Origin of the sequence: Sphingobium sp. EM0848, from assembly GCF_013375555.1 — a bacterium.
Lineage (GTDB): Bacteria > Pseudomonadota > Alphaproteobacteria > Sphingomonadales > Sphingomonadaceae > Sphingobium.
Genome location: NZ_JABXWB010000005.1, coordinates 925,857 through 1,041,199, shown reverse-complemented (window position 1 = coordinate 1,041,199; position 115,343 = coordinate 925,857). Strand labels below are relative to the sequence as shown.

The following is a 115,343-nucleotide window of genomic DNA, read 5'->3' as shown; positions in this document are numbered from 1 at the left end:
ATGACTATGCGACCGGCACCATGGCCTATGACGCGCGGATCAAGCATGATGCCGCCGCGCTGCAATTTTCCGGCTCGCCCTTCGAACTGCCCGGCGGCCCTGTGGACATCGTGGTCGGCGGCGAATGGCGCAAGCAGTCGCTGGACCTCACCAGCAACAGCGACCCCTCGCTACTCGACACCACAGCCGAGCGTGACGCGTATTTCGCGGGCCTGCGCGGCGTATCCTCGACCTCGCTCTTCTACTGGCTGACCAATGTGGGCGAGGCGCAGGGCAGCGTTACGGTCAAGGAAGCATTTGGCGAAATCAACCTGCCGATCGTCAAGGACATGCCGTTCCTCCAGTCGCTGGAACTGAACGGCGCGGGCCGCGTCACCGACTACAGCACATCCGGGCGGGTCGAGACATGGAAGGCCGGCCTCACCTGGAAACCGGTGCAGGACATATTGCTGCGCGGCACGATCTCGCGTGACATTCGCGCACCCACCCTGTTCGACCTGTTCGCAGGAGACCAGAGCGGCATCGGCCTGCTGACCGATCCGGTTTCGGGCCAGACCGGCAATGTCTCCACCGTGTCGGGCGGCAACCGCCTGCTGAAGCCCGAGGTGGCCAAAACCAAGACCTTCGGCTTCGTGCTGACGCCTCGCTTCCTGCCGGGCTTCAGCCTGTCGGCGGACTATTTCGACCTGAAGATTGACGGCGCCATCGGTACGCTCGACACCACGCGGATCGTGCAGAATTGCGTCGCCAATGCGTCGGCGCCCGAATGCGCGCTCATCACCCGGCCCTCACCGACCGCCTTCCCCAGCCTGATCCGCATCGCGGCGGCCAATATCGCCAAGCTGGAAACGGCAGGGATCGATATCGACGCCAGCTATGCCACGCGCCTTGGCAACGGCAATTTCAGCGCCCGCGCCTATGTCAGCTGGCTCGACAAATATGTGACGCAGCAAAGCGCGGCGGTCGCCGCCTATGACTCGGCGGGCTACGGCATCAACAATGGCCCAATCGCCCGGCCGAAATGGCGCGGCACGCTGAACCTCAACTATGTGAGCGACGGCGGCCTCACCATCTTCGTGTCGGAACAATATACCGGCCCGGTGAAGGTCGGGTCGCGCGAACCAAACAATAATTATTCCGGGGCGAAGGCACCTTCGGTCTGGTACACCGACCTCACCATCAGCCAGAAGATCGAGGGTTGGGGCGGCAGTCTGGAACCCTTCATCACGATCAACAATCTGTTTGATCGCGATCCGCCGCTGGTGGCCGCCGATATTCCGGGCGTGAACCTGCCGACGATCATTTCCACCTATGACACGGTAGGGCGGGCTTTTACCGCCGGTGTGCGGTTCAAATTCTGATACAAAGTCGGGGCGGCGAACCAACAGGTCGCCGCCCTCATTCCTTGGGGAGAGGCAATGTGAAGGCAGCACAGTTTTGGGCAGGCATGGCCGGCCTTTCGCTTGTCGGCGGCAGCCTGATCGCGGCACCGGCTGCGCAAGGCCCGGTGGTGACAACCGCATCCGGCCCTGTACATGGACAGGCGCAAGGAACCGGCGGTATCTTCAAGGGCATCCCCTTCGCCCAGACGACCGGCGGCGATCACCGCTGGACCCCGCCACGTCCAGTCGTCCCCTGGACCGCGCCCTTCGACGCCTCGCATTTCGGCCCGATCTGCCCCCAGCCCGAAACCCCCAATGAACGCGGCGCGAAGCAGAGCGAGGATTGCCTGTCGATCAATGTCGCTACCCCCTCGCTCAAGGGCAGGATGCCGGTGCTGGTACTGATCCATGGCGGCGCCTTCTTCGTGGGCTCGGGCGCGGAACTGTTCGACGATGCCGCACGGGTCTATACCAAACGCGGCATATTGGTGGTGTCGCTCAACTATCGGCTGGGGCGGCTTGGCTTCTTCTCCCATCCCGGCCTGCGCGCGGAGCAGCCGGGGGTCCCGACCGGCAATTACTGGCTGATGGATCAGGTCGCAGGTCTGAACTGGGTCCGCAACAATATCGCGCACTTCGGCGGCGATCCTGACAAGGTGACGATCATGGGCTGCTCGGCAGGCGGCTCCAGCATCAATGCGCTGGTTGCCACGCCCAAGGCACGCGGCCTCTTCGCCCGCGCCAGCGCGCATAGCGGCGGCGGCATCAACAACGCCACCCGCCCGCAAGCACAGGCGGAACGGGAAGGCATCGCCTTTGCCGCCCGCGCGGGCGTGTCCGGCGAGGGCAAGGACGCCATCGCCGCGCTGCGCAAGCTCGATCCGGCAGCGGTCATGGCCGCCGATCCCGGCCCGCCCAATTTCGGCGCGGTGGTCGACGGCGATTGGATCCCGCAGGAAACCGCCGTCGCCTTCGCCAACGGGAATGTCGCCCGCGTCCCCTATATCGCCGGATCGACCAGCAATGAGGCGAGCATTTTCGGGCTGATGGGCTTTGATGAAAAGGTGCTGAAGGACCGTTTCGGCATCGACCTCCCCGCGGTGCGCAAAATCTATGACCCGCAAGGGAAACTCCCCCCGGCCGAACTGCTGCGGCAGGTGCAGACCGATTTCATCTTCACCTCGGCCGCGACCGCGACGGCGGGCCTTGCAGCGCGCTGGCAGCCTGGTTGGTCCTATCATTTCGCCTATGTCCCGCCCGCCGAGCGCGGGAAGGTCGCAGGCGCACCGCATTGCGCCGATTTCGGCTATACGCTGGGCGCGGCCAAGGCATCGCAAAATGCCGAAAATGCGCGACTGGCGACGATGATGCAGGATTATTGGGCGAATTTCATCAAGAGGGGGAATCCCAATGGTCCCAGCCTGCCCCACTGGAGCGAATATAAGGGGCCGCATCGCGGGCCCCTGCTGATCAACGGCAAGACGTCCGTCGTACCGGATTTCCGCGCAAAGCAGATCGCCTATTGGTGGAAGCTCTGGGCAGACCGCACCGGCCAGAAATTGCCTTGATCGGAAGCCGGCAATGACGAAAAACCGGCTCCGCATCCTTCCCCTTCTGGCGCTGATCGGCGCCGCGCCGCCACCGATCCAGTTCGAGATCGGGCGACTGCGGCCCGAACCATGGCCACAAACCGCCACCCGCTTCCCCGGCGGCGTCACTGCGCAGGCTGATATCATCTACAGCCAGCCACTCCATTATCGTCCCTTGCGGCTGGACCTTTACCGCCCGCAAAACCGCAAAGAGCCATTACCGCTGATCGTCCATGTCCATGGCGGCGCATGGATGACGGGCACCAAGCGCCATGGTGGGCCGATCAGGGACTTTCCCGCCGTGCTTGCGCAATATGCCGCACGCGGCTTCGTCGTGGCGTCGGTCGAATATCGGCTCGACGGCGAAGCGCATTTTCCGGCCGCGATACAGGATGTCAAAACCGCCATCCGCTTCCTGCGGCTACATGCCGGTGGTTATGGCATCGACCCCGCCCATGTCGGCATTTTCGGCGGATCGGCAGGGGGACAGCTTGCCGCCCTTGCTTCCACCAGTTGCGGCATCGCCAAGCTGCAACCACCCGCCGACCCCAACACACCCGATCTGGCAGCCATGTCCGATTGCGTACAGGCGGGCGTATCCTGGTATGGCGTGCATGATTTCGCGACAGTGCCCACTCCGCCGGGCCAGACGGGTCCCGCGCCCTATCTTGGTTGCCCGGACCAATGCTCCGGGGAGGTGCTCCGCTTCGCCAGCCCCATCACCTATGTCGATGCGCAGGATCCGCCGATGCTGCTGATCCACGGCCTTGCCGATACATTGGTGGCCGTCTCGCAAACGCAGGAGTTCAAATCCGCGCTCAAGGCCGCACATACGCCGGTCGACGCCATCTATATTCCTGGCGTCGATCATGGCTTTGTCGGCAAAACCGATGCGGACACGCACCGCGCCAATGCACAGGCGCTGGAGGCTACACTGGCCTTTTTCGAAAGGACATTGCGCCCGCGATAGAGCGCCTCACCCCGATTTCTTTCCTTGATATCGATGTTATAATCCTGCCATTCAGCAATCGATTGTTACCATGATGGGATAATGGCATGCCCGCCTGGGCCGGTATCGACGAATTCATTGCCGTGGCAACGGCAGGCTCCTTCACGCGCGGAGCGAAAGCGCTGGGCGTTTCGCCCACGCATGTCAGCCGCGCTATCATGGCCCTGGAACAGCGGGTACAGGCGCAACTGTTTCACCGCACGACCCGGACCGTCCGCCTGACCGACACGGGCCGCGTATTCTTCGACCGCTGCGCCCGGATCGCGCAGGAACGGGACGAGGCCATTGCGCTCATTTCCGAACAAAGCGAACCGCAGGGGGAATTGCGTGTCACCTGCTCGACCGCCATGGGCGAGCGCTTCGTGGCGCCGATCATCCGCCGCTTCGCAATGCGCCATCCCCGGCTCGCTTTGTCTATCGACCTGTCCAATCGCGTCGTCGATCTGGTGGCGGAAGGCTATGATCTGGCGGTACGGACAGGCGCGATCACCGACCCGCGCCTGATCGGCGCTCGGGTCGCATCCCGAACGCTCTACACCTGCGCGGCGCCGAACTATCTCGCGCAAGCGGGTCGTCCGACAACGGTGGACGCACTCGAACGGCACGAGTGCATCACCGGGACCAGCGCTACCTGGCATTTCAAGGTCGACGGGCAGGATGTCATCCATCGCCCCCAGGGCCGCTTCCGCTGCAACAGCGGCCATGCCGTGATGGAGGCGTGCATCGCTGGCCTCGGCATCTGCCAACTCCCCGATTTCTACATCCTGCCGCATCTGAAACACGGCATGGTCGAACTGCTGCTGGAAGATGTGCAGCCGGAGGATGAGCCGATCTGGGCCGTGTATCCGCAGCGCCGCCATCTGATGCCGAAGGTGCAGCAGGTGGTCGAGTGCCTGCAACTTGAACTGGGGCCGGCGATGAACCGGCCCAGCCGATAACTCCCTTAGAAAGCGTCAGCAGACAGCGCCATGACGGCGCCCTCACCCGAAGCGATGCTTGCCGCAAGGCCTTGCGCCTGCGGCAGCATCCGCGCCGCGAAATAGTCCGCGACGGTACGCTTCGCTTCATGCAGCGGGCTGTCGCCGCCCTGCGCTGCGGCGGCCATGCGCGTCCACATCCACCCCATGGCCACCAGTGCGAAGAACCGCAGATAGTCGACCGCCGCCGCGCCCGCCGCATCGGTGCCGGCGCCCTGCAGCGAAGCCGTCGTGGCGCGCAGCAACGCCAACGCCTCCTGCGTTTTCGCCGCGATCGTCAAACCCCCGGCCGCCGCCAGATCCGCCGCTACAGACGCGAAAAAGCCCTCGACCACCGCGCCACCAGCCAGCGGCAGCTTGCGCCCGACCAGATCCATCGCCTGCACGCCATTGGTGCCCTCATAAATCTGGGCGATCCGCGCATCGCGGACATATTGCTCCATGCCCCATTCGCGGATGTAGCCATGGCCGCCGAACACCTGCTGCGCCTGCACCGCGCTCTCAAAGCCGAAATCGGTGAAGCCCGCCTTCACCACCGGAGTCAGCAGCGCGACCAGCGCATCCGCCTTCGCCCGTTCCGTCGCGTCGGGGTGATGATGCGCCCGGTCGAGCTGCAACGCCGTCCACCCGGCCAGCGCGCGTCCCGCCTCCACAAAGGCGCGGATATTGAGCAGCATCCGCCGCACATCGGCATGCTCGATGATCGCCACCGGGTTCCGTGCGCCATCGGCGCTGCGCCCCTGCAGCCGCTCCTTCGCATAGCCGGCGGCCTGCTGATAGGCGGCCCCCGCAATGCCCAGCCCCTGAATGCCGACCATCAGCCGCTCGGCATTCATCATGGTGAACATGGCGGCCAGACCCTTGTTCGGTTCGCCCACCAGCCAGCCGGTCGCGCCGTCATAATTCATCACGCAGGTCGGCTGCGCATGAATGCCCATCTTCTTTTCCAGCGCGCCGACCGACATGCCGTTACGAACGGTGAAATCACCCCCCGCATCGGGCAGGAACTTGGGCACCAGGAACAGGCTGATCCCCTTCACCCCGGCGGGCGCATCAGGCAGGCGCGCCAGCACCAGATGAACGATATTGCCGCCGAAATCATGATCGCCCGAGGAAATGAAGATCTTCTGCCCGGTGACGGCAAAGCTGCCATCGCCCTGGGACACTGCCTTGGTCTTCAGCAGCGCAAGGTCCGTGCCCGCGCTGCTTTCGGTCAGCGCCATGGCGCCGGTCCATTCGCCGCTCACCATGCGCGGCAGATAGGCGGCCTTGAGGCCATCGCCCGCATGCGCCGAGATCGCTTCGCAAGCCCCGCGCGTCAGCCCCGGAAACAGGCCGAAGGACAGGTTCGCCGCCGCCATCATCTCATCCAGCCAGAGCTGAAGGATGAAAGGCAGCCCCTGCCCGCCATGCGCCGGATCAGCCGACAGCGAGGCCCAGCCCGCCGCCGCGAAATCGCGCCACGCCTCGGCAAAGCCCGCCGGGGTTTCCACATTGCCATCGATCAGGCGGCTCCCCTCCTCATCGCCATGGCGGTTGATGGGGTGCAGCCGATCGGCGCACATCCGCCCCGCTTCCTCCAGCACCGCAGCGGCGAGGTCCGCATCGACCTCCTTGCCCATCTCCGCCATCGCCCCGTCGAAGCCTAGGACATCCGTCAGCAGAAAGCGGTAATCGTCGATCGGGGGAACATAGTTGAACATCGGAGCCTCTCCTCAAAGCGCGGCGCAATCAATATACCAAACACCTGTTACAGTCAATTGACGGCGCGGGCGCATCGTGCAACGAAGGATGGTGCGTCAGGCAATGCCGACGGTCACGAACAATCCCCCTTCCCTGCCGATCGATGTCATCCACTTACATTGGGTGATCCATTCCTCCAGGAACCAGCCGCCCGTCTGGTCGGCAAGAAGCGCGTCGGCTTCCGATCCACCCAACAGGGCTGATGGATAGCTTCTGACATAGGTAATGCCGTTTTCCCCGAACCAGCGGCGCACTTCGGCAAGGGTGTGGCAATGCTCCAGCGGGTGGCAATATTGATCGCGCAGCCAGGCGCGATGGCGCTCGGCCTCCGTGGTCCGATCCTTCAGGACCGGGTCGCCCGGAATCCATCGGCCTGCCGTCAGCCGGGCCACGATCCGGCGCAGGCGCAGGGGGATGCGCGCAAAGCCATTGTAAAGGCCGATGACGATCATCCCGCCCGGCCGCGCCAGCCTCGCGATCCGGCGAAAGGCGGCCCGTGGATCAGGCGTGTGATGCAGCACCCCGGAACAATAGACGACATCGAAGGCGCTGTCGCGCAGGCCCGGCGCGAACAGGTCCGTCTCGACGAAAAGCGCGCGTCCGATGCCGAAATCCTTTGCCGCACCGGTCGCGAGCAGAAGAGAGGCGCGCGTCAGATCGGCGCCGATGACGACACGGTCGCCATGAGCGAGATAGAGGCTCATCTGCCCCGTGCCGCATCCTATTTCGGCGATCCGCGCATCGGGCGCGATCGCCCGGTCGAGCGCACGGGCGAACGGGCTGAGACCGGCGCGCGCGCGCAGCCAACTCAGGCTGGCATGGGGCGGGTAACCCGGGAAGGGCGCCTCGGTATAAAAGGCGCGCACGGTTTCGGTCCGTTCATCGCCCGGCAGCCGCAAATCCGCCACATCCTCGCTCACCGCATAGGCCGCGTCGCAACTGGCGCATCGCCAATCCAGTGTCAGCGCCCCGGCGCAGGCGGGGCAAGCCAGCAGGGGTTGGAAAATCGCATCCATCGCCGCGTCAGAAAATGGAATAGACGAACGGCGCCAGCGCCTCGACACCGGCGGCCAGCGTCAGGATCAGGCCGTTGAGGCACAGGAACAGGATCAGCGGTATCATCCATCGCCGCCGGGACGGCGACTGCCAGACGCCCTGGACCAGTTCCCCCGCCGTACCGAACGCGCTGCGAAAGATGATCCACTGTCGCATGATGCGGCTTTTCTTCCTGATCATGCTGCGGCCTCCTGCAAGCTCAAACCCTGTCCATGCCGCTTGCGCACAGCGACAGTGCCGGCGATCAGCAGGTCGATGCCACAACGGCGGAAGGTGGAATATCCTTCCGCCGCACTGTTCACGATCGGCTCGCCCGCAAGGTTGAAGGAGGTGTTGAGCAGGACCGGAAGGCCGCTTCTGGCGCCGTACAACTCCAGCAACCGGGCGAGCCGGGGTTCCATGGCGGGGTCCAGCAACTGCACGCGCGCCGTGCCGTCCACATGGGTGACGGCGGCCAGCCTGTCGCGCCATTCCGGGCGCACCGGGAAGACGCCGGACATGAACCGGCCCAGCCGGTCCGCTCCGGGCGAAAGATCGAAATAACGCCGTCCATGCTCCGTCAGCACGACCGGGGCGAAGGGGCGGAACTCTTCCCGATATTTGATGTCGCGATTGAGCCGGTCGCGCATCTCCGCATCATGGGGGGCAGCGAAGATGCTACGATGGCCAAGCGCCCGGGGACCAAATTCCAGCGCGCCGTCCATCCAGCCGACGATCTCGCCCTGCCACAGGGCGTCCGCTGTCGCGTCCAGCATGGACTGGTCGGTCATCTCGGTCACGGCCAGCCCATCCTCGCGTGCCAGACGGGCAAGTTCGGCCTGGTCCACCTGCGGCCCCCAGAAGGGATGGTCGGGGAAGGCACGATGCGGCTGGCGGAAATGGATGCGGTCCGCGATCAGCGCCGCGCCCAGCGCGCAACCCGCATCGCCCGGTGCCGGGGGCACGAAAATCCGCTTGAAACCGGATTCGGCCAGCATCCGGGCATTGGCCACGCCATTGAGCGCGACGCCCCCGCCCAGACAGAGATCGTCAAACCCCGTTTCGCGATGCAGCGACCGGGCGATGTCGACCATGATCTCCTCCAGCACCCGCTGCGCGCTGGCGGCGATGTCCGCGAAGCGGCGCCCCTCCGCCGTGCTGAGATCGATGGGATGATGGGGCGCGCGCGGCGGGCCGAACAAGTCGGTGAACGCCTGAGAAAAGGAGGTTTCCACCCGGCTCTGGAAATCGAAATAATCGGTATCCAGCTCAATGGCGCCATCGGCCGTGCGCAGGATCACGCGGCGGACATCGTCGACCCGATTGGGCGTGCCATAGGCAGCAAGGCCCATGACCTTATATTCGCCCTCATTGACGGCGAAGCCCAGATAGGCGGTGAAGGCCGAATAGAAGAGCCCAAGCGAATGGGGAAAGCGCAGTTCCCGGAACAGCCGGACGTAGGTGGACCCGTCATCGCACTTTTCTCCCTGACCGACCGTCATGGTCGCCCATTCACCAACGCCATCCGCCGTGAAGATGGCGGCCCGGCGGCATGGCGCGGTCAGGAAGGCTGCCGCCGCGTGGGAGAGATGGTGGCTGGTGAAGCCTATCCTGTTCCGCGGGATGCCAAGCTGCGCCGCGATGACGCCCCGGACCCAGAGCTTCTCGCCCAGCATATTCTTCATCGCCCGTGGGAAGGAGCGCCAGCTTTGCGGGAAGCTCCGCAGGCAGGAGGTCAGCACCCGGTCGAATTTCAGGGCAGGCCGCTCATAGAAGATGACCGAGTCCAGATCCTCCGGCTGGATGCCGCCCCGCTCCAGGCACCATTCGATCGCGCCGATCGGGAAGGCGGCGTCATTCTTGCGACGCGACATCCTTTCTTCCTGAACCGCCGCGACCGGCAGGCCGTCGATCAACAGCGCTGCGGCCGAGTCATGATAATGCGCGGAAATGCCCAATATCTTCATGGTCCAAATTCCCCTCCACCATCATGGTCGCTGTCAGCCGGGATCGGGGTCCAACCGGTCCGTTCCATCATCGCCGCACGCTTGGCGAAGAAAGCGAAAGGAGGTAGCAGGATGAAATATTGCGCCGTCAGGATGATGGTGGCGATGATGCCTGCCAGCGCCGTCGCCAGCCGCAGATAGGCTTTCCACAGACGGGATAGCCGCGCCTTCCACAAAAGGATGCGGCGATGCCCCGGCGCGACCCGGTCAAGTTCCGCAAGGGAATAGCGCATATGGGACTCCTCGTCGCGAAGGATGCGATCGAACACCGCCTGGGTCGGGGGGTCATGGCCCAGAACGCGGCTGTAGAGGGCGAAATCCCGCGCCGCCGCACTTTCGGAAAGGTGGATGAAGGCCAACAACGAACCGTCCTCCTCTTCCTCCACCCGCAGATCGTCGAGGCCCCGCTCACCCGGCGCCATCCAATCCATCATGGACTTTCCCGCCGCCTGCGGCCGCCCGTCGAGCAAAGCCAGCCCGCGGGCGCGGAACAGGCTGGCGTGGCGCTGCTCGTCCCGCGCATGGGCAAGGAACAGGCGCCGTAGCCGGGAATCGCGCGTCAGTTCCGCCGCGCGCACAAGGTCCCGCCCGCCCTGCAATTCCACCTCGCCAAATTCCAGCAGCTTCCGGGCGCGGGTGCGGGGCTGTACCCAGATCGCCCAGTAAAGCGGTTGCAGCAGCGACGTCATGAACCACGACTCCTCACAGAGCGGACGGTCGCGATCTTAGTGCCGGGCAGCAGGGATATGGTTCATCGGCGGCACGATCGATTTGAACCGGATCATGCGCAGCGGGCACTGAACCCATATGTCATGTGAGGGAGGCGATTATGCGCCATCTGAAAGTTCCGGCTCTGGTCATGCTGGCCCTGTGCAGTGCGATGGCCGCCGCCCAGCCGGCCGGACAGGTCCAGACCGTGACGGTCACCCTGTCCAACTTCCGCTTCACGCCGTCGACCCTGACACTCCAGCGGGGGCAAAGTTACCGGCTTCATTTCGTGAACAGCGCATCGGGCGGCCACAATTTCGTGGCGAAATCCTTCTTCGCCAGCAGCGCCATAGCCCCCGAAGATCGCGGCAAGGTGAAAGATGGCGAACTCGCTTTACATGGCGGGCAATCGGTGGACATCCTTCTGGTGCCGGGACAGGCGGGCACATATGAAAGCCATTGTTCGCATTTCATGCACAGCAGCTTCGGCATGAAGGGCACTGTCATCGTTCAATAGGCGGACCGGCAGCGCGATTTCCGCTTATCCCCCTGCAAATCGGAAACCCTCCGCGGCGAGACCGGGGCCGAATGCCAGCGCCGCGCCGTCAAAGGGGCCGGGCTGCTCCATCAACTCCGCCAGCACGAACATCAATGTCGCTGAAGACATGTTGCCAAAGCGCGCCAGCACCGACCGGGACGCAGCGAGTGCATCCGCCGGCAACGCAAGCGCGGCAGCAACCGCGTCAAGGATGGAGCGACCGCCCGGATGCACCGCCCAGACAAGTTCTGTCGGCGCCCAGTCCTGCAATATGGTGGCCCGGATCGCAGGATCGCGAAGCCCGTCCGCGATCCGGCCCGGCACCTGGCCCGAAAGGGTCATTTCGAACCCCGTGTCGCCAATGATCCACCGGATCAGCTCCGCGCTGTCGGGCAGGGTGGCGCAGAAGAAATGGGAAAGCGCCAGCCCGCCCGGCGTTGCGCTCACCAGCGCCGCCGCCGCACCATCGCCGAACTGGAGGCCCGCGAGCAGGAATTCGATGCTGCATCCCGCCGTCAGGTGCAAGGAGGACAGCTCGACGGTCACGACCAGAACCCGCGCCTCGTCATCCGATCGGGCGATATAGTCGGCAACCCGCAATGCGGCGACGGCGGCATAACAGCCCATGAAACCCACCAGCGTCCTTTCGACGGACGGGCTGAGCCCGAGCCGGTCGATCAGCATCTGGTCGATCCCCGGCGCGACAAAGCCGGTACAGCTTGCCACCACCAGATGGGTGATGCCGTCGAGGGTGATTTTCTGCCGCAGGGCCTCGACAGCTTCCTGCGCCAACCGTGGCGCCGCCTGCGCATAGACGGCCATCCGCGCGCCGGTCGAGGGCAAGGTTGCGCCATGATAGAAGCCACCCGGTTCCACCGGCGATCCGCCGTCGGTGGCACGGGGCAGGACCGACCAGCGATGCTCGATGCCCGACCGCGCGGCCATGCGGCGGAACAGCGCCCGGTCATGGGGGTCGGCAAGGCGCCCGTCCGCCCAGTTCAGAAAGGCATGATGGATGTCATGTCCCGGCACGGCCGTTCCGACCGCATGGATATGGGCAATGGGTCTGGTCATTGTTCAACCTGCATCTGTTGCGACGCCGTGGCGAAAACTCCCGGGAGGGTTTATCCTATGTGCTGCCGGGGCAGCGTTCGGTTCACAGGCTATCTGTGGCTCGTCCGCCGCCGGTTGAACTTTTCCACGGCTGCAGGACACTTATTCCCCGACGGCAGGGAGACGGGACTTGATCGGAAGATTGGCGATCGGTCGGCATGTTCGGGAACCGGACGGGGACCAGTCCGGCGACGGTCGCCTGATCGTCCGGATCTGCGCCCGCGACGTCCATGCTTTCGAAGAACTGTACCATCGCTATCACGCGCGTCTGACCCGCTTTCTCCTCCACATCGTGCACCAGCCGCATATCGTGGAAGAGGTGCTGAACGATACGATGATGGCGGTGTGGGAAAAGCCGGCCAGCTATCGCGGCGCGAGCAGACTTTCGACCTGGATCTTCGCCATAGCCTATCACAAGGCCATGAAAGCGCTGCGCCGCAGGGACGACCCGGTGGAGGACATCCAGGCGGAAAATCGCGCGAGCGAGGAGGAGACGCCCGACGAACATCTGAACCGGACGCGCGTGGGCCAGTCCCTGCAACAAGCCATGGAACAATTGTCGGTCGATCATCGCACGGTCGTCGATCTGACCTATTTCCATCAGATGGGCTATCGCGAGATTGCCGAGATCATGGGCTGTCCCGTCGATACGATCAAAACGCGGATGTTTCACGCCAGGCGGCATCTGCGGCGTCTGCTGGCGGGCGAACCGGCTGACTGGCTATAGGATAGGAGCGATGGCCAACATCATTCGACTGCATCGCGATCCGCACCGGGACACGCAACAGTTGCTGCCCTGGTATGTGACGGGCCGGCTCGATCCGGCCGACCATGATCTGGTTGCGGCACATCTTTCAGATTGCGCCCAATGCCGGGAGGAACTGGCGACGGAGCGGGAGCTGGCGGCCGGGATTGCCGGTCTCGTCCTCGACGGAGGAGCGGATTTCAGCGTGCTTCGCCGCCGCATCGCGCCCATCCGGCATGAGCAAGGGCGCAGGGGCGCGGCCTTCCTCCGGCTGCTGGCATGGCCGGGGAAATTCGGCTGGCTGCTGGCCGGACAGGTCGCTTTGGCCGCATCGGTGGCCATGCTCCTGCTGCCGCAAGGCCCGCCTGCGCCCTACCACGCCCTCGGGTCAACCGTCGCCGCCCGTCCGGGCAATGTCATTGTGATCTTCCGGCCCGACAGCCGGGAGGAAAATCTGCGCCGGCTGCTGACCGCCCAGCGCGCCCGGCTGGTCGACGGGCCGACGGCGGCGGGGGCCTATGTGCTGCAAGTCGCGCCGCAGGACAGGGACATGATCCTGAAGGCGCTGCGCGGGCAGCAGGACATTGTGCTGGCGCAACCTCTGGATGGAGAGGGCCAGCCATGATCCGTCGCCTGGCCACGCTGGGCACTTGGCTTTCGCTCTGCGCGGCGCTGCTGCTGCCTGCCCTTTCCCCGGTCCACGCCCAGATGGCGGAGACTGACGCGGCCCCTCGCCAGATCCTGGTCCTGACCCGCCTTCCCCCGGACCATATGCGCCTCAACCATGGCTATGGCGGCGGTTACGGGGATATTCAGGCGCGCAGCGCCCGCCGCCATGAGGCCGAGCGGATCGCGCGGCACCATGGCCTGAAACTGGCCGATGAATGGCCCATGCCGCTGCTTGACCTCGATTGCTTCATCATGACGGTGCCCGAACCCCAATCGGTCGCCGATGCCGTGCAACAGGTGTCCAGCGACCCGGCCGTGGTCTTTGCCGAACCGATGCACCTCTATAACGCCCGGGGCAATCCGTCCGCTTATAATGATCCGCTCTTCCCCGCCCAGCCCGATGCGCGGCTCTGGCGGCTGGCCGACCTGCACCAGCTATCCGTCGGCAAGGGCGTTACCATAGCGGTGATCGACAGTGGCGTTGATGGGCGGCATCCCGACCTTGCCGGACAGGTCGCGATCAACCGGAATTTCGTTGCAGATCATCCGGCCGCTGTGGAACAGCATGGCACGGCTGTCGCCGGTGTCATCGCGGCCAAGGCCAATAATGGCGTCGGCATTGTCGGCGTCGCGCCGCAGGCCCGCCTGATGGCGCTGCGTGCCTGCTGGCAACGGACCGGTTCAACCGCCACGCTCTGCGACAGCCTGAGCCTTGCCAAGGCGCTGCATTTCGCCATCGAGAACAGAGCGCAGGTCATCAACCTCAGTCTGGCGGGACCGCAGGATATGCTGCTGGGCCGGTTGATAGCGCTTGCGATCGCGCGAGGCGCCGGGGTGGTCGCGGCCTTCGACCTGACACTTCCCAAGGGCGGCTTTCCCGCGTCCCAGCCCGGGGTGATCGCCGTTTCGGACGAAGCTCTGGCCGCATCGGTCCATGGCGTCTACACTGCGCCCGGACGTGACGTGCCTACCACGCAGCCGGGGGGACGATGGACTCTGGTCAATGGCAGTTCCTATGCGGCGGCCCATGTCAGCGGCCTCCTCGCGCTTCTGCGGGCTGGACGGCCGGTGCGTGGCGATCGCCCGACCTTGGTCGCGGCGCGGGCGGATGGCGGCGCGATAGACGCCTGCGCGTCGCTGCTGCATCTGTCCGGCCCCTGTGACTGCGCCTGCGCCCGCGCCCCGAAGATCGCCGCCATCGCGCCGCCATGACGCCATGCGGACGGCTGCATGGTCCCTGTTGCTGCTGCTTTCCGGCCTGTCCATCCCGGCGCGGGCGGAGATAGGGACCAGCCTGTCCCTTGCCAGCGACGACCGGTTTCGCGGCCAGTCGTTGAGCAACGGCCATCCGGTCGCCACTCTGGACATGACCTATGACGATGTGTCAGGTTTTTACCTGGCGGGGTCCGCGACGGCGGTGCTGACCTCTGATGGGCCGCATCCCCTCAACATCAAGGGCAATATCGGCCACGCCTGGAAACTACGATCCGGTCCGGCCATCGACATCGGCATCGTCGCGTCCGGCTATACGGACTATTATAGCGGGGGCGAGAATGCCCATTATACCGAATTTTACGCAGGGGTCGCGTCGGGCCATCTGTCCGCGCGCATCGCCTACAGCCCGGATTATTTCCGATCCGATGTCCAGACAATCTATGGTGAGATAAATGCCGCCTTCAGCCCCGTGCGCGACTGGCAAATTGGCGCTCATGCGGGCGCGCTGTTCCAAATGGCCGGTCAACTGCCCCCTGACGGCAGGAAAGTGCATCGGGACTGGCGCGTGAGCCTGGCGAAACAGGCGGGAGATTTTGAGGTGCAATTGGCCCTGACAGGCGGCGGCCGCAACGCCGACTATTATGAGCAGCGCCCCGACCGAACGACCGTGCTCGCCAGCATCGCCTATATGTTCTGATCCTTTCCGGCGCGCAGCCTTGCCTGTTTCAGCCGTTCGGCAATCGCCTGCGCCATGACATCCGCTCCCCTGGCGTCGGGATGCGGGTCGTCGGGCAGCCGCCATGCCGGGTCCAGCTCAAGCCAGAGATAGGGGATGCGTCCTTCATCCAATATCCGTCGGCGGAGCAGCGCCTCCCGTCGGTCGATGGCACCGAAATGCGGAACGAGTATCAGCACGGCTGCATGATGCGCGCGCGCCAGTTCCACGCTGGCCGTCAACTGGTCCCGAACCTGACGGACGAGTCGTTCCATGGCCGCGCTGCTATGATAGGGCACATAAAAATCCAGCAGCCTGAGCAGACGCAGCCGGTGCTCCGCCGGGTGCCAGTTCAGATGCGGGCCGAGATGCGGCCTGTCGATGTCGTCGTCGCGGAACATGAGGCCCGGCGCAAAGAGGATGACGACGGCCACCGGCCGGGCAAAGCGCGGCAATTCCCGCTTCAGCCGTCCATAAATCTGATCGTCGGCATAGCCGTTCACGCCCATGTTGACCGGCTGAAGCCCCAGCAGGGCGGCGGTCCGCGCGCCGATGCTTTCCTGCCATTGCAGACCAAAGCCCTCCATGACGGACTCGCCCGCAAAGAGAATGCTGGGTTTTCGCGGATCGACCGGCTCGGCAAGGCTGCGGACGCGAAAGCCATGGGGGTCGAAGGCATAGTCGATCATCCGCCCGCCCTCCATCGCCTGTGCCGAGCGACCGGGCACGAAGGTCCAGCCGAGTATCGGATCATGGTGGCGCAACGGTTCCTGTTGCGGTGGATCTTCTTCAGCAGCGCGGGGCGAGCGCAGGCGCAACAGCAATTCGCCTGTGCCGAGCGCCAGTATCAAGGCCAGTGCAAGAGCGAGGATTTGCGGAAGCAGGTCCTTCCATCCTTGTCGGGCAAAGGCCCTGCGGATGACCGGGCGCAGCGGAAAAAGCAGCGCCAGTCCCAATCCACCCACGGCGAGGCGGGCCAGCCATGTCCCCAGCAGGAAGTCGTCGCGCGTGATGAAGAATACCGGCAGGAAATGCGCGTCGAACCACGCCTGATCCGCCATGATGGCGGCAAGGACCAGCAGCAGTCCGATGATTGCTACGACCGCTGCGGCGATCCGCGCGCGCAGGGGCATCATCGGCGTCGCTTCACGTCGAATGGGGTGGGTGCACCCATAGGTTTATCATCAAGCATCAGGTTCATGTCTGGAGTTCCACAGCCGCCTGTATCGACACCTTGGTGCCTCAGGAACAGGCAATGGTTCAGCAGCCGGTTGCATATGGCAAGCATCACGCTCAACCGCACAAATGCCGGGCCAGGCCTTTAAAACGGGTATCATGCGCAACACTGCCCGCCCCGGCCGCCGGGGGATCGCAAAGATCAGGCGTAATACCTTAAAGGCATCAAGCCTAACCCAAACAGTCTTTCCCATTATCGAAGCCGGACATTATTCTCCGACCCAAGACAGCGGAGAGAGTTATATGGCATCCCCCATTACCGTCGATGCGATTGAGACATTCATCCTCGATGTGCCGACCATCCGTCCGCATGTCTTGTCCGTCGCCACCATGCAATCGCAGGCCATGGTCATCGTTCGGCTGATCTGCTCGGACGGGATCGAGGGCATCGGCGAAGGCACGACCATCGGCGGCCTCAGCTATGGCGCGGAAAGTCCCGAGAGCATCAAGCTCACCATCGACAGCTATGCCGCGCCGATCCTGAAGGGCAGCGACGCGACCCGCCCCGCCATGATCATGGCCGCGCTGCGCAAGCAGATTTCCGCCAATCATTTCGTGAAGAACGCCATCGAAACCGCCTTGCTGGACGCGCAGGGCAAGCGGCTGGGCGTGCCCGTCAGCGAATTGCTGGGCGGACGTCTGCGTGACAGGCTGCCGGTGTTGTGGACCCTCGCCAGCGGCGATACCGGACGCGACATTGAAGAGGCCGAAGCGATGCTCGCTTCCCGCCGTCACAATGCCTTCAAGCTCAAAATCGGCAAGCGCCGTCTGGAAGATGATGTCGCGCATGTCGCGGCGATCAAGCGGGCCTTGGGCGACCGGGCCAGCGTGCGGGTCGACGTCAATCAGGCCTGGGGCGAAGCCACCGCCAAGCGCGGTCTTGCCCTGCTGGCCGATGCCGGGGTCGATCTGGTGGAGCAGCCGATCAAGGCGAGCCATCTGGCCGGCATGGCGCGGCTGACCGCGATGGGCAAGCTGGCGATCATGGCGGATGAAGCGCTCTACGGCCCCGATACCGCGTTCGCCTATGCCTCGGCCAGTGCGGCGGACGTGTTCGCGGTCAAGATTGCGCAGGCGGGCGGGCTTGGCCCTGCCAAGGCGCTGGCGGGCATTGCCGAAGCGGCGGGCGTGGCGCTCTATGGCGGCACCATGCTGGAAGGCGGCGTGGGCACGGTTGCCTCAGCGCAACTTTTCGCGACCTTCAACGATCTGGCCTTCGGGACCGAGCTGTTCGGACCGCTGCTGCTGACTGAGGAAGTTCTCACCGAACCGCTGGATTATTCCGACTACAGTCTGACCGTGCCCACCGGCCCCGGCCTTGGCGTCGCGCTCAACCCCAATGCGGTTGCGGGCTTCCGCCGGGATCGCGCCACCGCGACCACGGTCATTTTCCCCAAGCAAGCGAACGGATAAACCGATGTTGTTTCATGTCACCATGGATATCAAGGTTCCGCTGGACTACGATCCCGTGCGGTTCGAAGGATTGAAGGCGGCGGAAAAGTCCCGCTTTCAGGAATTGCAGCGCGCCGGGACCTGGCGCCATATCTGGCGCGTTGTCGGACAGTATAGCAATGTCAGTATCTTCGATGTGGAAAACAATACGCAACTCCACGACATATTGACGACTTTGCCACTCTATCCTTTCATGGACATGAAGGTGACTGCTCTTTGCCGCCACCCTTCCTCCATTCATGATGACGATCGCTGAAACCCTGTCACCTGGAGAGGTATAATGACCGAAGATTTTGTGAATACTCAAGCAGTTCAAACCCTGCTCGATCGCGCCAGCGGCCTGGAAGCCGAGGGCGGCGACAAGCGGCTGAAGGCCATTACCCGCGATCTGGTCGAAGCGGCGATGAAGGTCATCGTTCGCTATGACGTGACCGAAAGCGAGTTCTGGGGCGCGATCAAATATTTCCAGGATGGCGGCGCCGAATTGGGCCTGATCGTTCCCGGCGTCGGCCTTGAACATTTCATGGACCTGTTCATGGATGCGAAGGACGCCCAAGCCGGCAAGTCGGGCGGCACCCCGCGCACCATCGAAGGACCGCTCTATGTCGCAGGCGCGCCGCTGGTCGAAGGCGACGTCAATCTGACCGACGATGCCGACGACACCGGTACGCTCTATATGAGCGGCGAGATCAAGGGTCCGGACGGCGAGCCGGTTCACAATGCGATCCTGCATGTCTGGCACGCCAACAGCCAGGGCTGGTATTCGCATTTCGACCCGACGCGCGAGCAGACCCCGTTCAACAACCGCCGCCGCATCAAGGTGGGCAGCGATGGGCGCTACACCTTCCATTCGAAGATGCCCAACGGCTACAGTGTGCCCCCGGACGGCGCCACCGACGTACTGATGAAGGCGATCGGCCGTCATGGCAACCGCCCGGCCCATGTCCACTTCTTCGTCGAAGCGCCCGGCTATCGCACGTTGACGACTCAGATCAACTTCGGTGACGATCCCTTCGCGGCGGACGATTTCGCCTTCGCCACACGGGAAGGCCTGCTGCCCGTCCCCAACCGGCAGGGCGACACCGCCACCATCGCCTTCGATTTCGAACTGCAGAAGGCGGATGCCGCCAGCGAAGAGAGCTTTTCGTCCCGGACGCGCGCCGCGGCTTAACGACAGCAGGAGGCTTTCCATGCAGAAGATTTACGACAGCCCTCGGGTCGCACTGGAAGGCCTGTTGTTCGACGGCATGACCATCATGTCGGGTGGGTTCGGACTCTCGGGCAATCCCGAGAGTCTGATCCCCGAAATTCGGGCAGCGGGCGTCAAGGACCTGACCGTCATCTCCAACAATGCGGGGGCGGATCGCTTTGGGCTGTGGATGCTGCTGGAAAGCCGCCAGATCAGGAAGATGATCTCGTCCTATGTGGGTGAGAACAAGCTGTTCGAAAGCCAGTATCTGAGTGGCGAGCTGGAACTGGAACTCAACCCGCAGGGCACGCTGGCCGAACGCATCCGGGCGGGCGGCGCAGGCATCCCGGCCTTCTACACAAGGACAGGCGTGGGCACCGTCGTTGCCGAGGGCAAGCCGGTCGAAACGTTCGAGGGCGAGGATTATGTCCGTGAGACATGGCTGCGCGCCGACCTGTCGATCATCAAGGCATGGCGGGCTGACCCTGCGGGCAACCTCATATTCCGCAAGACCGCGCGCAACTTCAACCCGAACATGGCGACGGCGGGCAAGGTGACGGTGGTCGAGGTTGAGGAAATCGTGCCCGAAGGCAGCTTCGATCCTGACTGCATCCATACGCCGGGCATCTATGTCGACCGCATCATCCTTTCGACCATCAACGAGAAGCGGATCGAGAAGCTGACCACCCGCGAAAGGGAGACTGCATGATGAGCTGGACCCGCGATGAGATGGCGGCCCGCGCCGCGAAGGAACTGCGCGACGGCTATTATGTAAATCTGGGCATCGGCATCCCGACTCTGGTGGCCAATCATGTCCCCACAGGGGTCAACGTCACGCTCCAGAGCGAGAATGGCATGCTCGGCATCGGCCCCTTCCCCTATGAGGGCGAAGCGGACCCCGACCTCATCAACGCCGGCAAGCAGACGATCACCGCGCTGCCGACCTCCAGCTTCTTCTCGAGCGCCGACAGCTTCGCGATGATCCGGGGCGGCCATATCGACATGGCCGTGCTGGGCGCGATGGAGGTCGCCGCCAATGGCGATCTTGCCAACTGGACCATCCCCGGCAAGATGGTGAAAGGCATGGGCGGCGCCATGGATCTGGTCGCAGGCGTCAAGCGCGTGGTCGTGGTCATGGACCATGTCTCGAAGAACGGCAGTCCCAAGATTCTCGACGCCTGCACCCTGCCGCTCACCGGCAAGGCCGTGGTGGACCTCATCATCACCGACCTCGGCGTAATCGCGGTGGACCGCAAGGCCGGTGGGCTGACGCTGGTCGAAACGGCTCCCGGCGTCAGCGTCGAGGAGATCGTGACCAAGACCGGCGCGCCGCTCGCCATTAGGGAAGCCGCCGCCGCATGAGCGAGGCCTTTCTCTGCGACGCCGTCCGCACGCCCATTGGCCGCTATGCCGGCGCGCTGGCGTCGATCCGCGCCGATGACCTCGCCGCCCTGCCGATCAAGGCGCTAATCGAACGCAGTGGTATCGACCCTGCCGTCATCGACGATGTGATCCTGGGCAGCGCCAACCAGGCGGGCGAGGATAATCGCAATGTCGCACGCATGGCCGCGCTGCTTGCCGGCCTGCCTGACAGCGTGGGCGGCTCGACCGTCAATCGCCTCTGCGCCTCGGGTCTCGACGCTGTGGGCACGGCGGCACGGGCGATCCGGTCGGGCGATGCCGACCTGATGATCGCGGGCGGCGTGGAAAGCATGAGCCGCGCGCCCTTCGTCATGCCCAAGGCGGGAAGCGCCTATTCGCGCAGCAACGCCATTTACGACACCACCATCGGCTGGCGCTTCGTCAACCCGAGGATGAAGGCGCTCTATGGCGTCGATTCCATGCCGGAGACGGGCGAGAATGTCGCGAGCGACTTCGGCATCTCGCGCGCGGATCAGGACGCTTTCGCCCTGCGCAGCCAGCAGAAGGCGGCGGCCGCGCAGGCATCGGGCTATTTCGCCGGGGAGATCGCGCCGGTCGTCATCACCGACCGCAAGGGCCGGGAAACGATAGTCGATACGGACGAGCATCCTCGCCCAGACACCAGCATCGAAACGCTGGCGAAGCTCAAGCCCGTGGTCCGGCCGGACGGAACGGTGACGGCGGGCAATGCGTCAGGCGTCAATGACGGCGCGGCGGCGATGATCCTCGCCAATGAAGCCGCGGTCCAGCGCCATGGCCTGAAGCCCCGCGCCCGGATTCTTGGCATGGCGAGCGCGGGTGTGCCGCCGCGTATCATGGGCATTGGGCCCGTGCCTGCCACGCAAAAGCTGATGGCGCGACTGGGTCTCACCATCGACCATTTCGACGCGATCGAACTCAATGAGGCTTTTGCGAGCCAGGGCCTGGCGGTGCTGCGCGGCCTTGGCGTTGCCGATGACGATGCGCGGGTCAATGCCAATGGTGGTGCGATAGCGCTCGGCCATCCGCTTGGCATGTCGGGCGCACGCATCCTGATGACGCTGGCGCATCAGTTGGAGAAATCGGGCGGCAGGCTTGGTCTGGCGACGCTGTGCATCGGTGTCGGTCAGGGGCTGGCGGTCGCAGTGGAGCGGATATGATGGAAAAACTATTTGCCACCATGGGCGACGGATGCCGTATCGCCTGGCGTTTCGACGGGCCGGAAAACGCACCTGTGCTGATGCTTTCCAACTCGCTCGGCACCGACATGGACATGTGGGCGCCGCAAATGGCGCAGTGGACGCAGAGCTTCCGCGTCCTGCGCTATGACCAGCGTGGCCACGGCGCGTCGGATGCGCCGGCGGGCGCCTATTCCATCGACCGGCTCGGGCGGGATGTCATCGAACTGCTCGATGTGCTGAAGATCGGGACGATCGATTTTTGCGGCCTGTCACTGGGCGGCATGACCGGGCAATGGCTGGGCATCCGCGAGCCGGGCAGGCTGCGGCGGCTGGTCCTGGCCAATACGTCCAGCTTCATGGGGCCGCCATCGGCCTGGGATGCGCGCATTGAACTGGTGCGGCAGCAGGGCATGGCGCCGCTGGCGGACGCGTCGGTCGAGCGTTGGTTCACGCAGGCCTTTGCCGCGACTGGACAGGAAGCCATCGCACCCATCGGAGCGATGCTTCAGCTTACCAGGCCCCAGGGCTATGCCGGTTGCTGCGCCGCGATCCGTGACATGGACATGCGGCGCTCGGTTGCTCTGATCGACCTGCCCACGCTCGTCATCGGCGGTGCGCAGGACCCCGCCACGCCGCCGCCCCACAGCGAAGCGCTCACCCGCGCCATCGCCGGTTCGCAACTGGTGATGCTGGAAGCCGCGCATCTCGCCAATGTCGAATGCCCAGAGGCGTTCGGCGAGGCGGTACAGGAATTTCTGGCGTAAAGATACGCCCGCGCAACTCTACCTCCCTCCCTTGCGCGCCCGCACCAGCGCACAGAAAGCCGCCATCACCGCCGAGCGGTTGTCGCGGCGATAGGCAAGGCTGAGCTGCGTCTGCGGCGCGTCACCCAGGATCGGGCGATAGGCGACGCCGTTGAGCTGCGCTTCGGACGTCGATTCCGGCACCAGCGACACCCCTGCCCCCACCGACACCAGCGACAGGGCGGTCTGGATCTCCATCGTTTCCTGCGCGATGTCCGGTGAAAAACCCTCTGCCCGGCAGATTTGCAGGATGGTATCGGCAAAGCTCGGCCGTGGATGGCGCGGATAGAGGATGAAGGGGCGCGCCGAAAGATCGGCAAGGGCAATGTGATTCTGCTCCGCCAGCGGATCGTTTTCCGACAGGGCGACGATCAGCGGCTCCTTGAACACGACCTCATTGACGATCTCCGGGTCCTGAATCCCCGGCCGGGCAAAGGCGATGTCGATGGAGCGGTCGATCAGCGCCGCACGCAATTCCGCCGTGTTCATGGCATGCAGCACCAGTTCGACCTCATGATGGCTGGTGCGGAAAGCATTGAGAATGCCCGGCAGGATCGAGAAGGTCGCCGATCCGACAAAACCGATCTGGATGACGCCGACGCTCCCTTCGGATGCGCGCTTCGCCACCCGTGCAGCGTCGGCCACCCGCGCCAATATGTCCCGTGCGCGGGGAAGCAAGGCTTCGCCCGCCGCCGTCAGATGGATGTTGCTGCGTGTCCGGTCGAACAGCAGTGCGCCGATGGCCGCTTCCAGACTGGCGATCTGCCGGCTGAGCGCGGGCTGGGCAATGTGCAGGCGCTCGGCCGCGCGACCGAAATGCAGCTCCTCCGCCACGGCCAGGAAATAACGCAGACGCCGCACATCCACGCCCATCCACGGCGCGTGGGACAGGATATCCTTCGATGCGGCCATGCCGAAACGCCCTTCTTCAACGCGGGTATGAACGCCATACCGTTTCGGCATCAACATTTGCCTGATTACTATTTGATTGTCATCAGGCCGAAGCGCACTCTCCCCTCAAGACGAACAAGAACCCGATCGGGGCCCATGTGGAGAGAGAGATGCTGGAAACCGGAAGCCCCTTCCCCGGAACAATGCGCCGCCCCGATTGCAGGCGATCGTCACGGGGATCACCGCCGCACAGGTGATCGAATTCACCTTCGTCTACGGCGATCCCGATCTGGCGGTCGAACTGGTCCTGCCGCTGGCCGCCTTTTGTGAATTTTGCAGTGAAAACGGCGCGCATGTCGCCGTACCCGACGACCGGCTGCGCGCTTCGGTGAAGCGCCTGATCAGCCCGATCGCCGTCGCCCCCTTTGTGTCCATCGATGAGACGGAGCCGCACGCATGAACATCGATATCCAGGCAGAAGCGATCACGCCTCGCCGCCAGACCTTTTCCCATGTCGCCCGCCGTTTCGGTGTCGACAAGCCCGCCTCACGCTATGAGGAGGCGACCTATGACATACAGCCGATGGTGAATTTCCACTATCGCCCGACCTGGGAGCCGGAGCGCGAACTTTATGACGCCCGGCGCACCCGGATCGTCATGGCCGACTGGTATGTCTTCCGCGATCCGCGCCAATTCTACTATGCCACCTACAATATCAGCCGCTCGGCGATGCAGCAGTCCTTCGACGATGCAGCGAACTTCGTGGAAAAACGGGAACTGGTGGGCAGCGTCGGCGCGGAATGGCGCGACAAGGTGGCCGCCTATCTCATCCCGCTCCGCCATCTGGAATGGGCGGCAAACATGCACTGCCAGTTGATCGCCGACTGGGGTTTCGGCACGCAGATCACGTCAGCCGCCGCCTTCTGCGGCACCGACCGGCTTGGTCTGGCGCAGGTCATCTCCCGCATCGGACTGGTGCTGGGCGACGGCGCGGACGAGAAGCTGGTCGCCGGCAAGAAGCTGTGGATGGAGGCACCCGAATGGCAGCCGCTGCGCCGTCTGGCCGAAGACCTGCTGGTCGTGCGCGACTGGTTCGAGGTCTATGCGGCGCAGCTTGTCGTCCTTGACGGCCTTGTCTACCCGCTGGTCTGCGATGCCTTCGACAAGGCGGGCGCCGCGCATAATGGCGCGCCCATTTCGATGATGACGGGCTTCCTCTCCGACTGGTTCGCGGACAACAGCCGCTGGACCGACGCCGTGATGAAAGCGGCGGCGGCGGAATCCGAAGAGAACCGCGCCACCCTCAACCACTGGCTCGACATATGGGGCGTCCGCGCGGTCGAAGCGCTCACTCCCCTTGCCGCCAGCGTTCTGGGCGACCTTGGTCCGGCAGCGATCGCGGACGCCCGCACGCAACTTTCCGCCCGGCTCGACAGGCTGGGCCTCACCTTCGCCAAGGAGCTTGCCGCATGAGCCGCCCCGTCTCCATCACCCTGCAAAATTCGCAGGACGGCATCGCCATTGCCGATGCGATCATGGCCGACAATCCGGAAGCCGAGCGCAAGTCCTTCCCCGCCATGACCAAGATCGACTGCCCCGGCCGCCTCGTCATCCGTGGCGAGAGCGTGTCGGAACTGCTGGGCCGCGAATGGGACCCGCAGGAAATTCACATGAGCGTCATCTCCCTCTCCGGCACGGTCGATGAGGATGACGGCAGCTTCACCCTGTTCTGGAGGTAAGACAATGGCCGCCCGCAAACTCAGCCTGAAGCAGAAATATGGCCACTTCACCCGTGGCCTCGACTGGGAGCCGAGCTACCAGAAGAAGGAGGATATCTTCCCCTTCGCCACCTTTGAAGGGATCAAGATCCACGACTGGGATGCATGGGAAGACCCGTTCAAGCTGACCATGGACGCCTATTGGAAGTTCCAGGCGGAAAAGGAGCGCAAGCTCTATGCCGTCATCGACTCCATGGCGCAGAATAACGGCCAGCTTGGTATCACCGATGCGCGTTACCTCAATGCGGTGAAGATTTTCCTTCAGGGCGTGACCCCGCTGGAATATCAGGCGCATCGCCACTTCGCCCATCTGGCGCGGCATCTGCCGGGTGCTGGGCTGCGCGTCGCGGCGCAGATGCAGTCGATCGACGAACTGCGCCATTGCCAGACGCAGATCCACACGATCAGCCACTACAACAAATATTTCGACGGCCTGCACGACTTCACCCACATGCATGACCGTCTGTGGTATCTGTCGGTACCCAAAAGCTTCTTCGACGATGCGATGAGCGCCGGACCGTTCGAATTCCTGACCGCGATCAGCTTTTCCTTCGAATATGTGCTGACCAACCTGCTGTTCGTGCCCTTCATGTCGGGAGCCGCCTATAATGGCGACATGGCGACCGTGACCTTCGGCTTTTCCGCCCAGTCGGACGAAAGCCGGCACATGACGCTGGGCCTGGAAGCCGTGCGCTTCCTGCTGGAGCAGGACGAGGCCAATGTGCCGATCGTCCAGCGCTGGCTCGATAAATGGTTCTGGCGCGGCTACCGCCTGCTGGGTCTGGTCGGCATGATGATGGACTATATGCTGCCCAAGAAGGTCATGAGCTGGGCCGAGGCGTGGGAAACCTATTTCGAGGAAGCTGGCGGAGCCCTGTTCGCAGACCTTGCCCGCTACGGTATCCGCGAACCCAAATATGCCGAGGTCGCCAAGGCGGAAAAGGGCCATATGACCCATCAGGTCTGGGGCATCTTCTACAATTTTGCCCATGCCGCCGCCGTCCACACCTGGGACATTGACGACCAGCACATGGCCTGGCTGCGCGATAAATATCCCGAGACCTTCGAGAAACATTATCAGCCGCGCTATCTGGCATGGCGGGAACAGGCGGAACAGGGCAATCGCTTCTACAGCCAGGGCCTGCCCCAACTCTGTCAGGTCTGCCAGATCCCGATGGCCTTCACCGAAGTGGGCGATCCCACCACGATCAGCTTCCGCGTGTCGGAATTTGAGGGCGATCGCTATCACACCTGTTCAGACGGCTGTAAGGACATTTTCGACCATGAGCCGGAGAAGTTCAAACAGGCCTGGCTGCCGGTGAACCAGATCTTCCAGGGCAATTGCGGCGGCGCGACGCTGCCCGAAGTACTCGACTGGTATCACATCAATCAGGGCGCGGATAATCTCGACTATGTCGGATCGCCCGAGGAAGCCCAGTGGAACAAGTGGATGGAAGGGCGCCGCCCGACCATGCCCATCGCGGCCGAGTGACCGCGCGACAAGCATCAGGAGAGAGAATATGCCCGTTGCCAGCCTGAAACCCGGCTATGCCGGCCCCAACCGCGACGCGGTGGACAATTATCACGGCGCGCAGCTCGTCTATGTGCATTGGGAAGGCCATCTCAATTTCTGCGCTGCGATCACCCTGCCGCTGCCCGCCGACACCCCCTTCGGCGCGCTGACCGGGGAGGTGCTGCCGCACATTTACGGGGCCGATCCCGACTGGGCGTCGGTCAACCTTTCCACCGCGCACTGGACGCTCGACGGCAAGGACTGGTCGCCCGATCCGGCCAAAAGCATCGGTGAGCAGGGTGTGGGCCACAAGTCGCTGATCCGTTTCTGGACGGATCGGGCCGGCTCCGCCTGACGGACGAAGCAGGACAAGAATCATGTCAACGCTGACCATCGAACCTACTGGCGACGAAGTCGAAGTCGCCGAAGGACAGACGCTGCTCGACGCCTGCTTGCGCAACGGCATCTGGCTTCCCCATGCCTGCGGCCATGGCCTGTGCGGCACCTGCAAGGTGACCGTGCTGGAGGGCGAGGTCGATCATGGCAACGCCTCCTCCTTCGCCCTCATGGATTTCGAGCGTGACGAGGGCCGGACGCTGGCGTGCAGCGCCACGGCGCTGGGCAATGTCGTGATAGAGGCGGATATCGACGATGACGAGGATGCCCGCCGCATCACCGTCGCGGACTATGTCGGCACCGTGGCGCGCACCGAAATGGTGACGCCTGACATCATGGCAATCTGGCTGGCCCTGCCCGGTTCAGGGATCGACTTTCAGGCGGGTCAATATGTCAATGTCACCATTCCGGGTATCGAGGGCACACGCGCCTTCTCGCTCGCCGGAAGCCCTTCGCAGCCCAATGAGATCGAACTGCACGTCCGGCTGGTACCGGGCGGGATCGGCACGACCTGGCTGCACGAAAATCTGAAGGCAGGCGACAGCCTGTCCTTCACCGGGCCGCTCGGCCGCTTCTATGTCCGGCGCTCGGCGGAAAAGCCGCTGATCTTCATCGCTGGCGGGTCGGGTCTGTCCAGTCCCAAGTCGATGATCCTTGACCTGCTGGAAAGCGGTTATGAAGAGCAGATCACATTACTGCACGGCGCGCGTCGTCCGCATGATCTGCACTTTGCCGAACTGTTCCGGCAACTGGAGCAGGACCATGACAATCTGCGCTACATTCCCGTGCTATCTCAAGCCGAGGAAGGCGACGGGTGGGACGGCGAAACGGGCTATGTCCATGACGCCGCCAGGCGCCTGTTCGACAGCAGGTTCAACGGGCATCAGGCCTATCTCTGCGGCCCCCCGGCGATGATCGACGCTGCCATCACCACGCTGATGCAGGGCCGCCTGTTCGAACGCGACATTTTCATGGAGAAATTCCTGACCGCCGCAGACGCGGAGAACACGGCAAGATCGCCGTTGTTCAAGAAGATTTGAGATATCGATGATGGGCTTCGGGGACAGTCCCGCCAACTGAAACGGGCCCCTGCCTTCGCAGGAACACATCTGTCCAGCCGTCGAATTTCCAGATCCGGACATCCGCCGGAGGACGTCCCACGCCCAACGACAACAAATATTCAGAGAGGGAAGTATGCGCAAATATACGCTCACACTGGCCGCTGCGCTCGCCGCGACCGCCACCACCGCACAGGCCACCGAAACCGGCGGCGGCGCTTATCCCAATGGCGCGGAATCCGTCGGCGTTGCACAGCTTCCACCGCCCGGCACCTATCTGCTTGGCTACTCCAACTATTACACCGCCGACCGGCTGAACGACGCCAACGGCAAGAGCGCCGTGCCCGATTTTTCCGTGGACGCCTTCGCCAATATCGCGCGCTTCGTCCATGTCACGGACAGGAAAATCCTCGGCGCGACCTTCGCCATGCAGGCCTTCGTGCCGGTCGTCGACCTGACCGTCCATGCCGCAGGCGCGCGGCAGCATAAATTCGGTCTGGGCGACATGATCGTCAACCCGTTCATCCTTGGCTGGAACAAGGGTAATCTGAACATCATCGCGACGATGGACAGCTATGTCCCGACCGGCCGCTACCGCAAGGGCGACCTCGCCAATATCGGCCGCAACTATTGGACCTTCGAACCCCTTGTCGCCATCACCTATGCCGATCCCAAAGGCGGACCGGAAGTCTCCGCCAAGTTGATGTACGACTTCAATACGAAGAACAAGGCGACCGACTATCGGTCGGGACAGGAATTCCACGTCGACCTTGCGGCTGCCTATAATTTCAACCCGCTGACCGTTGGCGTCACGGCCTATTATTACAAGCAGACCACCGACGACAAACAAGGCGGGCTGCGTGTCGGACCGGACGGCTATAAGGGCGAAGCCTTCGCAGCCGGGCCGCTGATCCGCTATCAATTGGGCCATGTCCCCGTCACGGCGCAGTGGCAGCATGAATTTCATGCCGAAAACCGCCCGCAGGGCGACAAATTCTGGCTGAAGGCCGCCTTCCGCTTTTAAGCGAAGGGAAAGACAAGCAGGCAGAACAACGCCATGCAGCAGGCGGGCGCAGCCAAAGCCAGCGCCAGTCGCGGACGCCACGACAGCAGCAGCACCAGGCCCGTGCCCGCCACGCACATCTGCCCGATCCACGCCACCATTCCCTGCGCCATGCCAAAGCGCAGCATCGCGACGACAAGGGCGAGGATGAGCATGACCCATCCCGCCCACCGCGCCATTCCGGGCGAAGGCATGATCGGCAGTGGCGGCGTGGAACGATGCTTCTTCGACGCCAGCGCCATGCTGGCCAGGGCGGCATAGCTGACAAGCCCTGCTTCAAGCGGCATCGGCAACCTCCCGCGCGGCATGGACGGCGGTGGCAGCCCTCCCCGCATCGGCGCGCCGCCTCGGCCCGGGCGCAGCCTTTGCACGGCTTGCTCGCCATGCTCCAAAGCCAAGCAATGCCGCGCTTGCCAGAAAAGCGGCGTCAAAAGACAGGAACAGCCAGTCACCGCTCAAAAGGCTTGCGACAGGACCGCGATCGGTCGTCGCCATATTGACCAAAGGCAAAGCGGCAAAGGCAAGGGCGGACAGGCCGAGCGCCTCGATCCACGCGCGGCGCACCGGGCGGAGCAGCATCAGCCCGGCAAGGCCGAACCATGTCCAGAACATCGCAGCGACCTCCATATCCTGCCGTCCGGTCAGATCGGCCGGGATCAGCCGATTGGCGAGCAGATAAGCTGCCATGCCGGCGGGCAGGCAGGCGATCGCACCGATATTCAGCCGTTCGACCAGACAGAAACCGAAAAAGGGCTTTGCGCCCGGCTTGCGCCGCTTGGCAGTCCACAGCAGCAGGCCCGTCCCGACCATCGTCGTGCCGGTCAGCCCCAGCAGGAAATAGGTCCAGCGCAGCGCTGGGCCGGCAAAATTCCCCATATGCAGCCCCAGCATCACCCCCGCCGTGGTCAGCGCGGTGCCGGGCGGCGGCGATTGCGACATTTTCCTGCCAGTCGCGCCGGAATAGGTGATCGAATCCCCCCGTGCATTCAGCCGGTCGGCGACGCTGCGCAGGATCGTCACCGTGGCCGCCGCGTCATTGGGATTGCGGATGACAATGGCCCGGGGCTGGCCCCCTCTCCATTCGTGCGACGCCGCATCCACCAGCGGCCCGATGGGCGTCAGCGGCGCGGGCCTGCCTGACGCCTCGCCATCCGGCTCCGTGCCATAGGCTTCCGCGTAGAAGGCCGTGGGCTTGGGATAATTGGCGGCAACCGGCCATGGCATGTACATTACGAACAGCGTGATAAGCCCCGTATAGCTGATCATCGCGTGGAACGGCAGCGCCAGCACCGCCGTGACATTATGGGCGTCGAGCCAGCTGCGCTGCCCCTTGCTCCATCGCAGGGTGAAGAAATCAACGAAGATCCGCTTGTGCGTGATCACGCCCGAAATGATCGCCGCCAGCATGAAGATGGCGCACAGTCCCGCCAGCCAGCGGCCCCAGGGATGGGGCAACTGCAACTGGAAGTGGAAGCGGTAGAAATGCTCCCCTCCCCTGGTTTCTCGGGCGCTGATCGGCGCGCCTGTCGCGGGGTCCAGCTTGATCTCGCTGCCGCGCTTCGCGGGCGCGGCCTCGGGATCGGGCCGGGGCATGGCAAAGATGCGCGTTTCCGCTGTCCGGTCATCCGGCAGGTAGATATACCATTGCCGGTCGTCCGGTGATGTACGCTGCATATGGGCGACAGCGGTTTCGGCGGCGTGCCGGGGCGAAACCGGCTCCAGCCGCAATTCCGGCTGCATCCAGCGGGTGATTTCCGGCCGGAAATAGCTGGCCGTGCCGGTCAGGAACATGGCGAACACGATCCACCCCGCCAGCAGGCCCAGCCAGTTGTGTATCCACGCCATGGACTGGCGCAGGCCCCTTTCCGCCGATTTCGCCTTGCCGCTCATGGACGGGGTCCGATCAGCAACAACGCGCCGATGGACAGCAGCGCGCTACCCCATATCCATCCCGCCACTTTCAGCAGCCGCCTTTCATGGAAGGCCCAAAGACCAAGCGAAGCGAAGATGAGGAAGGACAGGATCATGCCCCATAATGTCGCCTCGACCCGCGCGATCGGCAGCAGCCGCGCACCCAGAGAGGCCAGACCTGCCGCGGCCGCATAGCCACCCGCCAGCGCCGTGATGCAACGCGCGGCCATGCGCCAGTTGCGGCGTAACAGCAGGAAAGAGGGCAGGAAATTTCGGCTGGTCACATGCGCTCCCCATATCAGGCGGGGTTGCGGATAGCCCAGTTGCACTCTAGTAGCAATTGAGAATCATTATTATTCGCAATGATAAGGGGCATTATGCGACATTCTTCAAAGGCCATGCTGCTGGCCGCGATTCCGGCGCTTATCCCAACCCTGGCACAGGCCGAAGACAGTGCCGACGCACGGGCCGACACCATCATCGTCACCGGCCTCAATGAGAACAAGACCGGCACCGGGACCAAGACCGACACGCCGCTGATCGCCACGCCGCAGACCATCACCATCATCGACCGGGAAGAGTTGACCCGCCGCAACGCGCTGTCGATCAACGACGCGCTGGGCTATGTCGCGGGCGTTTCCACCAACCAGCGCGGGGCGCTGGCGACCCGCTATGACCAACTCGTCCTGCGCGGCTTTGCGCCGGGCATCTTCCTGGACGGCATGCGCCTGATCGCCGGTCCCTATTCGACGCCGCAGATCGACTTCAACCGCGTCGATCATGTCGATGTGGTGAAGGGGCCCGCTTCGGTCCTTTATGGCAATGCGCCGCCCAGCGGCCTTGTGAACCTGACCAGCAAGATGCCCGAAGCGGAAGCCTTTGGCCGATTCGAGGGACAGTTCGGCAATTTCGATTTCATGCGCATCGCGGGCGACGTCAACCAGCCGCTGGACAGCGAGGGGCATCTGAAGGCCCGCATTGTCGGCGGCTGGCAAAAGGGCGACAATCTGGCCAAGGGTACGTTCAGCGAACGCTGGCACATCAGCCCGATGCTGACCTTCTCCCCTGACGAAGCGACCAGCCTCACCCTGATCGCCAGCTATCAGCACAGCCCGCATGGCGGCGGCTATTCGGGCACGCCCGCCTATGGCACGGTGCTGCCCAACCCCAATGGCACGATCCCGCGCAACATGAACACCGGCGATCCGGGTTATGAACGCTATGACCACAGGGCCAAGTCGATAGCGGCATTCTTCCGCCATGATTTCGACGAGCATCTCAGCTTCGCGTCGAACTTCCGGTTCCAGAACAACAAGCTGTCCTATCGCCAGATCTACACCGCCGGTTTCGCCAGCACCGGAACGGGTGCGAACCGCAACAGCGACTATTCGATCATTACACGCGGCGGCGGTGGCGCGGATGAAGATTTCGATACGCTGACGCTCGACAATCATCTGAACGCCAGATTCGCGACAGGCTTCATCCGGCACAATATTCTGGTTGGCATCGATTATCAGCGCATCACCGGCGAAAATGTGCAGCAGTTCAACACCGGCGTCGCGGGCGGCATCCCCAATCTCAACCTGTTCGCGCCGACCTATGGCGCGGGGCTGCCCAGTTTCGACCTGACCAAGCTGTCGGCATCCTATGCTAACACCTATGGCAAGCGCGACCAGCTGGGCGTTTACTTTCAGGACCAGATGGCCATCGGCCGGCTGCAACTGATCGCCAGCGGACGTCAGGACTGGTATGACCAGACCTCCCTGAACCTTAACCCCACGACTGCCGCGGCCCGCGCCGCGCCGGTGACGAAGCTGCACACGACCGCCTTCACCATGCGGCTGGGCGCACTCTATGAGTTCGCCTTCGGCCTTTCACCCTATTTCAGCTATTCCGAATCCTTCGAGCCGCAGGCTGGCACCCGCTATATCTCCGCGACGGAGACGGCCCCCTTCGTGCCCGCCACCGGCACCCAATATGAAGCAGGGCTGAAATATCAGCCACAGGGCACCAATGCACTTTTCACCCTGTCCATTTATGAACTGAAACGCCAGAAGGGCTCGACCGCCACCGATCCGCGCGCCGGTACCAACGGCATCCCCGCCAATGCCACGATCCAGGTTGGCGAAGTGCGCGTGCGCGGCGTTGAATGGGAAGGACGTGGCGAGATCCGGCCCGGCCTCGATCTGGTCGGCACCGCCAGCTACACCGACGCGATCATCACCGAAGGCAGCGCCGCCATCCCGCCGACCGCGACCAGCAACGGTACGCCCAGCACCACGGACACGCGCCAGCTCGGCGTGCCGAAATGGAACGTGTCGAGCTTCCTGTCCTACGATTTCGGCAAGGCACAGCAGGTTTCCGGCTCCCTGGCGGGCCTCAGCATCGGCGCGGGCATACGCTATGTCAGCGGGTCGGACGGCACCACCAACTATGCAGTCGTCAACGGCGTCACGACCTTCCAGCGTTTCCATAGCAAGGGCTTCACACTGGTGGACGCGATGCTGGGCTATGACCTGTCGAAAATCGGCCTTGCCGGCTGGAGCGCTTCGGTCAACGCGTCCAACCTGTTCGACAAAAATTATATCAGTGCCTGCCCATTTCTGAACAGTTGCTATTATGGCGCGCCCAGAACGGTGGTCGGATCGCTACGCTTCAACTGGTAGGTCATGCCAGTGTGGTGGATTTGAAATACGCCTCATGATAGCGGCCAGGTGGGGAGCGTATTTCAAATCCATAAACCACACTGGAAACATATATATTTGCTAGTGACCCGAATCTGAAGTTCGTTCAGCGCCCGCCCAATAGTGTGACGAACTTCAGATTCGGGTCACTAGTTGCTTGCGGGTTTCCCATGATGATTGAACATGGCAAAGGAGCCTGAACCGCTGATAAAATGAGGAGGAAGGATGACAAAGATGCGCGCCACCATGCTGACAATGGGCATGAGCGCCCTGTCACTGGCCGCCATGCCGGCATCGGCCCGCGTGGCCGATGCGCAGGCGGAGCGGATTTCCGGCAACAGTATCAGGCTGAGCTGGACCGGCGCCGCCAAGGTGGATGTCTATCAGGCCGACCGGGCGGACGCGGATATCGCAACGTCCCGTCTGGTCTCGGCCGCCGATGCGGATGGCGGCCAGACCGTCACGGTCGATCCGGTCAAGCGCCCCTATTTCCTGCTGCGCGACCGATCGGACAACAGCGTCGTCACCGTGTCGGAACGGCTGGTTCCGCTGGCGCAGGGGTCGAATTTCCGGGACATTGGCGGCTATCGGACGACGGACGGGCGGCAGGTCAAATGGGGCCTCATCTACCGTTCGGGCGCGTCGGCCATGCTGACGGCGGACGATCTGGCAAAGGTCCATGCCCTCGGCCTGCGCAACATGGTCGATCTCCGTTCGGATGAGGAAAGGCAGCTTGCACCATCGAAGATCGATGGCGTGCACTATTCGGCCATCGGCTATTCGATGACGGGGATGACGAAGGGCAATCTGAAAAATGGCGGCGCGCTCTACCGCAATCTCCCCGAACAGCTCGCCCCGCAGATGCGCATCATCTTCGACATATTGAAGCGACAGGAAGGGCCGGTCGAATATAATTGCTCGGCCGGACAGGACCGCACCGGCTTTGCCACCGCGCTGATCCTGTCGGCGCTGGATGTCCCGCGCGACGTGATCCTGCAGGATTATCACCTCTCGACCACCTATCGCCAGCCGCGCTTCGAATTGCCGCCGATCAACGCGGCGCTCTATCCCGACAATCCGGTGGCGCAGATGTTCGCTCATTTCCAGAGCAATCCCGCCTCCACCAGGGCCGAGCCGCTCAAGGACCCCGATGGCAAGGCATTTCTGACCAGCGCTTTCGAAGAAATCGACAGCCGCTGGGGCTCTGTCGAAAATTATCTCCAGCAGGAGGTCGGCGTCAGCGCCGTCGATATTGCCGCGCTCAGGCAGGCCTATCTGCAATAAAATTCCTGCAAGGATCGGGCGGGCATATCGGGAATGCCCGCCCTTCACAGCACCCTATTCGACGCTCCCCGCCCAGCCGGGAAGATGCGCCGCATCGCGCGACCGGGACAATGTCAGCGCCGTGCCAAGGCAGTCCTGAAAGCCATGCTCCAGGCGGGACGGCTTGATCCGCCCGCGCAGGAAATTGGCCCAGAGAAATTCGGAATAGAGAATGTCGACCTTGGCGAAACCACCCGCGCGACGCAGTTCCCCGGCAAGCGAGCGATAGGGATCGTCGGTCAGCTTGCCGATATGCTTGGGAAGGGCCTTATAGTCCCGCCGCTGCCCCTTGTCATCGAAAGGATGAAGCCAGTTGCGATTGTCCATATAGGTCAGGAAAGCATCGGGCTTCAGATGCCCCAGATCAGCGACCACGCTGACCAGCACATGCTCCACGCCCTCGTCGTGAAGGGCGCGGGCAAGATGATGATGGTCGACCATCCAGCGCCGCCCCTTGGGGCCAATCACTACCGGGATCATGTGGCGGCCCAGGAAATCCGGCCGGTCGCCATCCGCGCGCACGCTCCATTCATGGCGTTTGCGGGCCACCTCGATCAGGCCGACGGTCATCTGTGTGGGGCGCAGATCGGCCAACGCTACCGAGTGCAGCAGGGGTTCGGGGCTGACATGGGGCATCATTTCTTCTCCTGTCGCGGGTCTGTACTCTTGAGCGCCTGCACGGCATCATCGACACTGTAGCTGCTCTGTGCGATGAGATCAGTTGCTCCGGCGGCCAGCATCAGATCGCGGACATGATCGCGCACCCGCGCGAGTTGCAGCCTGATCCCACGCGCCCGCATCAGCGTATCGAATTCCAGCAGGGCATCCAGCGCCGTACTGTCCAGATCGAAACTCTCTTCAAGGCTGAGGATCAGCATGCGCCGGTCGGCATGTTGGCCCAGCAGTTCGACGACACGGCCCAGCACCCGCTCGGCATTGGCAAAGAACAGCGGCTCGGCCGGGCGCACGATCATCATGCCGGGCGGGCTGACCGCATCGGGATGACGGGCGAGGTCGACATAGTCATGTCCCGCTTCCAACTGACCCAATTGCCTCAATTCCGGCGTCGCCAGCCGCCGGATCAGCAGCGCCAACGACAAGGCAATGGCAAAGAGCATGCCGTCGAGCACCCCCAGCATCAGGACGCCTACCGCCGCGCCCAGTGCCGCCACGCAATCGCGACGAATGCGCCACAGGCGGATCAGCGGTGCGGGATCGAGGGCATGGAGCAGCGCCGCGACAACGACCGCCGCCAGCACCGGCTCCGGCAGACGAGCAACCAACGGCATGGCCAGAATCACCAGTGCCGCCAATGCGCCCCCGGCTACCAGCCCGGTCCAGCGGGTTCGCGCACCGGCTGCCTCTGCGGCGGACCCGGCGGAAAATCCCGCGCCCACCGGCATGCCCTGTACCAGTGCGGCGGCGATGTTGGAAAGGCCCAGCGCGGCCATTTCCCGATTGGGTTCCACCCTGTCGCCATGGCGCAAGGCAAGGTTGCGCATCGTACCCCAGCTCTCGGCAAAGAGGATCAGGACGATGGGCGCGGCAAGCTGGGCGACGCGCGACAATTCCTGCCAGCCCGGCCAGCCCATCCCCTCCCAGCGGGGCATCAGGTCGATCATGCCCACCGTTGCAACGCCCCGACCGGGCAGGTCCAGCAACGCCGAAGCACCGATGCCACCGACCAGTACGAGAAAAGCACCCGGCAGGGACGGCATGCGCCGCAGCAACAGCAGCGCCGCCAGCGCGGCAAGGGCCGTGGCGATGCTCGCCAAATGCCAGCTTCCCGCCTTCTCCAGCAGGGCAAGTAGCAGCGCGCCAATAGTCGATCCATGCAAGGGCAGGCCGACCACGATCGGCAATTGCTTGATGATGATCGTGATCGCCAGCCCAAAGGCGAAGCCACGCAGCACCGGGCGCGAGATGAAGCTGGCCAGGCCACCCAGCCGCGCTGCCGCCATGATGCAGAACATCGCGCCGACCATGAGGATCACGAGTGTCGCGACAGCGCCCGCCGGCGCCGCGCCGGGCGGCAGCGACGCCAGTGCCGCCGCCAGGATCGCGGCCGAGGAGGAGGTCGGGGAAATGATGGCGAAACGGCTGCGCCCCAGGATCAGATAGGCCACCGCACCGGCCATGGCCGCCAGGATCGCGCGTTGCGGCGGCAGTCCGGCTATGCCGGCATAGGCTATCGCCTCGGGCAACATCAGGCCCGCAATCGAAAGCCCTGCGATGGCATCACGCCTCTGCATGGTGGGACATCCTCCGCTCAACTTGCCCCACGGGCGCGTCGCACTGTCGCAAGCATTGCGCCCAACGGCAAGAGCGCTCAGAATGGTCGCGGCTGAACGATCGCATCCTCCCGCTTTTCCGGGCGGATATAGATGGAGGTGAGCTCGGGGATGGCCGCTTTCATGGCGCTTTCCAGCTCCTCGATCAGGCTTTCGGCCCGGCCCATGCGCAACTCGTCGGCAAAGTCCGCGCTGATCGCCACGAACACCGCATCGGGCGCGGTATGGATGGTGCGGATATGGTTGACGGCGGTGATTTCCGGCCGCTGGTCGAGCAGGCGCCAGACGGTCTCGATAATGCCCGCATCAGCGCTTTCCCCGATCAACAACCCCTTGGCCTCGCGCGCCAGCAATATCGCCACCATGCCCAGCGCCAGCCCGATGGCGATGGACGCAATGCCGTCCAGCCGCGGGTCCCCGAAATAATGGCTGGCCCAGACCCCGAGCGCCGCGAAGACCAGACCGATCAGCGCCGCGCTATCCTCGAACAGGACGATGAAACCAGCCGGGTCCTTGGACCGGCGGATGGATTGCCACCAGCTACTCGGTCCCCGCTGGCGACCAAACTCCCGCACCGCAATCGTCCAGCTGCTGCCCTCGAGCAGAAAGGCAATGGCCAGAACGACATAGTTCACGCCCGGATCGCGAAGCGGCTCGGGCTGCTCGATATGGACCCAGCCTTCATAGACCGACACCCCCGCCCCCACGGCGAAGATCAGGATCGCCACGACAAAGGCCCAGAAATAAAGTTCGCGGCCGTAGCCGAAGGGATGCGCGGCATCGGCGGGCCGCTTCGCCTGCGCCTGACCGTAGAGCAGCAGCAACTGGTTGCCGCTGTCGACCAGCGAATGTACCCCCTCCGTCAGCATGGAGGATGAGCCGGTCAGCGCCGCCGCAATGAATTTGGCGATCGCGATCCCGACATTGGCCAGCAGCGCGCCATAAAGGACGATATTTTTCCGGACATGCGCAAGACGACCCGTTTTCGCCATATCGTTCATCCCCGGCAGAAACTGGCGCCGGGAAGGATAGCCGAAATGGCCGCTGTCATCAGATATCTCCTTTCCGCATCGGAAGAGAACTCCCGCGCCCAAGAGGAGTTTGCCGGACCATAGAGGAGATTTGTCATGACGCAAACGCAGGACACTGCGGAACGCCGCTTCAGCCTTATGCGTTGGTTTAGCAGACAATAATCAGGAGGTTTCACATGGGAAGAGGTTGTTTGCTCTGGTTGCTGGGCGTGCCCCTGCCTCTTGTGATCCTCATCTGGTTTTTCTTCTTCCGCTGAATTCGACGCTGCGCAACGGTTGACCGGCGCGACCGACTGATAAAATATCGGTCCGGGGCGGAACGGCACCGCCCACAAAAGGATTGCGACGTGAAGACCGGCTGGGCCATCGCCCTTCCAGCGCTGTTATTGTCATCAGGCCTTGTCGCGCAGGCCCATGCCGAAACCTATTATGTCGATGCCAATCGCGGCGACGATCGATCCAGCGGCACGAGCGAAAGCCAGCCCTGGCGCACATTGGCGCATCTGGGCGATTTTCCTTTCCAGCCCGGCGACCGCATCCTGCTGGCGGCGGGATCGGTATGGAAGGAACCGCTGACGATCAAGCGGTCGGGCAAGGCCGGATCGCCCATCACCATCGCAGCAACTGGCGAGGGTCCCCGACCGCGCATTGAGACGGGCGGCGTTTCTTCCTATGCGATCGGCGTGATCGACGCGGATCATGTCACGGTGGAGGGGCTGGAGGTCACCAATAACGCCCCCATGCCAGCATCCCGCATCGGCGTGCTGGTGTCGGCCGAAAATCGGGGCGTGACACGGGGCATCCGCATCAGCGACATCTATGTCCACGATGTTCGCGGCACCAATGACCGCAAGGATAATGGCGGGATCGTTTTCCGCGCGACCGGAACGCATCGGGCAACCCGTTTCCAGGATCTGACGATCGAGCGAAACATCCTGTGGCGCGTCGACCGTTCGGGCATCGCCGGTATCAGCGACCGGGTTTCCCTGCCGAGCTGGTTTCCCAGCAGAAAAGTCGTCATCCGGGATAATTATCTGGAAGATATTGGCGGGGACGGCATCGTGCCGCGCGGAACCGACGGCGCGCTGATCGAACATAATATCGTCCGCTACGCCGGCAGCAGGGCGCCCGGCTACAATGCCGGGATCTGGCAGTGGAGCACCGACAACAGCTTGATCCAGTTGAACGAGGCCGCCTTTACCCGCACGCGCTATGACGGTCAGGGTTTCGATTCCGACTTCAACTCGCGCCGGACGACCTTCCTCTATAATTACAGCCATGACAATGCGGGCGGTTTCCTGCTGATCTGCTCGCCCCAGCGCGACGGCAGGGACAATCTCGGCAATCGCGGCACGGTGGCCCGGTTCAATGTCAGCCGGAACGACGGAACGCGGATATTCCAGCTTTCCGGCAATGTGTCGGACGTGCTGATCGAAAAAAATGTGATCCATGTCGGCAAGGCGATGGACATTCAGATGGTGGTCGCGACGCAATGGGACGGATGGGCGCACAAGGTCCGCTTCGTCGGCAACAGCTTCAAAGTGGCGGGCACGGCGCGCTATGGCCGCGAAAGCGGGCGAAACGGCCCTGATTATCTGATCCAGGCCGGATTCGCCCCTGCCCGGTCCATCCGTTTCAAGCGGAACAGCTATTTAGGCAGCCATGTCGATCTGCCCAGCGATGGGCTTGGCCGGCCCTCCATCGCCTATGAGGAACCGGCTTCGGACTGGCAGGTGCCGGCCTTTGACCCCGCCAGGCCCGATGGATTCTCCGATTTTCTCGTTCGTCATCGGGCCTGGATGCTGGCCATGCTGCAACGGGAGCTGGGAACGCCGGTCCTATTACAACAACCGCGCCGCCATTCTATCTTCGAAGCGCGGCGATAGGAACAGCCCGCCATCGCCGTTGGACCGATTGATACTGATCCGCTACGGCGGGGGCATGGACGCCCATTCTGCCGAACGATCGGTTAGCGATCGAACATTAACCCGCGACGATTTCGTTGCGTTGCGCGGCCCGCATTCGCTCTTCGACTGCGATCTTGAGGAGGCGGATCTGTCGGGTCTCGACCTGTCGGGATGGTCTTTCCAGCGATGCAATCTGCGGAAAGCGGATTTCAAGGGCGCCAGGCTTGAACGCTCGCATTGGCAATCCTGCCGGGCGCCCTTTGCCAATTTCACTGGATGTGATTTCAGCGAAACGGTGTTCATCGCCAGCGATCTCAACAATGCGTCTTTCAAGCGCGCCCTGCTCGAAGCCGCGCGGTTCGATCAATGCAAGCTTACCGGCGCCGACCTCACCGAAGTGCGGGCGATAGACCTTCATTTCGAGGAAACGCTGCTCATCAACGCCAAGCTGCCCGGCCTTTCCTTTCGGCGCGCCGTGCTGAAACGCGTGGACTTCTCGCAGGCCGATCTGCGCAAATGCGATTTCCGTCAGGCGAGTTTCGCCGAATGCAGCCTGCGCGAAGCGAATATGCACGGATGCCGCTTCGACAGCGCCGATCTGCGGGGAGCGGATCTTGGCGGCCTTCGCCTTGTCGACGCCAGCCCCTTCCGCGGCGCCACCATTTCCCGCGAGCAGGCAGCCCAGCTTCTCAGCGAACTGGGTCTCAACATCCGGTGAAACGGCTCACCGATTGGGGGGAGCGTCCCGCCACTCGCCAGGCTGGATGCCCGCTATCGTCCAGTCCCCGATGCTCCACCGCACCAGCCTGAGCGTCGGAAGGCCGACTGCGGCGGTCATCCTGCGGACCTGCCGGTTGCGCCCTTCCCTGATCGTCAGCCTGATCCAGCCATCCGGCACGGTCTTGCGAAAACGGACCGGAGGATCACGGGGCCAGAGCGACGGGGGAGCGATGGACTCCACTTCGGCGGGGCGCGTCATGCCGTCCTTCAGCCGGACACCGCGCCTCAGCTGATCCAGCGCGGCCTCCTGCGGGTCGCCTTCCACCTGGACGAGATAGGTTTTGGGCATCTTGAATTTCGGATCGGCGACGCGCGCCTGCAACCGTCCGTCATCGGTCAGCAGCAACAGCCCCTCGCTGTCCAGATCGAGCCGCCCCGCGGGATAGACGCACGGCACGTCGATATAGTCGGACAAGGTCGGCCGAACGGTGGGAGAACGTGCATCTGTGAACTGGGTGATGACCCCATAGGGCTTGTTGAACAGGATCAGCCGCGTCATGCCAGCCTCAATCCTCCTGCTCGAAAGCCAGGTTGCCCTGATCGAGCAGCGCGGCCAGCAAGGTCAGCGCCGCCGGTGAATGGGCAAGGTCGGACGCCGGTTGCAGGCGATCCCCGGCGCAAAGCGCTTCGGCCAGCAACGCTGTTTCGCCCGAGCATTCGAAACCCTGGCCGTCGACGAACAGCAGGACCGCATTTTCGCCCCGCCGGATGAAGGAAAAACGGCTCGCCGGATTGCGGCACAATGGCGTGCGCGCGGCAAGGAAATCGCGCAGATCGGCCATGTCGATCGGTTCGTCAGGCTGCCAGTCGATTTCCGGATATTTGCGGACGCTGTTATAGGTACCGAACCAGCGCGCGAACGCATCGCGGTCCAGCATTTTCTCCGCGATCATCGCGTGCAGCCGGTCAAGCGCCGATGGGGCAATTTCGCCGGGATTGGCCTGTACCTGCAAATCCGGATCGGCGTAACGGTCGTCATCCTGCATCTGTTCGACGACATGATCGCACCAGTCCGCGATCAACTCGCTCCGCGAGGGCGCGCGGAAGCCGATCGAATAGGTCATGCAATCGTCGCCCACCGCAACGCCATCATGGGCGAAACCGGGCGGCACATATAATATGTCGCCCGGTTCCAGCACCCACTCGTCCGTCGCCTCGAAGCCCGCAAGCAGGCGAAGATCGTCATGCGGTCGCAACGGGGTCGATTCGTCGCAGCGCGGCCCCACCCGCCAGCAGCGCTTGCCCAGCCCCTGAAGCAGGAACACGTCATATTGGTCGAAATGCGGCCCCACGCCGCCGCCATCCGTGGCGTAGCTGACCATCACATCGTCGATCCGCCAATTGGGCACGAACCGGAATGGCTCGATAAGCGCGGTGACGTCCGGCACATGATGATCCACTGCCTGAACCAGCAGCGTCCATGGCTGTTTGCCCAGCTTCGCAAATCGGGCGGCGGCGAACGGCCCATGCGCCAGCGTCCAGCTATCGCCCACCTGCTCGATCAATCGCGATTCGACATCGTCCTCGCAGGCCAGACCCGCAAGCTCTTCGGGGGTGAGCGGGTTGACCCATGATTTCCACGGATTGCGGATCAGGGCGGGCCGCTTCTGCCACTGATCGCGAAGGAAAAGGTCGATGTCGAAATCGTCAATCTGCATCATGTCCTGCAACGCATGGGGAACCACAGCTTTCGCCAGCGCCCGCTGCATTGCCCCTATTGGATAACGGAGTCAAAAATGGGCGTCAGCCCCCGCGCCGGGTGGCGAACCAGATGATGTGCCGGGGTCCCTTGCCGTTGCTGCGGGCGCGCACGACCACCTCGTCGACGGCCAGACCGGCGCGGGAAAGGCGGCGGGCAAAGGCCGCGTCCGGCGCTGCGGACCATATCGCCAATATTCCGCCGGGCTTGAGCGCCGCTATGGCCGCCGCAATGCCCTGCGCCGAATAGAGGCGGTCGTTCGCCTGACGCACCAGCCCATCAGGTCCATTGTCCACATCAAGGAGAATCGCGTCATAAGTCCCCTTTCCGGCGCCGATCACGTCCGCGACATCCGCTTGCAACAGGCGCACGCGCGGATCGTCCAGGCATCCAGCCATCAGCTCCGCCATCGGCCCGCGCGCCCAGTCGACGATTTCCGGCACCAGTTCCGCGACGGTGACCTGCCCGTCCACGCCAAGCGCAGCCAGCGCGGCGCGCAGCGTGAAGCCCATGCCATAGCCGCCGATCAGCAGATGCGGCCGTGCACGGCCGCGCAGCCGTTCGCAGCTAAGATGGGCCAGCGCCTCCTCCGATCCGCTCATCCGGCTGCTCATCAACTCATTGCCGTCCAGCACGATCATGAAGTCGCCGCCGCGACGATAGAGGGTAAGCTCCGCCCCGCCGGGCACCTGGGCCGATCCGATAAATTCGCGCGCCTGCATATCACTTTCTCTTGATCCGGCGTCCATCCGCCGCCGGCGGGGGTTTACGGCAAGGGGCCTCGGCGGCAAAGGAGGAAAGATGCGATATTTCCTCGATACCGAATTCAATGGTTTTGGCGGCGACCTGATCAGCCTTGCGCTCGTGCCCGAATATGGGGACCAGGACTTCTACGTCTCGCTCCCTCTCCCGGCCGATATCCATCCCTGGGTGGAGAAGAATGTGATTCCCTATCTGCGCTTCGTGCCGCCGGGCGTGGACCATGATTTGAACCGCATCGATGCGGCCCGGCATCTGGAAGCCTATCTGGCGAGTGATCGCGATCCGGTGATCATCGCGGATTGGCCGGACGATCTGGCCCATTTCTGCCTTCTTCTCACGACGGGTCCGGGCGAGATAATCGACCTGAACGGACTTCGCCTGGAGCTCATCAACGGCGCGGGATTCAGTGCCGCCGCCAACAGCCGGATGCCGCACAACGCCCTGCACGATGCCCATGCCCTCAAGGATTTTTACCTGGGTTCATTCGTCTGAACGCCACGCTCCCCGTTCGTCGCAAATCGATTGCCTTGCATCGGCGGGCAAGCGAATAGCGGGGAAAAGGCGTAAGGGGTCGAATGTTCATGAAACTTGGTTCGTTTGTTTGCGCGATCGCAATGGCCGCGTCGTTCCTGCCGACGGCGGCGTTGGCCGACGATCCGCATGATCCCACCATGCGCAGCGCGGCGGCGCGCGCGCACGATCGCGCCATGATCAAGCAGATGAATCAGCGGCAGCTGGCCTATGTTCGTCAGCGGGACGCCAGAAACATGCGGACCTACCGCGTGCCGCAAAGGGATCGCGAGGCCTATGCCGACGCCCGCGCCGACTATGCCCGGAAAATGGCGGAATGGCGTCGCGCGGTGGCGGCCTGCAATGCCGGGCGCTGGGAATATTGCGATAATTGAGGGAATTTTTGGGCGTTGAAAACCATAACTCAACGCCCTCCCCAACGCAAAATCATACGAATTTAATACCCCTGTCGGCATAATCATATTGACCTGCATAGCATACTGATGGATTCAGTACGCATGGAGGGGATATGGACTATAGGCGCCAGCCATCCCTCTTCGACATATCGGAGAGACGATGATCGACAGCTATGATTTCATCATCGCGGGCGCGGGGTCTGCAGGTTGCGTGCTCGCCAACCGGCTCTCGGCCGATCCGCGGAACCGCGTTCTGCTGATCGAGGCGGGTCGACAGGACCGCAGCATCTTCATCCACGCGCCGGGCGGCCTGCTGCCGATCATGTATCGGGGCATGTTCCAGTGGATGCACGTCAGCGTGCCACAACGCCACGCCGAAGGGCGGCAGGTCTATACGCCGCGCGGCAAGGTGCTGGGCGGATCATCCTCCATCAACGGCATGGTCTACGATCGGGGCGCGGCGCGCGATTATGACGGCTGGCGCCAGCTCGGCAATGAGGGCTGGAGCTATGAGGACGTGCTGCCCTACTTCAGAAAGCTGGAAGATTTCGCCCCCGGCGGCGAAATGGACTTCCACGGGACCGGCGGCCCGGTGCGCGTCACCCGACCCGGCATTGTCCACCCGCTGGCCCGCGCCTTCCGTGATGCCGCCGTCGCAGCCAATGTGCCCTATAATGACGACCCCAGCGGCGCTCGGCGCGAAGGCGTGTTTCCCGCCGATGTCACGGCGGCGGACGGGCGGCGCTGGAGTTCCGCACGCGCCTATCTGACGCCCGCGCGTAGCCGGCCCAATCTGCATGTCGTGACCGATGCCCATGTCGAGCGCGTCCTGATCGAGGAAGGCCGCGCCCAGGGCGTCGTCTGGCGCCGCAAGGGCAAAATCGAGGAAGCGAGAGCCACGCGCGAAGTGATCCTGTCCGCAGGCGCGATCCATTCGCCGCATATCCTGATGCTGTCGGGCATAGGCGATGGGGAGCATCTGCGTGCGCATGGCGTTACCGTCGCGCATCACCTGCCAGGCGTCGGTCAGAATTATCGCGATCATGTCGCCGTCACCGTAAAGCAGGCCTGCACCCAGCCCATTTCCATGTTCAACTTCTTCCATCCGCTGGTCGCGGCGAAGGGGGTTGCGAATTTCCTGCTGTTCCGCCGAGGCCCGCTCGCCAATCCACCGGCGGAGGTCGGCGCCTATCTTCGGACCATGCCGGGCGCCGACGTTCCTGATGTGAAGGTGCATTTCGCCATGGCCCTGTATGAAGCCATGGGCCGCAAGCTCATCATGCAGCATGGGTATTTCGCGCATATCGACCTGCTGAACCCCGAAAGCGTGGGAGAGATCAGACTGACCGGTCCGGATGCCGGCGCGCCGCTTGCCATCGATCCCAATATTCTGTCCACGGCCCAGGACATGGCGATGGGCAGGGCAGCGATCCGCGCCGTTCGCGACATCTTCGCGCAAAGTCCGTTCGATCCGTTCCGGGGAGAGGAACTGGCGCCCGGCGCCGACATCCGGTCGGATGAGGAACTGGATGCCTATTTGCGGCAGACGGCCATTTCGGACATCCATTCGGTGGGCACCTGCCGCATGGGCCACGACCCCATGGCGGTGGTCGATCCGCAGCTTCGGGTGCATGGCGTAGCCGGGCTGCGCGTGGTCGACGCCTCCGTCATGCCCCGCGTGCCGGGCGGCAACACCAATGTACCAACGATGATGGTGGCGGAAAAAGCCGCCGACATGATCCTGACAGGATGATGACACCCGTTACGGAAGAGGATCGCCCATGTTCAAATGCATCGCCCTGCTGAAACGCAAATCCGGCCTCTCCCAGGAAGCCTTCGTTCATTATTATGAGACCCGGCATGCGCCGCTGATCCGCCGCCTGTTGCCGGGCATTGCCGATTATCGGCGCAATTATGTGGATCTGGAAGGCGCCTTTGCCTCCCCCGACGCCGCGCCGCTCGATTTCGATGTCATCACCGAGATTCGCTTCGCCGATCGCACGGCTTATGACCGTTTCGTGGCGAAGTCGGCGGAGCCGGACATCGCGCGGCAGATCGCCGAAGATGAGGAAAACCTCTTCGAACGTCAGGCGACGCGCATGTTCGTGGTGGACGAACAGGGCGGCGCATTATCCCCTTCCCCCACCCCGCAGGCACTGCTGGACGAAAGGGAAATCACGCGCGGCCTCTCGCGCTTCGCCCGCATCCTCGACGACAAGCAGTGGGACCGTCTGGGCGACGTTTTCGCCCAGGACATCCGCTTTGACTATGGCGCGGGCGGGGAACAGCAGGGCATGGTCGCGCTGACGGTGAACATGCGCCGCTTTCTCGATGGTTGCGGCGGGACGCAGCATCTGATCGGCAGCCTGTTGGTCGATGTGGAAGGGGACCGTGCGACCAGCCGCGCCTATGTCCAGGCACGGCATCAGCGGCCCAGCGATCCATACGGCCCCGTCTTCGATTCCAACGGCGAATATGTCGACCAATGGGAACGGCGACCGGAAGGCTGGCGGATCGTGCGCAGGGACGCCTTATGGGCTGCGCAGACGGGCGAGCTGGCGATCATCCATGGGGATGGCTGACCGGATTGGTGCCCTCATTCAGCTCAGGCTCTGCCGGAACTGGCGCGGCGTATAGCCGGTGGCGCGGCGGAAGGTCGCGCTGAAGGCACTGGCCGTCGCAAAACCCAGTGTTTCCGCGATACGCGCCATCGGCAGTTTGTCCAGGCGGATCATGTCCTGCGCCCGTTCCAACCGGATGGCGGCAGCATGATCGGCCAGCGACCGGCCCGTGGTCGCAGCGAAAGACCGCGACAAATGGGACCGGCTGATACGGCAAAGCACCGCCAGATCCTCCGTCGTCGGCCAGGCCCCGTCGCTGTTGCGCAGCGCTTCCTCGACCCGGGTGATCTGCCAGGACGCAAGGGCCGCTTGTCCCCGCGACCGCAACGGGGTCGAACGGAACATCCGCCCGATTTCGATGAGCAACAGGCGCACCAGCGCCTCCACCGCCATGTCCGATCCGAAGTCGCGCGTCACCGTTTCATGGCGCAATTTTTCGGCAAGGCTCAGGATCGGGGCGGACGTCAGGGCCGCACATTGGCCAAGCAAACGCGAATCCCAGTCGCTCAGCCCCGTCGCCTCCGCAAACAGCACAGGATCGAAACGGCAGGTCAGAATGTCGAGCACCCCGCCGTCGCCGCGTGAATGCATGGCGATGCCCGCCGGACGCAGCATCATGCGGCCGACACGATGATGGCGACGGTCGCCGCTGTCGAACATCACCTCTCCCTCCGTTCCCTCGGCACGGGGCATGGTGATGGACAGGATCGGCGCGTCATCCAGTTCCCACATCTCATTGGGACGCGGCAGATCGTAGCGGCGCAATTCGATCCACGCCGCCGGACTGTCCATCCAGGCAAGAACCGCCCAAGGGCGGACTACGCAGTTCGGCGTATCGCGCAGGTCGATCATCATATTATGCGTCACGCACCAAGGATAACCGCACGCGCGCCACGGAACAAGACCCTGCTCAGACTGCCACGGATGGAGACCCCGAAGGAGGCAGTCCCTATGCCAGAACCCGTCCTGCCTTTGCCGTGCCGCGCAGCGTGGTGCGATGAACGACGCGCACCACATCCACCGGATGCCCCATCGCACTGTGCATCATGCGGTAATTGTCCCACAGGATGATGTCGCCTTCCTCCCACGCATGTTCGTAGATGAATTGCGGCTGGATGACCGCGTCGATCAACCTTTGGATCAGCGCGTCATTCTCCGCGTCGTCCAGCCCGACGATCCCCTGAAGGTTGAGCGGGCAAAAATTCATGATCGTGCGGCCGGTGTCGGGATGTTTCCAGACGAGCGGCCGGGCAAGCGGTTGGTAATCCGGGAATTTCGCGCTGGATTCACCGACGCGCACGCCATTTGGATTGCAATATTTCATCTTTGCCAGGTCGGCGCAAAACTCGAATCGCGCCTCAAGCCCCTCGATCCTCTGTTTAAGATCGCTATCCAGCGCCTCATAGGCTTTTTCCGTGTCGAGCCACGCCGTCTGACCACCGATGCTGGCCTTCTCGACCATGTTGAGAAGCGCACCCGCATTTGGTGTTTCCGAAAAAGCGAGATCGGTATGCCAGGGAATGCGCCCATAGGTCGGCACGCCATCAAAGGCATAGACTGGCCCCCGCAGCCCCCCCTTGTTGGTCAACAGAATCAATTCGGGATAATCCGGCATCCGAAAGCTTTCGATCGGGTGCGGATCGAGTTCGCCAAAGCAACGGCTGAGTTTGAGCAATGTTTCAGGGGATGTTCCCACCCCGCGAAACAGGACGACACCCGCATCCCTCCAGAGATCGACCAGATCGCGCGCCGTGACATCATCGATTCCCGCGCCAGGGTCCAGATCCAGAACCTCCTGGCCAATGGTTGGCAGGGGCTTCGTCCGGATCGTCATGTCGCTGTCCTTTCCATTCTGCATTTCACTCATCCTGACATGGGCGTTTCCATCCTCCTACGTCCATTTGCATGAAGCCCGTCCGCGGGCCTGTCGGTACGCCCGAAGCGATCAGGACGATCACCCCCGAAGGCAGCGGAACCATGGTTTCGTTACCCTTTCCATAATATTCCATTCTTCGCCTGCCAGACGTATCATGGATGCCACGCGCGATGATTTATGGTTCGTGCCGCATCGGACCATCCGCACATGCCGGACGTTGTACGATTGGCGGGTCGATAAAGTCGATCCGTTCCATGCAAATGAACGATGACGGGTCATCGGACTTGCGCCAGTCTCTCCGCCAACAACATATCAACGGAGAGGATGGAACAATGTTCAAGATTGACCGTGTCATCAGGGGAGGACTCGCCTGCGACGGGACCGGATCGAAATCTTATCAGGCGAATGTCCTGATCGGCGCACAACTTCCTCAACAGGTGTCATAAATGAACGACTGCTCTCCGATTTCCGCCATCCAGACCGGCGGCGACGCCGTTTGCGCCGCGCTTGAAGCATTGGGCGTCCGTACCGTCTTCGGCATTCCCAGCCAGCAGAATCTGGCGCTCTACGATGCCCTGGCGCGGCGCGGGCGCATTCGGCTGATCGGCGCGCGGAATGAAGCCGGAGCGGCCCATGCCGCCGATGGCTATGCGCGCGCCACGGGCGAGCTGGGCGTGGTGATCGCCAGCACCGGACCAGGCACCGCGAATGCGATGAACGGCCTTTATGAGGCTGGTTTCGCGTCCTCGCCCGTGCTGCTCATCACCACGCAGGTCGACCGTGTGCATGTGGGCCGCAACCGTGGCTTCATCCATGACGCCGACAGCCAGCTCCCCATGCTGCGCAGCGTCACGCGCCGCAGCGAATGCGTCATGCACGGGCACCGCATCGCCGATACGATCCTGTCGGTCGCGACCGATATCCTGACGGGCCGTCCGCAACCGGGCGCCGTCGAAATCCCGACCGATCTGCTGTCCGCGCCGGTCGCCAACATGTGCCCGGCCTTTGCCGCACAACCCCGGATCGCGCCGGATGAGGCCCTGCTGGACCGGGCGGCGGCGCTGTTGAACGCGGCGAAGCGCCCGTTGATCTGGATCGGCGGTGGCTGCGTCAGCGCGGATGCGGCGGCGGAGGTGCGTGCACTCGCCGCCAGGATCGGCGCGCCGGTCGTCAGTTCGCTGAACGGGCGTGGCGTCGTGCCGACCGACGATCCCCTGTTCGTCGGCAGCCAGACCCATTATCCCGCCTTCCGTGGCCTGTTGGAACAGGCGGACGCCGTGCTGGCGATCGGCACGCGCTTTCAGGCCGTCTCGACCTGGTTCTGGTCGCTCCCGATGCCGCCCCGGCTGGTCCATATCGATGTCGACGCCACCATATTGGGGCGGAACTATCCGGCAGAGGTCGGGATCGTCGGGGACGCGAAACGCAGCGTCGCTTCATTGCTCGGCCGCATCGACGGCGGGGCGCACGATCCTGAATATCTCGCTCTGGCGGCCCGAGTGCGCGCCGATCTCGCGGCGGAAACCGAGCGGCGTATCGGCATCGACCATAGCCGCATCTGCGACGCCATCGACCGTCTGGCTCCCGAAGAGCGAAATGTGGTCTGCGACGCGACCATGACCGGCACCACATGGGGCAGCATGCGCCTGCCCGCGCGCCGACCCCGCCATTTCACCTACAGCACCAGCCTTGCAATCGGCCCGGCGCTCCCCCTGGGACTGGGGGCGGCGATCGGCAGCGGACGGCGCACGATCGTCCTCCATGGCGACGGCGGGGTGATGCTCAACATCGCTGAGCTGGCGACGGCGGTGGAAGCCCATGCCCCCCTGACCGTTCTGGTCTTCAACAACCGGGGCTATGGCGGTCTCAAATATTTACAGACGATGGCCGGAACTCCCCATGTCTCGGTGGATTTGCACACGCCCGACTTCGCCGCGCTCGGCGCCGCGATGGGGATCGCCTCCCGCCGGGTCGACAGCGTGGAGGCGTTCGAAGACGCCTTTGCGCAAGCGATGCGCAGCGATGGCCCGAACCTCATCGAAATCGACATCACCGCCATGGTGCCGCTTCAGCTATGACCGCCGCGAAGGACATCGCCGCGCAACCCGCGCGCGCGCCGCTATATTGTGGCTGGGTCGTCGTCGCGATCCTGTTCGTGGCGCAGATGTTGGTGATCGGCATCACCTCCTACGGCTTTGCACTGCTGGTAAAGCCGATTGCCGCAGAATATCGCCTGCCCCGCGCCGATGTGAATATCGGCCTGATGCTGCTGCTCATCGGCATGGCGATATCCTCTCCCTTCATCGGGCGGATGCTCGACCGGGTTCCCAGCCGACTGGTGGTGACATTGGGGGCGCTGATCTTTGGCGGCGGGGCGATGGCCGTCGCATTGAGTACGTCGCTATGGGCCATGAGCGCCGCGACGCTGCTTTTGCTGGCGACCGGAACCGCGATGCTGGGTCCACTGACCGCGTCGACCCTGACCTCCCGCTGGTTCGATAAGGGGCGTGGCAGGGCGCTGGGCATCGTATCGGTCGCGACATCCGCAGGAGGCTTCCTGGTACTCCCGTTGATGGCGGCGTTGGTCGAGCGGTTCGGCTGGCGGGCCGCTCTGGTCATGCTCGGCCTTCTCGTCTGCCTGCTGGTTGGCGGTCTCGGCCTATTGCTCATGCGGGACCAGGACCTCAATCCCGATCGATCCGCGACGGGAACAGTAGCCAGCGGTCAGCAAACGCCCCGGTGGACGGCGCGAATGCTTTGGCGCACACGTGATTTCTGGTTGATCACCCTCTCCGTCGGCCTGCTCTTCGGTATCGACCAGGCGCTGCTCGCGTCCCTGGTCGCCTATGGCACGGATCGGGGATTTTCGGTGCCGGCCGCCGCGATGCTGGTATCAGCGATTTCCGGGTCGGCGATCCTCGGCAAGCTCGCCATCGGCGCGCTGGCCGATCGCGTCGACCTTCGCTGGCTGCTGATCGCGCTTGCCGTGCTGACCGAGATATTCCTGACCGTCCTGTTGGCTCAGCCAGGCTATGGCGTCCTGATGGCCGCCTCATTGATCGTAGGGGCCGCCGTGGGTGGGTCCGCGCCTCTTTGGGCAGCGTTTGTTGCGATCCGTTTCGGCGTTGCATCCTATGGTTCGGTCATGGGGTTGATGGCCCTCATCCAAATTCCCCTGACGCTGAGCGCCCTGCGCTTTATCGGTCATGCCTATGACAGCACCCACAGCTATAGTTCAGCCTTCCTGATATTCGGCCTCGCCGCCATGCTCGCCGCACTCGCCATTCTGCCCGTCAGAACAGAAAGCTGGCGTACCTATGAGTGATCCTGCATGGGCAGCATTGCGACGCTGATGAGGACCGTCCTGATCAAATCCGACTGACGATTGATTCCCATTTTCGCAAAGATCGAGCGGACATGGGACCGGGTCGTGTTCTTGCTCGTCCCGCTGGCCTGCGCCGTTTCAGCAATGGCATGCCCATTGGAGAGAGACAGTGCCACCTTCGCTTCGGTTGGTGTCAATCCAAACAGCTGGATCAGGGCGTCGATCACGGAAATGCGGGGCTGTGCCGGATCGACAAGATGGATGAGCGCGGTTTGCCGCATCGCGAGTCGACGCCCCTGGCAACCAGAGCCGACCACCAGGCTGATGCTTTCCCGTCCTGACGGACGATCGATCATCATCGCCCGCGCGGCCCCCCGTGTCCCGGGCTCCAACTGGCCCTCCGCATTTTTCCGGATCAGCTCATAAAGCTGCTTGGACTTTTTTGGTTCATCCAGCACCAGCCTGTCGCCATTCAGGAACAAACCGTCCCGTTGCTCCAATATTGCCAGCGCAGGCGGATTGGCTTCCAGGACCTGGCCGTCCAGATCGACCAAAATCCGCCCCACGGACATTCCCGACACGGTGGCAGACAGGGCGTCTTTCTCTGCCTGCATATCAACCCGCATCACGAAGAGATTCAGGGCGGCCCGAAGATAGGGGATCAGGGATTTGACAAGGGATCTCTCTTCAGGTCCGAAGTCTTCATTTTGTCCGTGGCGAGCCAGCCGAAATTTTCCGGATATCCCGCGTATGGTTCCAATGTCTACGCCAAGGATATGCTCCACCCCATATCGACTCAAATATTCCCGATAATATCCATTTTCATGGATTTCTTCAGGGGAGAAGTAATCACTGATGGTAACGACTACACCCTCCGGAATCGAAGAAAGAAATTCCTTTGTATGATATATATTGATATAATCTTCCGTTCCTTTCCACGGTTGTCCGTCGGACAATACCAGATTCGGCTTTCTCCGGTTTTTTGAAAAGGTAAGCAAAGTGCAATAATCAGATCGGGTAACAGTCTGAATTGCCTTGAGGAACCGGGTCATGGGAGTTTCATCCGCAAGACTTTCGAACAATTCCAGAACCAGCGCCTCTATATCGGGCGTAGATACCGCATTCTCCGAATGACAATCCACGCTTGATGTCATGTGACGTATGATACGGGAAACAGAACTTTGGCTTATGGCACAATGCCGAGCGATTTCGCGTGTATCGAGGCCATCTGTATGAAGATCGAAAATTTCCTTACGGACCACTTCATCAATTTGACGGGGAGCACCAGTGCGATGTGCGTCAGCCAGACCTTTAATTCTGTGTTCTGAAAACTGCTTCTGCCAACGACGAACAGTTGCCACCGACGCACCATATTGCCGCGCAATATCCGTGGAGGACGCGTCCGGAACACCGGACGCCAATATGATTTTGGAACGCTGGACGAGCGAGGCGGAGGATATAGGGGAATTGACGATCTTCCTGAGGCTTTCCCGTTCGCTGTCGCTGATCTTGATCCCCTTTGCCATGCCGACATAGCCTCCACCGCGATCCAATCCCTGCACTCGCGCATATGACTGGTATTTATAACTCAGCCGACGAGCGCCGATGGGCCGCTGCCTTATGATTCGTGCCCAATAGGCATGATTCTTACGATTCTGAGAAAATACAACCGTCCACCTTAAATTTTTGCGTAGTCATTCTGGATGATGTAAGCTGCGATTGCGACCCGTAACATCGCACCATCAAAATGGATGATTCGGACCAAAGCGATAAAATCGATCGGGTCCGACAAGATAATGAGGGGGTGGAATGACGCCGATGTTGACCTTGCCCATAACGATGGCAGCGATGTTCGGCGAACCATGGACACATCCGAAGGCATGCAGACGGCGCTGGAGGATGGCGCACTGTTGAACTTGAACAACCTGCTGATCAAGCGACTGGGCAAACCGGAGGACATCGCCAATCTCGCCATGTTCCCGGCCTCCGGCGCGTTGAACGGCATTACCGGACAGCTCGTGCCCGTCGGCAGCGGCGCCTGCATGCCGTGAGAAGGATCGAGGATCAGGATTTTCTCACCGCGGCAGGCTGAGTTACCCCCCCCCCCGCGACCCCGAGAAGCGCCTCAAAAAACAGGGAACTGCTTTTTTTCGGCGAAATTTTATACGCATATCAAAGTAAGCTGGACACCATAAAAATGATTTGCGTAAATCATGAATTATATTTATACGCGATATGTGTTAGAGAAAATTGTCGACCGAGAGTCGGGTTTTCATATGACGACGTTCCGGCGCAGGTGAGACATGTCAGGCAGAAAACTGCCACATCACATGTTACCGGAAGCACAATAAGACGTTGAACAGGAGGGGATGGACGATGAAATTCGCGAAAAAGCCCGTATTGCGTCTGGCATTGCTGGCAGGCAGCGCCTTGATGGGCTTCGAACCGCTGGTCGCAATGGCCGCCCAGGAAAGCGATCAGGCTGTTTCCAGGGAAACAGGCCTGGCAGAGATTATCGTGACAGCCCAGCGCCGTGAAGAACGGTCGCAAACCGTGCCGATCGCCATCACCGCCGTTTCGTCCGAAGGCTTGCGCGAGCGCAGCATCACCAACCTGCAAGGGCTGCAGAGCCAGGTCCCTTCCCTTATCATCGCACCAAACGGCCAGGCTGCCCGTGACGTGATGGCGCCCGCCATTCGCGGTCAGGGCGCTTCGTTCCAGGGCTCGCCGGGCGTGGTCGTCTATCTGAATGAAGTGCCGCTGCCGACAGCATTCAGCCTCAGCCAGCAGGGCGGACCGGGTAACTTCGTCGACCTCCAGAACGTCCAGATTCTCTCAGGCGCGCAGGGCACGCTGTTCGGGCGCAACACCACTGGCGGCGCGGTCCTGCTGACGGCGGCACGCCCCACCGACAAGCTGGAAGGCCATCTCTCCGGGGCCTTCGGCAATTACAATATGACTGAGTTCGAAGGCGTGCTGAACCTGCCGCTCACGGACACCTTGCGGGTCCGCCTCGTCGGCGCCTCGCGCGATCGCGACGGCTATACCCACGATATCCAGTGGAACAAGGATCGCGACAACGAACATTGGCGCATGGGCCGCATCGGCGTCGAATGGCAGCCGATCGAGGCCATCACTAACTATACCATGGCCTATTACGGCTATTCGAGCACGAACGGCACCGGCATCGTGCCGATCGCCTTCAACTATCCGCTGCTTCAGGGGTTCAGTTCCTTCGGCGTCCCGAGCCTCAATTTCTGCCCGACCAGCGGGGCCAATGCCGATCCCAATTGCAACGCCTTTCGCAAGTTGATTGCCGATCAGCAGGCGCGCGGCATCCGCACCGTCGCCCATGGCCTTGACGATTTCGCCAAGGTCGAAACCTGGGGCATCAGCAACAGCACCGATATTGGCCTGGCTGACGGACTGAAGCTGCGCAACATCATCAGCTATGCTTCGCTCAAATCCTCTTATGCGAGCGACCAAGACGGCACGATCATCAATATCAATGACACCGGCGTGACCTCGCTGAGCCGTACTGCACCGAAAGATTACTTCAAGCTGTTCACGGAGGAACTGCAACTTCAGGGCGAAGCGCTGGACAAGAAGCTGACCTATACGCTGGGCGGTTTCTATTCCAAGCAGACGCCGGGTGGCATGATGCATTATTACGGGACGACCGTATGCGCCCTGCCGGGCGAAGCCGGCTCCCTGCTCTGTGCCGGCGACCGCGAGGTCGGCGTGACCAACGAATCGAAGGCGCTTTTCGCGCAGGCCACACTCGATTTCGGGGCCTTTGCTCCCGCACTCGATCGTCTGCGCCTGACGGCAGGTTACCGCTATACCTGGGACCAGATCGATGGTTTTACCGTCGGCTTTAACCCCGCCATATATCCGGGGTCCGGCCCCGATAATGTCAGATGTTCGTTCGATGGCGTGTCGGTAGCACGCGCCAACGTCGAAAACTCCATTACCGCCGCCACGCGCGGTTGCCGGTATGAAGGCCATCTGAAGAGTTCAGCGCCGAACTGGACGATCGGTCTTGACTATCGCCCGATCGACAATCTGATGCTCTACGCCAAGGTTTCGCGCGGATATAAGGCGGGCGGCTTCAATGCCTATGCGGTCAACCTGCAATTCACGCAATTCGGTCCCGAATATGTGACCGACTGGGAAGCGGGCTTCAAGTCCGACTTCCGGGTCGCAAATCGCCCGGTTCGCCTGAACGTCAACGGCTTCAACATGGATTACAGCCAGATCCAGCGCGGCCTGGCGGACTTCAATCCCACCACCCGTCAAAGTGGTGCAGCTACGTTGAGTACTGCCAAGGCGGTGATCCGCGGTGTCGAAATAGAAGCTATGTTCAAGCCCGTCGATGCACTTGAAATCGGCGGAAACTACAGTCACATCGACGCGCATTACAAATCCTTCACCTATACAGCGCCCCAACCGGTCTGGGATTGCAACTCCACCACTTCGAACAATTTCGCGAAGACAACCACCCCGGACCTGCGCTGCATTCCTCTGCAGTATCTGGCACCCGACATCTTCTCTGTTTATGGCCGCCTTGCGCTGCCGACGCCGGATAATGTCGGAAATGTCAGCCTGTTCGTCAGCTATGCCTGGACGTCCAGTCGGCAACAGGCCGGCAATCAGCTCGAAAAGTTCCGCGGCACGAACGTGACCTGGGAACCGGGTGCCAAGCTGCCGTCCTACGGCCTCCTGTCCGCCTCATTGGACTGGAAAAAGGCCATGGGTACGGACCTGGACGTGTCGGTCTTCGGAACCAATCTGCTCAACAAGCAATATTTCATGTCGAACAGCGGCGTGTACAATCAGGTCGGTTCCCAGTCGCAGATCTTCGGCGAACCGCGTATGTACGGCATCCGCTTGCGGTATAACTTCGGCAACTGACAGGATGGCGCCCCTCTCCAGCGCGTGAGAGGGGCGCGAACTTGAACAGGCTTCACAATCAGACCCGCTGCCTGATGTCCAGAGGCGCTACGGGACGCGGCGACCCGCGACCAACTGGTAGATCAGAACGATCAGGGCCAGAACAAGCAACAGGTGAATGAGACTGCCGCCAACAGGCACGATAAAGGCTCCAAGCACCCAGATGACCAGAAGAATAAGAAACAGGGTCCGCAACTCCTAGGGAAGGAGCATGATGCCAAAATGGCTGGAAGCGGCGCGCGTTTCCCTGCCCTCCTCCAATCGGCCACTGCACCCGCCGGTTGCAAGGTCCAGCGCGCAATGAAGAAAATTTTTTCCCTTGCCCGCAAATGCGACTGAGGTGACGTGGCGCGCGTGACGTCCGTTCCTCATGCGCATCGGATTCCTGTTCAACCATGACCAGATTCATCAGGTTGCCCACAGCCTGCCCATCGCCATGGCGCTCGCAAAAGGCGGATTCGATGGGGAAATTATCGTCGCCACGGCCAACGACCGGCTGGCGGCGGAGGTAAAGCGGCTGGCGGGACCGCTGCTGGGCTCGGCCATCCAGCATGTCGAGTTGAAGCTGGCTGCCCGGTCGAAGCGGATCACCGGGTTGCTGGGCGGCCTGATCCCCGCCGGAAAGCTGCTGCTCTATCGTGATAATCTGAATTTCTTTCGCAGCCTCGACATGCTGGTCGTGGCGGAAAAGACCTCTCTGCTGCTCAAGACCCGCTATGGTCTCGACAATCTGTTCATGGTCCATACCCGCCATGGCGCGGGCGATCGAGCCATCGGCTTCGACCCGGCGAGCGCACGGTTCGACCATGTGCTCTGTTCGGGCGGAAAAATCCGCCGCCGTCTGATCGTGGAGGCCGGGGTCGATCCCGAAACGATCAGCATCGTCGGCTATCCAAAATTCGACATGGTCCGCCAGACAGGACGAACCTATCATTCCATCGGTGAGCGGCCGGTGGTGCTCTACAATCCCCATGTGTCACCACATCTGTCCTCCTGGTATCGCCATGGCAGGGCAGTGCTGGACCATTTCGGACGCCATGACGAACGCGAACTGATCTTCGCGCCGCATGTCATGCTGTTCGAGCGCCCTTTCGTCCTCACCATCGACCGGCTGACCGTCAATCGTGCCGGGACCATCGAAAACCGCTATCTGCACGGCGACAATATCCATTTCGATCTGGGAAGCCGGGCTTCGACGGATATGAGCTACACGATGGCGGCTGACATCTATCTCGGCGACGCGAGCAGCCAGGTCTATGAATTCCTGCTGCAATCCCGCCCCTGCATCTTCCTCGACAGCCATGGCACCTCATGGCAGGGCGACCCCAATTTCGCGCATTGGCAGGCGGGGGAAGTGATCACCCATCCCGACCAGCTCGGCGAAGCGCTGGATCGGGCGAACGACCTGCATCGGGACAAATATCGCGCCGTGCAGGAACGGCTCTTCGCGGAGAGTTTCGATCTTGACGGCCGCCCTTCGTCGGAACGCGCCGCAGAAGTCATCGCCGCCCTTGCGGAACGCAGGCGCGCCAGCCGCAATGCCCGCCCGACGGTCCAGGCGGCATGACGGCGCTGCTGACGATCGTCCTGCCCTTTTTCAACGAACAGGGGTGGATCGGTCCCACGATCGACAGCCTCGTCGCCCAGAGCGACCCACGATTCCGCCTGCTGCTGGTCGACAATGGATCGACCGATGAAGGCCATGCCGAAGCAGCGGCCCATGCCGCTCCGCTGGGCGATCGCGCGTCCCTGATCGCATGCCCGAAACCTGGCAAGATCCATGCCATGGCGTCGGGCCTTTCCCGGACCGAAACGCCGCTGGTCGCGATCTGCGATGCCGACACCTATTACCCAGCGGACTATGTGAAACGGATCGTCGCCCTGTTCGACCAGCGCCACGATGCGGCAGCGGTCATGGCCATAGACCTTTATGCGCCACCGCTTTCACCCGAATCCATCCGACGCGCCGCCTTCATCATGCGCAAGAGCCGGCGCTTTCCCAGCAAATGCCATGCCGGGGGCTATGCCCAGGCCTTCCGCACGCAAGCGCTACGGGCCGCCGGCGGTTTCGACGCGGAACGCTGGCCCTATGTGCTGGAGGATCATGAAATCGTCCACCGGGTGATGCGCCATGGTCCCGTCCTCTATCATCCCGACCATGTCTGTTTCCCGTCCAACCGCCGCGCCAGCCGCGCATCGGTCAGCTGGACGCGGGCGGAACGTCTGCTCTACCGTTATATGCCGCGACGGGCGTTGGACTGGTATTTCTACCGCTTTCTGAGCCGGAGACTGGCGGCCCGCAACAGCATGGGCATTGCCCTGCGCACAAAAGACTGGTCTGCATCTGCTTCATGACGCAGAACGAAGGAACGGCCGGACGTATATTCAAGGGACTGGGACTGGTGCTTGGCGGGAAGGCCGGGGCCGGGTTGATCAGTCTTGTCTATCTTGTCATCGCGGCGCGGGCGCTGGGTCCGCGGGATTATGGCATATTGGTGCTGGTCCACGGCTATGTCACGGCGGTCTGCGGCATCGTCGAATTCCCGGCGTGGCAGGCGATCGTCCGCTACGGCGCCGAAGCCGGGGAAGAGGACGCGCCGCACCGGCTCGCCCGCCTGCTGCGTTTCGGTACTGCGGTCGAACTGACCGGGGGCGCGGTGGCAATCCTCGTGACCATGGCCCTCGCCCCTTTCGTGGGACCACGCCTGGGCTGGCCGCCCGAAACGGTGGCCTTCGCCATTCCCTACAGCTTCGCGGTGCTGGGATCGGTACGGTCGGCGCCGGCGGGCTATCTGCAACTGATCGGCCGTTTCGACCTGATCGGCCTGCATAATATGGTCCAGCCGATCGTGCGGCTGATCGGCGCGTCGCTGGCATGGCTGATGGGCTGGGGATTGAAAGGCTTCCTCGCCGCCTGGCTGATCGCCGCGCTGGCGGAGTTCGCCGTCCTCTGGGGCATGGGTCTTTGGTTCGCGCACCGTCGCCTCGGCGGGATACTACGCCGCCCCCAGCCCGGCAGCGCAAGCATGGATAATCCCGGTATCTGGCGCTTTCTGGTCGCCAGCAATGCCGATGTCACCCTGAGCGAACTGGCAGGCCGGGTCGCGCCGCTGATCGTCGGCTGGGTGCTGGGACCGGCCATGGCGGGGCTGTTCGCCGTCGCTCAGCGCGCCACCGTCATCATCGCCCAGCCCGCGCAGATCCTGGGCAACACCGCCTATGCCGAACTCGCCCGCATGGTCGCGGCGGGCGAAGGCGGTGCGCCGCTGCGCCGCACGCTGCGCAGGGTAATCGGCATCGCGCTTGCCGCCGCGGCCCCGGTCACGATCGTCGCCGCGCTGTTCCCGACACCGATCGTCACGTTGCTGGCGGGCCCTGCCTTCAAGGCGGCCGGCAGCGTCATGGTCGTGCTGATCGCCGCGCGCATGATCGCGGTCGTCGGGCCGCCTTGCAGTTCCGCCCTGTCCGCCATGGGCTATCCCGCCCTGTCGATGAGCGCCAACCTCTTCGCCAGCCTGATCTTCCTGCCGCTCCTGCCCTGGCTGCTGAACCATGCGGGCCTGATGGGCGCGGGCGTGCAGGCCATATGTCAGGCCCTGCTGGCCAGCGCCCTGCTCGCGGGCCTCGTCTGGCGATGCAGCCTGGCCCGATGATGCGGATCGCCTATGTCATCAACTCGGTGGAGGGCGGCGGCGCGTCCCAGCCCGTTCCCGCCATCACCCGCATTCTGCGCGAAGCCGGTGCCGAAGTCCGTGTCTTCGCCCTCACCCCCCGCGACCGCCGGGGCCTGCCGGCGATGGTCGACGCGGGCCTCGATCCACTGGTGCGCGAAGGCGGCCTCACCGACCATCTCGCCGCTGCCCACTGGCTGCAACGCTCCATCACAGACTGGGGCGCCACCCATATCTGGACCTCGCTCAGCCGCGCGACCATCCTTGGCCTGATCCTCGGACCCCGGCTGGGCCTTCCCGTCATAAGCTGGCAACATGCCGCCTATCTGAAGCCATGGAACCGCCGCCTGATGCGGCTGCTCCAGAAACGGGCGATGCTATGGATCGGCGATTCCCGCTTGGTGACGACCCTCACGGCCCAGCGCCTTGCCGTGCCGCAGGACCGCCTTGTCTGCTGGCCGATCTTCGCCGCCGACGCCGCCCTGCCGCAGGCCCACGCATGGCAGCCGGGCACGCCCCTCCGCATCGGCAGCCTGGGACGGCTGCACCCGGTCAAGGGCTATGACGTGCTGATCGCCGCCCTCGCCCGGCTGAGGGCCAAAGGCTTCGCGCCCCCCGTTCCGTTCGACATCCGCATAGCCGGTGACGGCGCGGAACGCACCCGTCTGGAAGAACTCGGGCGCCAGGCAGGACTCGACAACCTACACTTTACCGGCTTCGAGCCCGCGCCCCACCAATTCCTCTCGACCCTGCACCTCTATCTTCAGCCTTCCCGGTCCGAAGGCTTCTGCATCGCTGCGCATGAAGCGTTGACCGCGGGCCTTCCGGTTATTGCATCGGCCGTGGGCGAACTGCCCTATTCCATCCGTCAGCAGGTCACCGGGCTGACAGTGCCTGCCGCCGACATCGACGCACTGGCCGATGCCCTCGCCAGGCTTCTATCCGCCCCGAAAAGACTTGCGCAAATGGGACAGGCCGCCCGCGCCGATATGCTGGAGCGCTTCTCCTGGGACCGCTTCGCGGCCACCGGGACGGCAATCATGGAGCGTATCCGCCAAGCATCCGCCTGATATCGACCCCCAGCCCACGCAACGACGTGTCGACCCGCTTCACGTCGAACAGCGTGATGTCCCCGCATGCGGCCAATGTGTGCATCCCCGCGCGATACGCGCCCGCTGAAACCGGCAAAGCCAGCGGCTCCCCTGCCACGGTCGCGAAATTCCCTTCGTCCAGCCGATCGATCCAGAGCGGCCGGATAGCCCCGCCATAGGTCGTGCAGCAATCCTGTACCGGCAACATGATCCTGTCCCCGATGACGACCGGCGCGCCGCCGGGCCGCGCCGAAGCCCGATCCACCCGCACGGGATTGCCCGGATGCGGCCTGTACGGACCACAAAGGCTTTCAGCCCAGGCGACATGCAGATGCGCCTGTTTGGACAATTTGCTATCGGCAGGCGAATAGAAAAGCCACCACCGCCCCTCATGCCACAGGATGCTGGCATCCACCGGCACGCAATCCAGTTCGATCCGGCATTCCGGCCGCCAGTCGCGTAAACCGCCATGATCCCGATAGAGCGTCAGCCCGCCCGAGCGATGTGCCTCCGGCAACATCCACATCGCGCCCTCCCCGGAAAAGACCTGAGGATAGGAAAGATGCCAGTCCTCGATCAGACAGGGACAGCGCTCGACGAGCTGCATCGCCTCATCGAACATCAGCGCTTCGATGATGCCATGCCGCGTTCGATAATCATATTGTTCGGCAAAGACATGCAGCCTTCCGGCATCATCCCGCCAGCCAAAGGGATCAGCGAGAAAGGTGAATTCAGGCTCCTCACCCAGCCACTGGATATCGGGCCCAATGCCACCGGCGGCGACGATGTCACCAATCGGGTAGCGTGCCATGGCGCACCGCCATATGTCCTTGCGCCGGGGCATGATGTGCGACCGTTAAGCGGGGACAGGCGACAGGGCAAGCCCGAGCCGAAGCATATCGATCCTGCGCCGGACCGCATCGCCCGACACTGGATCGAAAAGCGTTATTCCCCTAAGGGGGCGCCGACCCGGTTCGGGGCATGTGAAGAAAAAGGACAAATGTGGCATACGATATCGATGGCAATTTCCCGCTGACTTGCGCTGAGGAGGCGCGGACCGGGATGCCGTCAGAGGATCGCCTCCCGCTGCCGGGCCTTCTGGCGCTCGCCATGGCCGCTTTCATTACGCTACTCACCGAGATCATGCCGGCGGGCCTTTTGTCATCCATCTCGACCGGGCTGCATATTTCGGAAAGCATGGCCGGGCAGTTCATCACGGCCTTCGCGCTGGGCGCACTGCTTTCCGCGATCCCGGTCACCGCCATGACCCGGAGCGTTCGGCGCAAGCCTTTGCTGCTGACCGCGATTATGGGCTTCGCCATCGTCAACTTCATCACGGCCATCTCCTCCAACGTCACCCTTTCCCTGTTCGCCCGGTTCGTGGCCGGACTGTTTGGGGGCGTCGTCTGGTCGATGCTGGCGGGTTACGCCGTCCGCATGGCGCCCAAGTCCATGAGCGGCCGCGCAATCGCAATCGCAGGTGGCGGAGCGACGGCTGCGCTGGTCTTCGGCGTTCCCCTGGGGGCAGCGTTCAGCAAGGCGGTGGGATGGCAGGGCGCCTTCGCCATCGTATCAGCGACGGCGGCACTATTGGTAGGCTGGATCATGTTCGCCGTGCCCGATTATCCCGGCGATGCGCATGGCAAGCAGGAATCCTTTCTCGGCGTGCTGTCCCGACCCGGCATTGCCGCCACGGTCATGGTGATCTTCGTCTATATCGCCGGTCACAATATCATCTACATCTATATCGAGCCGTTTCTGCATAGCCTTGGCCGTGTTTCCCAGCTCGATTTCGTCCTGCTGCTGTTCGGCATCGGTTCGATCGGTGGACTGGCGCTGGTCGGAACGCTGATCGATCGGCACCTGCTGTTGCTCGGACCGTTATGGATCGCCTTCTTCCTTCTTGCCGATCTCATCTGGATCTCCGGGCCAAGCGCCAACCTGCCCATGTACGGAGCGGCGATCTTCTGGGGCATATCCTTCGGCGGCTTCGGCGTCATCACTCAGGCTGCCACGGCCCGATTGGCGGAAAATGCCGTCGACATCGCGCAATCGGCCTGCACCACGGCATGGAATACGGCCGTCGCCTGCGGCGGTATCTCTGGAGGGGTCCTGCTGAATGGAGTCGGGCCATCGTCCTTCCCCATCGCCACTCTCGCCCTCCTGATCGTTGCGGTTTCGATATTAATCCTCAGGATGAACCGCGTATTGGCAGTAACAGGCTGACCAAAAATCCGCCTTGCACTAAGGAATATTGGGGATTTTCGCCCGGCTGACGACGGGAAGGTCAAGCGCTTGGCGCAACCTCCAATCCATGTCCTGTCACATCAACATTGGCTCAATCGCCTGACCATCGAGCCCGCGATAATGCACACCCAGTTCCTCCAGCAACGGCAGGCTGCGGGCGATACGCCCGGAAAGTTCATTCGCCGGGCGATGGCAGAGCTGAAAAGCCGCTTCGGCCATTGCCTCAACCGGTTCGATATGGTCGCGTTCGTCCCAGCCGCCAACGGACAGCGCGCCTTCGCTGGCGACCGCACCGACTGGAGCCAAGACATTGGCCGCAATATTCCGGTCGGCCAGTTCGATCGCCCAACCTGCCGTCATGCGGTCCAGCGCAGCCTTGCTCGTGCCATAGAGCGTCGGATGCCCGTGAAGATTGAATTGTATCTTGCGGTCATTCAGGTCCCAGGGTGCAGATGGAGGCAGATCCGCCGTGGCGCTGGAAATGTTGAGTATCCACCCTGCCCCCCGTGCCTCCATATGCGGCAGCGCAGCCTGAGACAGATCGAGCGGCGCATAGAGATTCATCTGCATCGCCAGCTCGACATGGCGAGCCGATACTTCCCAGATCGGCACGAAGCGCGACCAGGCCGCATTATTGACCAGGATATCAAGCCCGCCCAGCGTGGCGACGCATTCGGCAACGATACCCGAACGGTCCACAGGATTGGCGAGGTTCGCCTGAATTATACAGCATGTGCCGCCAGAAGTACGGATCGCCGCCGCAACTTCCTCCAGCGAACCGGCCAACTGGCCCCCAGGAGCAACTGTGCGTGCGACAAGCGCGACAGCGGCCCCTTCAGCAGAAAGCCGTCGGGCAATTGCGGATCCGATTCCCCGGCTCGCTCCTGTGACAATCGCAACCTTGCCTTTCAGCGGCTGTGCGCCTTCTTCCATGTTCATCCTGTACTCCACGCAGCTTATTTTTGGCTGTTAATCACCATTAATGCGGAAATTTTGCCACAAAATATTACGCATTAAAATAGTATAATACTGCCATCCACACATTTTACGCGATAATCCGGCACAAATATCGGGCACTTCTACCTTTGAAGACCACGGTGGTTCCGAGATCGAATGACCGATTATCAGCGCGCAGAGGTGGCAAGAAATAGCTGCAGGTCTGGCTTGGGTCCTAACATTGAAGCGCTGTTGGACAAATGTGGGTAACGTCCCGACTCCGCGCCCACCCTGGAACAGACATTGAAGGTTGCGGACGGGGCTTCACCTGTCTCCACACAATCCTATCACTATCCTGATCCGACCGGCGACGATGGCGTCGATCCCGCGCCTGTCCCGTAGCGCCTGCTCCGCCGCCTCCGCCGCGCTGCCCAGCGATACCCGGCCAAACATCGCTGCCGTCCCCGCGATCTTGTGCAATTCGCCTTGCGCCTCCGCGACCGCCTCGGCCTCAGGCGCCGGATCGTCCATCAGGCGGGACAGGAGAGCCGACCAAAGCGCCAGTTTTTCGCGGAAACGCTCATTCAACTGTTGCGTCACCGGATCGACGGCGGCGAAGTCTTCCTCCATCCCCTTGTCCGGCAACCATGTCGCCAGCGCCTGTCGCAATTCGGCCATGCGGATCGGCTTGACCAGATGCGCCTGCATCCCTGCACTGAGCGAAGCATGGACATCCTCGCCAAAGGCATTGGCGCTCAAGGCCAGGATCGGCAGCTCCTGCGCCGTGATGCCATGGCCGCGAATGGCCCGCGCCGCGTCGAGCCCGCCCATGACCGGCATCTGCATGTCCATGAGAACGATGGCATAGGGCGTTCCCTCCTCGCGGGCGCGCAACACCGCGGCAATCGCCTGCGCGCCGTCGGGAACAATCACCGCGTTGCACCCGATCCGCGCAAGCATCGCCCGGACCAGTTCCTGATTGACGTCGTGATCTTCCGCCACCAGCACGCGCAGGTCGGTGAAATCGGCAACGCTGTCCCGCACCGGCAACGGAAGGACTGGCGGGGCGACATGGCCCGCTTCCTCAAAGGGCAGGCGCACGGTGAAGCAGCTTCCCTGCCCCACGGTGCTTTCCAGCGTCAATTCGCCGTTCATCAGCGTCACCAGCTGGGCGCTGATCGACAAACCCAGCCCACTGCCGCCGAAGCGCGCGGCGATGCCGACATCAGCCTGCACGAACTTCTCGAAAATGGCGGCCTGCCGGTCGGGCGCGATGCCAGGTCCGCTATCCTCCACCGCGATGACCAGCCGATCCGCGCCGTCCCGGCGAACGCGTAGCGCGATATGGCCTTCGGACGTGAACTTGACCGCATTGCCCAACAGGTTGAGCACCACCTGCCGCATCCGCAGCCCGTCCCCCATCATCATCCGGGGCAAGTCGCCCGCAATGTCGCGGATCAGATCCACCCCCTTCTGCCCGGCGCTGGCTCGCATCAGGTTGAGGCAGGCGTCCAGCGCATGGACCAGATCGAAGGGTTCGCGCGCGATCTCCATCTGCCCGGCCTCAACCTTGGAAAGGTCCAATATGTCGTTCAACAGGCGCATCATCGCCCGGCCGGAATCGGCGATCATCTTCACCTGATGATGCTGTTCAGACGGCAGCCCGCCGCCCAGCAGCAGGTCGGCAAAGCCCAATATCCCGTTCATCGGCGTGCGGATCTCATGGCTCATATTGGCCAGGAATCCGGTCTTGGCGGCGCTCGCCATCTCGGCCGATCGCCGGGCGGAAATATCCTCCACCACGCAGACGAAGAAATCCGGCGCGCCCGCCGCGTCGCGCACCAGCGAAACGGTCATGTTGATCCAGACCAGCCCGCCATCCTTGCGGACATAGCGCTTTTCACGGGCGAAATCGTTGATCTCCCCCAACAGCAGGCGGCGTGCCTGCCGGGCGTCCATCTCATAATCGGCGGGATGGGTGATCTGACGGTAATCCAGCCCGACCAGCTCTTCCCGGTCATAACCCGCAATCTCGCAAAAGCGGTCGTTGACCAGCAGGAAACGCCCCTCCGGCGAGGCATGGGCAAGGCCGACGGCCGCCTGCTCGAAGGTCGCGGCGAAGTGCCGGGCCGCGTCCGTGTGCGCCGCATTGGCAAAGCCGGTGACGATCGGCCCGGCCATCAGGCGGACGACATCCAGATCGGCACGGGTGAAGGCAGCAACCTGATCGGAATAGACCTTCAGCACACCGGCAATCTCGCCATGATAGGGCAAGGGGACCAGCATCATCGACCGCACGCCGACCCTTCGGCAGGCGTCACGGTCGACACGCGGATCGGTTTCGCTGTCGTGACAGAATTGGGTTTCCCCGGTGGCGACGCACGCGCCCGACAGGCTGCCGCTCAAGCGCAGGCGCAGGCCGATCTGCCTGATCGAGGTGCCGCTCACGGCGCGATAGACGACATCGTCGCCCTCACGCATCTCGACGATGGCGCCGGTCGCGAGCGGGATGATGCGCAGGGCGCGCGCCACGACCTCATCGATGATGTGCTGGAAATCGGCATAGGCCTCCGTCACTGCGGCCTGCAGCGCCAGCATTTCCTTCATCCAGCCGGGCGAATCCGAATTAGCCATGATGAGGCACCTCCCAGCCGTGGACACGGAAGCCCGCAAAGCCGGGCCAACCAGACAGCAACGACACGAGGGTGCGTTCCGCTTCCGCCGCGAGAGACGGTGCGCCGTGGAAGCTGACGCCCGCCGGATCGGTCCCGCTTTCCCGCGCAAAGGCGAACACCGCTTGCCCAGCGCCGGCACTTTCCGGCGCATTGAGCAGTTCCGCCCCCGCGTCGCTGAGTTTCAGCGTGCCGCGTGGTGCGCGTCGGTAGAAGCGGGTCGCTTCCTGCGCCACCGGGCCGGTCTCTATGGCAATGCGGACAGGCGGGCCTGCTTCGTCCAGCCAGCTTTCGGCAGCATCCAGAACCCGTTGTGGATCGGTGCGATAGGCCATGACGATGATCTCGTGAAGGGAAGCGCGGGCGGAGGCAAGCGCCGCCGCCCCCTCGGGCGAGCGGCGCATCCACCAGGGCAGATCGACGGCCACCGGCCCATCCCATGTCTCCGCGATGGCGCGCACCGTCTGCGCCCAGCCCTGCCATCCCGCCTTGGGATCGGCCGCGAAACCGGGCAGCGCATAGGGCTCGATGTCGAGTTCAAGCAGCGGCCGGGCCGCCAAATGATCGTCGCACCAGTGGCGGAGACGGGTGAAGCGACGAACGGCCTCGACCCGCCCCTCCGCTTCAGCCATGGTGGGATCGCCGTCGAGCAGGCGAAAACCGATGCGACGCTCCGCCAATGCCGCCGCCAGCCCGACCAGCGCGGCGTCGGGCACGGCTGGCGCCTGTATGGCAAGTTCGGTCCACCCCGCCGCCTCTGCCCGGCGGACAAAGGCGACCGGATCGGCATGCCAGTCCTGCTCCCGCCACACCCATGTGCCCCTTGCGCCAGATCCTCCGGCACCCTCGGGCATGAGCCTCACCACGTCGAGCTGCGCTGAGCCACCAGCAGCCGGGCAGGTGAGAACGAGCGTCCGTTCCCCCCAAATGGTGGTAAATGGAACAACGACAGGCCCATCGCTCCAGCGTGCGGCCGGAACTTCGGGCGCGTCCCGCCCAGCCGGAACGACACTGACCCCGATCACGGCATCGGCCTGCCCCTCCAGCCGCCATTGCCCCCGATAGGCGCGGGGCAGGCGCCTGTCGGGCCAGCGCAACACGACCCCCGCCGGGGCATGTCCCGCCCGGCAGTGGATATGCTGGCGGCCAGCCCTGCGCTCCACCACCACCCGTTCCTCGGTTCCGAAGGGTCGAATCTCGGCCAGCGGCAGGATATTCTCACCGATCGGCACCAGCGGGGGCACGGGCGGCGGAGCGGCGCGCTCGGGCGCCAATGCGCTGGGGTGGAATATGCCCGCCTGGATCGTGCCGGACAGGGTCAGCTCCTCCACTTCGCGCCAGTTTGTCACGGCCGGTCCTTTCCAGATCACAGCAGAGGGTGCCGCAACAGCCGTTCCCGCCAGCAGCAAGAGGCCAGCGCTTTTCACTGGCGGACGAATGCGGAACGCCCTGCCGCAGCCCAGCGGTTATCCTTCCGGAAGAACCGCCACATGCCATAGAGCCGAAACACCAGATTGGCCTGCCGATAACCCAGATTCTCCACCACCGCGGCAACCCCGATCATCGCCAGATCGCGCGCGCGGGGCGTGCGGCGCAACTGCACTTCCTCCAGCGCCAGCGTGCCAAGGCTGAGCGCCGTGCCGAACAGCACCGTCAGGGAGAAGAAGGCCAGCACCACAGTGCCAGACTCGATCCCCATCAGCCAAAGCAGCGGAATCAGCAGATAGCCGAACAGCTCGCAGGGTGGGCCCAGCACATCCTCGATCACGATCAGCGGCATGCTGACAAGACCGATCCGGCCATAGCGCGGATTGGCGAGCATCCGACGATGGTTTCCAGCGCCCCCTGCTCCCACCGCGCACGCTGGTTGCGCAGACCCGCCCATGTCTCCGGCGCGTCGGTCCAGCAGACGATTTCCGGCACGAAATCGATGCGATAGGGCTTTTTCTCCTCCCGCATGCGGCGGTGTATGCGGGTCACGACCTCCAGATCCTCACCCACCGTATCGTGGCGATAACCGCCGATCTCCACCAGCGTCGCCCGGCGGAACATGCCGAAGGCGCCGGATATCAGCATCAGCATGTCAAGCCGGGCATTGGCGATGCGCGCGGTCAGGAAAGCCCTCAGATATTCCAGTATCTGGTAACGTGGCAGCCATTTGCCCGGCAGGCGGATTTCACGCACATGCCCCCCCGCAACGACCGATCCATTGACGATGCGGATCGCCCCGCCCACCGCCATCAACGATCCGTCGTCGGCCATGAAGGGTTCGGCCGCGCGCAGCAGGCCATCAGGCTCGATGATCGAATCCGCGTCGATCACGCAGACCAGCGGCGCGGCCGCAAAGCCGAGGCCCGCATTGACCGCATCCGCCTTGCGCCCATTCTGTTTGTCGACGAGGATCAGGTTGGGGTAGAGCGCCGATCCATAGACGCCGTGAATCGTCGTCTTCTGCAATTCGGCCAGTTGCTCCCGTTCGATCGGACGCAGCGCGAATTCCCGGACCAGGACCTCCAGCGTGCGGTCGCTGGAACCGTCATTGACCAGGATCACCTCGTGATCGGGATATTCCAGTGCCAGCAGCGCGCGCACGCTGTCGGCGATCGACAGTTCCTCATTATAACAGGGCGCGATGACCGACACCGGCAGGGCCAGGTCGGCATAGCGGGTCCACAGGTCATAGGATCGGCTCGCGGGCCTGATCCGCGTGACGAAGATACGCGCCGCCAGCAGAAGCTGGATCGTCGAGACCAGATTGCGGATGGTGACGACAATGAAGCAGAGCAGGCCGATGGCGATCAGCGTCCCGACGCCGATGCTGGAGGCAGTGGAGAGAATGCGTTCCATCATGCAGCGGCCTGCAACATCTGCACCGCCTGTTGCGCGCGCAGGCGGACCCAGGGCGAAGGATCGTTCAGCAGGCCCGTCAACAGCGGCAGGGCGGCGGTCAGTTTCATGATCTGGCAGGCGCGAATGGCGCGTGACCGCACCGGATGTTCGGGGTCCTCCAACATTCTGATAATCCATCCCGCACTGCCCGGATGACCCAGCCGGGTCGCGGAATCGAGTGCGGCAAGGCGCACGGGAGCATGGGGATCGCCCGAAGCCGTCGCCAGCAGCGGCATGGCCGCGAAATCCTCCGTCCAGCCGAGCGCATCGATCACCAGCGCCCGGACGGCCGGGGGAAGCTGATCCGACCTCCCCAGCGCGAGCAGCTCGGCCGGATGGCTGACCGCGATCAGACGGAACAGGCTGCGATGCAGCGGCGTGATCCGCGTTTCATAGAGCGAGAGATCCTCGATCAACCGTTCCGGCGCCGGCAGGGCATCGAGCTGCGCCAACAGGGATGCCGCCTCCAGCCTGGTGTCGATATGGGGGTCCTCATGCAGTACGGACCGCAGCGCGCCCACCGCATGTTCACCGCCGATGCTACCCAATATGCGCATCGCATCCACCTGAGCCCGGCGGCGCGAACTGTGCGCCCTGCGCAGCGCGTTCTTCAACAGTCCATGGCGTTCGACCAGCGCGATCAGCCGCTCCCGCTCCTCGCCGCGCAGCAGCTGGATCATACGGCCGATCGCGGCCAGCTTGTCTGCGGTGCGCGCCTTGCGGAAGGCGGGGCCGGACAGGGCATCTTCACCGCTCCCGCCCATGATCTCGCGGATCAGCGCCTTGATCATCGCGCTGGCCTGCGCTTCGCCGCGCTCTGTCCGGTCGCGGCGGATCACCAGGAACAGCAGCAGCGCCGCCATGCCGAGCGCGCCGTAGAAGGAGATGAAAATGGCGATCTGCGCGACATGGTCGGGGATCGGCATCTGTCCCATGGTCAGAACCCGATCTGCAGGCCGACCGACCCGCCCTTGCGCGTGTAGGTCGCGCGGCGGCGCTCATAGTCCAGCCCGGCGCGCAAGTGAATCCGTTCGGTCAGCGGCAGGGTCCCGCCCAGGAACAGCGAATGGACCTGCCGGGTGATGCCCGCTTCGGTATCGGGATAGGTTGCCGCCCCGGCATAGAGGGTCGTGCCGCTCGCCAGCGACCCGTCCAGCCGGCCGGATACACCGGCACGGTGCGTGCCCTGCTCGTCCCACAGGTTGATCATCCGGACCGTGGCGCCGATGCCCAGCCGGGCAGCCGTCAGGCGGATGCCCGGCAGGAACGTCGTCACCGAAACATCCCGATATTCGGCATGGCGCAGGTCAGCGAGCAGGGTCGCATAGGGGGTGACATCCGCCTCCACGCCACCGCTGACACCCCATTTCTCCCGAAAATCGGCATGGGGCGTCACAGCGATGGCGGCATAGGCACGAACATGCGGCCCGAAGCTCTGGTCGATGCGCCCCTCGATGCGGGTATCGACGAAGCTCTGGCGGTCCTCCCGCTCGGCGGAGAGCGACAGCACCGTTCCCGGCCCGACCCGGCCAAAGACCGCCAGCGTCGTCGTCGACCATGTCTGCCGCGGTCGGTTGGCAAAGGAGACATCGGAAAAGCCCTGCGTCGCCGCCAGGCCAAAGCGGCGGGCCATGTGGGGAGCGGACTCCGTGCGAAGCTGCCGGCGGATCGCGGCGGCCTCCGCATCCTGCGGAGAGCGCTGTTCGATGACCGCGACCTCGCGCTCGGCGGCGGCGCGGTCGCCCGACCAGAGATAGGCGCGGGCCAAGGCGGCGCCGATGTCGTTATCCGCAGGCGCCAGCGCCTGTGCACGGCGCAGCGTCGCTATGGCCTGAGGATAATCACCTGCGAAGGCATGGGCGCTGCCCAACAGGCGCAAAATCTCCGGATCGTCGGGAAAATCGGCGCTGGCCCGTTCCAGCAGGACAATCGCCTGCGCTTCGTCCTTGCGCGCGAGAGCGGCGTGGGCGGCAGCGATCTGCGCCTCGCGCGAAGACACTGGCGCGGCCTGCGCCGGAGCAGGCAGGACCATGGGCGCCAGCGCCAGAATCGAGAGAATCCTCACCTTACCGCCTGGGTGGATTTGAGGATCGCATTGACCCGCACCACCAGCTCGTCGGGGATAAAGGGCTTGGTCAGATAATCACGCGCGCCGGAGGTCAACGCAGCCATGACATCCGCCTGCCCCTTGCGGGACGTCAGCATGACCACCGGAATTCCGGGCAGCTCCTCAGTCACGATCCGCAGCACATCCGCCCCGGACATGACCGGCATCATGGCGTCGAGAACCAGCAGGTCGACGTCCCCCTGCCGTGCTGCCTCCAATGCGGAAGCGCCGTCCTGCCTGATGGTCACGTCATGGCCTGCCGCTTCCAGCTTGAAGCGAACCAGTTCGCCCAGCAGATCATCGTCATCGGCAACCAGGATATGCGCCACGATTTCCTTCCCCTTCCATCGTTTCGGCCATCGGCAATGACATTCAACTGGGGAATTTTCCCTTTCTTAACAATCTATAATGGCAAATTAACCTTCATTTCGTCGCAGTCCCAAAACGGCCCGCCGGGACAAGGACACAGCGGCGGCCGCCAGTTTGGAGGCCCTGCCTGCAGCGAAGCGGACCTTCCCTACCCCCCATGCCAAATGGGCGATCGATCTTTTTAATGCCTGCCCCCCTCCCTTCGCTGGCAAATCGATGGAATGTGGGGGAGGATGACAGGCGAAGCGGCATGGCGGCGTCAGACCGTCGACCATGACCCAGCTTTCTTGAGGAGGGGGTAAGAATGAGTTCAGATCTCGGCCGGTGGGATGCCATTCTCGGCGAACTCGGCAGGCGGCAGGATTTTGCGCGCGCCATGGGGGGCGCCGACCGTCTCCAGCGTCATCGCGACGCCGGCAAGCTCAATGCGCGGGAACGGGCCACCGCCCTGTTCGATGACGGCAGCTTCGTCGAGATTGGAGGCCTTGCAGGCGTTCTCAGCGAAACGGGCGAAGCGCCCGCGCCCGCCGACGGCCTGATCGCGGGCTTCGGGCGGATCAACGGGCGTCCGGCACTGGCCGGGATCGAGGACTTTACCGTGCTGGGAGGATCGATCGGCGACGCCGCGTCCGACAAGCGATATCGCCTCACGCAACTGGCCGCGCAGGAACGTGTGCCGCTTGTCTTCATGCTGGAAGGCGCCGGACACAGGCTGACCAACAAGCATCCCGGACGCAGTCCCAATGACCTCCAGGGCCTTGCCGAACTGTCGGGGCAGGTGCCGATGGTCAGCCTGGTGCAAGGCGCTTCGGCAGGACATGGCGCGCTGACCGCGCCCCTTTCGGACTTTGTGGTGATGACGCAGGCGGCATCCATGTTCGCGGCGGGGCCACCCCTGGTCAAAGGCGCGATCGGGGAAGTGGTAACGAAGGAGGAACTGGGCGGCCCGCAGATGCACGTCCTGGCATCGGGCGTCGCGCATAATCTGGCTGCAGACGATGCGGCAGCCATCGCCATGGCACGACAATATCTGTCCTATTTCCCGCTCAACGCATGGGAACACCCGCCGCTTGTTCAGGAAGGCGATATCGGGCGACGGCGGCTCGATGACATATTGGCATTGATCGATCCCGATCCGCGCTTCCCCTTCGACATGCGCTCGCTCCTGGTCATGCTGGTCGACGAGGGCACGCTGTTCGAGGTTCAGCCGAAATATGGCGCCTCGCTCGTCACCGCCCTTGCACGCCTTGGCGGTCAGAGCGTCGCTATCGTGGCCAATAATCCAGCCGTGGGCGCGGGCGCCATCGATGCCGCAGCCGCCCAGAAAGCGACCCATTTCATGGATGTGGCGGGCGCCTTCCATATTCCGGTCCTGTTTCTGACCGACAATCCCGGCGTCATGGCGGGCACGGTGGCAGAACGGTCGGGCGTGCTGCGGCACGCGGCCCGCATGTTCGTTGCGCAGCATCGGTTGAAGGTGCCCAAGCTGCACGTCACTCTGCGCAAGGCATTTGGCTTTGGTTCCTCGATCATGGCGATGAACCCCTTTGACGGCCAGACAATCTCACTGTCATTTCCTGCCATCACCCTGGGTGCGATGCCGGCGGCGAGCGGAGCCGACGCCGCCAAACTGGACGCTGAGACGCGTGCCCGCGTGGCTGCGGAGCAGGCTGGGGGAGCCTATCATCTGGCGGACAAGATAGGTTTCGACGATGTCATCGACCCTCGCGATCTCCGCAATGCCTTGCTTGATGGCCTGATCCTGGCCGAAGGGCGACGGAACAGGGCGGTCGAACCCACGCGGCTGCCGGGCATCACGCCTTGATAGCTACATTCTCCGGCTTGTCGTGAAAGGACCCGGCCAGGATGGCCGGGTCAGTTTCAGGAAACCAAAAAAGTTTCCCTCGGGTCGCGGCGCGGCTTATGGCGGACAAGGGTGCCCGCCCCTATCCGGGTTTTTCCCGGTCCCGCGCGCTCCGCTCACCCGCCCAGCGCGATCAACTGCGCCAATCCGTTCACGCCCGTCTTGCCCATGACGGACGCCCGATGATCCTCGACCGTCTTGGGACTGAGGCCAAGAATAGCGGCGATCACCTTGTTGCTATGCCCCAGGATCAGAAGTTCGAAGACCTGCCGTTCACGCGGCGTCAGCGCCGCGGTCCGGGACAGTTGCCGCCGCCGTTCGCATGCCCAGTCGATGCCTTCCCTCGCCGCAGCCAGCAGACGCTCCTCATCAATGGGCTTTTCCAGATAATCGAGGCCGCCATAGCGCCGGACGGAATCCACGGCGTTGGCCGTGGTAGGCCAGGCCGTCATGAAGATGATGGCCGTCGAGGGATCCAGCACCCTTATCTGGTCGGCGAAGGCGAACCCGTCCAGATCGCCCATCATCACATCCGTCACGATGCAGTGAGCCGGCGCGGTAACATAGACGTCGAGCAGCTGGACCGGATCGAGGAAGGAGTCAGCGTCGAAACCGTGACGGCGGAGCAGGCGGGCAACGCTGGCCCCCAGATCGCAATCGTCGTCCACCACATAGATTTTCGATGCATCATCCGTCATGCCACTTCTCCGGTCAGGGGCAGGGAAATCATGGCCCTGACATCGCCAACCGCGGACATATCGCGCCATAACGTGCCGCCATGCGCCTCCACAATGGCGCGTGCGATCAGCGTGCCCACCCCCATGCCTGCCCTTGGCACGATGTCCACATAATGGCGGTTCGACACGGTGATCTGCACCTGGTCACCTGCCTTGACGGCCGAAAGCCTGACCTGCGCGTCGCCGGTGGCCTGGATGGCGTTGCGCAGCAGGTTCATCACCGCCTGCGCCAGTTCCACCTCCTGCGCCAGAACGAGCAAATCGGGATCGACCGGATCAACCTTCAACATCACGCCTTCGCTTTTGGCTTCCGGGGCGGCGAGCGTCGCCACGCTTTCGATCAGGGCGGAAACCGGCAGCGGCGTGGGTTCGTCGACGGCGCGCCCGCCATAGCGGCGCAGACGCCGCACCAGATTGGACAATGTCGCGGCCTTGCGGTCGATCAATGCCGCACTCTCGGCTATTTCCGGGTCGGAAATGCCGGTGATGGCATGCAGATGCTTCGCCTCTATCGCCAGGGTCGAAAGCGGCTGGCTGATCTCATGGATGACGGCAACCGACATGGCGCGCAGGGTCTTCAGCCGCTCCGCCTGGAACAGCAGCCGATCGCGCCGCTCCAGATCGATGCGCGCCTGTCGCTGGGCGTCGGCGAAGCTGCCGGCGAGATAACCGACCACCGCCACCATCGCCAGAGCCAGATGCAATTCCAGGCGTGCGCCGGTCGTCATGTGATGCGCGGTATATGGCAGCATGAGCATGGTCACGATCACCAACGCGCCCCAAGCCGCAGCCCGTCCGAAACGCAGACCGATCCAGGCGACAGCGAAGATGACCGGCATGGGCTGAACACCCAGCCCCGCCCGGGCCATCGTATCGGTAATCACGATGCCGCCCAATAGCAGGGCACTGCTCTCCACCAGCGCAAGCCAGGAAATGTCGCTGTAAATCTGGAATGGCGGACGAGGACGGCTCATCAGCCATTCCGCAATCCACAGCAGCGGCGGCGCGAGGATAAGAACGCCCAGCAGATCGCCGACGGCGAAAGCGGAAAGCGATGTAACGACATCGTGCATGCTCTTCACGCCCGTCATGTCGGGCCGCAACAGGCTCTGGGGCAAGGCCATCAGGGCTGCCACATTGGGCGCCGCCACCGCCGCCAGACTGAAGGGCATGGGTGGGATAAGCACGCTGGCCCGCGCGCCGCCCGCAAGCCAGCGGATCGCCGCCACGGTCCCGCCATAAGCGAATACCGGCCGCCAGATACCCATCAGGATGAGCGGCCAGTCCGACGAATCGAGCGGGAAGATGCCTTTGGCCATGTTGACCGCCAGTTCCACGATCGCGATGGAAGGCGTCAGCCGCGCTCCCGCATACCACATCAGGGCCAGCCGCAAACCGGCGGCCGGATACCAGACCGAGTAAAAACCGTCCCCGCCCCATGCGGCCGCCATCCAATGCGCGCCGGCGAAACCCGCGGCATAAACAACCAGCAGTCCCAGTTCGCGACGGTCAGGCAACCATCGCGAAAAAGGCTTCTGAGAAGGGACGCCTGCACTTGTCATCCATACTATGTGACAGCGCCAGCTATTTGATCAAAGCCGGAAAAAACCCGGATCGGTCGTTCCGATCCGTTGTTCAGCGCGGCGCCATGCGGATGGCGCCGTCGAGGCGGATGACCTCTCCATTCAGCATGGGGTTGCGGATGATGGATTCCACCAGCTGGGCATATTCGGCTGGCTTGCCAAGGCGACTGGGGTGGGGCACCTGCGCGCCCAGGGCATCCTGCACATGCTGGGGGAAACCCTCCATCATGGGGGTCAGGAAGATGCCGGGGGCGATCGTCATCACGCGAATCTTGTGGCTGGCAAGGTCGCGGGCGATAGGCAGGGTCATGCCGACCACGCCACCTTTGGACGCACTGTACGCCGCCTGACCGATCTGGCCGTCATAGGCCGCGACCGATGCGGTATTGACGATGACCCCGCGCTCGCCGTCCATGTCTTCCACCGACACGGCGCGCGCCGCGAATTTGGAGATGACGTTGAACGTGCCGATCAGGTTGACCTCGATCGTCTTGCGATAGATGTCGAGCGGATGCGGCACATTTTCCTTGCCCACGGTCTTCACCGCCGGAGCGATGCCCGCGCAGTTGACGAGGATGCGCGCAACCCCATGCGCCTGCTCCGCCGTATCCAGCGCCGCCGAGACGCTGGCATCGTCGGCCACATTCACGCTGACAAAGACGCCGCCGATTTCGGCAGCCGCAGCCTTGCCCGCTTCCTCGTTCATATCGAAGATCGCGACCTTCGCGCCCTGCGAAGCCAGCATCGCCGCTGTCGCCTTGCCCAACCCCGACGCGCCGCCGGTGACGATGGCGGCTGTTCCCTTGATGTCCATATACGCTTTTCCCTCTTGAACGATCAGACCAGTTCGACCGCCATAGCCGTCGCTTCTCCACCACCGATGCAGAGGCTGGCGACCCCGCGCTTGAGGCCGCGATTTTCCAGCGCGGCGAGCAGGGTTGCGAGAATACGCGCACCCGATGCGCCTATGGGATGGCCGAGCGCGGTCGCGCCGCCATTGACGTTCAGCCTGTCGGCTGGGATGTTCAGTTCCCTGGCGGCGATCATTGCAACCACGGCGAAGGCTTCGTTGACCTCAAACAGGTCGACGTCCCCGACCTGCCAGCCCGCCTTGTCCAGCGCCTTGCGGATCGCCGGGACCGGGGCGGTCGTGAACTTCGCCGGTTCATGAGCATGGGCGGCGGTGGCGAGAACCTTTGCGATCACCGGCAGGCCCAGCTTCTCCGCGACGCTCTGGCGGGTCATCACCAGAGCGGCGGCGCCGTCCGAAATGGATGAGGCATTGGCAGGCGTGATGGTGCCGTCCTTGACGAAGGCGGGCTTGAGCGCGGGAATCTTCTCCGGCCGCGCCTTGCCCGGCTGTTCATCGGTGTCGACGACCGTATCGCCGCCCCGGCCGGAAATGGTGACGGGCACGATTTCCTTTGCAAAGGCGCCGCTACCGATGGCGGCGTTGGCGCGTTCGAGCGAGCGGATGGCATAGGCGTCCTGCTCCTCGCGCGTGAACTGATAGTCGCGCACCGCTTCCTCGGCAAAGACGCCCATCGCCTTACCCGGCTCATAGGCGTCCTCCAGCCCATCCATCATCATCGTGTCGATGATGCGGTCATGGCCGATACGCGCGCCCGAGCGATGCTTGGGCAGGGCATAGGGAGCGTTGGTCATGCTTTCCATGCCGCCCGCGACGATGACGTCCGCCGTCCCGGCGGCCAGCGCCTCGGTCGCCATGATCGCCGCCTGCATGCCCGAACCGCACATCTTGTTGACCGTGGTAGCCTCCGTATTGAGGCCAAGGCCCGCGCCCAGTGCCGCCTGCCTCGCGGGCGCCTGCCCCAGACCCGCCGGCAGGACGCAACCCATATAGATGCGCTCAACGGCGCCCGGATCGAGCTTTGCCCGTTCGATCGCTGCCTTCACCGCCGCCGCGCCGAGCTCGGTAGCCTTGAGCGGCGAAAGTACGCCCTGAAAAGCGCCCATGGGGGTGCGCGCATAGCCCGCAATGACGACCGGATCGTTTGGCATTGTCCTGTTCCCTTCAAAGGCCGCGCCTGATGATCTCCACCGCTGGAATCCCTCGGCGCAAACTCAATCGTCTACTATATACTGATGAGTAAATTGCTTATGACCGCGTTTCTTGTCAATAGAGCCGCGAAGGAGTTTTCATTGCCCGGCCGTCCCTCCACCGCATCCAGTCCCGCAGCCTCATCGCCGTTCAGAACGCGTGAAGAGAAGATAAGGGAGCGGGAGGAGAAGCGCGAAGCGGTGCTGCGTGCCGCGGTCCGCATGTTCAATGCCCGCGGTTTCCATGCCACCTCGCTGGACGATGTCGCCGCATCGCTCGGCATCAGCAAGCCGACTATCTACCATTATCTGGGAAACAAGGAGCAGGTGCTGATCGAATGCGTGACGCGCGGGCTCGAACCGCTGCGTCTGGCGGCGGAAGCAGCGAAGCATGAGCCAGGCAGCGGCCTTGATCGCCTCCGCCGTTTCCTCATCCATTATGCGCAGATCAACATGGACGATTTCGGCCGCTGCGTGGTGCGGACAGGCGACGAAGCACTGTCCAGTGACGCCGCCGCGCAATTCCGCGCACGCAAGCGCGACATCGATCTGGCGCTGCGCGGATTGATAGAGGATGCCATCGCCGATGGCTCCATCGCCCCTGTCGATGTAAAAATGGCGGCCTTTGCCCTGGCTGGCGCGCTGAACTGGCCTGCGCGCTGGCATGATCCGGCAGGCCCCAGCCCCGTGGATGAAATCGCCGCCTCGCTGGTCGACATCTTGATCAATGGGCTGGCCCGACGCGACTGACCTTCGCAGTTCGGCTGGATTGCCGTTCAGCCCCGGTAACGCGCCTCGGCCAGATCCAGTTCACGCGTAAGTTTGCGAGCGACCTCGCTGCTCAACCGGCGATCGCGGAGGAGCCGGGCCAGTACCGCGCGCTCGGCCTTGACGCCGACCAGGCCGAATTCGCCGAACAAGCGGTGTCCGGCGCGCCTCTCATCCGCCTGCTGACCGCTCAGTCCTTCGATACGCTCACGGTAGAGGTCCATGATGCGCCCGCCCGCCGTGACGTAGAGATCCGCCTCTCCATGATCCTCGGCCAGTGCGTGCTGGTGCCGCTCGATGGCCTGGATCGCCGCCTCCGCAGCGGCGATGCGGGCACTGTCCTCCTCCGCCTGCTTCGACGGTTCGGGCGGCATGGTAAGGCCCTTGAGCAGAACAGGCAGGGCGATGCTGGCCAGGATCAGCGAAACGACGATCACGCCCGCCGCCAGAAATATCGCGAGATCGCGGGCGGGAAAGGCCGTGCCGTCGTTCAGCGCCAGCGGCAAGGTCAGCACACCCGCCAGCGTGATCGCGCCACGCACGCCAGCAAAGGAGGTTGCCGCAACCAGTCGCCAGTCGGGGCTGCGCATGTCGCCCGCCCGGTCCGCTTTGCGCAGGATGGTGAGGTGGAGCGAGGCCCAGACCCAGACGAAGCGCAGCAATGCGAGGCCGGCGACGATAGCGACCGTGTAGATGGCCAGCCACCAGGGTGAGGCATGGCCGGTGGGCAACACCGTCTGGTGCGCCCCTTCCAATATGCCGGGCAATTGTTCGCCCAGCAGCACGAAGATGATGCCGTTGAGCGTGAACTGGATCATGTCCCACACCGAGTTGCGGCGCATTCGAGTGGACGCCATGGTCTGGCGCGAACTCTCCGCAAAGGTCATGGTGACGCCTGCGCTGACCGCCGCCAATATGCCGGACGCATGAACATGCTCCGCCAACAGGTAGGAGCCGAACGGGATAAGCAGGCTGACGAGGATCTGCGAGCCGGTATCTTCACCCCAGCGCTTCGCGACCCAGGCCTTGGCGCGTGTCACCACAAGCGTGACCGCAACGCCGATTGCCAGACCCGCCCCCGCCACCCAGAGGAAATTGAGCGCTGCCGATCCGGCCGAGAAACTGCCCGTCAGCGCGGCGGCGACGGCGACGCGCAGGCAGACAAGGCCAGACGCGTCGTTAAGAAGCGATTCCCCTTCCAATATGTGCATCATCCGCTTGGGAATGGGCACCCGCGCCGCGATGGCGGAAACGGCGATGGGATCGGTAGGCGACACGACGGCGGCAAGCGCGAAGGCGACGGCAAGCGGCATGGCCGGGATCATCCAATGGATGAAGAAACCCATGCCCACGACAGTCAGCAGGACAAGGCCAAGGGCCAGTTCCACCACGGTCGAAACGTCTTTTAACAGCTCGTCCTTGGGAATCCGCCAGCCGTCGAGAAAGAGGAGCGGCGGCAGGAACAGGAACAGGAAGAGTTCAGGATCCAGCTCCACACGGTGCGACGTCGACAGGCCAATGACGGCGCCAAGCAGAATCTGAACCAGCGGCGTTGGTATGGAGACCGGCAGCATTCGGGATATCGCGCCGCTGACGACCACCGCCAGCAGCAGGAAAAGCACGATCGAAACTGTCTCCAAACCATTCCTCCATATTCGGATGTGAAGACTTAGGAGCGGAGGCCCGGCGAGAGCAACCCTGTTTGGGAACGCAGGTCCCGTTGCACGACCGGCGGATACCCGACGCATCACTTCGTATTTTTGTCAGATTTTTTGACAATATAATATTTTGCCGCATAAAGGGATGACCGCCAGGCGGTGCACCGAGGCAGGATTTTGGAGGAGGCATATGGCCATTCGGCAGACCAGACGCGACAAGGGCGTCATCATCACCCTGGATCAGCCAGCACGCGCCAATGCGCTATGCTTCGCCATGGCGAAGGAACTGGTCGGAACGGTTGATGAAGCAGTCGCCACCGGCGCGCGCGCCATTCTGCTGACCGGCGCGGGTCGCTCCTTTTGCAGCGGCGGGCAACTGGATGATCCACTGCCCCATGACGCAGGCGCAATATTGGAAGAAACGATCAATCCGCTGATGCGTAAATTCGCGGCGCTGGAAATCCCGCTGATCGTCGCCCTGAACGGACCGGCGATCGGGGCAGGAGCCGCGCTCGCACTGGCCGGCGATATCGTGGTGGCCGGCCGATCGGCATGGCTGGGCTTCAGCTTCGCACAAGTGGGTCTGGTTTGCGACGCGGGGTCAAGCTGGCTGTTGCCGCGCACGCTCGGCTGGCATCGGGCGATGGCGGCGATGATGCTGGGCAAGCGAATCAGCGCGGAACAGGCTCTGGACTGGGGCCTTGTCACCGAACTCGTCGACGATGACCGACTGGAAGAGGAAGCCATAACGCTGCTCGATCGGTTTTCGACCGGCCCCACCCGCTCCTTCGGCATGATCCGCAAACTGGCGCGACAGGCGCTGGAGCTTTCCTTCGAGGATGCGCTCGCGGCGGAGCGCGAAGCCCAATATGCCGCTGGCCGTACCCATGATTTCCGGGAAGGGGCCGCAGCATTCAAGGAGCGGCGCGCACCCCGGTTCGAGGGGCGCTGATCAGCGCCCCTCCCCGGCCCTGCACCCCTCATTGGCGCGAATGGCCGCCAGGATCGCGCGGCGGGTACAGGTCAGTATGAGCAGCGCCAGTGCCAGCGCGACGCCGCTGGTCGTTGCCAGAGCCTTGCCCAGACCCGTCGCACCACCATAGAGATGCTCGCTCAGCGCGCCGATCAGCAACGGCCCCAATCCCATGCCCGCCAGGTTGACGAACAGCAGATAGATGGCGGTCAGCCGCCCGCGCATATTGGCGGGCACCAGGATTTGCAGGGTTGCGGCCTGCAAGCCGCCGATCATCGACGTCGCGGTCATTCCCAGCGCCATGAACGCGAGCGCGAAGGTCCGGTCGTGCACGAGAAAGGCAGCCGCGAGCAGCGGCCATTGGATGACAATCGACGCCATAACGACGCGCACCGGCGCATCGGCCACGCCCCGGCGTGCCAGCCGATCGGAGATCAGCCCTGCCGCCAACAGGCCGCCCGACCCCAACACGCCGGTGATCAGGCCGAATTGCAAGCCGATCGCCGCCGGGCTCATGCCATGGGCCCGCGCGAAATGCGCCGGTCCCCAGAGCAGCGCGCCATAGGCGGCGATCACCATCGCCGAATAGCCGCCGAACACGCCCAAAAAGGCGGCCTTGCGCCGCCCCATCAGGGCAAACAGGGCGCTGATCTGTGGCGCACCGTCGGCGGCCCGCTGGCGCGGCGCCTCGCGCATCGTGGCCAGCATCAGCAGCGCGAGGGGCACGCCCAGCAATCCCACCGCGACAAAGGCCATGCGCCATCCGCCCAGCACAAAGCCGCCGGGAAGGGTAAAGGCGGCATTTTGCGCCCAGCCGACGAGATAGCCGCCGAACATCATGGCGACTCCGCCGCCCAGGGACACGCCCATGGCGTAAAGGCTGATGGCGAAACCCAGGCGGGATTTGTCAAAGCGATCGGCGATAGTCGAATAGGCGGCCGGCGACAAAGCCGCCTCCCCGATTCCGACGAAGGCGCGCGCGGCCAGAAGGGTCATGAAGCCGCCCGCGAAACCGCATAGCGCGGTTGCAAGGCTCCAGCCGACCAGTCCGAACAGGATCAGATTGCGCCTGTTGCCCGAATCCGCCCAGGTCCCGAAGGGAATGCCCATGATGGAATAGAGCAGGACAAAACCGAAGCCGACCAGCAGACCGATCTGGGTGTCGCCAAGGTGGAGATCGGCACGGATGGGGTCGATCATCAGGCTGACCAGCACCCGGTCCATGAAGGACAGCATATAGGCAAGGGTCAGGATCAGAACGACATAATAAGCGTAACCGGTTCCGCCGCGCTGTACGCCCGCCTGCTCCACCACCCCGTCCATCAAGCCGCTCCTTTTCATCTGATATTTATCAAATAAACTGACATATATTTCTGGATAGAGCAATGCACAGGATTCCGATAAATCTGCGATTTGTCGGATAATTCGCAATCCGTACCTTGGACATCTTGCGGATTGACAAGCCGTTCAAGCTGGTCAATATCGTAAGAAATATTGACATTATTAGGTGAGGAGCTGGCCTGGTGCCGACCGATATGAGCGATACGCAGCCGACCGGCCCACTGAAAGGCATTCGCGTGGTGGAGATGGGCCAGCTGATCGCCGGCCCCTTCTGCGGCCAATTGCTGGGCGATATGGGCGCCGAGATCGTGAAGATCGAACCCCCCGCGCAGGGAGACCCGATGCGCTCATGGGGCCGCGGCGACAGGCCGAGCTGGTGGGCGGTCATCGCCCGCAACAAGCAATCCGTTTCCATCGACCTGCGCAGCGCCGCCGGGCAGGACATTGCCCGGCGGCTGATTGGCGAGGCGGACATTCTGATCGAGAATTTCCGGCCCGGAACGCTGGAGCGCTGGAATCTCGACCCGGCCGAACTGCGCAAGGCCAATCCCCGGCTGATCGTCGTGCGCGTATCGGGCTATGGCCAGACCGGCCCCTATGCCTCACGCGCAGGGTTTGGCGGCATTGGCGAGGCAATGGGCGGCTGGCGCGCCATCGTCGGGGAGCCGGACCGCGCCCCTGCCCGCATGGGCGTATCGATCGGGGACACGCTGGCGGCGACCTATGGCTGCATGGGGGCGCTGGCCGCGCTGCACCATCGCGCCCTGAGCGGCGAGGGACAGATTGTCGATGCCTCGCTCTACGAAAGCGTGCTGCAGGTGATGGAGAGCCTGATCCCCGAATATGCCGTGGCGGGCTATCAGCGCACGCGCACCGGGTCGATCCTGCCAGGCATCGCGCCCTCCAACGTCTATCCGTGCAGCGATGGCGAATATCTGATCGGCGCCAATCAGGATGCGGTCTTTGCCCGGCTCTGCACCGCGATGGGGCAACCCGAACTGGCACAGGACGCGCGCTATGCCACTCATGTCGCGCGCGGAGCGAACCAGACCGAACTGGACGTACTGATCGGGGAATGGACACAGACGCTGACGGTCGACGCGCTGGAGGCGCTGATGATCGAACATGCGGTGCCGGCCGGGCGCATCTACAGCGCCGCCGACATGATGGCCGACCCGCATTTCAAGGCACGCGAGGCGATCATAGAGGTGGAGGACCCGGTGCTGGGAACAGTGCCGATGCAGGGCGTCTTCCCCAAGCTGTCGGCAACGCCGGGATCGGTCCGCAAGGCAGCGCCGGGCGCAATCGGTGAGGATAATGCCGCGGTCCTGAACCGCTGGCTGGGCCTCGACGCCGACGCCATCGCCACGCTCGAAAAAAACAAGACCATCTGATGTTCGCCCGGAGGAGGGGCGCTTCCGCATGCGCGTAACCCACGCACTTGAACGGGCGGCGATCGTCGCCGCCAACCGGCCCGCCACCATCGATGCAGATCGGCGGCGCAACTGGGCCGAGGTCCGCGATCGCGTCGCCCGTTTCGCAGGTGGATTGCAGCAGTTGGGCGTGCAGCCCGGCGACCGTGTCGCGATCCTGGCGATGAACTGTGATTGTTTCTTCGAGGCCTATTTCGCCATTCCCTGGGCTGGGGGCGTCATGGTGCCGCTCAACACACGCCTTGCCCAGCCTGAACTGGCCTTCCAGCTGGAAGATGCCGGGGTCGACATCCTGCTCTATGGACAGGAGTTTGCGGAGGTCGCGGGGGCACTCCGCGGGCAAGGAAGCGTGCGCACGCTGATCGGCATGGACGGGAACGGCGCGCCTGCCGATCATGGCATGGACGCGATCATCCTGGCGTCGGACGCGATCCCGGCTGCACAGCAGAGTGACGCGGACCTTGCGGGCATCTTCTACACCGGCGGGACGACCGGCCTGCCTAAAGGCGTGATGCTGAGCCATGGCAATCTCTACGCCATGGCGGTCAACCTGCTGATGATGATCCAGTTCGACGAGGATTGTGTCAATTTCCACTCCGCGCCGATGTTCCATCTGGCCGATATCGGCATCCTCTTCGCGACCATGGCGGCGGGCACCCATGTCTTCCGCCGCAGCTTTGACGCCGACGATGTGCTGGAATCGATTTCCGAGCATAAGGTGACCCACTGCTTCACCGTGCCGGTAATGATCGAGCGGCTGGCCAAGCATCCGGAACTGGAGCGGTTCGACATCGGCTCGCTGCGCATGCTGGGCTATGGCGGGTCGTCCATGCCCGCCGCCAGCCTGGATTTCGCGCGCTCGCGCTTTCCCGGCGTCGACTTCATCCAGGGCTTCGGCCAGACCGAAATGGCGGCCGCGACCATGCTGGGACCGAAGGCGCATCGCGTAGACGCCGATCCGGCCAAGCTGCGGTCGGCCGGCCATGTGTGCCTGGGCTACGAGATCCGCATCGTCGACGAGGCTGGCCGGGAAGTGCCGCGCGGCACGGTGGGCGAGATTGTCGGGCGCGGCGACAATGTGATGATGGGATATTGGAACCGTCCGGAGGAAACCGCCGATGTCATGCGCGACGGCTGGCTCCACACCCGCGACGCCGGATTCATGGACGAGGACGGCTATATCTATATCACCGACCGGCTGAAGGACATGATCGTGTCAGGCGCGGAGAATGTCTATTCGATCGAGGTGGAAAATGCGATTTCCCACCACCCCGCCGTTGCCGAAAGTGCCGTGATCGGGGTTCCGGATGCGCTCTGGGGCGAACGCGTCCATGCGGTGATCGTACTGAAGCCCGGCGAGGGAGAGATCGATATTGCGGGCCTGCAGGCCTTTTGCAAACAGCGGATCGCGAGCTACAAATGCCCCAAGAGCATGGAATTGCGCGCCGATCCCCTGCCACGCAGCCCGGCGGGAAAAATATTGAAAGGTCCGCTGCGCGATGCCTATGTGGCGCGGGTGTCCGCCGATTGAACGGCTTTTCGAGGATGATGCGCGTGAAGAAACTTGCCCTGCTGGCCGCCAGCCTTCTGACTTTCCCGACCATGGCGGCGGCTTCCGATCCCAGAGCCGATGCCGCACGGATCGACGCGCTCTTCGACAAGGACTATCCGCAGCTGGAAGCGATGTACAAGGACATCCATCAGCATCCGGAAATCGCTTTTCATGAGGTGCGGACAGCGGCTCTGCTGGCGGGCAAGATGCGCAAGCTTGGCTTCGAGGTGACGGAGAAGGTGGGCGGAACCGGCGTCGTGGCGCTCTATCGCAACGGCGAAGGCCCGACCGTGCTGGTCCGAACCGAACTGGACGGCCTGCCCCTGCTTGAAAAGACCGGCCTCCCCTATGCCAGTCACGCCACGCAGGAGATTGACGGCAAGGTCGTTCCGACCATGCATGGCTGCGGGCACGACATCCATATGAGCTGGTGGCTCGCCACCGCCCAGGCCCTGCTGGCGATGAAGGATCGCTGGCATGGCACGCTGCTCTTCGTTGCCCAGCCCGCCGAAGAAACGGTGGAGGGTGCCAAAGCGATGCTGAAGGATGATTTCCTCAAGCGTTTTCCCAAGCCCGATTATGGCTTTGCCGCGCATGTCATGCCCTATCCGACAGGAACGGTGCTGCTGAAGGAAGGCGCCGTCAGTTCGGCGGCGGATGCGGTGAAGATCACCTTCAAGGGCAAGGGCGCCCATGGATCGATGCCTGCCGACAGCATCGATCCGATCGTGATGGGCGCGCATTTCGTATCGGACGTTCAAACGCTTATCAGCCGCGAACTGACGCCCGGAACCTTCGGCGTGGTCACGGTCGGCACCTTTCATGCCGGGACGGTCGAGAATATCATTCCCGACAGCTCGGAACTGCGGCTCACGCTGCGTTCGCATGATGCAGAGGTGCGCAAGCAACTGATGGCGGGCATCCGCAAGACAGCGATCGCCGCCGCAGCGATGGCGGGCGCACCGGAGCCGGACATCGCCTATCTCTACGGCACCGGTGTCACCTTCAATGAGGTCAAGCTGACCGATGCGGTCGCGCAAAAGCTGAAGATCGCAATGCCGGAACAGGTCATGGTGGAACCGGACTATAAGCCCGCCGGGGCGGGGAGCGAGGATTATTCCGAATTTGTGAATGCCGGGATTCCCTCGGTCTTCATCGGCATTGGCGGGTCGTCGCAGGCGGTGCTCGATCAGGCGAAGAAGGATGGCCGCAAGCCGCCCGTCAATCATTCTCCCTTTTTCGCGCCGGACCCCCAACCGTCCATTCGCGCCGGTATGAAGGCCCTGACGCTTTCGGTCTTGTCGGTCGCGGGGGTGGACCTACCGTCACCCCGGTCCTGATCCGGAGTGACGGAGCGAGTTTCAGTCCGCGTCGAACCAGCCGGTCAGCGCCGCGCTGTCAAAATATTCGTCGAGCCGCGTGATCTGATCGCCCTCGACCTTGCACACCAGGCAGGCGGGCATGATCAGGACGTGGCTGTCATGCCGAACGGCGCGCAAATTATGTTGTTGGACGAAACCGCCGGGGAGGATGTCGACCCGCCTGTCAAGATAACGCCGCTCGGGCGCGCGCTTCACGAAACCGGTCAGCGTTTCCAGGTTGATTTCGCGGCTTTTTTCCAGCCCGTCCGTATTGTGCCAGATGACGACATCGGGGTGATAGCATTGCTTCACCCCTTCGATATCGCCCGCCTCCACCGCCGCGAAGAAGCGGTCGGCAACGGCGCGGATGCGCGCCGTTGCCTGTTCCGACGTTTCGCCGTTCATGCCGCTTTGGCCCTGGGCGGCGCGGGGTAGAAGCTTTCCCCTGCCGCTGCCATGCGACGCAGCAGCGCCGGCGGGACAAAGCGGGCGCCACATTCATCGGCCAGCGCGTCACAGCGCTCGACGAAAGTGGCCACGCCGACCTGATCGATGAGGCTGAGCGGACCGCCAGTCCACGGCGCGAAGCCCCAGCCCAGCAATGCGCCGACATCGCCGTCACGCGCCGAGGTCAGGACATTCTCATCAAGGCAACGGGCCGCTTCGACCGCCTGCCGATAGAGCAGGCGCTGACGCAGCTTTTCCACCAGTTCGGGCGTTGATCGGGCGACCTTGACCGGCACGATGTCCGCCAGACCGCTCCACACGGCCTTCGCGCCATCGGCGGGATAATCGTAGAAGCCCTTGCCATTCTTGCGGCCCAGACGATCATGCTGGCGCACCAGATCGTAAAGCAGCTTGTCGCTGCCCTCGGTCGGGATTTCGGGCTGGCCATGGTCGATGCGAGCCTGCAGTGCGACGCGGTCGACCAGATCGATGGCGACGTCGTCGGTCAGTTCCAGCGGACCACGCGGCATGCCCGTCATGCGGCCAACATTGTCGATGATGGCAGGCGCGACACCCTCCAGCAGCATTTCGAAGCCTTCACGCAAATAGGTATCGAAGCAGCGCGAGGTATAGAAACCGCGCGAGTCATTGACGACGATCGGCACCTTGCGGATCTTGAGGCAGTAGTCGATCGCCTTGGCGAGCGTTTCCTGGCTCGTTTCCTTGCCCACGATCACCTCGACCAGTTCCATCCGGTCGACCGGCGAGAAGAAGTGGATGCCGATAAAATTGGTAGGGTGCTTCGATGCCGTAGCGAGGCTGGAGATCGGCAGGGTCGAGGTGTTGGACGCGAACACGGCGGTATCGCGCAGTTGTGCTTCGGCGCGGCCGGTGACGTCGGCCTTGAGCGCACGATCCTCGAACACCGCCTCGATCACCAGATCAGAACCTTCGACCCTGGCATAGTCGGTGGTGGCATCGATCCGGGCGAGCAGCGCGTCAGCCTTGTCCTGCGCCATCGAACCCCTGACGACGGCCTTTGCCACCAGCTTTTCGGAATAGGCCTTGCCCTTGTTCGCGGACTCCTGGCTGACGTCGATCAGCACGGTGTTGATGCCTGCCGCCGCCTGCACATAGGCGATGCCCGCGCCCATCATGCCCGCGCCGAGGACCGTGACCTTGTTCGCTGCATAGGGTGCGAAACCCTCGGGACGGGCCGCGCCCTTGGCGAGCGCCTGCTTGGAGAGGAAGATCGAGCGGATCATGGCACGCGCCTGCGATGTCTGCTGCGTGGCGAGGAACAGCCGTGCCTCGACGCGCAGGGCAGCGTCCATCGGCAGGGTGATGCCTTCATAGACGCAGCGCAGGATATTGGTCTGGGCCGGATAATTATGCGCGGTCCTGGCCTGAAGCTGGGCCGCAGCGCCTGCAAACACAGTGTTGCCGCGCGGGGTGAAGGGGCCATCGGGCGCGCGCCAGTCCTTGCGATCCCAGGGCTGGACAGCCTCGCCGCCGTCCAAGATCCATGCCTTGGCCGCCGCGACCGTCTCGCCGGGCGCGACCACGGCATGGACGATACCAAGAGACAGGGCTTCATCGACATCGACGGGACGGCCGGTCAGCATCAGCGGCAGTGCCTTCTCGACGCCGGCCAGACGCGGCAGACGCTGCGTGCCGCCCGCGCCGGGGAGCAGGCCAATGGTCGCTTCCGGCAGGCCGAGCTTCAGCTTGGGGCTGCGCGCCGCGACGCGATAATGGGCGGACAGCACGAATTCGAGGCCACCGCCAAGCGCCAGTCCTTCCAGCGCAGCCGCGATGGGCTTGCCGATGGTTTCGAGACGGCGCAGCGCCCAGCTCATGCGCGCGCTTTTCTTGAGCGCTGCGGCAAGGATCGCGGGGTCGGTTTCCTGCGCGCCTGCCGTCTCGCCCAGTTCGCCCAGATCGGCGCCGGCGCAGAAGGCGTTGCTCTTGCCCGATGCCAGCACCACGCCACGAATGGCGTCATCGCCAGCGATGCGATCAGCCAGCAGGTCAAGATCGGCCACGGCGCTGTCGGTGAAAGTGTTCATGGTCCGGCCGGGCACGTCGAATTCGACCAGCGCAATGCCCTCGGCGTCTACGGAAATGCGGAAATTCTGCATGGGATAAGTCCCTTTGTGCGAATAAGAAAAGGCGCTCAGACGCGCTCGATGATGGTCGCGGTGCCCATGCCAGCGCCGACGCAGAGCGTGGCGAGGCCGACCGTCTTGTCGCTGCGTTCCAGCTCGTCGAGCAGCGTGCCGAGGATCATCGCCCCGGTCGCGCCGAGCGGATGACCCATGGCGATGGCGCCGCCATTGACGTTGAGGATGGCGGGATCAAGGTCCAACTGCTGGAGATAATAGAGGCAGACGCTGGCAAAGGCTTCGTTGAGTTCGAATAGGTCGACATCGGCCAGCGTCATGCCCGCACGGCGCAGCACCTTCTGCGTCACGGCGACCGGGCCGGTCAGCATGATCGAGGGCTCGGAACCGATCGAGGCGGCAGCGCGGATACGGGCGCGGGGTTTGAGGCCCATCACCTCACCCGCTTCGCGCGTGGCAAGCAGCAGGCCCGCCGCGCCATCGACGATGCCGGAGCTGTTACCGCCATGGTGGACATGGTTGATCTGCTCCAGTTCAGGGTAGCGCAGCTTGATCACCGCGTCGAAGCCGGAAGCACCCAGGGCGGTGAAGGCTGGCTTCAGCGTGGCGAGCGTTTCCACCGTGGTTTCGGGGCGCATATGCTCGTCGCGGTCGAGCACGACCACGCCTTCATGCTTTACCGGCACGATGGTGTTGGCAAAGCGGCCTTCGACCCAGGCGCGGGCGGCGCGCTTCTGGCTCTCGACCGCGAAGCTGTCGACATCAGTGCGGCTGAAGCCATGGAGCGTCGCGATAGTGTCAGCGCCAATGCCCTGCGGCGTGAAATAGCTGGCGAAGGCCGAACGCGGATCGACCGACCAGGCGCCGCCGTCCGAACCCATGGGTACGCGGCTCATGCTCTCGACACCACCGGAAATGGTGACATCCGCCTCGCCCGCGATGATCTTGGCCGCGGCGATATTGGTCGCCTCCAGACCCGAGGCGCAGAAGCGCTGCACCTGCACGCCTGCCGCCGTCTGGACATAGCCTGCGGTGATCGCGGCGACGCGGGCAATGTCGGAACCCTGCTCGCCGCAGGGCGACACGCAGCCCAGCACGATGTCGTCGACCAGCGCTGTATCGAGGCCGTTGCGGTCGCGCAACGCCTCCAGCGTCTGGGAGGCCAGCGCCATGGCGGGGATTTCGTGCAGCGCGCCCTTGGCGTTGCCACGGCCGCGCGGCGTGCGCACGGCGTCGAAGATATAGGCTTCCCTCAACGAGATTCTCCATGGGGTTGTGGCGCATGGGGCGTGATCGCCGGTGTGCGCGAAAAACGGGGGGCAGGCGCGGGCTGGACCACGCCGCCAATGTCGACAAAGCCCTGACGGCCCGCGATATGCGGGTGACGGGGCGCTTCGTCATAAGCGAGGACCGGTGCGAAACAGGCGTCGCTGCCCTCCAGCAGCGCACACCATTCGTCCCGCGTGCGGGTGCGGAAGATCGCCGCCAGCCGATCACGCAGAGCATCCCAGCCCGCCCGGTCATTCTGCGGATCGAAGGCCGGATCGTCGGCTATGCCCAGCCGGTCACGCAGCGTCGCGTAGAATTGCGGCTCGATCGATCCGATGGCGACATATTTGCCGTCGGCGGTTTCATAACTGTCGTAGAAGAAGGCGCCGGTATCGAGATAGTTGGTGCCGCGCTCGTCCTGCCAGATGCCTTCGGCTCGGAAGCCCCAGATCATGCTCATCAGCAGCGACGCGCCGTCGATCATCGCGCAGTCGACCACCTGGCCTTCACCGCCATTGCGCACGTTCATGAGGCCAGCGAGCATCCCGAAGGCGAGCATCATGCCCCCTCCCCCGAAATCGCCGACCATGTTGATCGGCGGCGTCGGCTTCTCACCCTTGCGTCCATAGGCATTGAGTGCGCCGGTGAGCGCGATGTAATTGATGTCGTGCCCAGCGGCATGGGCGAGCGGCCCCTGCTGGCCCCAGCCGGTCATGCGACCGATCACCAGCTTGGGATTATCCGCCAGCAATACATCCGGCCCAAGCCCGAGACGTTCCAGCACGCCGGGACGGAAACCCTCGATCACTCCGTCCGCCTCGCGACAAAGGGCGCAGGCCTGTGCCACGCCCTCTGCCGATTTGAGGTCGAGCGTGACGATCCGGCGCGACCGCGCCAGGACGTCGGTCCGATCAATCACGGTGCCGGGCCGCTCGATGCGGATTACCTCCGCACCATGGTCGGCCAGCATCATGCCGGCAAAGGGCGCGGGGCCGATCCCCGCAAATTCTACAATGCGGATACCCGCCAGTGCGCCCTGTCCGTTCATGCTATCCTCAGAATTTGAAGCCGATATCCATGCCGATCTCACGCGGCGGCTGGTACACCCGCAGCGCCATCAGATTGGCGACCGCGAAGGTGTTGTTGATGATCCGCTCATCCGTCAGGTTGCGCCCCCACAGGCCCAGATGCCAGCGGCCATCGTCCAGATCGAGACCAATGCTGGCATCGACCGTGGTATTGGCGGGCCGGACCGTGAAATCCGACAGCAGGTTCAACGGCGTGAAGCTGGTGTAGATCTTGGTCGCATGCCGCACGCTGGCCTGCGCGGTCAGTTCTCCAAGGCTGATATCGGTCTTGTAGGTGCCGGTCAGGCTGGTCGACCATTTGGGCGCATAGGCAAAGGGCAGGTTCGACCGGTCGATCGTGCCCAGCCCATCGCCCAGATTGGCGGTGAACTTGTCGAACCCTGCATCGAGATAGCCGACCGTACCGTTCAAGGTGAAACCCTTGACAATGTTCAGTGTCGCTTCACCTTCGAAACCATTGATCGTCGCGCGGCCGACATTGCTGACCACAGTCTGGTTGACATTGGTGCCGGGGATCAACTCCTGCACGCTCTGCTGCATATTCTTATATTTGGTCGTGAAAGCGGCCAGGTTCAGGCGCAACACACGGTTGAACAGATCGGTTTTGATCCCCGCTTCATAGGAGTCGACATTTTCCGACTTATAGGGACCGACCGCGGTGAAGGACCCTGCGCGTCCGTTGAAACCGCCCGCGCGGAAGCCACGCGAATATTGCACATAGGTCATGATGTCGGGCGTCCAGGCATAGCTGATCCCGAATTTCGGCGAGAAGTCGTCGAAGCTCGCCTTGAAGGTCTGCGACGTCGTGGCGAACAGCGGCTGGATGGTGAAACGCTTGGATTCATCGCTGTAGCGTCCACCGGCTGTCAGGGTGAGGCCCTTGATCACTTCATAGTCGATCTGGCCGAAAATGGCGCCCGCATTCGCCCGCTGACCCGCGAACAGGGTCGACCCGGCCGTCGGCCCGCCAAAGGCCAGACCAAATTGATGCACACCGATATCATAGCGCTGGGTCATGAAATAGCCGCCGATGACATAGGTGAGCGGGCCCTTGCCGGTCGAACCGAGGCGAACTTCCTGGCTCCACTGGTCGTGCTGCTCAATGCGCCCGACATTAAGGAAAGGAATATGCTCACCATCATAATCGCTGAGGACATCCGTATCGGTCTTGCGATAGCCGCTGATCGAAGTCAGCTTCACCGGACCCAGATCCCAGTTCATTTCCAGCGTGACACCCTTGCTCTTCAGCCGCGAATGATTTTGAGTGTCGACGTGGGTCAGGAACGGCTTGCCGTCCGTATCCGCAGGATAGCCATATTGGCCCAGCACCATGGTCGGCAGGCTGGCATTTTCAAAGGCCGGCCCCGTCCCGTGATCACGGGTATAATCGGCGATCAGCGTCGCGTCGAAATTGCTGGACGGGGTGAAAGCCAGCGTGCCGCGCAGCGAGAGAACATTCTGCCTGCCGAAGCGGCGGCCATCGTCGTTACGGATATAACCGTCATAGCCTTTGGCCAGCACCGATATCTTGGCGGCCAGCACATCTTTCACAATCGGCGCCTCGATGGCGGCGCGCAGTTCGCGGCGGCCATAGCTGCCCAGCGTACCCTGCGCACGGACGCCGAAATCGCCGGTGGGGCGCTTGGTCTTGACGCTGACGACGCCGCCGATGGTGTTGCGACCATAAAGCGTGCCCTGCGGCCCGCGCAGAACGGTTACGCCTTCGACATCGAAGAAATCCTGCACCGCACCGACATTGCGCGCCAGATAAACGCCGTCCAGTTCGACGCCAACCGAAGGCTCAAAGCTCGACTCGACGTCCGAGAAACCCAGGCCGCGAATGAAGAAGGCGCTGGCGAAAGGATAGGCCCCGACCGGCGCGAGCAGCACGTTCGGCATCTTGCCGTCGAGATTGACGAGGCTGTCGACCTTGCCCGACGACAGGCTGGCTTCGTTGAACGCCGAAACCGCCAGCGGCACATCCTGAAGCCGCTGTTCGCGGCGCTGGGCAGTTACAACGATATCGTCAACCGGCGGCTGTGCCGCGCCCCCATCCTGACCAAATGCCGTCACCGGCACCATCGCGAATGCGAGCAGCGCTGCTCCCGCCTGCAATTGCGCAGAAACCTTCATCTTCACCCTCTCTGTTTTGACCTGTTGGCGTTACGCGGAAAGGAGTGCATTTTGTAAAATTATTTGTCAATATATCTGACAAGAATAATCATTAAATTAGACGCTTTGTGTGCCGGATTGATATTCCAGCAACAGCCCCGGGCGCGCCCAACGGGTGCGATAAAGCCGCCCCGAACTGGACGCGGTTGCCCAGACATCGCGCATGTCCTCACCACCAAAGCAGAGATTGGTGATAGCCAGTTCCGGGAAGGCGAGATGTTCGCTGGCGCCTGATTCTTCAAAGATCGTAATGCCGCCGTTGATCAGCGTACCGACACAGACATGGCCGTCAGCCTCGACCTTGAGGCTGTCGAACAGCTGATAACCCGGCATGGTCGCGACCAGGCGCGCGGGCATCCAGGGTGCGGGCGCGGGACCGAGCCGACCGGGGGCCACCACGTCGCACGCCCAAAACCGCGCGGTCGGTGTCTCTGCGAAATATAGCGTCGCGCCGTCGGGCGACAGGCCGATGCCATTGGGACCGTGCAACCGATCGAGCGCGCAGGAAATGGCCGATCCGTCAGCCTTTGCATAGAATATCCGGCCATGATCATGACCATCCGCTGTCGCCTTGCCATGATCGGTGAACCAGAAGCCGCCGTGGGCATCGAACACCAGATCATTGGGGCCACGCAAGGAGCGGCCGTCGCATTCGGTATAGAGCGTTTCCACCGCTCCCGAGTCGAGATGCACGCGCTGGATCGAGCCGCCGATATAGTCGACCGGCAGATCGCCCGGGATCAGCGCACCGCCATGGTCGTGCCATTCAAAGCCGCCATTGTTGCAGATATAGACCCAGCCATCCGGCCCAAGGGCGGCACCATTGGGTCCACCGCCCAGTTCGGCAACAATGTTGATGTCACCCGTGGGCGCCACGCGGCTCAACGTGCCGCGCTGCGTTTCGACGACGAGAACCGATCCGTCCGGCAGCGCCACCGGACCTTCGGGAAACAGCAAGCCCTCCGCGACAACTTCCATGGAACCGCCTCCTATATTATCAATTAAATTGCCGTTATATCGACTGCCCGTCATCGACCACGACGGTGGCCCCGGTCGTATGTCCGCCACCGCTAGAAGTCAGATAGAGCAGCGAGGGATCAAGCGCTTCGAGCGGCATCAAGCGGCGCCGGGGGAAGCGCTCGATCATCCGGTCGCCCGCCGGGGTGCCGAACCAGTCCTGGGTAATTTCGGTCAACATGAAGCCGGGGCAGATGGTGTTGACGCTGATGCCGTAACGCGCCCATTCGACCGCCAGCGCGCGGCTCATCATCACGACCGCCGCCTTGGACGAGCAATAAGCGGCAAGACCGGGCTGTACCTTGGTTCCACCGATCGAGGCGATGAAGACGATGCGCCCTTCCGTCACACCCGCCGCGATCATCCGCTGGGCGCCTTCGCGGGCCGTGTGGAAGGCGCCGCGCACATTGACCCGCATGATCTGGTCAAAGGCGTCATCCTCCAGCGTCAGCGCCGGCCCCTCGGTGTTCACCCCGGCATTGGCAATCACGGTGTCGATCGGCCCCAGCCGCTCCTCCGCCATGGCATAGGCGGCGCGGATCGAGTCGGCGTCTTCCACATCGACCGGCACCGCAATGGCCGTGCCGCCCGCCGCCGCAATCTCCCCGACCAGTCCGGCGAGACGATCGGCGCGGCGCGCGCCCGCTACGATGCGAGCGCCAGCCGCCGCCAGCAATTTCGCGGCATGGGCACCGACCCCCGAGGAGGCACCGGTGATGAAGATGGTCCGACCGGCATGACTCGCCGGCATGTTGTTGCTCATGTGCCTGTTTCCTGATTCAAGAAATGATGAAGTCGCCGGCATGGGCCAGCGCGCTGGCCGGCACCTTGCCCAGTTGCCGCGAAAGCCAGCCCGCGCTGTCGATCAGCGCGCCGAGATCAAGGCCGGTTGCATCGCCGGTGGCATAGACCACATCCTCGCTCGCGACATTGCCTGCCGCGCCGGGCGCAAAGGGGCAGCCACCCGTACCGCCGATAGCGGCATCCACAGTCCGCACCCCTGCCGCGATCGCCGCCACCGCATTGACGACACCGGTGCCGCGCGTGTCGTGGAAATGCACGCGAAGCGGGATAGCGCCGATCTCTGCCTGCACCTTCGCAATCAGGGAGGTGACTTCAGCGGGCCGTGCGACGCCAATCGTGTCGGCAAGGGCGATTTCGCGCGGAGCAAAGGCCGCGAGTTGACGCACAATGTCCACCACCCGCGCCGGATCGGTGCGCCCGGTAAAGGGGCAGCCAAAGGCCACCGCGACCGTCACCTGCGCCGATCGGCCATTGTCATGAGCCAGACGCAGCACGTCGCGCGCCGCTGCGATCGATTGGTCTACTGTCTGCCCCTGATTGCGCTGACCGAAGGCATCGGACGCGACGCAGACCATGCCGATTTCATCGACGGCAGTTTCGAGCGCGCGCAGGGCACCGCGCTTGTTCAGCACCAGACCGATCGTTTCGACATCCGGCATGTGCGGCAGGGCGGCGATCACCGCTTCCGCGTCGGCCATTTGCGGCACCTTTCCGGGGTGGACGAAGCTCGCCACCTCAATCCGCTTCACACCAGCCGCGACGGCGCGGGCGATGAGTTCGACCTTGATCGCCGTGGGCAGGATCGTCTTTTCATTTTGCAGTCCGTCGCGTGGCGAAACCTCGACCAATGTCACAGGCAGGGCGCGTGGCGCGAAATCAGCCTTCGGCTCGGTCAGCGCATGACGGTAGCGCGGCTGGTCGATCGCGATCATCGCCAGGGCAGTGCGGCTCAGATGATCGAGCAGGACGGGATCGTCCGGTGCCATTGCCCCTGCACGGATCATCTCGACCAGTCCGGCGTTCAACGCCGCGAAATCGCCGCTTCGCCCCAACAGCCCCGCCAATCGGCGGGTCGCCTCAGCCTCCGCCACCCCACCCTGCTCCAATTCGCGCTGGACGGTCGTCAGGGCGTTGATCGCCACGCGTGTCATATAAGGGCTGCGCGCGGCGGCGTCCTGATCGGCCAGCCAACCGATTACAGCCTGGACAAGTTCAGCGGCTCCCGGCTGGCTGATCATGCGGCCTCCTGCATCAGTGCGAGCAGATCGACCTCGCACTCGCTCAAGCGCCGCCCAATCGCGGCGCGCTCCATCGTTCGTTCCTCGCCGCTGGCAAAGGATTCATACATCATCAGGCAGACGATCGCCCATTTGAGCGAGCCGAGCATCTGCCAATAGCGGATTCGCGACACGGGCGGCGGATCACCGCCCGCCGCGCGATAAGCGTCGAGCAGCGCCTCCAGCGTCGCGAAGCCGCCCACGGGCAGCGCCGTCTCGCCAAAGCGCCAGCTATTGACGCAGAGCCATCCCAGATCCTCCGCCGGATCGCCCAGATGCGCCAGTTCCCAATCCAACACGGCAACCAACCCCTGTTCGGAGTCGACAATCAGATTGCCGTTGCGGAAGTCGCCATGCACCAGTTGCGGTGCGACCGGCGGTGGCGCGTCCCGGTCGAGCAGGCGGAAAGCCGCCTCCAGCACCGGGCGTTGTGCACCGATGCGGTGATGAATCGCCTCATAACGCGCCAGAGATCCGCGCGCATCGAGCGTTTCGAGCGGCGGCAGGCCGGTCGGGTCGATGCGATGAATCGCCGCCAGCGCCTGTCCCGCCTGCGCGCCCAGCAGGGTGCGGGCCGGTGCAAAGGCATCGGCGGCGACGATCCGGCGGCCCAGCGTTTCGCCGGCGATCCGCGTGACGATATAGGCCTCTCCCAGACCGTCGGCCTCCGCGCAGAGACGGATCAGCTGCGCCACGGGCACGCCTGCGGCGGCCACCCTTTCCAGCAGCGCAGCCTCGGTCGCGAGCGGAAGCGAGGTCGAAAAGATCGTGTCCTCCACCGCATCCCGACGGCGCAGGATCAGCGGTCGCAGCCCGTCGGCGGTGGCAAGGTCGAACGCCCATGTCTCCAGGCTGGCCCCGCCGGTCAGCCGGCCCAATTGCAAAATGCGACCATCATCAGGCGCCATCACCGGCCCCAGCCGGTCAAGCGCCAGAGCGATGGCCTGGGCCCCGAGACCCCGCTCCATATCCTGTTTCTCTCCCATGGCCATGACATGCGACAGAGAAGCCTTGATGTCAAATTATTTGACGATATGCTGGCGACAACAAATTTCCCGAAATGAGAGGATGCCTTTCCGTGACCGAATCATCGCTCCACGCCAGTGCGTTGCACTTTACCGATGAGGATCTGACCCTCTATCGCGACAGTATCGCCAGATTTCTTGACGAACATGCTTCGCCCGAACGCAATGAAAAATGGCGCCGGGACAAGGTGGTCGAACGGTCGGTCTGGACCGAGGCCGGAGGGTTCGGGATGCTCGGCGCGTCCGTACCGGCGGAATATGGCGGTCTGGGCGGCGATTTCCGCCATGAACGCATCATCATCGAGGAATTCGGCAAACGCGGGCTGGAGGGCTGGGGCGTGCCGCTGCACAATATGATCGTCGCGCCCTACATCATCGCCTTCGGAACGGACGCGCAAAAGGCGGTATGGCTGCCCCGCGTGGCCAGCGGCGAGACGATCCTGGCGATCGCGATGACGGAACCGGGGACGGGGTCGGACCTGCAAGGCATCCGCACCCATGCACGGCGCGACGGCAACGACTATGTGATCAACGGGCAGAAGACGTTCATCTCCAACGGCCAGACCGCCGATCTGGTTCTCGTCGTCTGCAAGACCGACAAGGAGGCGGGATCACGCGGCATTTCACTGATCGCAGTGGAAGGCGACCGTGCGGGCTTCCGGCGCGGCCGCAATCTCGACAAGATGGGGCGCGAGGCGCAGGACACATCGGAACTCTTCTTCGAGGATGTACGCGTGCCTGCCCAAAACCTGCTGGGCGGGGTCGAGGGCAAGGGCTTTGGCCAATTGATGACGATGCTGCCGCAGGAACGGCTGGGCATCGCCGCCATGGGGCTGGCGATCATGGAACGGGCCATTGCGCTCGCGGTCGATTATGCGCGGGATCGCACCGCCTTTGGCAAGGCGCTGATGGATTTCCAGAACACGCAATTCGTGCTGGCGGAAGCCAAGACCAAGGCGGTGATCGCGCGCAGCTTCATTGACAGCTGCGTCGGCAAGCTGCTGGCCGGTACGCTGGACGCCACGACTGCATCGATGGCCAAGCTCTGGATCACGGAAACGGAACTGGATACGGTCAGCCGCTGCCTCCAGCTGTTTGGCGGCTATGGCTATATGAACGAATATCCGATCTCCCAGCTTTACCGCGACGCCCGGATCGACACGATCCATGGCGGCACGTCGGAAATCATGAAGCTGCTCATTGCCCGGTCGCTGTAGCGGCCGATGCAACAAGCCATGGCATAAGTGGACTTGCTGGTATAGCTATGGACGAAATCAGGGGATCGCTCGTCGAGCAAGGAGATATATTGTCTATGGATGCCGTGGCCTATCTTATCGTGCCACTTCTTCAGAGCTTCGAATGGTTCGACGAGAGTTTGCAGCTCAGCCTGCGCGAATGTGGCTGGCCTCAGCTGACACGGCCTGAATCGATGGTGATGATGCATGTCCAGCTCAACATCAACCGGCCGTCCGACATTGCGCGCAGCCTGCGCCTGACGCGGCAGGCGGTGCATTCGACGATCGCCGGGCTGGTCGAACGCGGGGTGTTCGAACTGGTCGACGATCCCGAAGACAAGCGCGTGAAGATGGTTCAGCTGACCGACATGGGCAATGCGATGCGACAGGACGCGCAGAAAATCGTGATGGCGCTGACCGATATGCTTTCAAAGCGCATCGGCGCCAAGCATGTGCGCGCCCTGCAGACTGCCTTCGACGAGGATTGGGGCGATCCGATCATCTGCCGCATGCGGGAGGGCAAGGCGGAGCCGCTGATGCCCCGCACGACGCGCATTGCGCCGCTCGGCTCGACGCGGGCACGGCGCAATCAGGGGTAAAAGCAGCGCGCGCAAAAGTGGTAGGCCGGTTTTGCGTTAAAACGATGCGACAACAAAGAAATATGGCGCCGTGCAGTGACGGCGCCATCCCCGATCAGCTCCCGAAATGGGACCCGATCCAGTTCTTCGTGATCTCCGCAGCTTGCCCCGCCATTTCGGGCTGACCGAAATAATAATGGTTGGCGCCCTTGATTACATGATGCGTCTGCGGCGCATTGACCGCCGCCGCCATCAGGCGCGCCGCATGGCTGGGGGTGCAGGCGTCGTCGGCGCTATTCTCGATCACCAGCAGCGGCACCGTCAGCCGCGCCGCGCAGCGCAGACCATCCGCATTGGATTCGTCATAGGCCCATTGCGACATCCAACTCCTCAGCGTCGAGAAGCGCGCCAGCCCGACCGGCCCGTCATTGACGATGCGCGGATTCCCTAAGAAGCACCAATTGTCCGGCCGGTCGCTCGGCTCCAGCGTCGCGTCCAGAAAGCGCGGATCGGCCATGGTGCCCTGCACCACGAAGCCGCGTTCCTCATTGTCGCGGCCCTGGCTGCGCAGATCAGCCAGCATCTCCTTGACCCAGGCGGTGATCCGCCGGTTGCGGGCAATCTGCGCAGCCCGATAGGCGGCGATATAGGCCGGATCATAGGGCGGCCGGGCCGGATTGGCGGGGTCGTAGATATTCCACTGGGGATCGCGATCGAAAGGCCTGCTTTCATCGGTGATCGACGGATCGATCCATTCCGTCAGCGTCAGATTGCGCGAGAGGTGCGCCGCCAACAGCATCACCCCATCGGCAGGGATCAGCCCAGCCGCGGTCAGGTCGATCGGATCGCCCGCCGGAGTCGTCCTGACCGTCGGCTGCTGCGCCTCCGCCTGATAGAAGAGCGAGAGCGCGCCGCCGCCGCTCCAGCCGCCCAAAATCACCTTCTTGTAACCCAGCCGCTCCTTCGCATCGCGGATGCAGGCGCCAAGGTCCAGCGCGACCTTCTCCATGATCAGGGCATTGTCGATCCCGCGATAGCGGCTGTTGCAATAGATCACATGCTGGCCGAGCTTTGCCAGCGTGCCGGGCAGCGGCAGCCAGGCGCCGCCGCCGATGGGGTGCATCATGATGACGACCGTGTCGGACGGCGTTTCGGGTTTCAGCAGATGCGCTTCCAGTACCACCTTGCCGACCTGTCCGCTATATGTGTCCTTGAAGGCCGAACGCTCGTCGAAGATGACGAGATAAGGGATACGCTCATATTTCTGCATGGGTTCAATCCTCCCCCTTGCGCGGCGCGGAACCGCGCAGAGCCATCGCCTCCGCCCCGAAACGGGCCATCTTGGTTGCGCCGGTGCGATCCGACCACTCCGCCAGATGCTGTGGCAGCACCGCCGCTTCCTCCGCCATCACGGCGTCATGATCGGGCGTGCGCACGGTGATCTCGACCTGAATACCATTGGGGTCGTACATATAGACCGAGCGGACGAAGCCATGGTCGATCGGCCCTGCGCATTTGATCCCGAAGTTACGGATGCGCTGCTGCATTGCCAGCATGTCCGCTTCATCCTTCGCTTCCAGCGCGATGTGCATGTCGAAACTGTCCTTGCGCTCGAACCAGGTCGGGTCGGCCGTTTCCGGAGCGTCAAAAAATGCGACAAATGATCCGTCGCCCAGTTCGAAGAAGATATGCATATAGGGCGTGTCGTCACCCAGCCCCGGAACCGTGTCCAATATCACCCCGGCGGCCGGCTTCAGGCCCAGCACATCTGTATAAAACCAGCGCGTTTGTTCGGCATCCCGGCAACGAAAGGCCACATGATGCATTTTCCCGAGCGGGACGGCCGCAGGAACAGGGACTGCCATGATTCTCTCCCAATGGATGGTTTCTTCCAATGGTCCCTATTGCATCCTTTCTGGATATTTTTGTCAAATGATTTTACATCATACCCATTGCAGAGGGCATCATTCCGGGGCAAGATCGGGACCGAAAAGATGATGGAGGATGCGCCTGATGGCAAAGGATGGCGATGCGGCGGACGGATGGTCGCGCAAGGAGTTTCTCAACCTGTTCGCGACCGGTGCCCTGGCCGCGGTGACGGCGCGCGGCGCCCCGGTATCGGCGCAGACGCTGTCCCGCGCGACGCGCCCGCTCAACATCCTGTTCATCCTGACCGATCAGGAACGCGCCCGGCTCCCCGCTGCCTTGCCCCTACCGGGGCATGACCGGCTGAAGGCGCGAGCCACCATATTCGACAATCATTTCGTGCATACCGCCCCTTGCGGGCCGTCGCGATCGACCATCTACACCGGGCAGCATACGCAGCATACCGGCGTCTATCTCAACCCCAATAGCGCGCCCTATCCCGAACTGACGCCGGAAATACCGACCATCGGCCATATGCTGCGACAGGCGGGTTATCTCACCGCCTATAAGGGCAAATGGCACCTGACCAATGAGGATCGCCGTTATGATGCGCGGGTGCATGACTATCCCAATGACGCCGACTATCTGGAAAAATACGGCTTTTCCCATTTCAATTTCGACGGCGACAAGACCGGTCTGACCTGGGAGGGATTTCAGCGCGACGAAGCAACCGCCGCCGATGCCGCCGCCTTCCTCTATGATCAGGCAAAGGTGGGCGCCGATGCGAAGCCATGGTTTCTGGCGGTCAATTTCGTCAACCCGCATGACATTATGTGGTTCGACGCCACAGGCCGGCAGGAAAAGACGCGGGTTGCGCCCAATTTCGTGTCGCCACTGATGGGCGAACCGGGCCATCCGATCTATCGCAAGGACTGGAAACAACCATTACCATGCAGTTTCCATGCCGACGACCTGTCGACCAAACCAATGGCGCATCGTGCCGAACTGGCATCCATGGTATTTCTCTACGGCGAACTGCCCCGTAGCGACGTGGCCGCATGGGAGCGTTTTCAAAATTATTATTTCAACTGCGTGATCGACATGGACCGACAACTGGTCCTGCTGCTCGATGCGCTGGAACGCTCGGGCCAGGCGGACAGTACGATCATCATCTACACTTCCGACCATGGCGAGCGGGCGGGCGCGCACGGGATGCGACAGAAGGGCAGCACCGTTTATGACGAGGATCTGCGCGTTCCGCTCTACATCACCCATCCTGATGTGGCGGGCGGGCGCACCGTGGCCAATCTGGCCAGCACCGTCGATCTCGCGCCGACGATTCTGTCCATGGCGGGCGTCCCGGCAGACCGGATCAAAGGCCAGTGGAGCGCCCTGAAGGGCGTCGATCTCAGCCCGGTGCTGCACGGTAGCACCCGGCGGACGGAGCGGGACAAGCGCGGCATCCTGTTCAACTATGCCGTCGGCTATGGCTGGAACGCGCCCGATGTGCCGGTGGGAACGGAAAAGTCAAAGCCGCTGCCCAAGCCGGACTTCTCGCTGCGACGACTGCATCGCGGGGTATTCGATGGCCGGTACAAATTCGCCCGATATTTCGCGCCGGCCGATCATCATCTGCCCCGCGACTGGGCGACGCTGACGGCCCGCAACGATCTGGAACTGTACGATCTGGCGAAGGACCCCGACGAGCTGGTCAATCTGGCAACGGCTCCACAAGCGCATCGGGACACGATCCTGCGCCTCAACGCCATGACCAACGCGCTGATCGAGACGGAAATCGGTGAGGACAAGGGGGCGGAATATCGGGGCGCCTACACGATCCCTGCCTGAAAAAAACGGGCTTCGATCGACCATGCCGGTCGAAGCCCGAGGCTGGGTGATCGGCACGCTCAACCGTGGAGCGATATCGGCAATTCCTTCATCGCTCCGACGAAATTGGACGCGATATAGCGCGGGCTGTAGAGCAGCTCATAATCGGGATAGCGGGCGAGAAACGCCTCCAGGATCAGCCGCAATTGCAGGATCGCCAACCGCGAGCCAAGGCAATGATGGAATCCATAGCCAAAGGTCAGATGGCGTGAGGCATTGGCCCGCGTGACATCGAGCCGGTGCGGGTCATCGAAGATCGCCGGGTCATGATTGCCCGCACCATAGAGCATCGCCACCCGCTCACCCGCGCGCACCGGTGTTCCGCCAATCTCCACATCTTGGCGGGCGGTGCGCGCCATCTGGAAAACCGGACTGAACCAGCGCAAAATCTCGTTGACTGCGCCAGGAATGAGGGCGGGGTCAGCGATCAGGCGACGGCGCTCATCGCGAAAGAGCGACAGTGCCCAGATCGCGCCGGACAGCGAACTGCGCGTGGTTTCATTGCCCGCCGCCAGCATGTTGGAGAAGAAGCTCTTCTGCTCAATCTCGCCCAGCGGCTCGCCATCGATCCGGCCATTGGCAATGCGGCTGATAAGGTCGTCCTGCGGGTCGCGCCGCCGTGCCTCCAGCAATTGCCAGCCATAGTCGAAGATATCGAGATAGCGGCGGTTCGCTTCCTCCATGGTGGGAGCATAATCAGGATCGTCCGTGCCGAAGACGGCATTGGTGAAATCGAAGATCCGCCATTCATCCTCCGCCGGGATGCCCATCAGCGCGCAGATCGTCTTGATCGGTACGATGGCGCCGATCTCTGTCACGAACTCCGCACTGTCCGCGCCCTCCAGCCTATCCATCAGCGCGGCGACGGACGCGCGGACACGCACCTCCACCGTCTTGAGGCCAGAGGGCATGAAAGCCGGGCTGACCAGCGCCCGATAGGCGTCATGCTCGGGCTGGTCCATCGCCAGCATGAAGCGGGCGAGCGCCTGACCGATTTCGGGCGCCATCGCCATGCGATTGTCGGTCGAAATACGAAAACCCCGGCTCGACGTGAAATTCACGCTGTCGAGCGACACCGCGCGAATATCCTCATAGCGGGTCAGCACCCAGAAAGGCGGCTGCCTGGCCGAGCCGGGATGGAATAGGACAGGCTGCTCGCGCCGCAAGCGGTCATAGGCCTCATGCGGATGCCCCGCCGCGAAGCACGCCGTATCCAGAAGGTTGAAATCGCCGGTTGCAGGGGTGGTGTCGGCTTCGGCCAGGGTCATGATCCTTCCCTTCGAGTGCTACGCCTCAAGCTCAGTAATTCAGCGTGAATTGCGCCGCAATCGTGCGCGGCGGATCGACGAACTTGCCGATCATCGACGCCGAGAAGGGCACGGCGAAGGCGAAGGACGATGTCGTCTTGTTGGTCAGATTCTTGCCAACCAACGCCAGTTCCCAGCGTCGATCCGCGTTGCGGATACCGATCCGCGCGTCAAGCTTCGCAAAACCATTCTGCGCCGCCGCCGGATTATAGGAGGTTTCAAGATAGGTCTTGCTGCGGAAGCTCACACCGACATTGCCGAGCAGGTGCAGCCTGTCCGTCACCGGCTGGTCGAGATCGACGTTTACCGCGCCGCTCCATTTGGAACTGAGCGGCACCGGCTTGCCCGCCGCATTATTGTTCAGCGGGTTGCAGGTCGGATTGTCGTAGAAGCAGGGCGCACCGGGGAAATCATCATATTTGGCATCCAGATAGGCACCAGACGCCGTCACCTTGACCGTATCGACTACGGGCAAGCTGAGATCGGCCTCTACACCCTTGCTCGTCGCCCGCCCGGCATTGGCCGTGATGAAGCTGCTGGACACCGCGTCATAGCTGGACACTTGCAGATCCTTGAACTCGGTATGGAACAGCGCAATGTTGAAAAAGGCCTTTCGGTTGAACAATGCGAGCTTCGCGCCGATTTCATAGGTTTCGGAACTTTCCGGCTCGATCTGGAACTGCGGTGCCGTAGTGGTCGACTGTGCACCGACAAAACCGCCCGACTTCGATCCCTGCCCATAGGAGAGATAGATCATCGCCGCTTTGTTCGGTTCCCACTGCACACTGACCGATGGGTCCCATTCCCTTTCCACGCGCCGCCCGGATAGGGGCGTGGCGATCCAAGACGGCAGCACGGTGCCGGTGTTGGCGCGTTCCTGATCTGCCGTTTTGCGGTCATAGGTGTAACGCAGGCTGCCGATCAGGCGGAACCGGTTTGAAAATTTATAGATGAGCTGGCCAAAGCCGGACCAGACGACGTTATCCTGATCGAAGCGGCGATAGCTACCGCCATTATAGGGACCGACATGAATACGCGTGTCGCCGATCAGGCGATAATCGCTGGTCTGAAAATAGCCGCCGACCACATATTCAAGTGGATGATCGGTAGGAGAGGCGAGCCGTACTTCCTGCGAGAACTGATTATATTTTTCACCAAATCCGGTCGCGAGCTGCGGCGCGGGACCGAAATCAGAATCCAGCCGCTTGTCGAACTTGTAATGCGAATATCCCGTGATGCTGGTCAGCACATGGTCGCCAATATCGATATTGGCGGTCACCGACCCGTTCATGCTGTCGCTATTGTCGAAATCCCTGTCGACAAAGCCGGGAAAGCCGCTGGTGGCGCGCTGGCGATCGGGATCGGCGGCGGTTTCGATCCGTTCCACCGCTGTCCCGGTAATATCGACGTGGCCGCCTTCCAGCTTGGCGATGATCTCCAGCCCCTGTCCGGCGTCATAGAGCAGGGTGCCGCGTGCATAGAAGGATTTGCGCTTGGGTTCATTGCCGCCCAACTGGCTGTTATGGGTATAGCCGTCGCTCTTTTCGTAGCGCACGGCGACGCGCGCGGCGAGCGTGTTGCTGAGCGGGCCGGAGACGACGCCCTGTACGCTGCCGCCACCCAGTTCGAACTCAGCCGAGCCATCGATCCGCGCCATGAACTCACGCGTCGGCTTGGCGGAAATGACGCTGATCGCGCCCGCGCTGGTATTCTTGCCGACCAGCGCGCCCTGCGGTCCGCGCAGCACCTCGATCCGCTCGATATCAAGGAAGGGCGCCTGGAACTGCCGCGCATGGCCGCCATAAATGCCGTCGACGAAAAGGCCAACGGTCTGCTCCACGGCAAGATTGCCGGGCGGCGAGCCGATGCCGCGAATGAAGAAGGCGTTATTGCCCGGCGAAGGCTGCGCGTAGAAATTGGGTACATATTGCTTCAGCTCGGTGAAATCCTTCACCCCGTTACGGGTCAGCGCTTCTCCACCGATCACTGCCATGGAGATCGGCACATCCTGAAGATTCTGCGCCCGCTTCTGCGCGGTCACGATGATTTCCTGTTCAGCGGGCCCGGAATCTGCCGGCCGCGTTTCCTGCGCATGGGCTGGTGCGAGCATGGCCGCCATCGACGCACTCGCCAGAAATAGCCTGATTTTTCCAGGCACAACTATCCTGCTCTTAGCCTTCACGGACCCCTCCTCAATCATCAGTTATTTGCCGATTTATCGATTTAATAACAGTCAATGTAATTGACATTTATGCCGCACGCAAGTGCCGATATAACCGTCAATTTTTTTGTATATAATTTCATATTTTTCATATGCTTACTTCTATATAGCGCGAATGTTAGCAGCAGATCTCCGGCAAAATTTTGGCAGGCAACCACTCCGCTTGCATCGGCACGAATCATCGGTCTATTTCATCAAATCTATTGACATTTTTCCACCACAGCGCGACGGGATGACCAAAGCGGCGGAGACGGTGAGTCACGCCAATTCCGGGAGAGATTTATGGACTTCGACCTGCCCAGCGAACTTACCGCCTATCTGTCCGAGTTGGATGCCTTCATCGCCGCCGAAATCGCCCCTCTACAGGCAGCGGACGACAATGAGCGCTTCTTCGACCATCGTCGCGAACATGCCCGCACCGACTGGGACCGTGACGGCCTGCCGCGCCATGAATGGGAAGCGCTGCTGAACGAGGCCAAGCGCCGGGCCGATGCCGCCGGCCATTTACGGTTCGCGCTGCCCACCGAATTTGGCGGCAGGAACGGCAGCAACCTCGCCATGGCGGTCATCCGCGAGCATCTCGCCGCCAAGGGGCTGGGCCTGCACAACGATCTTCAGAACGAGCATTCGATCGTCGGCAATTTCCCGCAGGTACTGATGTTCCGCGACTTCGGCACACCCAACCAGCAGGCCGAATTCATCCCCGGACTGGTCGAGGGGCATCGCGCCCTTCCCTTCGGCCTGACCGAGCCCGATCATGGCTCCGACGCGACGCATATGGAAACCACCGCCGTCCGCGAAACCCGCGACGGGATCACCGGCTGGCGCATCGATGGCGAGAAGATGTGGACCACGGGCATGCATGTGGCGACGCACTGCATGGTGTTCGCCCGCACATCCGGCAAGGCGGGCGACGCGCGCGGGATCAGTTGCCTGATCGTGCCCGCCGATGCGCCAGGGGTCGAGATTGCGGAATATCTCTGGACCTTCAACATGCCGACCGATCATCCGCGCGTGCGGTTCGACAATGTCTGGGTGCCCGATACGGCGATGTTCGGCACGCCCGATGAGGGCCTCGCGCTGGCACAGCATTTCGTCCATGAAAACCGTATCCGCCAGGCGGCTTCCTCCCTGGGCGCGGCGGCCTATTGCGTCGAGCAGAGCATTGCCTATGCCCGCGCCCGCAAACCCTTCGGCAAGCCGCTGGCCGCCAATCAGGCAATCCAGTTCCCGCTGGTCGAGCTGTCGACGCAGATCGAGATGCTGCGGCTGATGATCCGCAAGACCGCCTGGGACATGGACCGCATGTCCAAGCCGGAGGTCGCGGAACGGCTGTCAGACAAGGTGTCGATGTGCAATTTCTGGGCGAACCGGCTGGTCTGCGAAGCGGCGGACCGGGCCATGCAGGTGCATGGCGCGATCGGCTATTCGCGGCACAAGCCGTTCGAACATATCTATCGCCACCATCGCCGCTATCGGATCACCGAGGGCGCGGAGGAAATACAGATGCGCAAAGTCGGGGCATGGATGTTCGGCTATGCCGGCCCCAATCGCGGTATCGGAGGGCACTGAGGCATGGAAGTCATGCAGATCGACGCCATCGCCTTCGGCGCGCTGGACAACCATGAAGGCCGCACATTCGGACCATCCGACTGGCGCGAAGTCACACAGGCACGGGTCGACCTCTTTGCGGACGCGACCGATGACCATCAATGGATTCATGTCGACACCGCGCGCGCCGGGGAGGAACTGGGTGGCACCATCGCCCATGGGTTCCTGACCCTGTCGCTGCTGCCTGCGATGATGGAGGATCTGCTGCGCGTCGATGGCGTCGCCCATATCCTGAATTACGGCCTCAACCGTGTCCGTTTCACCCAGCCGGTCAAGACCGGCCAGCGCATCCGGTCGCGGCTGCGCATCCTGACGGTCGAACCACGGGGCGCGGGCCGCATGGTAAGCTGCGAGATGACGGTCGAGATCGAGGGCGAGACCCGGCCTGCCTGCGTCGCGGAAACGGTGATGCTTTATCTCCCCGCCGTCCCGGCCTGAGCATTACGCTCAGGCCGCCAGCCGGGCCTTACATCGCCCTCACTCCCTCGTCAGGTCAGCGTAGAGTTGGGCGCCAGCCCCACCAGCGCCCGGCCGTGCAATTCAGTCGCAACGTCCAGATCATAGACGACATGGCTCGCCATCACCTGCACGTCACGCAATGCGCGTTGCAGAGGATTGTCGAGACTGTGTACGCTCGACCCGGAGCTTTCGCACAATGTCTGGATCGCCTCGCGACATTGACCCACGGCAAAGGCGATCTGCCCGCGCAACTGGATGCGCGCTTGCGTCTGCTCGGGCTCGTCGATGGCACCCAGGCCGACATTGCGCCGCGCCGCATCGCGGATCGCCAGCTCCGCCGAGCGCACCAGCATGTCCGCACGGGCAAGGCGCATCTGCGCCGCCGGCTTTTCGGCCTGCGTCCCTTCGCTGCCCATCTTCACATGGCCCGCCAGCCGCTCCTTCGTCTGCTCGACTGCCGAGCGGGCCGCTCCGAGCGCCGGGATCGCTGCCGTCACGGCCAGGCTCGGCAACATGGGCGAAGCAAAGAGCGGATTGTCATGCAACCGCGCTGCATGGCCGCGCCCCGACCGGGCTGGACCGACGGCAAAGGCGCGGTGGCCCGGCACGAACAGGTCGGACAGCAATATATCATTGCTACCCGTGCCGATCATCCCGTCGACATGCCAGGTATCGATCACCGTCGCCTCACTCGCAGGCAGGATGAACATGTGCATCACCGGACCGTCTTCACCGGGCACGAAGGCGTTCACCATCACCCAGTCGGCATGCATGATGCCGGTGCCCCATTTCCAGTGTCCGGTCAGCCGATAGCCGCCCTCGACCGGTTCCGCCTTGCCCGGCGGCGCGGCGACACTGGGCGCGACGATATAGGGATGGCCGCCCCAGATTTCCGCCTGTGTTTCTTCGGGGAATTGCGCAAGCAGCCAGTTATGCTGGGCACAGAAACTTGCCACCCACCCGGTCGAGGCGCAGCCTTCGGCCAGCGGCAGGGTCGCGTCGATATATTGGTCGGCGGTGAGTTCCAATCCGCCGAACCGCTTGGGCACCATCAGGTAGAAATAGCCGGATTCGCGGATGGCCGCCCACACGGCATCGACCGGACGCCGCAGCCGTTCGGCCTCCCGCGCATATTCGGCGAGCAGAGGCTTGAGCGCGCGCGTCCGCTCGATCAGCCGTTCGGGCGTCAGCTGCGCCAACGCTTCGGCAGAGAGGAAGTCATCCCCCGGCGGGATACGGCGATCCGCCAGTTTGGGTGCGGTGGTCGAATCATTCATGGTGGGCTCTCCTGCATGTCTTGCTTTGGATTTCATTTTTTCTGATCCGCCATTTTTGTCAAGTATATTTACATTTATCGACGCCAGATGAATCGCGTGGTTGCAAAATCCCGCGCAATTCCGCACACAGGAATAATGTCAACTAACCTGCTAATGCTGGACCTGGTGAAGGCCATTTACTGGTTCGATGAGGCTCTTCAGCAAGGGCTGCGATCGAAGGGCTGGCACGATGTCACGCGCGCCCAGTCGCTGGTGCTCGCCAATCTCGCCAACGGCGAAAGCCGGTCCGCCCGCATCGCGGAAAATCTCGGCGTCTCACGACAGGCGATGAGCCAGATGCTGGCCGAGATGGTGGCGAAGGATCTTGTCTGCGTGGCGGATGATCCCGGCGACCGCCGCGCGCGCATCGTGACATTCTCGCCTTCCGCAGCGCCGCTGCGCGAGGATGCGGGGGTGATCCTTCTCGCACTGGAGGAACGGCTGGAACGTCATATCGGCAAAGCGCGTATGAAAGCGGTGCGCGCGGCTATGGGTATCGATTGGCGAAACGTTTGAAAATGGATTGACGCATGAATTTCCCAAACATATTTTTCGTCAAATAATTTTACATATATTTCCACTGCCGCTACAGCCCTCCGCAGGATCGTCGTTTGCACGACACCGCCCTTCGGAGAGATGTGAAATGCCCAATATCCTGATCGTCTTCCATTCCCGCGACGGCATGACCGAGGCACTGGCGCAGGCCGTGGCGGAAGGCGCAGCCGCCGCCGGCGGCGAAATACGCCTCCGGCGCGCTCGTGAAGCGGTGGGCCCCGATGTGATGGCGATGGTGCCCGGCTGGGCCGACAATGCGGAGCGCATGAATGCGCTCTATCCCGCGCCGACGACGGACGACGCACTCTGGGCCGATGCGATCCTGTTCGGAACACCATCCCGCTTCGGCCTCGTCTGCTCGGAAGTGAAGGCTTATCTGGACAGCCTGGGCACATTGTGGGCCAAGGGGCAGCTCGTCAACAAGGTCGGATCGGCCTTTGCCAGTTCAGGCAGCACCCATGGCGGCAATGAAGTCACCAGCCTGACCCTGTTCGTGCCGATGGCGCATTTCGGCATGATCATCGTCCCGCCGGGCTTTGCCGATGCCGCGATGTTTCAGGCGGGAACGCCCTATGGTGCCTCCGCCGTCTCGCATAACCGCCCGGGCGCCCTGCCCTCCCAAGCCGAATGCGCCGCCGCCCGCTTTCAGGGTCGACATGTCACCACCGTCGCGGCTGCACTGAAAGGCGCCGGATTGCGTCCCATGGACTGAGTATCGATGACCGGCTCTTGCAGGTCCCATCATCGTGGCGACCAGACGGCAGGCATGGACGTCACCGTCAAGGCACCGAAAGCCGGCATATATTCGATCGGCTTGTCGAGGTCGATCCGCAGATCAGGCATGCGCTCATATAATTTGCGCAGACCGATGGGCGCCTCGACACGCACCAGCGGCTGGCCCGCACACGCATGACGCCCGCGCCCCAGGCCCAGATGACGATTGGCATTGATCCGCCTGATGTCGAACCGGGCCGGGTCCGAGAACATGTCCGCGTCCAGATTTGCTGCCGGAATCAAGGCACAAACAAGCGATCCGCGCGGGATCAGGTGATCGTGCAACGTAACGTCCTTCGTCGCAATGCGAAACAGGGTAAGGGTCGACCCCTGTCGCCGCAAACCTTCCTCCACCGCATTATTTGCCAGTGACGGATCTGCCTTCAGGAGAGCAAGCTGATCCGGGTTCCGGGTGAAGTGCAGGATCAGATGGGCAAGAAGCGTCGCGGTCGTATCGAAACCCGCCGTAATCAGCGAAAGGGAGTGACGGACCACTGCGCCGGGATCAATGGCGTTGCCATTGGCATCCCGCGCCATGATCATCGCGCTGATAAGGTCGCCGCCCGGATTCTTCTGCCGCTCCAGCACCGTCTCGCGCAGGAAGGCACCCGCGTCGGCAAGATCGGTCCAGCGGGCCTCGATCTGCTGTGCGGAGAGATGCGTCGTGATGACTTCATCACTGTCGAGCTTTTTGGGCACGAGCAGCGCAAACAGAGCTTCGGCCCAGCGCCGATAGTCCGCCGAATATTCCTTGGGCAGATTGAGCATCTGGGTGATGACGCGCATGGAAAAGGCATAGCAGATCTCGATCATATTGCCTTCACCGCTGTCGATCACAGAATCGATGATCTCATCGGCAGCGATCGCGGCATAGCCTGCCATGGAATCGATGATCTTCCGGGCAAAGCCGTTCTGGATCGTGGCACGGGCCAGCGTGTGTTCGGGCGGATCGATGGCGAAGATGATTTCGTCCTTGACGAAATCGGCGGCACGCGATGCCAGCTTTGCGGGCACGGGAATGCGGCCGACTGCGCGGGAAGAGAATGTCTGGTAATCGGAAAGGACTGCTGCCACGTCCTGATATTTGGTGATCATCCAGGAATTGGTCTGATCATCGAAGAAGATCGGCGCCTCTTCATGGGCGCGTTTGGATAAAAGGAATGGATCGCGCAGGAATCCATCGTCAGCAACACTGAAGCCAGGCAGGCGAGGCCTCTCGGCAACCGTTGCATCCTTCATGTCGATCTCCTTCTCCATCGCCAATATTATCATTCGCGATGGTAGGATTAGCTTCTGCCCTTGAACGCGCACCGTCACTAATGAGAGGCTATGAGCGCTTATGAAGTCGGTCGGCTGGCCTGACTCATATGGTACGCGACCGCAGGCGCCAGAATGTCCACAACATGCAGCGAATCATTATATTCCCTGACATTGGCGATTTTTCCGCCCGACATTTCGAAGACCAGACAGTAACGATTATTATAGATTTGATCGAGGCAGGTCTT

General features: G+C 63.1%; 105 protein-coding genes (2 of these 105 cut by a window edge). 53 read left to right on the top strand and 52 right to left on the bottom strand.

The annotated features are described in order from the left end of the window. The 4 genes from HUK73_RS22875 to HUK73_RS22860 all read left to right on the top strand — a co-directional run. Positions 1 to 1,361, top strand: partial view of a TonB-dependent receptor domain-containing protein gene (locus HUK73_RS22875; RefSeq protein ID WP_176594093.1) — the end only. The gene continues 1,528 nt to the left of window position 1, outside the view; 1,361 of the gene's 2,889 nt are visible here — the last part of the coding sequence; its start codon lies beyond the left edge, outside the window; the stop codon is at positions 1,359 to 1,361. Between the two features lie 59 nt (positions 1,362 to 1,420). Next, complete coding sequence (locus HUK73_RS22870; RefSeq protein WP_176594092.1) at positions 1,421 to 2,950, top strand: carboxylesterase family protein; 1,530 nt, start codon at positions 1,421 to 1,423, stop codon at positions 2,948 to 2,950. A gap of 13 nt (positions 2,951 to 2,963) precedes the next feature. Beyond that, entirely contained in the window at positions 2,964 to 3,941 is a 978-nt protein-coding gene (locus tag HUK73_RS22865) for an alpha/beta hydrolase (RefSeq protein ID WP_176594091.1), read from the top strand. 86 nt (positions 3,942 to 4,027) lie between these two features. Beyond that, complete coding sequence (locus HUK73_RS22860; RefSeq protein ID WP_176594090.1) at positions 4,028 to 4,918, top strand: LysR substrate-binding domain-containing protein; 891 nt, start codon at positions 4,028 to 4,030, stop codon at positions 4,916 to 4,918. Between the two features lie 5 nt (positions 4,919 to 4,923). Here HUK73_RS22860 and HUK73_RS22855 read toward each other — a convergent pair whose 3' ends face one another. From HUK73_RS22855 to HUK73_RS22835, 5 genes are all read right to left on the bottom strand, one after another. After that, on the bottom strand, positions 4,924 to 6,660 hold the full coding sequence (locus tag HUK73_RS22855; RefSeq protein ID WP_176594089.1) for an acyl-CoA dehydrogenase family protein: 1,737 nt from the start codon (positions 6,658 to 6,660) through the stop codon (positions 4,924 to 4,926). A 96-nt stretch (positions 6,661 to 6,756) separates the two neighbouring features. Further along, the gene (locus tag HUK73_RS22850; protein WP_176594088.1) at positions 6,757 to 7,716 is read right to left on the bottom strand and encodes a class I SAM-dependent methyltransferase; all 960 of its coding nucleotides are present in this window, start codon (positions 7,714 to 7,716) and stop codon (positions 6,757 to 6,759) included. Between the two features lie 7 nt (positions 7,717 to 7,723). Continuing rightward, positions 7,724 to 7,936 carry a DUF5989 family protein gene (locus HUK73_RS22845; RefSeq protein ID WP_176594087.1) on the bottom strand — a complete coding sequence of 71 codons (213 nt, stop codon included), beginning with the start codon at positions 7,934 to 7,936 and terminating at the stop codon, positions 7,724 to 7,726. Further along, entirely contained in the window at positions 7,933 to 9,702 is a 1,770-nt protein-coding gene (locus HUK73_RS22840) for a carbamoyltransferase N-terminal domain-containing protein (protein ID WP_176594086.1), read from the bottom strand. The genes HUK73_RS22845 and HUK73_RS22840 overlap by 4 nt, the downstream gene beginning before the upstream one ends. Continuing rightward, positions 9,699 to 10,430, bottom strand: coding sequence for a ferritin-like domain-containing protein (locus tag HUK73_RS22835; protein ID WP_176594085.1), 732 nt, complete (start codon positions 10,428 to 10,430; stop codon positions 9,699 to 9,701). The genes HUK73_RS22840 and HUK73_RS22835 overlap by 4 nt, the downstream gene beginning before the upstream one ends. Before the next feature lie 140 nt (positions 10,431 to 10,570). On the opposite strand from HUK73_RS22835, the gene HUK73_RS22830 reads away from it, so the two are divergent. Continuing rightward, positions 10,571 to 10,966 (top strand): cupredoxin domain-containing protein, encoded by a 396-nt coding sequence (locus HUK73_RS22830; RefSeq protein ID WP_176594084.1) that lies wholly within the window; start codon positions 10,571 to 10,573, stop codon positions 10,964 to 10,966. 24 nt (positions 10,967 to 10,990) lie between these two features. On the opposite strand, the gene HUK73_RS22825 is transcribed toward HUK73_RS22830, so the two are convergent. Next, positions 10,991 to 12,061, bottom strand: a complete 1,071-nt coding sequence (locus tag HUK73_RS22825) for a type III polyketide synthase (RefSeq protein ID WP_176594083.1) — start codon at positions 12,059 to 12,061, stop codon at positions 10,991 to 10,993. A gap of 169 nt (positions 12,062 to 12,230) precedes the next feature. Between HUK73_RS22825 and HUK73_RS22820 the strand changes: the two genes are divergently transcribed. Genes HUK73_RS22820 through HUK73_RS22805 form a run of 4 tightly spaced genes read left to right on the top strand, consistent with a single transcriptional unit; the run spans position 12,231 to position 15,426 of the window. After that, positions 12,231 to 12,827 (top strand): RNA polymerase sigma factor, encoded by a 597-nt coding sequence (locus HUK73_RS22820; protein WP_255326507.1) that lies wholly within the window; start codon positions 12,231 to 12,233, stop codon positions 12,825 to 12,827. 10 nt (positions 12,828 to 12,837) lie between these two features. Then, a complete protein-coding gene (locus tag HUK73_RS22815) occupies positions 12,838 to 13,470 on the top strand; it encodes an anti-sigma factor (protein WP_176594082.1) in 633 nt (210 codons plus the stop codon). After that, positions 13,467 to 14,726, top strand: a complete 1,260-nt coding sequence (locus HUK73_RS22810) for a S8 family serine peptidase (protein ID WP_176594081.1) — start codon at positions 13,467 to 13,469, stop codon at positions 14,724 to 14,726. Before HUK73_RS22815 ends, HUK73_RS22810 begins: the two co-directional genes overlap by 4 nt. Positions 14,727 to 14,730: 4 nt before the next feature. Next, a complete protein-coding gene (locus HUK73_RS22805; protein WP_176594080.1) occupies positions 14,731 to 15,426 on the top strand; it encodes a TorF family putative porin in 696 nt (231 codons plus the stop codon). Here the strand turns inward: HUK73_RS22805 and HUK73_RS22800 are convergent. Further along, positions 15,414 to 16,580, bottom strand: coding sequence for an SGNH/GDSL hydrolase family protein (locus HUK73_RS22800; RefSeq protein ID WP_176594079.1), 1,167 nt, complete (start codon positions 16,578 to 16,580; stop codon positions 15,414 to 15,416). The two genes, HUK73_RS22805 and HUK73_RS22800, sit on opposite strands and share 13 nt — an antisense overlap. A 343-nt stretch (positions 16,581 to 16,923) precedes the next feature. Between HUK73_RS22800 and HUK73_RS22795 the strand changes: the two genes are divergently transcribed. Genes HUK73_RS22795 through pcaD form a run of 7 tightly spaced genes read left to right on the top strand, consistent with a single transcriptional unit; the run spans position 16,924 to position 22,667 of the window. Then, a complete protein-coding gene (locus HUK73_RS22795) occupies positions 16,924 to 18,093 on the top strand; it encodes a muconate/chloromuconate family cycloisomerase (RefSeq protein ID WP_218036694.1) in 1,170 nt (389 codons plus the stop codon). 4 nt (positions 18,094 to 18,097) lie between these two features. Continuing rightward, a complete protein-coding gene (gene catC / locus HUK73_RS22790; RefSeq protein ID WP_176594077.1) occupies positions 18,098 to 18,388 on the top strand; it encodes a muconolactone Delta-isomerase in 291 nt (96 codons plus the stop codon). Positions 18,389 to 18,412: 24 nt separating this feature from the next. After that, complete coding sequence (locus tag HUK73_RS22785) at positions 18,413 to 19,303, top strand: dioxygenase (protein ID WP_176594076.1); 891 nt, start codon at positions 18,413 to 18,415, stop codon at positions 19,301 to 19,303. Between the two features lie 19 nt (positions 19,304 to 19,322). Then, positions 19,323 to 20,030 (top strand): CoA transferase subunit A, encoded by a 708-nt coding sequence (locus HUK73_RS22780; RefSeq protein ID WP_176594075.1) that lies wholly within the window; start codon positions 19,323 to 19,325, stop codon positions 20,028 to 20,030. Then, a complete protein-coding gene (locus HUK73_RS22775) occupies positions 20,030 to 20,683 on the top strand; it encodes a 3-oxoacid CoA-transferase subunit B (RefSeq protein WP_218036764.1) in 654 nt (217 codons plus the stop codon). Before HUK73_RS22780 ends, HUK73_RS22775 begins: the two co-directional genes overlap by 1 nt. Then, entirely contained in the window at positions 20,680 to 21,882 is a 1,203-nt protein-coding gene (gene pcaF / locus HUK73_RS22770; RefSeq protein ID WP_176594073.1) for a 3-oxoadipyl-CoA thiolase, read from the top strand. The genes HUK73_RS22775 and pcaF overlap by 4 nt, the downstream gene beginning before the upstream one ends. After that, the gene (pcaD, locus tag HUK73_RS22765; RefSeq protein WP_176594072.1) at positions 21,879 to 22,667 is read left to right on the top strand and encodes a 3-oxoadipate enol-lactonase; all 789 of its coding nucleotides are present in this window, start codon (positions 21,879 to 21,881) and stop codon (positions 22,665 to 22,667) included. Before pcaF ends, pcaD begins: the two co-directional genes overlap by 4 nt. A gap of 18 nt (positions 22,668 to 22,685) precedes the next feature. Here the strand turns inward: pcaD and HUK73_RS22760 are convergent, their stop codons facing one another. After that, positions 22,686 to 23,669: a LysR family transcriptional regulator gene (locus HUK73_RS22760; protein ID WP_218036693.1), complete on the bottom strand. Its 984-nt coding sequence runs from the start codon at positions 23,667 to 23,669 to the stop codon at positions 22,686 to 22,688. 145 nt (positions 23,670 to 23,814) lie between these two features. On the opposite strand from HUK73_RS22760, the gene HUK73_RS22755 reads away from it, so the two are divergent. From HUK73_RS22755 to HUK73_RS22725, 7 genes are all read left to right on the top strand, one after another. Continuing rightward, positions 23,815 to 24,057: a phenol hydroxylase subunit gene (locus tag HUK73_RS22755; protein WP_176594071.1), complete on the top strand. Its 243-nt coding sequence runs from the start codon at positions 23,815 to 23,817 to the stop codon at positions 24,055 to 24,057. After that, positions 24,054 to 25,070, top strand: coding sequence for a phenol hydroxylase (locus HUK73_RS22750; RefSeq protein ID WP_176594070.1), 1,017 nt, complete (start codon positions 24,054 to 24,056; stop codon positions 25,068 to 25,070). The genes HUK73_RS22755 and HUK73_RS22750 overlap by 4 nt, the downstream gene beginning before the upstream one ends. Then, entirely contained in the window at positions 25,067 to 25,336 is a 270-nt protein-coding gene (locus HUK73_RS22745) for an MmoB/DmpM family protein (RefSeq protein ID WP_176594069.1), read from the top strand. The genes HUK73_RS22750 and HUK73_RS22745 overlap by 4 nt, the downstream gene beginning before the upstream one ends. Positions 25,337 to 25,340: 4 nt before the next feature. Then, on the top strand, positions 25,341 to 26,867 hold the full coding sequence (locus HUK73_RS22740) for an aromatic/alkene/methane monooxygenase hydroxylase/oxygenase subunit alpha (protein ID WP_176594068.1): 1,527 nt from the start codon (positions 25,341 to 25,343) through the stop codon (positions 26,865 to 26,867). 28 nt (positions 26,868 to 26,895) lie between these two features. After that, positions 26,896 to 27,243, top strand: a complete 348-nt coding sequence (locus HUK73_RS22735; RefSeq protein WP_176594067.1) for a phenol hydroxylase subunit P4 — start codon at positions 26,896 to 26,898, stop codon at positions 27,241 to 27,243. Between the two features lie 22 nt (positions 27,244 to 27,265). Then, positions 27,266 to 28,324 (top strand): NADH:ubiquinone reductase (Na(+)-transporting) subunit F, encoded by a 1,059-nt coding sequence (locus HUK73_RS22730; RefSeq protein ID WP_218036692.1) that lies wholly within the window; start codon positions 27,266 to 27,268, stop codon positions 28,322 to 28,324. A 154-nt stretch (positions 28,325 to 28,478) separates the two neighbouring features. Further along, the gene (locus tag HUK73_RS22725) at positions 28,479 to 29,366 is read left to right on the top strand and encodes a transporter (protein WP_176594066.1); all 888 of its coding nucleotides are present in this window, start codon (positions 28,479 to 28,481) and stop codon (positions 29,364 to 29,366) included. Here the strand turns inward: HUK73_RS22725 and HUK73_RS22720 are convergent. The 3 genes from HUK73_RS22720 to HUK73_RS22710 are packed head-to-tail and all read right to left on the bottom strand — an operon-like array spanning position 29,363 to position 31,600. After that, positions 29,363 to 29,692 carry a DUF3325 domain-containing protein gene (locus HUK73_RS22720; protein WP_176594065.1) on the bottom strand — a complete coding sequence of 110 codons (330 nt, stop codon included), beginning with the start codon at positions 29,690 to 29,692 and terminating at the stop codon, positions 29,363 to 29,365. The genes HUK73_RS22725 and HUK73_RS22720 overlap by 4 nt on opposite strands. Next, positions 29,682 to 31,295 (bottom strand): PepSY domain-containing protein, encoded by a 1,614-nt coding sequence (locus HUK73_RS22715; RefSeq protein ID WP_176594064.1) that lies wholly within the window; start codon positions 31,293 to 31,295, stop codon positions 29,682 to 29,684. The genes HUK73_RS22720 and HUK73_RS22715 overlap by 11 nt, the downstream gene beginning before the upstream one ends. Beyond that, positions 31,292 to 31,600 (bottom strand): iron transporter, encoded by a 309-nt coding sequence (locus HUK73_RS22710; RefSeq protein ID WP_176594063.1) that lies wholly within the window; start codon positions 31,598 to 31,600, stop codon positions 31,292 to 31,294. The genes HUK73_RS22715 and HUK73_RS22710 overlap by 4 nt, the downstream gene beginning before the upstream one ends. 93 nt (positions 31,601 to 31,693) lie before the next feature. On the opposite strand from HUK73_RS22710, the gene HUK73_RS22705 reads away from it, so the two are divergent. Together HUK73_RS22705 and HUK73_RS22700 are read left to right on the top strand one after the other, a co-directional pair. After that, positions 31,694 to 33,982 (top strand): TonB-dependent siderophore receptor, encoded by a 2,289-nt coding sequence (locus tag HUK73_RS22705; RefSeq protein WP_176594062.1) that lies wholly within the window; start codon positions 31,694 to 31,696, stop codon positions 33,980 to 33,982. Between the two features lie 243 nt (positions 33,983 to 34,225). After that, entirely contained in the window at positions 34,226 to 35,284 is a 1,059-nt protein-coding gene (locus HUK73_RS22700; protein WP_255326506.1) for a tyrosine-protein phosphatase, read from the top strand. 54 nt (positions 35,285 to 35,338) lie between these two features. Here the strand turns inward: HUK73_RS22700 and HUK73_RS22695 are convergent, their stop codons facing one another. From HUK73_RS22695 to HUK73_RS22685, 3 genes are all read right to left on the bottom strand, one after another. Further along, positions 35,339 to 35,962 (bottom strand): ParB-like protein, encoded by a 624-nt coding sequence (locus HUK73_RS22695; RefSeq protein WP_255326505.1) that lies wholly within the window; start codon positions 35,960 to 35,962, stop codon positions 35,339 to 35,341. Next, a complete protein-coding gene (locus HUK73_RS22690; RefSeq protein WP_176594061.1) occupies positions 35,959 to 37,575 on the bottom strand; it encodes a SulP family inorganic anion transporter in 1,617 nt (538 codons plus the stop codon). Before HUK73_RS22690 ends, HUK73_RS22695 begins: the two co-directional genes overlap by 4 nt. Before the next feature lie 77 nt (positions 37,576 to 37,652). Then, the gene (locus HUK73_RS22685) at positions 37,653 to 38,606 is read right to left on the bottom strand and encodes a cation diffusion facilitator family transporter (protein WP_176594060.1); all 954 of its coding nucleotides are present in this window, start codon (positions 38,604 to 38,606) and stop codon (positions 37,653 to 37,655) included. 386 nt (positions 38,607 to 38,992) lie between these two features. Between HUK73_RS22685 and HUK73_RS22680 the strand changes: the two genes are divergently transcribed. Together HUK73_RS22680 and HUK73_RS22675 are read left to right on the top strand one after the other, a co-directional pair. After that, positions 38,993 to 40,531, top strand: a complete 1,539-nt coding sequence (locus tag HUK73_RS22680; protein ID WP_176594059.1) for a right-handed parallel beta-helix repeat-containing protein — start codon at positions 38,993 to 38,995, stop codon at positions 40,529 to 40,531. A gap of 55 nt (positions 40,532 to 40,586) precedes the next feature. Continuing rightward, a complete protein-coding gene (locus HUK73_RS22675) occupies positions 40,587 to 41,270 on the top strand; it encodes a pentapeptide repeat-containing protein (RefSeq protein ID WP_176594058.1) in 684 nt (227 codons plus the stop codon). A 6-nt stretch (positions 41,271 to 41,276) separates the two neighbouring features. Here the strand turns inward: HUK73_RS22675 and HUK73_RS22670 are convergent, their stop codons facing one another. The 3 genes from HUK73_RS22670 to HUK73_RS22660 all read right to left on the bottom strand — a co-directional run bounded on the left by HUK73_RS22670 (position 41,277) and on the right by HUK73_RS22660 (position 43,753). Beyond that, entirely contained in the window at positions 41,277 to 41,831 is a 555-nt protein-coding gene (locus HUK73_RS22670) for a pseudouridine synthase (protein ID WP_176594057.1), read from the bottom strand. A 7-nt stretch (positions 41,832 to 41,838) separates the two neighbouring features. Continuing rightward, entirely contained in the window at positions 41,839 to 42,990 is a 1,152-nt protein-coding gene (locus HUK73_RS22665; protein ID WP_176594784.1) for a cupin domain-containing protein, read from the bottom strand. A gap of 85 nt (positions 42,991 to 43,075) precedes the next feature. Next, on the bottom strand, positions 43,076 to 43,753 hold the full coding sequence (locus tag HUK73_RS22660; RefSeq protein ID WP_176594056.1) for a spermidine synthase: 678 nt from the start codon (positions 43,751 to 43,753) through the stop codon (positions 43,076 to 43,078). Between the two features lie 79 nt (positions 43,754 to 43,832). Between HUK73_RS22660 and HUK73_RS22655 the strand changes: the two genes are divergently transcribed. The 4 genes from HUK73_RS22655 (at position 43,833) to HUK73_RS22640 (ending at position 47,301) form a co-directional block, all read left to right on the top strand. Beyond that, complete coding sequence (locus HUK73_RS22655) at positions 43,833 to 44,285, top strand: hypothetical protein (RefSeq protein ID WP_176594055.1); 453 nt, start codon at positions 43,833 to 43,835, stop codon at positions 44,283 to 44,285. A gap of 89 nt (positions 44,286 to 44,374) precedes the next feature. Further along, entirely contained in the window at positions 44,375 to 44,698 is a 324-nt protein-coding gene (locus tag HUK73_RS22650; protein WP_176594054.1) for a hypothetical protein, read from the top strand. A 181-nt stretch (positions 44,699 to 44,879) separates the two neighbouring features. After that, positions 44,880 to 46,472: a GMC family oxidoreductase gene (locus HUK73_RS22645; protein ID WP_218036691.1), complete on the top strand. Its 1,593-nt coding sequence runs from the start codon at positions 44,880 to 44,882 to the stop codon at positions 46,470 to 46,472. A 28-nt stretch (positions 46,473 to 46,500) separates the two neighbouring features. Continuing rightward, a complete protein-coding gene (locus HUK73_RS22640; protein ID WP_176594053.1) occupies positions 46,501 to 47,301 on the top strand; it encodes a nuclear transport factor 2 family protein in 801 nt (266 codons plus the stop codon). Between the two features lie 18 nt (positions 47,302 to 47,319). On the opposite strand, the gene HUK73_RS22635 is transcribed toward HUK73_RS22640, so the two are convergent. Both HUK73_RS22635 and HUK73_RS22630 read right to left on the bottom strand, forming a co-directional pair. Beyond that, the gene (locus tag HUK73_RS22635; RefSeq protein ID WP_176594052.1) at positions 47,320 to 48,195 is read right to left on the bottom strand and encodes a helix-turn-helix transcriptional regulator; all 876 of its coding nucleotides are present in this window, start codon (positions 48,193 to 48,195) and stop codon (positions 47,320 to 47,322) included. Between the two features lie 94 nt (positions 48,196 to 48,289). Beyond that, positions 48,290 to 49,198 (bottom strand): TauD/TfdA family dioxygenase, encoded by a 909-nt coding sequence (locus tag HUK73_RS22630; protein WP_176594051.1) that lies wholly within the window; start codon positions 49,196 to 49,198, stop codon positions 48,290 to 48,292. A gap of 464 nt (positions 49,199 to 49,662) precedes the next feature. Here HUK73_RS22630 and HUK73_RS22625 point away from each other — a divergent pair, with 464 nt between their 5' ends. Together HUK73_RS22625 and HUK73_RS22620 are read left to right on the top strand one after the other, a co-directional pair. Beyond that, on the top strand, positions 49,663 to 51,294 hold the full coding sequence (locus HUK73_RS22625) for a thiamine pyrophosphate-binding protein (RefSeq protein WP_176594050.1): 1,632 nt from the start codon (positions 49,663 to 49,665) through the stop codon (positions 51,292 to 51,294). After that, positions 51,291 to 52,541: an MFS transporter gene (locus HUK73_RS22620; protein WP_176594049.1), complete on the top strand. Its 1,251-nt coding sequence runs from the start codon at positions 51,291 to 51,293 to the stop codon at positions 52,539 to 52,541. The genes HUK73_RS22625 and HUK73_RS22620 overlap by 4 nt, the downstream gene beginning before the upstream one ends. On the opposite strand, the gene HUK73_RS22615 is transcribed toward HUK73_RS22620, so the two are convergent. Further along, positions 52,532 to 54,067: a helix-turn-helix domain-containing protein gene (locus HUK73_RS22615; protein WP_176594048.1), complete on the bottom strand. Its 1,536-nt coding sequence runs from the start codon at positions 54,065 to 54,067 to the stop codon at positions 52,532 to 52,534. The two genes, HUK73_RS22620 and HUK73_RS22615, sit on opposite strands and share 10 nt — an antisense overlap. Before the next feature lie 354 nt (positions 54,068 to 54,421). Here HUK73_RS22615 and HUK73_RS22610 point away from each other — a divergent pair, with 354 nt between their 5' ends. Further along, positions 54,422 to 54,592, top strand: coding sequence for a hypothetical protein (locus HUK73_RS22610; protein WP_176594047.1), 171 nt, complete (start codon positions 54,422 to 54,424; stop codon positions 54,590 to 54,592). A 325-nt stretch (positions 54,593 to 54,917) separates the two neighbouring features. Then, positions 54,918 to 57,455, top strand: coding sequence for a TonB-dependent receptor (locus tag HUK73_RS22605; protein ID WP_176594046.1), 2,538 nt, complete (start codon positions 54,918 to 54,920; stop codon positions 57,453 to 57,455). Positions 57,456 to 57,542: 87 nt separating this feature from the next. Here HUK73_RS22605 and HUK73_RS22600 read toward each other — a convergent pair whose 3' ends face one another. After that, positions 57,543 to 57,689 carry a lmo0937 family membrane protein gene (locus HUK73_RS22600; protein WP_176594045.1) on the bottom strand — a complete coding sequence of 49 codons (147 nt, stop codon included), beginning with the start codon at positions 57,687 to 57,689 and terminating at the stop codon, positions 57,543 to 57,545. 175 nt (positions 57,690 to 57,864) lie between these two features. On the opposite strand from HUK73_RS22600, the gene HUK73_RS22595 reads away from it, so the two are divergent. Genes HUK73_RS22595 through HUK73_RS22580 form a run of 4 tightly spaced genes read left to right on the top strand, consistent with a single transcriptional unit; the run spans position 57,865 to position 62,235 of the window. Then, positions 57,865 to 59,061 (top strand): hypothetical protein, encoded by a 1,197-nt coding sequence (locus HUK73_RS22595; protein WP_176594044.1) that lies wholly within the window; start codon positions 57,865 to 57,867, stop codon positions 59,059 to 59,061. Then, positions 59,058 to 59,849 (top strand): glycosyltransferase family 2 protein, encoded by a 792-nt coding sequence (locus HUK73_RS22590; RefSeq protein WP_176594043.1) that lies wholly within the window; start codon positions 59,058 to 59,060, stop codon positions 59,847 to 59,849. The genes HUK73_RS22595 and HUK73_RS22590 overlap by 4 nt, the downstream gene beginning before the upstream one ends. Beyond that, positions 59,846 to 61,147 carry a lipopolysaccharide biosynthesis protein gene (locus tag HUK73_RS22585; protein WP_176594042.1) on the top strand — a complete coding sequence of 434 codons (1,302 nt, stop codon included), beginning with the start codon at positions 59,846 to 59,848 and terminating at the stop codon, positions 61,145 to 61,147. Before HUK73_RS22590 ends, HUK73_RS22585 begins: the two co-directional genes overlap by 4 nt. Beyond that, the gene (locus HUK73_RS22580) at positions 61,147 to 62,235 is read left to right on the top strand and encodes a glycosyltransferase family 4 protein (protein WP_176594782.1); all 1,089 of its coding nucleotides are present in this window, start codon (positions 61,147 to 61,149) and stop codon (positions 62,233 to 62,235) included. Before HUK73_RS22585 ends, HUK73_RS22580 begins: the two co-directional genes overlap by 1 nt. Here HUK73_RS22580 and HUK73_RS22575 read toward each other — a convergent pair. Further along, positions 62,204 to 63,067 carry a formyl transferase gene (locus HUK73_RS22575; RefSeq protein WP_255326504.1) on the bottom strand — a complete coding sequence of 288 codons (864 nt, stop codon included), beginning with the start codon at positions 63,065 to 63,067 and terminating at the stop codon, positions 62,204 to 62,206. The genes HUK73_RS22580 and HUK73_RS22575 overlap by 32 nt on opposite strands. Positions 63,068 to 63,258: 191 nt before the next feature. Between HUK73_RS22575 and HUK73_RS22570 the strand changes: the two genes are divergently transcribed. Next, complete coding sequence (locus HUK73_RS22570; protein WP_218036690.1) at positions 63,259 to 64,482, top strand: MFS transporter; 1,224 nt, start codon at positions 63,259 to 63,261, stop codon at positions 64,480 to 64,482. 96 nt (positions 64,483 to 64,578) lie between these two features. Here the strand turns inward: HUK73_RS22570 and HUK73_RS22565 are convergent, their stop codons facing one another. The 8 genes from HUK73_RS22565 to HUK73_RS22535 all read right to left on the bottom strand — a co-directional run bounded on the left by HUK73_RS22565 (position 64,579) and on the right by HUK73_RS22535 (position 73,436). Continuing rightward, the gene (locus HUK73_RS22565; protein ID WP_255326503.1) at positions 64,579 to 65,442 is read right to left on the bottom strand and encodes an SDR family NAD(P)-dependent oxidoreductase; all 864 of its coding nucleotides are present in this window, start codon (positions 65,440 to 65,442) and stop codon (positions 64,579 to 64,581) included. A gap of 321 nt (positions 65,443 to 65,763) precedes the next feature. Further along, positions 65,764 to 68,073 carry an ATP-binding protein gene (locus HUK73_RS22560; RefSeq protein ID WP_176594040.1) on the bottom strand — a complete coding sequence of 770 codons (2,310 nt, stop codon included), beginning with the start codon at positions 68,071 to 68,073 and terminating at the stop codon, positions 65,764 to 65,766. Beyond that, on the bottom strand, positions 68,066 to 69,460 hold the full coding sequence (locus HUK73_RS22555; protein ID WP_176594039.1) for a hypothetical protein: 1,395 nt from the start codon (positions 69,458 to 69,460) through the stop codon (positions 68,066 to 68,068). Before HUK73_RS22555 ends, HUK73_RS22560 begins: the two co-directional genes overlap by 8 nt. A gap of 74 nt (positions 69,461 to 69,534) precedes the next feature. After that, positions 69,535 to 69,933, bottom strand: coding sequence for a hypothetical protein (locus tag HUK73_RS26965; RefSeq protein ID WP_255326502.1), 399 nt, complete (start codon positions 69,931 to 69,933; stop codon positions 69,535 to 69,537). Next, positions 69,882 to 70,961 (bottom strand): glycosyltransferase family 2 protein, encoded by a 1,080-nt coding sequence (locus HUK73_RS22550; protein ID WP_255326501.1) that lies wholly within the window; start codon positions 70,959 to 70,961, stop codon positions 69,882 to 69,884. The genes HUK73_RS26965 and HUK73_RS22550 overlap by 52 nt, the downstream gene beginning before the upstream one ends. Beyond that, positions 70,958 to 71,935 (bottom strand): HEAT repeat domain-containing protein, encoded by a 978-nt coding sequence (locus HUK73_RS22545; RefSeq protein WP_176594038.1) that lies wholly within the window; start codon positions 71,933 to 71,935, stop codon positions 70,958 to 70,960. The genes HUK73_RS22550 and HUK73_RS22545 overlap by 4 nt, the downstream gene beginning before the upstream one ends. A gap of 2 nt (positions 71,936 to 71,937) precedes the next feature. After that, positions 71,938 to 73,065 carry a YaiO family outer membrane beta-barrel protein gene (locus HUK73_RS22540; protein WP_176594037.1) on the bottom strand — a complete coding sequence of 376 codons (1,128 nt, stop codon included), beginning with the start codon at positions 73,063 to 73,065 and terminating at the stop codon, positions 71,938 to 71,940. Then, the gene (locus HUK73_RS22535; protein ID WP_176594036.1) at positions 73,062 to 73,436 is read right to left on the bottom strand and encodes a response regulator; all 375 of its coding nucleotides are present in this window, start codon (positions 73,434 to 73,436) and stop codon (positions 73,062 to 73,064) included. Before HUK73_RS22535 ends, HUK73_RS22540 begins: the two co-directional genes overlap by 4 nt. 344 nt (positions 73,437 to 73,780) lie before the next feature. On the opposite strand from HUK73_RS22535, the gene HUK73_RS22530 reads away from it, so the two are divergent. Further along, positions 73,781 to 75,301, top strand: coding sequence for an acyl-CoA carboxylase subunit beta (locus tag HUK73_RS22530; protein ID WP_176594035.1), 1,521 nt, complete (start codon positions 73,781 to 73,783; stop codon positions 75,299 to 75,301). A gap of 155 nt (positions 75,302 to 75,456) precedes the next feature. Here the strand turns inward: HUK73_RS22530 and HUK73_RS22525 are convergent, their stop codons facing one another. From HUK73_RS22525 to HUK73_RS22510, 4 genes are all read right to left on the bottom strand, one after another. Next, on the bottom strand, positions 75,457 to 76,038 hold the full coding sequence (locus tag HUK73_RS22525) for a response regulator transcription factor (RefSeq protein WP_176594034.1): 582 nt from the start codon (positions 76,036 to 76,038) through the stop codon (positions 75,457 to 75,459). After that, a complete protein-coding gene (locus tag HUK73_RS22520; protein ID WP_255326500.1) occupies positions 76,035 to 77,594 on the bottom strand; it encodes an ATP-binding protein in 1,560 nt (519 codons plus the stop codon). Before HUK73_RS22520 ends, HUK73_RS22525 begins: the two co-directional genes overlap by 4 nt. Positions 77,595 to 77,712: 118 nt before the next feature. Beyond that, positions 77,713 to 78,474: a 3-hydroxyacyl-CoA dehydrogenase gene (locus tag HUK73_RS22515; protein WP_176594032.1), complete on the bottom strand. Its 762-nt coding sequence runs from the start codon at positions 78,472 to 78,474 to the stop codon at positions 77,713 to 77,715. A 23-nt stretch (positions 78,475 to 78,497) separates the two neighbouring features. Then, positions 78,498 to 79,682: an acetyl-CoA C-acyltransferase gene (locus HUK73_RS22510; protein ID WP_176594031.1), complete on the bottom strand. Its 1,185-nt coding sequence runs from the start codon at positions 79,680 to 79,682 to the stop codon at positions 78,498 to 78,500. A 141-nt stretch (positions 79,683 to 79,823) separates the two neighbouring features. Here HUK73_RS22510 and HUK73_RS22505 point away from each other — a divergent pair, with 141 nt between their 5' ends. Beyond that, a complete protein-coding gene (locus HUK73_RS22505; RefSeq protein WP_255326499.1) occupies positions 79,824 to 80,471 on the top strand; it encodes a TetR/AcrR family transcriptional regulator in 648 nt (215 codons plus the stop codon). A gap of 26 nt (positions 80,472 to 80,497) precedes the next feature. Here the strand turns inward: HUK73_RS22505 and HUK73_RS22500 are convergent, their stop codons facing one another. Next, the gene (locus tag HUK73_RS22500; protein WP_176594029.1) at positions 80,498 to 82,129 is read right to left on the bottom strand and encodes a Na+/H+ antiporter; all 1,632 of its coding nucleotides are present in this window, start codon (positions 82,127 to 82,129) and stop codon (positions 80,498 to 80,500) included. Positions 82,130 to 82,337: 208 nt separating this feature from the next. On the opposite strand from HUK73_RS22500, the gene HUK73_RS22495 reads away from it, so the two are divergent. Further along, positions 82,338 to 83,099: an enoyl-CoA hydratase-related protein gene (locus HUK73_RS22495; RefSeq protein ID WP_176594028.1), complete on the top strand. Its 762-nt coding sequence runs from the start codon at positions 82,338 to 82,340 to the stop codon at positions 83,097 to 83,099. Here the strand turns inward: HUK73_RS22495 and HUK73_RS22490 are convergent, their stop codons facing one another. After that, positions 83,100 to 84,443: an MFS transporter gene (locus HUK73_RS22490; protein WP_176594027.1), complete on the bottom strand. Its 1,344-nt coding sequence runs from the start codon at positions 84,441 to 84,443 to the stop codon at positions 83,100 to 83,102. Between the two features lie 212 nt (positions 84,444 to 84,655). Here HUK73_RS22490 and HUK73_RS22485 point away from each other — a divergent pair, with 212 nt between their 5' ends. From HUK73_RS22485 to HUK73_RS22475, 3 genes are read left to right on the top strand one after another with little or no spacing between them, the layout of a single operon-like run. Beyond that, the gene (locus HUK73_RS22485; RefSeq protein WP_176594779.1) at positions 84,656 to 85,855 is read left to right on the top strand and encodes a CaiB/BaiF CoA-transferase family protein; all 1,200 of its coding nucleotides are present in this window, start codon (positions 84,656 to 84,658) and stop codon (positions 85,853 to 85,855) included. Positions 85,856 to 85,883: 28 nt separating this feature from the next. After that, positions 85,884 to 87,425 carry a long-chain fatty acid--CoA ligase gene (locus tag HUK73_RS22480; protein WP_176594026.1) on the top strand — a complete coding sequence of 514 codons (1,542 nt, stop codon included), beginning with the start codon at positions 85,884 to 85,886 and terminating at the stop codon, positions 87,423 to 87,425. 17 nt (positions 87,426 to 87,442) lie between these two features. After that, the gene (locus HUK73_RS22475; RefSeq protein WP_176594778.1) at positions 87,443 to 88,786 is read left to right on the top strand and encodes an amidohydrolase; all 1,344 of its coding nucleotides are present in this window, start codon (positions 87,443 to 87,445) and stop codon (positions 88,784 to 88,786) included. Between the two features lie 21 nt (positions 88,787 to 88,807). Here HUK73_RS22475 and HUK73_RS22470 read toward each other — a convergent pair whose 3' ends face one another. The 9 genes from HUK73_RS22470 to HUK73_RS22430 form a co-directional block, all read right to left on the bottom strand. Then, positions 88,808 to 89,212, bottom strand: coding sequence for a nuclear transport factor 2 family protein (locus HUK73_RS22470; protein ID WP_176594025.1), 405 nt, complete (start codon positions 89,210 to 89,212; stop codon positions 88,808 to 88,810). Beyond that, entirely contained in the window at positions 89,209 to 91,395 is a 2,187-nt protein-coding gene (locus HUK73_RS22465; RefSeq protein ID WP_176594024.1) for a 3-hydroxyacyl-CoA dehydrogenase NAD-binding domain-containing protein, read from the bottom strand. The genes HUK73_RS22470 and HUK73_RS22465 overlap by 4 nt, the downstream gene beginning before the upstream one ends. A gap of 35 nt (positions 91,396 to 91,430) precedes the next feature. After that, the gene (locus HUK73_RS22460) at positions 91,431 to 92,633 is read right to left on the bottom strand and encodes an acetyl-CoA C-acetyltransferase (protein WP_176594023.1); all 1,203 of its coding nucleotides are present in this window, start codon (positions 92,631 to 92,633) and stop codon (positions 91,431 to 91,433) included. Continuing rightward, positions 92,630 to 93,694: a CaiB/BaiF CoA-transferase family protein gene (locus HUK73_RS22455; RefSeq protein ID WP_176594022.1), complete on the bottom strand. Its 1,065-nt coding sequence runs from the start codon at positions 93,692 to 93,694 to the stop codon at positions 92,630 to 92,632. The genes HUK73_RS22460 and HUK73_RS22455 overlap by 4 nt, the downstream gene beginning before the upstream one ends. Before the next feature lie 7 nt (positions 93,695 to 93,701). Then, positions 93,702 to 95,867: a TonB-dependent receptor gene (locus tag HUK73_RS22450; RefSeq protein WP_176594021.1), complete on the bottom strand. Its 2,166-nt coding sequence runs from the start codon at positions 95,865 to 95,867 to the stop codon at positions 93,702 to 93,704. 96 nt (positions 95,868 to 95,963) lie between these two features. Continuing rightward, positions 95,964 to 96,884 carry an SMP-30/gluconolactonase/LRE family protein gene (locus tag HUK73_RS22445; protein WP_176594020.1) on the bottom strand — a complete coding sequence of 307 codons (921 nt, stop codon included), beginning with the start codon at positions 96,882 to 96,884 and terminating at the stop codon, positions 95,964 to 95,966. 34 nt (positions 96,885 to 96,918) lie between these two features. Beyond that, positions 96,919 to 97,686, bottom strand: coding sequence for an SDR family NAD(P)-dependent oxidoreductase (locus HUK73_RS22440; RefSeq protein ID WP_255326498.1), 768 nt, complete (start codon positions 97,684 to 97,686; stop codon positions 96,919 to 96,921). A 16-nt stretch (positions 97,687 to 97,702) separates the two neighbouring features. Next, positions 97,703 to 98,965 carry a hydroxymethylglutaryl-CoA lyase gene (locus HUK73_RS22435; protein ID WP_255326497.1) on the bottom strand — a complete coding sequence of 421 codons (1,263 nt, stop codon included), beginning with the start codon at positions 98,963 to 98,965 and terminating at the stop codon, positions 97,703 to 97,705. Then, entirely contained in the window at positions 98,962 to 99,972 is a 1,011-nt protein-coding gene (locus HUK73_RS22430; protein WP_176594019.1) for a phosphotransferase family protein, read from the bottom strand. Before HUK73_RS22430 ends, HUK73_RS22435 begins: the two co-directional genes overlap by 4 nt. Positions 99,973 to 100,082: 110 nt before the next feature. Between HUK73_RS22430 and HUK73_RS22425 the strand changes: the two genes are divergently transcribed. Both HUK73_RS22425 and HUK73_RS22420 read left to right on the top strand, forming a co-directional pair. Continuing rightward, positions 100,083 to 101,246 (top strand): acyl-CoA dehydrogenase family protein, encoded by a 1,164-nt coding sequence (locus HUK73_RS22425; RefSeq protein ID WP_369805597.1) that lies wholly within the window; start codon positions 100,083 to 100,085, stop codon positions 101,244 to 101,246. Between the two features lie 95 nt (positions 101,247 to 101,341). After that, positions 101,342 to 101,863, top strand: coding sequence for a MarR family winged helix-turn-helix transcriptional regulator (locus tag HUK73_RS22420; RefSeq protein ID WP_255326615.1), 522 nt, complete (start codon positions 101,342 to 101,344; stop codon positions 101,861 to 101,863). Between the two features lie 94 nt (positions 101,864 to 101,957). On the opposite strand, the gene HUK73_RS22415 is transcribed toward HUK73_RS22420, so the two are convergent. Both HUK73_RS22415 and HUK73_RS22410 read right to left on the bottom strand, forming a co-directional pair. Next, positions 101,958 to 103,112, bottom strand: a complete 1,155-nt coding sequence (locus HUK73_RS22415; protein ID WP_176594016.1) for an alpha/beta hydrolase — start codon at positions 103,110 to 103,112, stop codon at positions 101,958 to 101,960. 4 nt (positions 103,113 to 103,116) lie between these two features. Then, entirely contained in the window at positions 103,117 to 103,707 is a 591-nt protein-coding gene (locus tag HUK73_RS22410) for a VOC family protein (protein WP_176594015.1), read from the bottom strand. 148 nt (positions 103,708 to 103,855) lie between these two features. On the opposite strand from HUK73_RS22410, the gene HUK73_RS22405 reads away from it, so the two are divergent. After that, entirely contained in the window at positions 103,856 to 105,556 is a 1,701-nt protein-coding gene (locus HUK73_RS22405) for a sulfatase-like hydrolase/transferase (RefSeq protein ID WP_176594014.1), read from the top strand. Positions 105,557 to 105,615: 59 nt separating this feature from the next. Here the strand turns inward: HUK73_RS22405 and HUK73_RS22400 are convergent, their stop codons facing one another. Together HUK73_RS22400 and HUK73_RS22395 are read right to left on the bottom strand one after the other, a co-directional pair. Beyond that, the gene (locus HUK73_RS22400) at positions 105,616 to 106,863 is read right to left on the bottom strand and encodes a cytochrome P450 (RefSeq protein WP_176594013.1); all 1,248 of its coding nucleotides are present in this window, start codon (positions 106,861 to 106,863) and stop codon (positions 105,616 to 105,618) included. Between the two features lie 31 nt (positions 106,864 to 106,894). Then, positions 106,895 to 108,943: a TonB-dependent receptor domain-containing protein gene (locus HUK73_RS22395; protein WP_176594012.1), complete on the bottom strand. Its 2,049-nt coding sequence runs from the start codon at positions 108,941 to 108,943 to the stop codon at positions 106,895 to 106,897. Between the two features lie 462 nt (positions 108,944 to 109,405). On the opposite strand from HUK73_RS22395, the gene HUK73_RS22390 reads away from it, so the two are divergent. Continuing rightward, positions 109,406 to 110,695 (top strand): acyl-CoA dehydrogenase family protein, encoded by a 1,290-nt coding sequence (locus HUK73_RS22390; protein WP_176594011.1) that lies wholly within the window; start codon positions 109,406 to 109,408, stop codon positions 110,693 to 110,695. Between the two features lie 3 nt (positions 110,696 to 110,698). Beyond that, positions 110,699 to 111,172, top strand: a complete 474-nt coding sequence (locus tag HUK73_RS22385; protein WP_304413760.1) for a MaoC family dehydratase — start codon at positions 110,699 to 110,701, stop codon at positions 111,170 to 111,172. A gap of 50 nt (positions 111,173 to 111,222) precedes the next feature. Here HUK73_RS22385 and HUK73_RS22380 read toward each other — a convergent pair whose 3' ends face one another. Then, the gene (locus HUK73_RS22380; protein ID WP_176594010.1) at positions 111,223 to 112,470 is read right to left on the bottom strand and encodes an acyl-CoA dehydrogenase family protein; all 1,248 of its coding nucleotides are present in this window, start codon (positions 112,468 to 112,470) and stop codon (positions 111,223 to 111,225) included. A 135-nt stretch (positions 112,471 to 112,605) separates the two neighbouring features. Here HUK73_RS22380 and HUK73_RS22375 point away from each other — a divergent pair, with 135 nt between their 5' ends. Further along, a complete protein-coding gene (locus HUK73_RS22375) occupies positions 112,606 to 113,025 on the top strand; it encodes a MarR family winged helix-turn-helix transcriptional regulator (protein WP_176594009.1) in 420 nt (139 codons plus the stop codon). Between the two features lie 127 nt (positions 113,026 to 113,152). Then, positions 113,153 to 113,776 (top strand): NAD(P)H:quinone oxidoreductase, encoded by a 624-nt coding sequence (gene wrbA / locus HUK73_RS22370; protein ID WP_176594008.1) that lies wholly within the window; start codon positions 113,153 to 113,155, stop codon positions 113,774 to 113,776. Positions 113,777 to 113,805: 29 nt separating this feature from the next. Here wrbA and HUK73_RS22365 read toward each other — a convergent pair whose 3' ends face one another. Then, complete coding sequence (locus tag HUK73_RS22365) at positions 113,806 to 115,077, bottom strand: cytochrome P450 (protein ID WP_176594007.1); 1,272 nt, start codon at positions 115,075 to 115,077, stop codon at positions 113,806 to 113,808. A 98-nt stretch (positions 115,078 to 115,175) separates the two neighbouring features. Beyond that, positions 115,176 to 115,343: the 3' end of a nuclear transport factor 2 family protein gene (locus HUK73_RS22360; RefSeq protein ID WP_176594006.1), read on the bottom strand. The gene runs 264 nt beyond the window's last position; 168 of the gene's 432 nt are visible here — the last part of the coding sequence; its start codon lies off the right edge, out of view; it ends in the stop codon at positions 115,176 to 115,178.

Coding starts and splice junctions, on each gene's coding strand:
- HUK73_RS22865 (WP_176594091.1), top strand. CDS start 2,964: ATGACGAAAAACCGGCTCCGCATCCTTCCCCTTCTGGCGCTGATCGGC.
- HUK73_RS22860 (WP_176594090.1), top strand. CDS start 4,028: ATGCCCGCCTGGGCCGGTATCGACGAATTCATTGCCGTGGCAACGGCA.
- HUK73_RS22855 (WP_176594089.1), bottom strand. CDS start 6,660: ATGTTCAACTATGTTCCCCCGATCGACGATTACCGCTTTCTGCTGACG.
- HUK73_RS22850 (WP_176594088.1), bottom strand. CDS start 7,716: ATGGATGCGATTTTCCAACCCCTGCTGGCTTGCCCCGCCTGCGCCGGG.
- HUK73_RS22845 (WP_176594087.1), bottom strand. CDS start 7,936: ATGATCAGGAAGAAAAGCCGCATCATGCGACAGTGGATCATCTTTCGC.
- HUK73_RS22840 (WP_176594086.1), bottom strand. CDS start 9,702: ATGAAGATATTGGGCATTTCCGCGCATTATCATGACTCGGCCGCAGCG.
- HUK73_RS22835 (WP_176594085.1), bottom strand. CDS start 10,430: ATGACGTCGCTGCTGCAACCGCTTTACTGGGCGATCTGGGTACAGCCC.
- HUK73_RS22830 (WP_176594084.1), top strand. CDS start 10,571: ATGCGCCATCTGAAAGTTCCGGCTCTGGTCATGCTGGCCCTGTGCAGT.
- HUK73_RS22825 (WP_176594083.1), bottom strand. CDS start 12,061: ATGACCAGACCCATTGCCCATATCCATGCGGTCGGAACGGCCGTGCCG.
- HUK73_RS22815 (WP_176594082.1), top strand. CDS start 12,838: ATGGCCAACATCATTCGACTGCATCGCGATCCGCACCGGGACACGCAA.
- HUK73_RS22810 (WP_176594081.1), top strand. CDS start 13,467: ATGATCCGTCGCCTGGCCACGCTGGGCACTTGGCTTTCGCTCTGCGCG.
- HUK73_RS22805 (WP_176594080.1), top strand. CDS start 14,731: ATGCGGACGGCTGCATGGTCCCTGTTGCTGCTGCTTTCCGGCCTGTCC.
- HUK73_RS22800 (WP_176594079.1), bottom strand. CDS start 16,580: ATGATGCCCCTGCGCGCGCGGATCGCCGCAGCGGTCGTAGCAATCATC.
- HUK73_RS22795 (WP_218036694.1), top strand. CDS start 16,924: ATGGCATCCCCCATTACCGTCGATGCGATTGAGACATTCATCCTCGAT.
- catC (WP_176594077.1), top strand. CDS start 18,098: ATGTTGTTTCATGTCACCATGGATATCAAGGTTCCGCTGGACTACGAT.
- HUK73_RS22785 (WP_176594076.1), top strand. CDS start 18,413: ATGACCGAAGATTTTGTGAATACTCAAGCAGTTCAAACCCTGCTCGAT.
- HUK73_RS22780 (WP_176594075.1), top strand. CDS start 19,323: ATGCAGAAGATTTACGACAGCCCTCGGGTCGCACTGGAAGGCCTGTTG.
- HUK73_RS22775 (WP_218036764.1), top strand. CDS start 20,030: ATGAGCTGGACCCGCGATGAGATGGCGGCCCGCGCCGCGAAGGAACTG.
- pcaF (WP_176594073.1), top strand. CDS start 20,680: ATGAGCGAGGCCTTTCTCTGCGACGCCGTCCGCACGCCCATTGGCCGC.
- pcaD (WP_176594072.1), top strand. CDS start 21,879: ATGATGGAAAAACTATTTGCCACCATGGGCGACGGATGCCGTATCGCC.
- HUK73_RS22760 (WP_218036693.1), bottom strand. CDS start 23,669: ATGCCGAAACGGTATGGCGTTCATACCCGCGTTGAAGAAGGGCGTTTC.
- HUK73_RS22750 (WP_176594070.1), top strand. CDS start 24,054: ATGAACATCGATATCCAGGCAGAAGCGATCACGCCTCGCCGCCAGACC.
- HUK73_RS22745 (WP_176594069.1), top strand. CDS start 25,067: ATGAGCCGCCCCGTCTCCATCACCCTGCAAAATTCGCAGGACGGCATC.
- HUK73_RS22740 (WP_176594068.1), top strand. CDS start 25,341: ATGGCCGCCCGCAAACTCAGCCTGAAGCAGAAATATGGCCACTTCACC.
- HUK73_RS22735 (WP_176594067.1), top strand. CDS start 26,896: ATGCCCGTTGCCAGCCTGAAACCCGGCTATGCCGGCCCCAACCGCGAC.
- HUK73_RS22730 (WP_218036692.1), top strand. CDS start 27,266: ATGTCAACGCTGACCATCGAACCTACTGGCGACGAAGTCGAAGTCGCC.
- HUK73_RS22725 (WP_176594066.1), top strand. CDS start 28,479: ATGCGCAAATATACGCTCACACTGGCCGCTGCGCTCGCCGCGACCGCC.
- HUK73_RS22720 (WP_176594065.1), bottom strand. CDS start 29,692: ATGCCGCTTGAAGCAGGGCTTGTCAGCTATGCCGCCCTGGCCAGCATG.
- HUK73_RS22715 (WP_176594064.1), bottom strand. CDS start 31,295: ATGAGCGGCAAGGCGAAATCGGCGGAAAGGGGCCTGCGCCAGTCCATG.
- HUK73_RS22705 (WP_176594062.1), top strand. CDS start 31,694: ATGCGACATTCTTCAAAGGCCATGCTGCTGGCCGCGATTCCGGCGCTT.
- HUK73_RS22700 (WP_255326506.1), top strand. CDS start 34,226: ATGACAAAGATGCGCGCCACCATGCTGACAATGGGCATGAGCGCCCTG.
- HUK73_RS22695 (WP_255326505.1), bottom strand. CDS start 35,962: ATGATGCCCCATGTCAGCCCCGAACCCCTGCTGCACTCGGTAGCGTTG.
- HUK73_RS22690 (WP_176594061.1), bottom strand. CDS start 37,575: ATGCAGAGGCGTGATGCCATCGCAGGGCTTTCGATTGCGGGCCTGATG.
- HUK73_RS22685 (WP_176594060.1), bottom strand. CDS start 38,606: ATGGCGAAAACGGGTCGTCTTGCGCATGTCCGGAAAAATATCGTCCTT.
- HUK73_RS22675 (WP_176594058.1), top strand. CDS start 40,587: ATGGACGCCCATTCTGCCGAACGATCGGTTAGCGATCGAACATTAACC.
- HUK73_RS22670 (WP_176594057.1), bottom strand. CDS start 41,831: ATGACGCGGCTGATCCTGTTCAACAAGCCCTATGGGGTCATCACCCAG.
- HUK73_RS22665 (WP_176594784.1), bottom strand. CDS start 42,990: ATGCAGATTGACGATTTCGACATCGACCTTTTCCTTCGCGATCAGTGG.
- HUK73_RS22660 (WP_176594056.1), bottom strand. CDS start 43,753: ATGCAGGCGCGCGAATTTATCGGATCGGCCCAGGTGCCCGGCGGGGCG.
- HUK73_RS22655 (WP_176594055.1), top strand. CDS start 43,833: ATGCGATATTTCCTCGATACCGAATTCAATGGTTTTGGCGGCGACCTG.
- HUK73_RS22650 (WP_176594054.1), top strand. CDS start 44,375: ATGAAACTTGGTTCGTTTGTTTGCGCGATCGCAATGGCCGCGTCGTTC.
- HUK73_RS22645 (WP_218036691.1), top strand. CDS start 44,880: ATGATCGACAGCTATGATTTCATCATCGCGGGCGCGGGGTCTGCAGGT.
- HUK73_RS22640 (WP_176594053.1), top strand. CDS start 46,501: ATGTTCAAATGCATCGCCCTGCTGAAACGCAAATCCGGCCTCTCCCAG.
- HUK73_RS22635 (WP_176594052.1), bottom strand. CDS start 48,195: ATGATGATCGACCTGCGCGATACGCCGAACTGCGTAGTCCGCCCTTGG.
- HUK73_RS22630 (WP_176594051.1), bottom strand. CDS start 49,198: ATGCAGAATGGAAAGGACAGCGACATGACGATCCGGACGAAGCCCCTG.
- HUK73_RS22625 (WP_176594050.1), top strand. CDS start 49,663: ATGAACGACTGCTCTCCGATTTCCGCCATCCAGACCGGCGGCGACGCC.
- HUK73_RS22620 (WP_176594049.1), top strand. CDS start 51,291: ATGACCGCCGCGAAGGACATCGCCGCGCAACCCGCGCGCGCGCCGCTA.
- HUK73_RS22615 (WP_176594048.1), bottom strand. CDS start 54,067: ATGGCAAAGGGGATCAAGATCAGCGACAGCGAACGGGAAAGCCTCAGG.
- HUK73_RS22610 (WP_176594047.1), top strand. CDS start 54,422: ATGCAGACGGCGCTGGAGGATGGCGCACTGTTGAACTTGAACAACCTG.
- HUK73_RS22605 (WP_176594046.1), top strand. CDS start 54,918: ATGAAATTCGCGAAAAAGCCCGTATTGCGTCTGGCATTGCTGGCAGGC.
- HUK73_RS22595 (WP_176594044.1), top strand. CDS start 57,865: ATGCGCATCGGATTCCTGTTCAACCATGACCAGATTCATCAGGTTGCC.
- HUK73_RS22590 (WP_176594043.1), top strand. CDS start 59,058: ATGACGGCGCTGCTGACGATCGTCCTGCCCTTTTTCAACGAACAGGGG.
- HUK73_RS22585 (WP_176594042.1), top strand. CDS start 59,846: ATGACGCAGAACGAAGGAACGGCCGGACGTATATTCAAGGGACTGGGA.
- HUK73_RS22580 (WP_176594782.1), top strand. CDS start 61,147: ATGCGGATCGCCTATGTCATCAACTCGGTGGAGGGCGGCGGCGCGTCC.
- HUK73_RS22575 (WP_255326504.1), bottom strand. CDS start 63,067: ATGGCACGCTACCCGATTGGTGACATCGTCGCCGCCGGTGGCATTGGG.
- HUK73_RS22565 (WP_255326503.1), bottom strand. CDS start 65,442: ATGAACATGGAAGAAGGCGCACAGCCGCTGAAAGGCAAGGTTGCGATT.
- HUK73_RS22560 (WP_176594040.1), bottom strand. CDS start 68,073: ATGGCTAATTCGGATTCGCCCGGCTGGATGAAGGAAATGCTGGCGCTG.
- HUK73_RS26965 (WP_255326502.1), bottom strand. CDS start 69,933: ATGCTCGCCAATCCGCGCTATGGCCGGATCGGTCTTGTCAGCATGCCG.
- HUK73_RS22550 (WP_255326501.1), bottom strand. CDS start 70,961: ATGATGGAACGCATTCTCTCCACTGCCTCCAGCATCGGCGTCGGGACG.
- HUK73_RS22545 (WP_176594038.1), bottom strand. CDS start 71,935: ATGGGACAGATGCCGATCCCCGACCATGTCGCGCAGATCGCCATTTTC.
- HUK73_RS22530 (WP_176594035.1), top strand. CDS start 73,781: ATGAGTTCAGATCTCGGCCGGTGGGATGCCATTCTCGGCGAACTCGGC.
- HUK73_RS22525 (WP_176594034.1), bottom strand. CDS start 76,038: ATGACGGATGATGCATCGAAAATCTATGTGGTGGACGACGATTGCGAT.
- HUK73_RS22515 (WP_176594032.1), bottom strand. CDS start 78,474: ATGGACATCAAGGGAACAGCCGCCATCGTCACCGGCGGCGCGTCGGGG.
- HUK73_RS22510 (WP_176594031.1), bottom strand. CDS start 79,682: ATGCCAAACGATCCGGTCGTCATTGCGGGCTATGCGCGCACCCCCATG.
- HUK73_RS22495 (WP_176594028.1), top strand. CDS start 82,338: ATGGCCATTCGGCAGACCAGACGCGACAAGGGCGTCATCATCACCCTG.
- HUK73_RS22490 (WP_176594027.1), bottom strand. CDS start 84,443: ATGGACGGGGTGGTGGAGCAGGCGGGCGTACAGCGCGGCGGAACCGGT.
- HUK73_RS22485 (WP_176594779.1), top strand. CDS start 84,656: ATGAGCGATACGCAGCCGACCGGCCCACTGAAAGGCATTCGCGTGGTG.
- HUK73_RS22480 (WP_176594026.1), top strand. CDS start 85,884: ATGCGCGTAACCCACGCACTTGAACGGGCGGCGATCGTCGCCGCCAAC.
- HUK73_RS22475 (WP_176594778.1), top strand. CDS start 87,443: ATGCGCGTGAAGAAACTTGCCCTGCTGGCCGCCAGCCTTCTGACTTTC.
- HUK73_RS22470 (WP_176594025.1), bottom strand. CDS start 89,212: ATGAACGGCGAAACGTCGGAACAGGCAACGGCGCGCATCCGCGCCGTT.
- HUK73_RS22465 (WP_176594024.1), bottom strand. CDS start 91,395: ATGCAGAATTTCCGCATTTCCGTAGACGCCGAGGGCATTGCGCTGGTC.
- HUK73_RS22455 (WP_176594022.1), bottom strand. CDS start 93,694: ATGAACGGACAGGGCGCACTGGCGGGTATCCGCATTGTAGAATTTGCG.
- HUK73_RS22450 (WP_176594021.1), bottom strand. CDS start 95,867: ATGAAGGTTTCTGCGCAATTGCAGGCGGGAGCAGCGCTGCTCGCATTC.
- HUK73_RS22445 (WP_176594020.1), bottom strand. CDS start 96,884: ATGGAAGTTGTCGCGGAGGGCTTGCTGTTTCCCGAAGGTCCGGTGGCG.
- HUK73_RS22440 (WP_255326498.1), bottom strand. CDS start 97,686: ATGAGCAACAACATGCCGGCGAGTCATGCCGGTCGGACCATCTTCATC.
- HUK73_RS22435 (WP_255326497.1), bottom strand. CDS start 98,965: ATGATCAGCCAGCCGGGAGCCGCTGAACTTGTCCAGGCTGTAATCGGT.
- HUK73_RS22430 (WP_176594019.1), bottom strand. CDS start 99,972: ATGGAGCGGGGTCTCGGGGCCCAGGCCATCGCTCTGGCGCTTGACCGG.
- HUK73_RS22420 (WP_255326615.1), top strand. CDS start 101,342: ATGGATGCCGTGGCCTATCTTATCGTGCCACTTCTTCAGAGCTTCGAA.
- HUK73_RS22415 (WP_176594016.1), bottom strand. CDS start 103,112: ATGCAGAAATATGAGCGTATCCCTTATCTCGTCATCTTCGACGAGCGT.
- HUK73_RS22410 (WP_176594015.1), bottom strand. CDS start 103,707: ATGGCAGTCCCTGTTCCTGCGGCCGTCCCGCTCGGGAAAATGCATCAT.
- HUK73_RS22405 (WP_176594014.1), top strand. CDS start 103,856: ATGGCAAAGGATGGCGATGCGGCGGACGGATGGTCGCGCAAGGAGTTT.
- HUK73_RS22400 (WP_176594013.1), bottom strand. CDS start 106,863: ATGACCCTGGCCGAAGCCGACACCACCCCTGCAACCGGCGATTTCAAC.
- HUK73_RS22390 (WP_176594011.1), top strand. CDS start 109,406: ATGGACTTCGACCTGCCCAGCGAACTTACCGCCTATCTGTCCGAGTTG.
- HUK73_RS22385 (WP_304413760.1), top strand. CDS start 110,699: ATGGAAGTCATGCAGATCGACGCCATCGCCTTCGGCGCGCTGGACAAC.
- HUK73_RS22380 (WP_176594010.1), bottom strand. CDS start 112,470: ATGAATGATTCGACCACCGCACCCAAACTGGCGGATCGCCGTATCCCG.
- HUK73_RS22375 (WP_176594009.1), top strand. CDS start 112,606: ATGTCAACTAACCTGCTAATGCTGGACCTGGTGAAGGCCATTTACTGG.
- wrbA (WP_176594008.1), top strand. CDS start 113,153: ATGCCCAATATCCTGATCGTCTTCCATTCCCGCGACGGCATGACCGAG.
- HUK73_RS22365 (WP_176594007.1), bottom strand. CDS start 115,077: ATGAAGGATGCAACGGTTGCCGAGAGGCCTCGCCTGCCTGGCTTCAGT.